A 115,343-nucleotide genomic window follows, 5' to 3' on the forward strand; every position below is an offset into this window, starting at 1 on the left:
GATGTCGCGAACTACTGATACAAATATGTGATGCAGAGGGGATTGAGATCTTAAAAGGAGTTGTAAGTCAAGACCATGTGCACATGCATATAGAATATGCTCCTAAATATAGTATAAGCTCAATAGTGAAACAAATGAAGGGAAGAACATCAAGGAAACTTCAACAAGAGTTTAGTTCACTGGGTCATACTTACTGGGGAAAACATTTTTGGGCAGTAGGTTATGGAGTGTGGAGTACAGGAAATGTAACAGACGAAATGGTAAATGAGTACCTAGAGCATCACCGTAAAGATTCTTCAGATAATTCTAATTTTATATTAGAATAGAAATGAGGGACTTATAGTCCCTCGTGTTATCAAACCTCTGGACTTTGAGTCCAGAGTGGTTTAGTATTTGTAGTGTGGTCTATAAAAAGTTGTATATTGTTCATGATATAAATGAGTTGTACTTTATTAAGCAAATCGAAAATCAATACCAAATGAAATCTCTATCTAATATTTCTAAAAATGAATTGACAAATTTTATTAAATTAAATAAAGATTTTAAACTTGTTAATAAAGGAGAAACTACATTTATATCTATTAATAAAACGGTTAATACTGATGATGTTATACTTTTACTTGAAAAACTACGAAAAGAAAAATTTGAAATAACTTTTCACGACACACTTCACCCAACGATAAGTGATCCAGGAGCATACTTTAGTTACTCAACAGAAAAATCTGAAAATGAAAATATTTGGAGTATGACTTATGGAAACCATGGTTGGTCAGGAGGAATTTACCATATAAATCAAAAGACATTGGCAAAACAAATAACAAATTTGATTCACAAAACACCAATGAGCGAAATTCAAATAACTGATGTTTGTTTCTTATCTGATTATCCAATAAAAGACGCTGAAAGCAGTACAAAAAAGGATTCCGAAATTTTTCAAATACATAATAAAAACTAATGCCAACAAACATCTAAATTAAAAAAAGTAGTCTAATAATGATAGTATAGAACTATAATTTCATCATAAGGCCTTGCTCAATTTACTATTGCAAAAGCTTGTTCTAAGAGTATGTTTGGTAAAGATAATTCTTAAGAAAATCATTAATTTTCAAACCTTAACTGACGCTTATAAGTGACCTTTTTGTGTAATATTACCATAAAATTTATCCAAAATTGAAGAGATATGAAATTAAAAAATCTTCGTCCCATGATTTGGACTGACAAATTTGATGAAACCATAGACTTCTACACAAAAATTATAGGATTTATAGTTGGCGAAAGAAATGATGACTGGGGTTGGGCTTCTTTATATAAGGACGAAGTAGAAATTATGATTGCTAAGCCTAATGAACATACACCTTTTGAAAAACCGATTTTTACGGGGAGCTTTTATTTCAACACCGACCAAGTAGACGAACTGTGGGAAGAATTAAAAGATATAGCAAAAATCTGTTATGAGATTGAAAATTTTGAATGGGAAATGCGAGAATTTGCCATTTATGACAATAATGGATATTTGTTACAGTTTGGACAAGATTTGGAAAAATGAAAGCCAGCTCACAACAAAGATCTGAGTTAAAAAACAAGTCTCATAAGGATACTATAGAACTATAATTTTATCATAGGCTTTTGCTGATTTTGCTATAGCAATAGCTTGTTTTAAGAGTTTGTTTGTTACTATGTTGTTTTGCCAACGACGATACTCCAGCGCGCATATAGAACCACCTTTTAGCTATTCTGTTACTGGGCTAAGAGGAAGTTTTAAAATCTATTTGGAATTAGCGAAACCCAAAGGTTTGTGTATATTTATACAATGTATTAGCCATCATTCCAAGAAAATGACCAATGCCTTAAGAACTAATTAAAAATGAATGAAATTGATCTTAAAAGAATTTCAAGACTAACAGCTATTCTAACACAGTTACAAACAAAACGTCTTTTGACGGCAACAGAGTTGGCAGACAAATTTGCTGTTAGTGTACGTACCATTTACAGAGACATCAAAGCATTGGAACAAGCTGGAGTTCCTATTTTAACCCAAGAAGGTAAAGGTTATACTTTAATGGAAGGATATAAAATTCCTCCTGTGATGTTTTCGGAAAGTGAAGCCAATGCCTTGATTACAGTAGAACAATTAGTGGTTAAAAACAGAGATAGCTCACTTATTAAAGAATACCAGGAAGCCATCAACAAGATAAAAGCAGTTTTACGATATTCTACCAGAGAAAAAACAGCATTATTATCACAGCGATTGGCTGTTAGTCCTGCCATATCGGGCGTAAATACAAGTAATTCACTAATGTTAATTCAAAATGCTTTGACAAACTTTCAAGTGCTTCGTATCACGTATCAACGAGAAGATGAAAACAAAAAATCAGAAAGACTCATAGAACCTTTTGCTTTGTATTACAGTTTGCAGGAGAATTGGACACTGATTGCTTATTGTAGGTTAAGAAAAGATTACAGAATGTTTCGGCTAGATAGAATACAGACAATTTATCAAACGGAGTTAATATTCAAACCTCATACGCTCACATTACAGGAGTATTTGGCTGAAAAAGAAAAAAATTTCAAGACCCCTGACACACTGTTGTCATGACCTGAATTTACTTTTGCTCTAGAATTTAAATCCCTAAAAAATGAGTTTAGTATCCATTCGTATTATTACTACCGATGTAAAAGGTTTGGTAAAATTTTATGAGAAAGTTACAGGTATGCCAATAGTGCAATACACACCTGATTTTGCAGAGCTACAAACAAAAACAGCCACCTTGGCTATAGGAAGTACCAAAACATTGCGTTTTTTTGGTGGAGAAGCTGTGGCTCAGGCTTCAAAAAATCGCAGCGCTATTATAGAGTTTTTGGTAGATGACGTAGAAAAAGACTATGAAAGATTGGCTGATTTCTTAGAACCCTATATGGTTCAAAAACCTACAACAATGCCGTGGGGAAACAAATCGCTTTTATTCCGTGACCCTGACGGTAATTTAGTCAACCTCTTTACACCAACGACTCCAGAAACTATTAAGAAATTTGAAAGTAAGCAATAGGTGTTAATTACCATTGGAGTAGACGGCCGTGAACAATAGGTCACGGTGCGTCTTTTATCTTTGCAAAACGATGTTACGAACATTACTAAATTGAATGTGTTAGTTTAGATTAATATCATTTAGGCTTGATCATCTTGTCAATCAGTATCGTTATTTCCTCGGTTATTTTGAGGAATAATAAAGAGCAGCAAAACATAAGATATTTTAATTTGCCAATTACTTTTGGGAATTAAAAGCAAAAACAGGTAACAAAGACGTTAATCGTTGCACAACTCCTTTCTAAAACCAGAGAATAAGTTATACAAAGTCGCTCCAAAGCGGTTTCTCGTTTAAGGGGACAGTAGTTATTCTTGGAATTGTGGGATTCTTCCATAGTCTTTTTCATGAGAAGTGTGTTTGATTGATTACCAAATGCCATTTTTAGCAAGAAATACAAAAACAAATTTATGAGCCAACCCTTTGGAAGACGGCTGTGCATGTGTAAAAATGGTGCCGTTTTACAGAAAAAATAGATTAGTGTAAGAAAATGATAGTATAAAAATCAAGATGGCATAAAAATTTGTATTTTTGATAAAATAAACTTGTTGACAAAAATTAAGACAACCATTATGATAAGAAAATTATTTTTTTTTGTGCTTTCTACTATTTTTTTTAATCTAAATGCCCAAGTACAAATTTCAAATTTCACATACAACAGTGTTGAAGTATCTAACCCTGCATATCTTCAAGAGTTTAATAACAAAATTTTCTTTCCAGCAGGAAATGATGGTTCTGGTAGAGAATTATGGTCAAGTGACGGCACTTCATTAAACACAAATTTAGTTATAGATATTGAACCAGGTGAAACTAATGGTTTGACTACTTTTTTTTCAACTGAACTTAATAATGAATTATTTTTTACCGCAAAAGTTGACAATAATTATACGGGAGGTGGCGAAATATGGAAGACTAATGGAACTGAGGAGGGCTCATCATTTGTAACTACTTTCGATGGAAGATTATATGGAATGACTACGGTTGGAAATGAGTTTTTCATGACAATAAAAACGGGTGAGAATACCTTACAAATTTGGAAATCAGATGGTACAGATTCAGGGACAATCTTGGTGAAAGATAATATTTCATTATGGAGTACGCCATCCTTTCAAGGAAGTGTGAATAACTCTTTTATTTTTACAATTCAAGTACCGTCAACAAATAATGTAAAGGTGTGGAGAAGTGACGGTACAGATATTGGAACTTTCCCGCTAACAGGAGAAATGGATGGTAATGGTTCTATGAGTACCAATGAGTTAAGTCAGTATATACATTATAATAATAAATTGTATTTTATTACACGTTCTTTTTTATATGAAACTGATGGAACTCTTAATGGAACAAACAATATTGCAAGCGTGTGGAATGCTCAGTATGATTTAGCTAACTTTGGTGATGCTATTGAGTTGAATGGTAAAATGTACTTTTCTTTTTTTTCTAGCGATTTAAAAAAGTTATCTATATATGAATCAGATGGAACTACCAGTGGAACTTCTGAAATTTATACGGTAACAAATAACCAATATTTCTATCCTTCATATTTAAATACCCTTGGTAATAATTTGATTTTTTCTTCTGTAAATTCTAATAATGGTACATCACTTTTTTATTTGGATAGTGATACCAATTTAGTGACAGAAATACTAGAAGTAGACCAAGCACCGCAACAACCGCCAGCTTTTTTAGGAAATTATTCTGCATTATCGTTGGATAATATAAATGATAATCTATTTTTTGTTAGTTCGCCTAAAGATACGTGGCCACAAAGAAAAGGATGGATACTAGACATAAATTCTTTAACTCTAGATCCGGTTGAAGCATTAGATAATATAGTTCATGGAGCATTTGGCCGAAAGTTAATTTATAATAATGACTTGTATTATTCTAAAAATGCTCAATTATGGAAATTAGACTCTAATACATTAAATATTAACTCAATTAATAAAATTGAAAGTATACATTTATACCCTAACCCAGTATCTGATTTTGTTTATTTCAGTAGTCAAAATTATATTTCCCAGGCTAAAATTTATGATATGAACGGTAAATTGGTACTAGAAAAAAACATTAATTCTATTAATAAAATTAATATAGCAGGTTTAAATCCTGGTGTGTATATTATAAAATTTATTGGTAGAAATGGTGATATGACATATAAAAAGTTCGTGAAAAAGTAATTTGGGATAACAAAATTGATTAGCCCAAAATAATTCCTTTTTAAAACGAGAGAATAAGTGAACAAAGTCGCTCCAAAGCGGCTTTTTTGTTTATATAGATAGAGAAGGTGTGAATTAAAAAGTTGTATATTGTTCATGTTATAAAGTAGTTACACCTAATTAACTCACTATTGAAAAAGTTACTTTTAATAATACCATTCATTTTACTTGGAAACATTTGGCAAGTATTTGCACAGGAAAGTGAACTGAATAAATTGGAACAATTTAAAAGTATTAAACTGACTGATACGTTGTGGATTGATATTAAAAAAGGAGGATGTTTTCATGGTAGCTGGAATAAACTAATAATCGTCAAAGTCAAGGAAGAAATTCAGTTAATTAAAATTAATGATGTTGCAAGATTTGTTTTGAAATACGACAAAAAGGCTGTTTTATATAATGCGGAGGAAGAATGGATACGAAAAAACTTAAGAAAGATAAAAGAAGCTGAAAATGTTTTGAACATAAGCAGAGAAGAGTACATTCAAACAATAGATAAGATAATAAATTTGATTTCAATATCTGAAAATAGTGCTTCCCGATTTAGTGGTGAATGGTCAAGCATTACGCTTTCCATGAATGATTTAAAGATGTACTTAACGTTATAAATAATTAATCAATGAAACCCATTTGGAACACAATAAATAAAGTGATTGGATTTGTAAATCTGATTATTGGTATGATTATTTTTTATATGCTTTTTGATCTTACCAAGCACCATTTCAATACTATTCAAAGCTTATCTGAACATAACGGATTCCATAAAATTGAAACCTCTTTTTTCGATTTGATATTAGAGAAATGGAAAATACTCTTCAATGCTACTTTGTTTACAGTATCTGGAATGCTACTACTTTCCAAGAAGAAACTTGGTTGGATTTTGAGTTACAGTTGTTGGATTGTTTCAGCTATCATTCTGTTACCCATTACCATTTATGGTATGAGAGGTGTTACAACAACACTACATGAATACGAATATTGGGATCAAGTTTATGGTGGAATTGGGTTGTTATTTAGTTTAACCGTATTAATTCTTCTATCCCTTCAACCCATTAGAATACTACATAACATAGATAGAAATTCTTGGCTTTTGAGTTTCGGCATTGTATTACTGATATTTTTGATGAAGTCAATCATTTAAAAGAGTCCATACTGCAACGGTAATCATCGAATAACTCCTTTGTAAAACTAGCCAATAAGTTCTGGAGTCGCTCCAAAGCGACTTTGTTTTAGTATAATTGAAATAGCTCTTAAACCTTAGATTGTTTTTACAAATAAACAGTTTGATGTGTTAAAATTTGTATACTTGTATTGGATTCTGTTTAATGATATAGCTATGAGATACTTACTTATCCTATTTTTTCTATGTACAGGTTGTTATTTTGGTTTTGCACAACATACAGCGTATACCACTTATTCTTATAGTGAGTTTGTAGCTATGATGCAACAGGAGCAAGACTCGGTATTTTATTTGAAGAATGCCTTGATAGATTATAATCCCGAAACCGATTCTGAACGTTTTAAGGATGTTTTTGGTACTAATACAGGTCTTATTTCTGATTCACGGGGAAAGATAGTTATAGATAAAGTAGTAGAGCTAGAAAACGTACAGTTTTTAGCCTATCCTTATAGTAATGATAACGGTTCTTGGATCAATGGGGTGTTAAAGGATATTCATTTTAAGAAAGATGTGAATTTTACAGAAACCAACTCTTTACACATATCTAGCTGTATTTTTGATGGTCAATTTATGTTCTATGAAGAACTTTATAATGAAGAAGATTTAGATGTATACACTACGTCTTCTATGTTGATTCAAAACTCAACTTTTAACCAATTTTTTCTCTTTAAAAATAGATTGAAGAATAATAGGACAGATATGGTGAACCTAGTGAACAATGTTATGGATACTCATCGTGAAAAGAATAATTTGGTCATAGAAATTTACAATACGGGTTCAGTAATCATTAGTGGAAATACGCTTAAAACGGAGGGAGCTATTCAGTTAAATTTTGAATCAGAAAGTGTTGATTTTCTAATCAAAGGAAATGATTTTATTTCAAAAAGTGCGCAATTGACGTTTGAGAAAATAGATACGAGAGTCAATATCACCGAAAATACGTTTAGTGCGCCTGTAAAATTCTATACAGAAAAGCTAGATTCCAAAGATCAGATCGATTGGAATCAATTTGAAAATCATTTGATAGCAGCTCAGTCCTATTACAATTTTGCAAGAAGTATAGCATCATCTAATAGAAAAAATTTAACGGAGCGTTATTTAGATTCCATTCGGTATTACAACAAAAGCATTTTTGTAAATGAAATAGGATTAAAAGGAATGTTTTATGATTATTACCGGAGCAGGTATGACATAGAAACCGCCAATGAAGTATATATGGAGCTGAAAGATTTTGAAACCAAACGAATGCAAATACGGTATCAAAAAGACCCAAGTTTCAAAAGATTTTTTACCTGGAAGGTAAACCAGTTTCTAAAAGTTTTTTCTTCTTATGGAACCGAACCCGCTCGCGCCATTATTGTATCGTTATACGTCATCATGATCTTTGCTTTTATCTATTTGTTTTTCCCAAATACCTGGGATGTGCATGGAAAAAAGCGTATTATGGATAGGTATACATTTTTCTTTACCTATATGAATAAAGAAGCTGGTATGCATGAGGTATATCTTGCCAACAAACAAGAGTTTTTTTTGGAGTTTCAAGACTTTAAACTTTTGTTAGAAAAAAATGGAACAAAGGTCCCAAGGTTTTTTATGGTCACCGCGTTGCCGTTGTATAATTGGGCTATTTCAGGAACCAAACTGTCGGCTCGTATTTTGAAGAAGTTAGATTTTATGAAGGGAAGGTGGCAAGATTTACCTAAGAAAAAGAAAAGATGGAAGACGTGGTTAGTAATTCTGGTTTTTATCATAGCCATTGCCTATGATATTTTTATTAAAATACTGAATGCTTTAATGCTCTCTATCAATACTTTTACTACGCTCGGTTTTGGGGAGATTCCTATTAAGGGATTACCAAGATATTTGGCTATTGTACAAGGATTTATAGGTTGGTTTATGCTTACAATCTTTTCGGTATCCTTAATATCTCAGCTGTTAAATTAAAAAAAGGGAGTGGTTACCATCTGCCGAATGAAAAATGGTATCCAATATAATTAGCTAATTTCTAGTCATAGTTTGAAAAAAGTTTTGTAAATTTTAAAAACTCATACAACTATTTCATGATGAAGAAAGTCGTATTTATTTTGATACTTTGTCTTATTTAGCAAATGCTATGGGTACAAGATACTCTTGTTAGGTATTAGTGACGCTAAATTACTTGCGAAATTTGAATCTGACTTAGATCCTACATTCTACAAACGCTATAATGAACAACAGGCTTTAAAAGATTTTGAAGTCGGAAAACGAATAATTATTATTGGCGGTGATTTTGTTAGTGAAGCTGAGCTTACAAAGCGTCGGGCATTGGTAGAAAAATATGATGTAGAATTTGTTGGTTTATTAGGTTGTGAAACTAGTCAGGTGGAAATAAGAATAAGTTGTCGTTATAACGCAGTGATGTATCAATTGCTAGGCATTGAAGAGAAAGAGATGTTGTGGTAATACAATTATTTTTTAGTATGATGGGTTATGGGATGGTCAATGTAGGATATTATTATATCTGAAATTGAAAGAGAAATTCATCAATATAGGATCTATCAGTTATATATTTACAGTCATAACCAATACTTTAAACAAAAAAACTTACCGAATGAAAACATATGTAGTCTTAGTCTGTATACTATTGAGTATGTTCAGCGTATCTGCTCAAGATACCTTATTTATTAGAAAGGATGTGAATTGGGATCCTGATATTATAGAATACCAAACAGACACCTTGATATTTAACGCTCCAGAAGAACGTAGAAACCTATTAATTGGTAATACTATTTTAGAAGGTTCAGAAAATTATGGTTGGCGCCAAAATTTACATCTAAATCTAAAGAAAGTAGACTACTCAGCATGTTCCAATAACATTGAGATGGATTTAGAAAATAGAATAAATAGTATTCAGGTAACAGACACTACGCTTGTGGTAGATATAAATATAGTAGCGAATTGTTGTAGTAATTTATTATATGATGCAGCAGTGGACGATAACGGTACCTTACAATTGATAATACATGAGTACAGCGGATATTGTACCTGTGCCTGCTGCTTTGGGTTGGTTTTTAATTTTAAATTGGACAAAGAATTGTTTGATCCGAAAACTATTAAAAAGGTAATCATTGAAGATATTGAAAACACTTTAACAGATATTGATTGGAAGCAATAGTATTTATCAGCTGTAAGCTTCTAAAAGTGTTCAGTGGGCAATTTCATTAGTGTAAATCCATAAGATTGCAAGACTTAAAACTTTTCACTTTAATCTTAGAACTAAAAAGTTGTATCTTGATTCATTGTAAGCTACAACTAAAAACACTATATATTTAATTATGAATAAAGTAGTATGTATATTGATAATACTATTTTTTGGAAAGAATCTGTATGCCCAAGATTATAGTGACATCAGTTATTTAAAGTTTTACCAATTAACAAAAGCACACATTGACAAAGATTGCTTTGTGGATATAAATGAAGTTTCGAGACATCGCGTGGATCATGATACCATTTACATTAAGGTTGGAACAAAGCGAATACCATTTGTAGCTCGAAGAAAAGATAATGGCTTTGTAAATGAATTTAAAGATCTAAGTTTAACCTATCAACAAACAGATGATGCTATTGAACTACGTATCCCTGCTTTACGAGTTGAAGGTATTACAAACGACTCATTATACACTTCTGGCGTTGTAAGCTATTATTATAATAATAATGTACTAGATACAATTACCGCAGTAAAAGTAGCCTTTGATAAAAAGAATATTGCCGAAATACTATTTCAAAAATCAAAAAAGGAGTAGATCACCACTTATGAAAAAAACAATCATCATAGTGTTATTAGTTTTTTGGCAAGTAGCTATTTCACAAAACATTGAAAAAACGTTTGCAGGATGTTGGGGAAGTACAACATGGGAATTTCATTTTTCTAAAAATGGTCAATTTAAACGAACCTCTGCTGGACACTACGGTTTTACAACTGTTAAAGGAAATTATTTGATAAAAAATGATACCATTAGTGTTACTCATGGTTTCGAAAATACAGACGGAACAGTCAATAAAGCTTATATAATAGAAGACGATGTTTTAATTGATTTAACTTTGGGATATGGATATACAGCCATAGACAAGCCTTCTGAGTATTGTGATCTTCAATACCCTAAAATTAGAGCCGTAAATAAAGAAGTAATAGCAGAGTATCAAGATTTTCTAACTCTGGCATTCAACACTCCAGAAATGAAAAAGTATTACAATCTGAATACATATCCTGATAGAAAAATACACATTGCTAACTATTTTAAACTTAAGGCCTCTATAGTGATAAATGGACAAGAAGTTAGCCTTGAACCAAAAGAAGATATCAAAAGTGAATTCTATTTAGATATCATAGATCTTTTTAAATCTGGGAATATTTATTGGATGGTTGTAGATATTCATGATGGAAAAAAGGTTAAAATAATGAATATTAAATACAGTTTTGAAGGTGGTAAATGGAAAAAAGAAGCAGTGGATGTAATGAAAAATCATGGCTGGGTTAAAAAAGAATATTGAAAACAGCGGAATAAAAATAAGCAGGAATAGAGCTTAACTTATTTGTATAAAATCAATATCTTTAAGATTCTTTAATAAGTAAGAATTGTATATGATTCCAGCATTTAAAATTATTTGTGATAAGCTCATATTTCCTGTTATATATGTAACCACTTATGCAATTTCACATTGGATTTTTAAGCATGAATTTGATATACTGCTTATAGTATGTTTGGCTTTAATTATGTTTGTTATCAGCTATTTTAGAACCAAAAATTATGTAAACAACTGTCATTGGAATCATGAAGGTATCACTTTTTCTTATCAAACTAAAGTGTTTCAAAATGAATTAATTACATTTCACATTCCCTATAGTGCTGTTCATAAGTTAAAATTCAGAAAGGGATATATATCTATCAAATACGAAGATACAGAAGGCTTTCATTTTACGAAGGAATTTGTCTTTTTGGAGCATGAACTTTATAATAGTACGAAACAGCAATTACAACAAATGGTAACCACATGAAAGCAAAGCTTAGTACATTTTTATTTTTGATTATTTTAGGTTCGATATTTATCATAACAAGTTTTACGTTGCCAACTGATGATCAATTTCCTCATTTTGATATTCATGCGTCTTTTGAGATTACAGAATTACAAAAGAAGCATCATAAAAATGCGCAAAACGATGTACCTGAGTGTTTGCATTGGGAACTAGAGGCAACTACTATTAAAAAAATACTTCCTACATCAAGAATTATAGTCGGTTCAGAATGGCATCATCTATTTGATCATTATGCATGTGGTTATGAGTTAGAATTGCTGCAGAACAATGTTTCATATACCTGTACTGTAAATGGGGGAGCTTGGTTTACTATTGAAGAGAATGATGCTCTTGTGTTTTATGGTAGCTTTGAAGACGACATCAATAGTTATTTTATATCCGGCCCATGGAAAGAAGAGGAGTAAAGAATAAGACCTTGCACAAATGTTTAAGAGCCTCCTACTTTATAGGATTTCCTTGTGGACTTCTATTTATTTACGGTACACTGTTACTCATTTTTGTGGGAGGTGCAGATAGCATATTGCTTTTTATCTTTATAATTAATTATGCAATACCCACCGTAGGCTTATGTATAGCGTTTTTGTTTGCCTTGTATTTTGCCACTAAAGTAGCTTACACTGCTTTAGAGAAAGAAAATAGTATTTGGTTGGTCTCCTTTAAATATTCGGCGACAGTAAATATTATTTGTTGGGGTACGTTTATTTTATTACTACTTTTTAATATAGATAAAGAAGTCCTAATGTTTTTAGTGCCTCCTGTTTTAATGTGCATTGTTTGCACTTTATTAACTTCAGTAAGTTTAGGACTTTTTATGGCACATCAAATGAGTGTGTATTACAATAATGCATTACGATTAGTAGCTCCTGAAGAATAATCAGGTTACCATATAATTATCAAAAGAAAAATACAAACATCAATCATCATATAGTATGAAAATAAAATTATTACTTACTGTATTATTTGTGTGTACCGTTGTAAGTAGCGGTTTGTACAGCCTCACTACAGATAAGTTTATAAACCAAATGCCTTCTATGAAAAATTATAGACTTCTGATTCTTGGTCTTCTACTAGCACTGTGTTCTTGTAACGAAAAACAAAATGTTACAGAAAAGGAAACTGTTCAGCTATTAATGATAAATGCTTCTGATCTAAAACCATATCATAGTACTGTTGTGAACGGCGTATCCTTTGATTATGTAATTGAAGAAACTGATACTATTTATGCTACAACGAAGGATGCTAATTTTAAAACCATAGAAAACTACAAAGTAGGAACTCGTTTTGGAATATTTCCAGATTCTTTACAAAAACTTATGGTAAAAGAGTCTGGTTGGGGCTATTATGTTCCATTACTTTCCGGGTGGAATGCTGCTTTTTGTATTGGAAATTCCTGTACCGACAGTTTACCAAATACTCAGAGTAAAATCCAATGGTTCTTTAAGCGAAAAACAGCTCAATCTCCTTAAGAATTATTTGCGTACGTTTGTATTTCAATATCGTATGCATGAAAACATATTTAGGAGCCATAGGCGTTTTATTAGCCACAATTATACTGTTGATTTACAATATTTCTCAATTGGATTTTGAACATTTCAGTGATAATAAATTTGGAGGTATTGTTTCCAACTTGTTATTGATTATTAGTATGATACTGCTCATTTATGCTTTAAAAAAAGGAGACAAAACGCTTAAAAAATAATATATGAAAGCTGTTAGCTGCGCCATCATTTTCAGTATGCTGTTATTTTCCTGTACAGAAAAATCAACTATAGTTTTTAATGAAGTTCAAACTGCCGGAGCCATGCGAAATGTAATGCATGCCGGTGATTTGAGTGATCATATTCAATTGGATACCGTTCCTTCTGAAGGTTTACACGGCATTGGTCCGTTGACCAATTTAACCGGAGAGATCGTTGTTAATAATGGAAAAGTTTATGCCTCTCAAGTAAGTTCGGATAGTACCATGACCGTTCAAGAAATTCCTAATGCCGCTGCACCCTTTTTCGTGTATGAACATGTGAAGAAATGGGGAAGAGTTTCCAAACCTGTAAATATTCAATCACTAAAGCATTTGGAAAAGTTGTTAGACGAGATGGCTATCAAAATGGATCAACAGGTTTTTGCTTTTAAATTGGAAGGTACAGTTCCATCGGCTACCATTCACGTTCAAAACTTACCAGCAGGTACTGAAATACATTCCATGGAAGATGCGCATACTGGGCAAAAATCCTATGCTCTCAAAAATACCGAAGCCACGTTGATTGGATTTTATTCTACGCAACACAAGGGAGTATTTACCCATCACGATGCTAACATACATGTGCATTTACTATCTCAAGACCATAAGTGGCTAGGACATGTAGATGAGATTACGCTGGGAGACCTTGAGTTATTCATACCACAATCTTAGTTGATTTCGCCATGCAAAAAAATGTGGATGCTTATTTTACAGAAGGTTGTGGACGGTGCAAACTAGGCAATACACCAGACTGCAAAGTAGTCAAATGGCAGCAGATTTTGTTGAAACTAAGAAAGCTATTGGAGGACACAGAACTGAAAGAAACCTGTAAATGGGGGAGTCCTGTATATACTTTAAACAAAAAGAATGTACTGCAAATTGTAGCTTTTAAAGAATTTGCAGGCTTGAGTTTTTTCAAAGGAACTTTAATAAAAGATGAACACAAATTGTTATCATCGCCGGGATCTAATTCCCATCATGTTCGATTTGCAAAATTCACTACCATTGAAACGCTTCTAGAGAAAGAAAATCTTTTGATGGCCTACGTAAAGGAAGCTATAGCCATAGAAAAAAAGGGGTTGAAGGTAGAAAAACCAACAATTACTGAAACGATTCCTGAAGAATTGTTAGCCAAATTTCAGCAACAACCCGTACTTGAAAAGGCTTTTTATAATTTAACCCCGGGAAGGCAACGTGGTTATCTTATCTACTTTACGGGAGCCAAGCAATCAGCTACCCGAGAAAATCGAATTGAGAAATATACTGCACACATCTTATCCGGTAAAGGATTTCATGATAAATAATTACAGAAATTTTCTGCTTATCAATTATCAAAAAATCGGTGTCTTCGATTCCTTAGAATAACAGTACCAATATCGTGATCAACAAGATCAACGAGCACACCGAAATTCCAAATTGATACTCAATACCATCTTTTAAAGCATAGAACTTTTCAGCTTTATCAGTTTGTCCTAATTGTTTTAACCGATTTGCTTCTTTTGAAAAAGCCTCTTCCAATCGTGTTCCAAAAGTTACCCTACTTCCAGTACATAAAACAAGCAGAGGAATGTAGTAAGCATATAGTGTTTCTGAAAGTGAAAGTTTAGAATACGTTGTAGCATTTCTAAAGTTGTTGTTGTCTAGTGCCATTTTTGTTGATTTTGATACCTTACGAAGGTAGGGTCACTTCAAGAAAATAAAAATGACTTTTCTCAGGTAGGATACTTAATCGGCATACTTTTTCTCGCTCGCTGCTTTCCCGGTATTGTAATCAAAACCTTCAAATAAAACATAGTCCATTTTGGCCCCTAGGCCAGAAGTACCCTCTTTCAATTTTATAAAAATTCGGGTAATAAATAATTTATGATTGTTAATGGTGGTATATACTTTTGGGTGCGATTTGTACAGAATCAAATGGAGTTCTAGCTCTTTTGAAGCAGTCAAGTGCATCACGTAGTTATTACGGCTTTCGGATACTATTTTGAGTCCGTATGCAAACTTTCGTTGTAGTGTAGTTAATGGTTTTGTTTCTCCTTTATCGCTATATAAAATTCTGTATTCTTCAACAGGATCATCAGCATCTAAATTATTACCGTCCATTCGTGCATCGTATACATACGTATTTTTATTATCGCTATGCTGAATATAGAAAAGATGCAATCCATTTTTAGGAGGAACAGGATAGCCATCTTGAGCTTTCATAGCGCCAAAATAAAGCAAACCAAGGATTAAAAGGTAAGTGCGAAACATAGTTTGAAGGATTGATGATGGCCAAATATACGATATAAAAAGAAAAACTTTTACATATTGATGATGTTGGTCATTGGATACTAAGAAATAAATAAAAGGAGTTGATATATCCCTTTTTTTGTTGAACATGTTCTGAATGTTTCGGAAATTTGTGTTGAAATTTTTGAACGATGATCAAGCAAGTTTTCATCATCTTTGGATGTCTTTCCTTAGGTAAAATATTTGTAGCAGTAACAGGACTTCCACTTCCTGCGAGTATTGTGGGTATGCTGATCTTAACAGCACTATTAATGAGTGGAAAAGTAAAAATCACCGATGTTAAAGATGTAAGTGATTTTTTTAATAAGAACATGGCCTTCTTCTTTGTTCCAGCAGGAGTAGCTATTATGCTTTATTTAGATGTAATTAGCGCATCTTTTTGGCCAATATTGGTCGCAGCATTTGTAAGTACTACTTTGGTCTTGTTAGTTACCGGTTGGACACACCAACGCCTTAGAAAAAGAAAAAAATGATAGCAGCTTTAGATAACCCCATGTTTTTTATAGCGCTTACTGTAGGAGCATACTGGTTGGGTACCATTATACAGAAGAAAACACAACTCGTTTTTCTTAACCCCATATTATTAGCCATGCTTTTTATTATAGGGTTTTTGATGCTTACCGGTATTGATTATGAAGTGTATCATGTAAATAGTGAATTTATAAATATGCTGCTTCAACCAGCTATTGTTTGTTTGGCAGTTCCTCTTTACCGTCAATTTAAACGTATCAAACAGCAGGCTTGGCTTATTGTTATGAGTTCTTTTTTAGGCTGTGTAACAGGAATTATAAGTGTGGTACTTATAGCTTGGTCAATGGGCGCACCTAAAGAAGTTGTATTTTCAATGGCGCCAAAATCTGTCACCACTCCAATTGCCATGGATGTATCCAGAGTTATTGGCGGAATACCCTCTTTAACTGCCGGTGTAGTCATTTTTGTGGGAATCTTTGGTGCAATGTTTGGATATCTTATTATGAAACTCTTCAAAGTGAATAATCCTATTTCACAAGGTTTTTCCATAGGCATGGCTTCGCATGCGCTGGGTACTTCTAAATCAATGGAAATAAGTCCATCTTTTGGTGCTTTTTCAACGGTTGGACTCATTGTAAACGGTATTTTGACAGCAATCTTAGCTCCGGTAATTATTCAAGTTCTCAGCTATTTTATTGATTTTTAGAAGCGTTTTAAGTATTTCAGCAATTAATAAACTGTGAAATTTATAGCGTCGTCTATAAAATCAGCTTGCTGGTAGATTTCATTTATTTTTCTGTAAATAAATGGCGTATTTCGAAGTGTAATTAAAAAATGAACGCCATGAGAACTATAAAAATTTTTACCAGTGCAATGTTGTTGTTGGCTGTTTTTTCAGTTCATGCGCAACAAAAAGGAACAAGTAAAGGGCAAAATAAGAATAGTGTAACCGTTTCAAAAAATCATAATACACAAACGAAACAAGTAAGCAGAAATCAGGTTACTTATAAAAAATCTGAACCACAAGTTGTAGCTAGGAGAAGTACTGCCAATACTACCATGAAAACTGTTTCCCATAATAATAAAAATTATTATGTAGATAACGGGACATATTATAGATCTTACAACAATAATTATATAAAAGTAGCGCCACCAACGGGGTTGGTGATAAGCACACTTCCATCGGGTTATTTTACCATTCATATTGACACTAGAAATTACTTTTATTACGAAGGAGTATACTATCAAAATTCAGGGAATGGATATGCAGTAACCACGCCACCTGTGGGCACCATTGTGTATGCCTTACCTGCAGATTATGAAAAAGTAGCAGTAGATGGCATAGCGTATTATGAGTACAGCGGTGTTTTGTATAGTAAAGTTAGATATGATGGAGAACGAGCTTATGAAGTTGTAGGATATTTAAATTAAAATAGAATCAATTACATACCTTCCAGATATTCACTGAGTTAGTTTCTAATAATGGTTGTAGCTCAGTTGTCTTCCAAACCATTATGATTGTACATTTTTATTATTATTTGAATTAGCTTGTTAAACCCAACTGTAAATCAGTTGGGTTTAATTTTTGTATTTACTCAAAGTAACTGTATCTAATAAAAAAATATTATTTTTGGATAAACCCAACCAGTAACTATCCATGAAAAATACTGTAGCACCTTCCAAAAAGTTTAAGGAAAAAGCAAGTTTAGCCATAGCAGCCGTTACTTTTTATTTCATTATTTATATACTTTTATTAAGTGGTTCATTGGCCATTACTGGCTATGCTATTTATGGAGGAATTTCGTTAATTATAAATTTTCCACGAATTTTTACGATTTTATTAGGAATAGGTATAATACTCTTCGCCGTTTTGATATTGGTCTTTTTGATTAAATTTTTATTTGTTAGAAATAAGATAGATCTAAGTGGATTTATTGCTTTAAAAGAAGAAGAGGAACCGGAGTTTTTTAAGTTGGTTTATGATTTAGCAGAGGAAGTTGGCACCAAAAAACCTAAAAAGATCTATTTGTCACCAGAAGTAAATGCTGCGGTGTTTTATGAACATCCAATTTTAAGTATGCTGTTTCCTGTTTCTAAGAATTTGGTAGTTGGTGTTGGTTTGATCAATAGTATGAAAGAGAATGAACTCAGAGCTATTTTAGCGCATGAATTTGGACACTTTTCACAACGCAGCATGAAAATAGGAAGTTACGCAGCTAGCGCCAACAAAATGATTCACAATATGTTGTTTGAAAATGATTCATACCAAAATATGGCTTCTTCAATCAACGGCGGACATATTATAGTAAATCTATTAGTAATGTTGGCTTTGGTATTTGTTCAAGGAATTCAATGGATACAATTTCAGCTGTATATTTTGGTAAATAAAAGCAACTTAGCTCTTTCAAGAGAAATGGAGTATCATGCAGATGCTATTGCTACTTCTGTCACTGGATCTGAAGTTATGAAAACTGCTTTACTGCGCTTACAAGTATGTGATACTGTTTTAGAAGAATCTATTCGTTACTATTCAGATTTAATAGATACGCGCCAAATAGGTACCAAAAACATTTATCGTGTATACAGTAACATGCTGAAAACATACGGAACAACGGAAAAACTACCAATGGAAAGTGACTTGCCTATGGTGGATCTAGAGCATTACAGGAAGAGTAATTTTAGTTTTTTAACCTTAAAAAATAATTGGAGTTCCCATCCTGATATTGAAGATAGAATTTCCCATGTTTCTAATTTGAATTTTTCAGGGAGTAGTGTTTCTTCTCATGAAGCCGTTTTTCAATTGAGAGCAGCTGAAAAATATGAAACTTATTTTACCAATAAAATCTTCTATCTATCTGGTCGAAATAAAAATGTAGCTTTTGAAAGTATCGAAGATTTTGAAACTACTTATACCACAGAAAAGGATACGTTACAGCTATCGCCGGTTTTCAATGGTTATTATAAAGAGCGTGATATAGTAGCAATAGATTGGAACCAAAAAGTAGACACGGCCATTCCATTTTCTGAATTGTTTTCTTCTACAATGGTTCGTACTGTTTTTGACGTACAATCGCTTTCCAAGGATATTGAGTTTATAACCAATATCATAAAACAGAATTCTGGTAAAAGTTTAGGTGCAATTCAATTTAAAGGAAAACGCTACAAAGCGAATAATTTGGTCAGTTTGAAATACACGCTCATAAAAGAAAAGAAAGCCCTTGAAGCAACACTAGATCATAACGATGCTAATATTTTTCATTATTTTCTAAAGGAAGAAGCGGCATTAGGTGTATCCAACCCACAGCTGAAAAGTCAAGTTTTAAAGTATACAGTATTTAAGGAAGAACTCAAAGAACTTAAAGCTACGGAAGCACGCGTCAAGGAAAAATGTGCATTTTTTGCTATGGAACTACAGACAGCTATGATTCATAGCCATATAAAAAGTTTACAGCATGCGGAAATTGACTTTAAAGCAGCTATTGAAAAAATAGTAAAAGAAGATACCTTCCGTGTGCATATCAAAACATCTGAGTTGAAATTTCTGGAAAGATATGTTCAAAATAAGCTTCAATATTTTGCTTTACGAAATTATATTCAAGCAGATTTAGAAATTCTTTTTGCAGCTATAGCTGCGTTTAATTCAGTTTTAGAACGTCCTGTTTTGATGCAGAAAAAGCAAGTTTTAGATTATATGGCTACACTAGTTTCAGAAAAAGCCTCTGCTGCATAAAATTAATTGGTATTGAGACAAATAATCATCGTGTTGCGGCCACTAAGCTTTCGGGTATTGCATTTGGAGTTTTGATGTATGAAAAGGAAAACTCTTCGTCCATAATATTTTCCAATAGCCATTTTCCTTCGGTATATTCAAACACCCATAAGTGTGTTTCGTCTTTATATCCTTTGGCTCCTTCAACAACTTTTTGGTTGGTTCTATCTATCAGGTAATCTTCAATCATGGCAGAAACTTCAAAAACTACTTTTGATCCTTCTAAGGTGATTTCATCAAAAATTTCAATGTATAGCGGTTTTATGTTGCTAATGGTGTCTAGATTACAAATGTTTTGTTGGTTTTTTGCTTTCCAACGATCTAAGTGAACCAATTGTTGATTCTGCCAATACCAAGGGTTTACATAGCGCTGCACTTGTGACATATCTTCATTACTCCATGCTTCGTAAACATTTGTAAAAATAGTTTTTACTGTTTTTTGAAGATGTAACCATCCAAAATTGGGGTTTTTAAATCCTAATTGGCGTAATAGCTTTTTTGTTTTTTGAACCTTGAAAAAGGTAATCACTTTCATATATAGAATAAATGGTAGTAGAATAATTGCCAAAATGCCCATGATCATTTTTCCCCACCATGTTTTAAAAAATGCTTTTGCAATAGCGCCGCCTGGTCCGGCCAAAACAGGTTCAACATATAACAATAATGCAATGAGTACTACAACCGGAATAATGTAGTGGTAGTTTTTGGTTTTCATAAGATAATTTTTAAGCCCATGATTATGGATAGCAGGGTCATAAAGCTAATTAAAAATATTTGTTTTTTGCGTAAATTTCTTTTGTTCAGTGCGATAACTCCCGATAAGATAAATACGATGGCAAATAATAACATGGCATAATTTTCTCCAGTATCATTTTTATAAAGGGTTTTATCTTTATCAATATAGATTTCTTCAATTTGTTTATTGAAATACGTAGTATATAACAAAACCTGATCTCCGGGTTGCAATATGTTGTAAATCTCTTCTGTAAATTGATCGTTAATTTCTTTAAAATTAATGGTATAGGTAGTGTTGTCAAATCGGCCACGGGTTTTCACATTTTTGGACACTACATGATTTTGAATCTCTTTATAAGGCAGAAATATTTCAATAAAAAACAATAGTCCTACAATAATAGGGATGAATGCTATTTTCTTTAAAATTTTACCAATATTACTATATTTCATTATTTTCTATTGATTAGAATCATCGGCTAAAAATAGAAATAAATCTCATGTATAAAAAAAGTATTTTATCTTCGTGGTATGAAATTGAATCAAGGCCACAAAAAGGTGTTATCTACAATTTATAAGCGTAAATCAGAAGCGATGCATCGTTCTGAAATATTGAAGATAGGACTTACAGTTTATGAAAATCCAAGTCAGTTACTACACGAACTACTTTCTTGGGATCTTATAGAAACTGAAGGTGATGATACTATTTTTTATTTAACACCAGAGGCATATGATTTTATAGAAAATGGATTTCCAGATTCTTATTTTGAAGACGAAATAGTGGAAGAATCATCAAAAACTCCTGTAGAAGTCATTCAACGTATGCTATTTGATAGTCCAAAAAAATTTAAACGATTGGCCTACATTACTATTTTTAGTTTAGGCATTTTATATGGTATTTATAAAATTTTGAATCCTTAATTTTAAAAAACAGTATAGGCTACCAGAAATAGAGCTATGTGCGCCTTCCAGAGAAAATATAATTACGGAGTGATCTTGTATCATTCATTGTTAAGAATCCTGTATCTTCACAAAAAGTTTCATTATGAATTCCATTATTAGAGCAGAAGAACTAAAAGAGCTTTTAAATACTGAACAACCTATCATCATTTTTTCCGGAAATGGAGCAAAAGCATTGGACGCTTACCAAGAAAAACATATTGTAGGGACTTTGTTTATGGATTTAGATGATCAATTATCGGGAGATCAATCTGATCCTTCCAATGGTGGTCGCCATCCACTTCCAAATAGTTCTCATTTTGCAAAAGTATTGTCTAAATATGGGGTTTTACCAAGTTCAAAAATAGTGATCTATGACAATATGTTTGGTGCAAATGCTGCTGCTCGTTTGTGGTGGATGTTTAGAGCTATTGGCCATGATAATGTTCATGTTTTGAGCGGAGGTTTATCGGCAGCTGAAAAAGTAGGAATAGCTACCACCATAGGGATGGAATATCCAAAAGGAATTACTAAGTATCCTGTAAAATCCTTTCAATGGCCAATGGTGACTATGAATGAAGTGGCTACGGCGATTTCTACAAAAGATGCTGTAGTTATAGATGTTAGAGATTCAGCTCGTTTTGCAGGTGAAATAGAACCTATAGATCTTATTGCTGGGCATATTCCTAATGCTCTAAATATTCCGTTCAAAGAAAATTTGACTGTAGATGGTACTTTTAAATCTATACAGGAACTTAAAGATATGTACGTAGCAGTGACGAAAACCACGACTATTATACATTGTGGTTCTGGAGTAACTGCTTGTCACACAATTTTAGCCATGGTTCATGCTGGTTTTCCCACACCGGCGTTGTATGTAGGAAGCTGGAGTGAGTGGAGTAGAAGTGATCGTGAAAAAATTACCAAATAGAATTTATTGTATATCAGGATATTGTTTTTTGTAGTCCGATGGAGTGATTCCTGCGTGTCTCTTAAAAAATCGTGTAAAATTGCTTAACGATTGAAAGTGTAACTGAAAAGCAATTTCCTTTACGGTCAATTCATCTGTTTGTAACATTCGTTTAATTTCTGTGAGTAGTCGCTGTTGAATAATTTGTTTGGCAGTTTTGCCTAGTTTCTCTTTCAGTATTTGGTTCAGTCGTTTTTCGCTAATATTCAAACGGTTGGCATAGTATGTAGCATTTTGGTGTGTTTTATAATGCTGTTCCATGAGATTCAAAAAGGAATATACACGTTTTTGATTCAGTTCATAATTGATGAAACCGGCTCTTTGAAATTTAATAAGTTCTAGAAGTACAACTTTTAAAATTGTTTTGATAAGTATATAATTATTATCTGAATCATCTAGTTCTTTTTTAAGTAAGCTTAACGAAAGCGAAAATTTTTCTTTTTCTTCACCAGATAAATTAATGGTATTTCCCGGTGTTAGGTTGAATAGGTTCAAAATATCTAAAGCATATTCTTTAGCATCCTCCTCAATCAAATGCCGTTGAAAACATAAAATAGCTCCTTTTTGTTCTTCAAATAAATAAAAATGATCTTCATTTAGCGGTTTCAGTATCACATTCAAAAAATTATTTTCATCAATTATCTGCAATGCATACCAGTCTCCTGGAAAAGAGGTTGTAAAGTTTTGAGAATTTTCAAATCGAATCAGTTGTTTCCAATGATGTATATTCATTTTGGAAATTTACAAAGGATATTTTCTAAATAAAATAAATAAGAGCAAACATATGACCAATGCAATACAGCCGGTAGCTAGAAAAAGTGTTGTGGTTTCTACAAATATGAAACCCAAAAATGTTGATAGAAATTGACCTCCAAAAACACCAATAGAATAAAGACCAAGATTTTTACCTCTAGATTTAAACGAGCTTACTTCTACCATCATATGATTGAGTGTAGGAATGGATAATCCAAATCCTATTCCTAGCATACATGCACCTGCGTAGATAAAAGCTTCCGTATTTCCTACACCGAAAATAAAATATCCAATCATAAAAAATAGAAAACCAATAGCTACGGTAGCTCCAGAGGAAATTGCTCTGGCAATTTTGGGCATTTGTGAAGCCGTAATTACGGCTATAAAGGAAATACCGGCCATCACGTAACCTGTTTTGGATTCTGAAAATTGAAATGTTTTTGGCAAATATTCGGGCAGATGAATAAAGCTTACAAAGAAAATGATCATAGCAAACAGGGATCCTAAAAAAATACTGAATACTAGATATTTTTCGTTAGTATGTGTAGTTTCCGGCTTATCTTTTGTCTGCTCTGTCATATCCGGAGCATGTTTTGGAAGCAGTAAAAAGCTAAGTAATAAACAGATTAATGCAATCAAATAGATATAAAAAGGATAACTCCAATGCATTTCACCCAATAAACCACCAAGCGATAGAAATAGAACACCACCACCTTCAATAGCCATTCCTTGCCAAGCAATGATTTTCATACGGTGTGCTCCCAAGAAATTTTCAGCTATGATAGCTGTTGCGGCTATTTGTACCGCTACGGCAGCAGCTCCAAGTAGTAACCTATCTGCAATTAAAAGATAACTATTGTGAAGAAATGCACCTCCAAATCCAAATATAGCATAGGGTACAAGCCCCAAGCATAGTAATTTAAAAGACCCCAATTTCTTTAATAATCCACCGGTTATACTTGAGAATAAAACAACTCCTAACGATGGAAGTGTAATCAAAAGTCCACTATCAAATTGAAAGTTTAAATTATCATTTATGGCAATTAAAGATGGGGAAATCACAGAACCTACCATGATGGTTAACATGCTAATGAGCATAAGGGTTGCGATGCCAAAAGTGTTTATATTTTTCATATGGCAAAGTTCTACATTACTCTAGAAAGGAATTTTACATTTTTGCTAATTGATTTCACATTATCAGAAATCAAATAGAAGCTGCATGGTTATGTAGAAGTATAGCATACCCTAGAAAGAGAACCAAGTTTACTATTCCTTTTTTGAAAGAATGAAGCAAGAGAAGTTTACGGTGTAATTAATCTTGTTTGTTATCATTTAATCTATCCATAAACTCTTCTTTTGCTTTGAATAAATAGTCAAGAAATAAAAATTGATTCTTTTCTTCCAGAAGACTTTTGGCCAAGTGTCTGTGGCCGCAATAGGTGAAAAATAGATATACTTTATCAGAAGGAATTCCTATTTGTTTGGTTACCAATTCCGATGAAAAATAATTTTCATTTTCATAGAGCGTAGTAAGATCATCATAGCTTAGAAACGGATTTTCTTCTTTTTTCTGTTTTGTAAATAAATCAACTGTAAGCTGTCCGGCTTTTAAAATATCAAGTCCATTAGAATTTTTTGTCATGTAGTATTCAGGATGATTTTTGATATCATTTTTCAATTGCATTTGAAGATTTGCTGTATACAGTTCATCGTCAAAATCCTGTACAATGAGCGTATCAGTTACTTCTACAGCTTCCAAAACATTTACTTTATCTTGTAAACTTACGATCATGAAATGTTTGAAGTCACTTCTTAGAATAAATCTTGTTTTGTCCTCAAAGAACATAGAAGTGAATAACAGTGTATCTTTCTTTTGCGCTGGAATCATAAATACACCATTAGAATTTGAAAAAGTGACCATTTTTGTTCTAGTATTCATTACCTTGATATCTCTAAGTGGATTATGCAATGAATCTTCTACTTTACCGGTAATTTCTTGTGCATTTGTATAGCATGTAAACAAACAGAAAAAAAGAAATAAGTGGGGGATACAGTTTCTTTTACGTAAAATCAATTCATTTTGGTTTAGGAGGTTACAAGGCAAATTTTGACACTATTGAGGAAAAAGACTAGCTTTTTTTTGAAATTTAGGAAGAGTTTAACGATTAAAGAAGATCAAATTTTTCGGAACTTGGATGAAATAGTAAATCTCACCCATAGTTGATAGTATATTACCCTTTTATTTTTGAAATGTTGCTAGAACCTTAAAAATTTTACAAATTTATGTTTCCTTAGAAATCATAGTTATGAAACAAACACCGTTTTACATTTCCCTTTTCCTACTGTTGCTTACAATACATGTTCAAGCTCAAGAATACAATTTTTCACATGCCGATACCCTTAGAGGTAGTCTAACACCCGAACGTACTTGGTGGGATGTTATGCGTTATGATATTGCAGTTACACCAGATTATACTACCAAAACTACAGAGGGTTATAACCTCATTACTTATAAAGTAGTAGAAAAAAAGCATACAAAGACCATGCAAATAGACTTGCAAGAACCTTTGGTGATCGATAAGGTTATTTTTGATGGTAGTACATCACTTAAATTTACAAGAGAAGGCAATGTGTTTTATATAGAAACTCCAGCACAAAAATTCAATACTGAGCATACTGTAAAAATATATTTCAGCGGAAAACCGCATGAAGCCTTGCGTGCTCCCTGGGATGGCGGTTGGACGTTTACCAAAGACGAAAAAGGTAGACCATGGATGACGGTTACCTGCCAAGGTATAGGGGCTTCTATTTGGTACCCAAATAAAGATCATCAAAGTGACGAGCCAGATCGTGGGGCGTCATTAACCATACGTGTACCAAAAGCTTTAAAAGCTGTAGCAAATGGTCGTTTATTAGACACCAAAAAACATAGCGATGGTACGGTTTCATACAAATGGGGAGTTACAAACCCAATTAGCAATTATACGCTTATACCTTACATAGGGCATTACGAGAATTTTTCAGAAAACTATCTAGGGGTTAAAGGTGATTTAGATCTTAATTTTTGGGTGTTAGATTATAATTTAGAGAAAGCAAAAAGTTACATGCCAAACGAAGTACATAATATGCTAGGTGCTTTTGAGTATTGGTTTGGGCCTTATCCGTTTTACGAAGACGGCTATAAATTGGTAGAAACTAGCAATACTGGTATGGAGCATCAGTCTAATGTTTCCTACGGAAATTACTATGCAGGTGGTTATCGCGGTCGTGATTTATCGTACTCTGGTTTAGGTTTAACGTGGGATTTTATTATTATTCACGAGAGTGGTCATGAGTGGTTTGGTAACAATATCACTACCAACGATTTAGCAGATATGTACGTGCACGAAAGCTTTACCAACTATAGCGAAACCCTGTTTATAGATTATAATTATGGTGAAGAAGCAGCAAACGACTACAATTTTGGTATTCGAAATGATATACAAAACGACACACCAATTATACCAGCTTACAATGTAAACGCAAAAGGAAGCGGAGACATGTACCCAAAGGGTGGAAACATGTTGCACACCATTCGTCATAGTCTAGACAACGACAAGCTTTTCAAAAACATTTTAACAGGGTTAAACACCACATTTCATAACAAAACTGTAGATGGTATAGCTATTCAGCAATACATCAACGAAAAATCAGGATACGATTATTCTAAGGTTTTTGAGCAGTACTTAACCACTACACAAATTCCTTCGTTGCAATTACACGTAGATGCCGTAAACCATAACATATACTACAGATATGCAAATTGTGTAGAAGGTTTCAATCTTCCTTTGGTATTAAAAGGTTCCGAAGAAAAAATAAAAATCTCACCAACTACAGAGTGGCAAAGTGTGCCGTTTGAAAATAGCAATCAATACCTATTTACACCATGGCGAATAGAGCATATGTATTATGTGAATGTAGAATTAATTAAAAAAATGAACAACTAATGTTTTCTAAAGAAACGTACACGGCAAGACGCAAAACCCTTGCCAATACAATACAAAACGGACTCTTAATTTTTCCCGGAAACAAAGAAGCCGGAATGAATTATAAAGACAATTGGTATCCTTTTCGTCAAGACAGTACTTTTTTGTATTACTTCGGAATCAATTTACCAGATCTTTATGTAACTATTGATGCAGCTACAGGTGAAGAAATTTTATTTGGAGATGATCTCACGCCCGAAGATATGGTTTGGGTTGGTGCTGCAGAGCCCTTGCAAGCTCATGCCGAACGTTGTGGTGTTGCCAAAGTGCAACCCATGGCAAAATTACAAGCGTATGTGCAAAATGCGAAAGCAAAAGGGCAAACTTTACATTATTTAGCTCCATATCGTGGTAACACTACCATAGAAATAAGCGAGTTAACAGGTATTCCTGTTGCAGCAGTAGCTGAAAAAAGATCGTTAGCTTTTGCCAAAGCCGTGATTGCACAACGATCTATAAAATCTCAAGAAGAGATTACCGAGATTCATAAAGCAGTAAATATTACAGCAGCTATGCATACCCACGCTATTAAAGCGACAACGCACGGTGTAACCGAAAAACAAATAGCGGGAGAATTACAAGCCATTGCTATTGCAGGTGGTGGTAACATTTCGTTTCCTATTATTTTAACCAAAAATGGACAGTACCTACATAATCATGCTACCGAAGCTGTGGTAAGTAACGGAGATATTGTCTTGTGCGACTGTGGTGCAGAAACTTCAATGGGTTATGCAGGTGATATGACGCGTACTTTTCCTGTAGCAGAACGTTTCACCACTATTCAAAGAGAAATTTACAGTATTGTATTAGACGCTCACGAATCGGCTTCAGCAGCATTAAAACCAGGTTATCGTTTTAAAGACGCACATCTATTAGCTTCTTCTAGAATTGTTGAAGGTTTAAAAGCGTTGGGATTGATGAAAGGTGATACACAAGAAGCTGTGAATGCGGGAGCACATACATTATTTTTTCAATGCGGATTGGGTCATTTTATGGGCTTAGATGTACATGATATGGAAAATTTTGGTGAGCAATTAGTGGGCTACACAGATGATTTACTTAAAAGTACGGAGTTTGGTTTAAAATCTTTGCGATTAGGCAAAGCTTTAGAAGAAGGCAATGTACTAACCGTAGAACCTGGTATTTATTTTAATCCGTTGTTAATAGATGCGTGGAAAGCTCAAGGCAAGTATACAGATTTTGTAAACTATGCTGAGGTAGAAAAATTTAAATCTTTTGGCGGTATGCGTGTAGAAGAAGATTTTCTCATCACAACCAACGGTAAAGAATTGCTAGGAGATCCGCTAGCTAAAACTGCCGACGAAATTGAAGCTTTAAAAAATTTATAATTAGATAGAAAACACCATGAAAACCCTTAGACAATTTTACAGTACCTTAATTTCCCCTCTACTCATGGTGTTTTCTTTAACTGCAACAGCTCAAGAATTGCCCGAATGGCAACGACTCGATGTACTATCTGTAAATACCGAAGCTCCTAGAGCAAGTTTCTGTTATTACACTTCTGAAGAAGATGCTTTAGCAGGAAATTATGAAACTGCGAGTAACTACAAAAGTTTAAATGGGGCATGGCAATTTAATTTTGCTACCGTACCAGAAAAAAGACCGGTTCATTTTTATAAAGAAGATTACAATACTACAAATTGGGATAGCATAGAAGTACCAGGAGATTGGCAGCTTCAAGGGTATGATTTTCCTATTTATGTAAGCGAAGGGTATACATTTACCAAAAATGCACCATTTGTAGATAGTGTTTATAACCCTGTGGGGTCGTACAAACGTAAATTTTCTATACCAAATAATTGGAAAGAGAAAGAAGTGTATCTACACTTTGGGGCAGTAAATAGTGCGTTTTATGTTTGGGTAAATGGTAAAAAAGTAGGCTATAGCGAGGGTAGTAAAACACCAGCAGAGTTTAATATTTCAGGATACCTAAAAGAAGGCGAAAACAGTATAGCGGTAGAGGTGTATAGATGGTCTTCGGGTAGTTATTTAGAAGATCAAGATTTTTGGCGTTTAAGCGGAATTGAGCGTGATGTGTACCTGTTTGTAACACCCAAAGAGCGTATTAAAGATGTGTTTGTAAATGCTACTTTAGATGAAAGTTATACTAACGGAATTTTAAAAGGATATGCCATCATTCCAACTACCAAAGAGCGAAATAAAGAATCTCTTGTAGTTAAGTTATGGAACAATGGTGAAGTAGTTTCAGAAATTACTCAAAAGTTGAAAAACTTCAAGAGCGATACCATTTCATTCACTTCGGCTATTGTAAAGAACATCAAATCATGGTCTGCAGAGCAACCCAATTTGTACAACGTAACGGTAGCACTTCAGCAGAAAAACAAAAAAACCATTATGGCTACAGGCCTTAAAGTTGGTTTTAGAACTTCAGAAATTAAAAATGGTCAATTATTGGTTAACGGCAAACCTATTTACATAAAAGGGGTAAACCGCCATGAACATGATGCTTACAAAGGGCATGTAATATCAAAGGTATCTATGCTAGAAGATATTAAACTGTTTAAAGCCAATAATATCAACGCTGTTAGAAGTTCGCATTATCCAAACGATCCTTATTGGTATGAGTTGTGTGATGAATATGGAATTTATGTGGTAGATGAGGCCAATGTTGAAACACATGGTTTTGGCTATGACGAAGATAAAACGCCAGCAAATAAGCCAGAATTTGAGCCTATGCATCATGATAGAATTGTAAGAATGATGCAAACCAATAAAAATCATCCCTCAATTATCATCTGGTCTATGGGTAATGAAGCAGGAGACGGACCAGCATTTATAAAAAATTACAAATGGTTAAAAAAGCATGATGCTTCCAGACCTGTGCAGTATGAAAGAGCAGAACGAGGAGTACATTTTAAAGAGCTACATACCGATATCATTCCGTGGATGTATGCTCCAATTTCTTCAATTGAAAACAACTATTTAGGTAAGTATCCTGATAGACCTTTTATTTGGTGCGAGTATGCCCATAGTATGGGTAATAGTACCGGAAATTTAGCTGATTTATGGGATTTTGTATACAAACACCGCCAATTACAAGGTGGTTTTATTTGGGATTGGGTAGACCAAGGTTTTGTAAAAACTACAGAAAGCGGTGAAAAATACTGGACGTATGGGGGAGATTATGAACCCGATACCTACAGAAACGATGGTAATTTTGTGCTAAACGGATTGGTAAACCCAGATAGAACACCGCATCCTGCTTTGTACGAGGTAAAACAAGTATATCAAAACGCAAGTGTAACAGCAGTAGATGTAAACGCTAGAGAATTTCAGCTTAACAATCTTTTTTTCTTTACCAATTTAGATGAATTTGAGGTTGCTTATACGCTTGTGAAAGACGGAGCAATCATTGCGGAAAAAAGCTTAGGCAGTTTTTCTGTAGCTCCACAAAGTAGTATACAATTCACGCTTCAAGATCTAAATCTAGACGATGCAAATGCAGCATACTATATTAACTTCTACATCACTACAAAAACTAAGAGCGCTGCATTACCCAAAGGGCATATAGTAGCCAAAAATCAGTTAGTACTTCAAGATGCTAGAGGAGTAATATTGGGTATAAAAGATGCTCCAATGCAATTAACATCTTCAGCAGATGCGGTTAAAATAGATAATGAGGCAATACATATTACTTTTTCTAAAACAAAAGGCAGCATAGAAGCCTATACAATTCATGGTAAGCCATTGTTGCTAGCAGGGCCAAAACCAAATTTTTGGAGAGCCCCAACCGATAATGACTTTGGAAACAACTTACCTAAAAGAGCAGCGGCATGGAAAAAAGCATCTACAAAGCAAAACTTAATAGCTTTTGATGTGCAACAAACCACCGATGCTTACGAGGTAAAAAGCACCTACGCTTTAGATGCTGTAAAAGGTACTGTTACTATAACCTATACCGTGTATGGCGATGGCAGTATTGTAGTGAATCAAGCGTTGCAATTACCAGAAAATGTAAAAGATGTATCAGAATTACCAAGATTTGGGCAAACGTTGCAAATACCATTACAGTACCGCAATGTGCAGTGGTATGGTCGCGGTCCTTTTGAAAATTATTCCGATAGAAAAACCGCAGCGTTTCTAGGTACCTATACTAAAGATGTTGATGAGATGTATTTTCCGTATATAAGACCACAAGAAAACGGCAATAGAACAGCTACGCGATGGGTAACGTTTACCAATATTCATGGCGAAGGTATAAAGTATATAGGCATGCCCGAGTTTTCATTTAGTGCTTTGCGTAACCCAATATCAGATTTTGATGCAGGTGAACAAAAAGCACAAAAACATACCATAGATATTGTGGCAAAAGACACCATTTATTTCAATATAGATTACAAACAAATGGGAGTAGGTGGCGACAATAGTTGGGGAGCAAAACCGCATGAGCAGTACCAAATTCAACCTAAAAACTATACGTACAGTTACCTAATACAACCAATTACCAAACCTTAATACCAACCTTTTTTATGAGAAAAAGAATAATTTTTATTTGTGCTTTTGTATTGTGTCTTAGTACAATTTATGCACAAGAAAACACATCGTTACTTACGCTGGATAGAATTTTTAATTCTGGTGAATTTAGTGCAGACTATCAACGACCTATTTTTTGGATAGAAGATGGCGATGCTTTTGTAACCATTGAAAGTGATGCCAACGGAAATGATGAATTGATAAAATATGAAAGTAAAAGCTATACGAAAAGTAGCTATCTAAGTGCGGACAAGTTAAAAGCTAACGGAACAAATTTACGTATCGAGAATTTCACATTGTCTCCAGACGCTTCTAAAGTTTTAATTTTCACCAATTCTAGCAGAGTATGGCGTTCTAATACCAAAGGAGATTTTTGGGTGTATGATTTTGAGACAGATAAACTAAAACAAGTAGGTGCAAAATTTCCTTCATCATCTTTAATGTTTGCTAAGTTTTCTGAAGACAATAGCTATGTAGCGTATGTTCAAGACTTCAATATTTACAAAGAAAATTTTGTAACTGGAGAAATTACACAATTGACTACAGATGGTACCGGAGATATTATTAACGGAACTTTTGATTGGGTGTATGAAGAAGAATATGGCATGCGCGATGGTTTTCAATGGAGTCCAGATGCGAGTACCATTGCGTATTGGCAATTAGACGCTTCAGAAATTGGTACGTTTTATATGATTAACAATACAAATTCTATTTATTCACAGCCTATACCGTTACAATACCCAAAAGCGGGTTATAATCCGTCTTCAGCAAAAATAGGGTTGGTAGATACCAAAACAGCAAAAACAACTTGGGTGCCTATTCCTGGTGATCCTGTGCAACATTATTTACCGGCAATGCAGTGGTTGGCGGATGACTTGTTACTTATTCAGCAAATGAACAGAAAGCAGAATGAGTTGATTATGTATACCTATAAGCCTTCTACAGAAAACCTTCAGAAAATATATACTGAAACAGAAGACACTTGGGTAGATTTAAGATACCCAGATCTTGCGTCTAACCAATGGGGTAAAAACACTCAACTGCTTGTAGATGGTGGTAAGAGTTTATTACGGATGACCGAAAATGACGGTTGGCGACATATTTATAAAATTGAAATTGCTACCGGTAAAAAAACATTGCTTACTCCGGGAGATTATGATGTAGCTGCATATTACACAACAGATAAAAAGGATTTATACATAGTAGCGTCGCCAAATAATGCTACGCAACGTTATTTGTATAGTGTTCCGTTGAATGGAAAAGGAAAATTAACCAAAATAACTCCTATCGCTTTTGAAGGGGTGAATACCTATAACATTAGTCCGAATGGTAAATATGCGTTGCACAGTTTTACCAATGTGAGCACACCAAAAACGGTAACGTTGGTAAGTTTACCAAAGCATAAAACGGTAAAAGAGCTTGTTACTAATGATAAATTAAATGCTGCTTTGGCAAGATTAAACATGCCCAAAACTTCATTTTTTGAAGTTACAACTGCAGATGGTATCACAATGGATGCTCGTATTACTAAACCTATCAATTTTGATGCTTCTAAAAAATATCCTGTGATTTTTCATGTGTACGGAGAACCTTGGAGTGTTGTAGCAACCGATACTTGGGTTGGTATGTATGAATTGTATTTGGCTCAGTTAGGTTTTGTGGTGATCAATATGGATAACAGAGGAACGCCAACCTTAAAAGGCAGTAAATGGCGTAAAAGTATTTACCAAAATGTGGGTGTAATTAATGCCAATGATCAAGCACAAGCTACCGAAAAAGTTTTGGCAACCTGTGATTTTCTAGATGCTGATAAAGTAAGCGTTTGGGGTTGGAGTGGTGGAGGCTCTATGACGCAAAACTTGATGTTCCGCTATCCAGAAATTTATAAAACGGGAGTTGCAGTCGCAGGAGTAGCATATCAATTATTTTATGACAACATTTATCAAGAACGTTATATGGGCTTGCCAAGTGAAGATAAAGAGAAATTCATTAAAGGATCACCTGTAACATATGCTGGCGGTCTAGAGGGGAATTTATTATTAATTCACGGTACAGGAGATGACAATGTACATTATCAAAACATGGAATATTTAGTCAACGAGCTCATCAAACAAAACAAACAATTTGATATGATGGCATATCCAAATAGATCTCATGGTATCTACGAAGGGCAAGGAACGTCTTTACATTTATATACCTTGATTACCAATTACTTTTTGAAGCATAGTAAATAAAACTAACCATTATGAAAGCAAAAATAGTATTAGTATTTACAATTTTATGTTCTTTAAAATTGTTTGCTCAAGATATAGAAATTTCATCTCCAGATGGACAAATTACTGTTACTATCTTAGATAAAGATACTTTAAGTTTATCTATACAAGCAGGTAATGAAGAGCTTATTGAGAAGCTAGTTCCACAAATGAAATTCAAAAACGGAAAAACTTTTGGGCAGATTAAAAATAGAAAAAAAGTTACAACCAAATTAGTTAATGAAAGCTATGAAGCTATTGTACCTACAAAATTTAAGAATGTTGAGTATACCTGCACAACTTCAACTTTAAAATGTAAAGACTTTGATTTTGAACTCAGAGTTTTCAATAATGGAGTTGCTTATAGGTTTATATCTCATCTTAAAGGAAATGTTTTGGTTACTAATGAAGAAATGGATATAACCTTAGCACAAGATTTCACGTGTTATTTGCCAGAAGAAAAAAGCTTAATTTCTCATTTTGAAAATTATTATGAGAAACTAAAAGTTTCAGCAATTAAAAATAAAACTATAGCAGCCTTACCAACGTTATTTACAAATAATAAAGGGTTAAGTCTTTCAATAACCGAGTCTGATTTATTTGATTATCCAAATCTTTTTTTAGAAAAGACGGCATTTGGTTTTCAAAGTTTATTTCCAAAATATGTACTAAAAACTCAAGCTTTAGAAAAAGGTCAAGACAGATTGGAGGCTGTAGAGAAAGAAGCAGATTATATTGCAAAAACCAATGGTAAGAGAAGTTTTCCTTGGCGAGTTTTTATGATTAGTTTTCAAGATGAAGAAATCATAAGCAATAATTTGGTACAACAATTAGCTAGACCAAATGAATTGAAAGATGTTTCTTGGATACAACCAGGTAGAGTTGCATGGGATTGGTGGAATGCTAATAATATTGGTAATGTAAATTTTAAGAGTGGATTAAATACCGAAACCTATAAACACTATATTGACTTTGCGGCTGATTTTGGTTTGGAATATATAATATTAGATGAGGGTTGGTCTGCTACAACTTTAGACGTTTCAAAACCAAATCCAGATATCAATATGGAAGTATTAACTGCCTATGCAAAGAAAAAAAATGTAGGCATTATTCTTTGGAGTTTATGGAGACCACTTGATAAAAATATGGAAGAATTATTAAGTTTATATGAAGGTTGGGGTGTAAAAGGTATTAAAGTAGATTTTATTCAGCGTGCAGACCAGTATGTGGTTAATTTTTATGAACGTTTAGCAAAAAGTGCAGCAAAGCATCATTTATTGGTAGATTTTCACGGAGGTATGAAACCATCTGGTATGCGAAAGGCTTATCCTAACATTATTAATTATGAAGCTGTAAAGGGATTAGAGAACAATAAGTGGGAGACTAAAATAACACCACATCATGATGCCCTTTTACCTTTTACTAGAATGACAGCAGGTGTTTTAGATTATACACCTGGAGGTATGGACAACGCTCATGAAGATAATTTTGCAGTAAGATTTTATAGACCAATGACATTAGGTACTAGAGCTCATCAAATAGCATTATATGGTATATATGAAGCTCCTTTACAAATGTTTGCAGATTCGCCAACAAACTATTTGGCGAATAAAGAATGTACAACATTTATGTCTAAGATACCAACTGTTTGGGATGATACAATTGTATTACAGGCAGTTATAGGAGAGTATGTTTTACTCGCAAGGAGAAAAGATACTACGTGGTATTTGGCTGCCATTACAAATGATAAATCAAGAGAGTTTACAGTAAATTTAAGTTTTTTAGCATCTAATAAAACCTATCAATTAGAAGCGATTGAAGATGGGGTCAATTCAAATTCAATAGCTACAGATTTCAAAATAAATACATCTATTAAAAGTGTTAAAGACACCATTACAGTAAAGTTGAATAATGGAGGGGGATATTTAGGCATATTTACTCAAAAGTAATTTATTAAGTAGAATACCTTAAATTACGTTTACTCTAGTTTATTCCTGTATTGAGTAGGCGTAATGCCTTTAAGTTCTTTAAATTTTCTGTTGAAATTAGCTATGTTATGAAAACCACAAAGTTCAGATATTTCAGAAACCGATAATTCCTGTTGACGATAGAGCAACTTACAAGCATGCTCTATTCGAATTTCAATTAAAAACTGGAAAAAGGTTTTATTTGTTCGTTTCTTAAAATACCTACAGAAGGCATTTTTACTCATAAATGCAATTTCTGAAATCGTATCTAGCGAAATAGATTCATGAAAATGTTCCATAGCATAATGGAGTACATCATTCATTCGTTTTCCTTCATCATCTGTATATTTTTTTTCGTACACAAAAGAAGATAAAGGTTCTTTTTTAGATTGAAGTAAAGAATTGAGCAATAATAACATAGAAGCAAGTCGCTCTATCTTATTCTGTGTTTTTAATTTCATAAAAAGATCATACTGAAATTCATTGGCTTTGAACTTCATACCATATTCAGATTCGTCAAAGAAATGTTGTACATCACTCAAATCAGTCAAATTGAAAAATTCAGATCCAAAAGATTTTTTGGTGAAGAAAAGTGTGTACATCACAGAAGAACTATTTTCTTGATGATCACTTCGAAAAACATGGGGAACATTTTCTCCAATTACTAGAATATCATTGGGTTGAAAATCATTGATGCTATCTCCAACAAGTAAAGATCCTGATCCTTTTAAGATAATACTTATTTGTATTTCTTCATGTTGATGTAGTTTGTCATAAAAAGCTAATTCATGATCTTCTTGATACACTAGAGCAGCTTGTTCAGGTTTGGGGATTTTGAATGGGAGAACTTTCATTTACAATCTATTTATGTAAATATTACTAAATAAAATTTTTAAAAACAATATATGGGTTAATATAGTATTATATAACGCTAATAATGATCAATTCATTGCAGACTTTAACATATAAATTTGTTATAAAATTTAGAATTTATGAAAGTACAATGGGAAGGGGTAATGCCCGCAGTAACTACTAAATTCAATGCAGATGATACATTGGATTTGGTAACATTCGAGAAAAATATAGTAGCACAGTTAGAAGCTGGCGTAAACGGAATCATCTTGGGTGGAACCCTGGGAGAAGCCAGTACTTTAACTCCAGATGAAAAGGAGACGCTAGTAAAAAAGACAGTAGAAATCACCGCAGGTAAAGTTCCTGTAATCATAAATATAGCAGAACAATCTACCAAAGAAGCAATTAAAGTTGCTCAATTGGCAGAGGAGTGGGGAGCTCAAGGTTTAATGCTATTGCCTCCAATGCGTTATAAAGCTACAGATCATGAAACGGTAGTATATTTTAAAGCCATTGCAAATAGTGTTGCTTTACCAATTATGATTTATAACAATCCGGTAGATTATAAAATTGAAGTTACCTTAGCAATGTTTGAAGAATTATTGGCTGATTGCCCAAATATTGAAGCGGTTAAAGAATCTACTAGAGATATCACCAATGTAACCAGATTGAAAAATAAATTTGGAGATCGTATCAAAATTCTTTGTGGGGTAGATACCTTAGCTTTAGAAAGTATTGTAGCTGGTGCAGATGGTTGGGTAGCTGGTTTAGTAGCTGCATATCCTGCGGAAACTGTGGCTATTTATAAATTAGTAAAATCTGGTGATATTGCAGAAGCATTAAGAATTTACCGTTGGTTTATGCCGCTTTTAGAATTGGATATAAGCCCACAATTGGTGCAAAATATTAAAATGGCCGAAGTTGCTACAGGTTTAGGAACCGAGTTTGTCAGAGAACCACGTTTACCATTACAAGGTGAAGAAAGAGCTAGAGTTCAAAGCATCATAGATAATGCAATGGCAAACAGACCAGCATTAGTAGATTATCAAGCATTATAAATTTAAAATTAGCAAATGATTACAGGTAAAAATTACATAGGAAACGAATTGTCTAACGCAGGAAACGTAACGTTTAAAACCTTTAATCCTACAACTAATTCAGAGAATGAAGCTGTTTTTTACGAAGCTTCAACAGAAGAATTAAACAAAGCAGTTGTCAAAGCAACAGCTGCTTTTAAACTATACAAACAGAAATCAGCAGCTGAAAAAGCTACTTTTTTAGAAGCTATTGCAACCGAATTAGAAGCAAATGCAGAAGCTTTAAAAGATATCTACAGAAAAGAATCTGGTTTACCAGAAGGAAGATCAAACGGCGAATTTGCTCGTACAACAGGCCAGCTAAGAGCTTTTGCTACAATGTTAAAAGAAGGTTCTTGGGTTGATGCCATCATAAACAATCCAGAAGGAAAACCAGATATTAGAAGAATGCAAATTCCGTTTGGTCCTGTAGCGGTTTTTGGTGCTAGTAATTTCCCGTTTGCGTTTTCAACTGCTGGTGGAGACACAGCTAGCGCATTAGCAGCTGGTACGCCTGTTGTGGTAAAATCACATCCGTTACATGCAGGTACTGGTGAATTGGTTGCTGCAGCCATCATTTCCGCAGCGAAAAAAACAGGAATGCCAGATGGTGTGTTTTCTAACTTAAATAGTAAAGGTATCGAGGTTGGTGAAGCGCTTGTAAAACATCCTGAAATTAAAGGTGTTGGTTTTACAGGTAGCTACAACGCAGGTATGGCTTTGTACAAAATAGCTAGCCAGCGTGAAGAACCAATTCCTGTGTATGCCGAAATGGGAAGTATCAATCCGGTATTGGCATTGCCTTCTGCTTTAGAAGAAAAAGGTGATTTTTGGGCTACTCAATACGCAGGTTCTATCACTGCAGGGTGCGGACAATTTTGTACCAATCCTGGATTAATTTTAGGTATTGAAAGTGAAGCATTGGCATCTTTTGTTGCCAAATTAGGTGAAGAAATCTTGAAAATTAATCCATCGGTGATGTTAAGTCCGGGTATGGAAAAGAATTATTCAGTTAAAAAAGAAGCTGTTTTAGCACAGTCTGGCTACACTACAGTAGCAGATTATACTACGGAAGTTGAACCAAATTATGGTACACAAACTGTGATAACAGTTTCTGGGGAAGATTTCCTTCAGAATACAAAATTCCATCAGGAAGTTTTTGGGCCATTTTCAGTAGTAGTACGATGCAAAGACAAAGCAGAATTACTCGCAATAGTTGAAGCTTTAGAAGGACAACTAACAGGAACTGTATTAAATAGCAGTGCTGAAGAATTAGAAGCTTACAAAGATGTTTTTGATGCGTTAACAGAAACTGTTGGTAGAGTTATTTTTAATAGCGTACCAACTGGTGTAGAGGTTTGTGCAGCTATGACGCATGGTGGGCCATTTCCTGCAACATCAAATGCAAAATATACTTCTGTAGGGTTAACAGCTGCAAACCGTTGGGTACGCCCAGTATCGTATCAAGATTGGCCAGAGGCTTTATTACCAGCAGAGTTGAAAAGTGATAATCCGTTAGGCATATTACGTAACGTTAATGGCGTGTATACACGCGACAACATATAAATGGCAAGAAAAACTTTTTTTTGTGTAGACGCTCATACCTGCGGTAACCCAGTTAGGGTTGTCGCAGGTGGAGGTCCTTTCCTGCAAGGAAAAAATATGAGTGAAAAACGTCAGCATTTTTTAAAAGAATACGATTGGATTCGTAAAGGATTGATGTTTGAACCTCGTGGGCATGACATGATGAGTGGTAGCATTTTGTTTCCACCATCAGACCCAGAAAACGACTGCGGAATTCTTTTTATAGAAACTAGCGGTTGTTTACCTATGTGTGGCCATGGTACTATTGGTACGGTTACGGTAATGATTGAGGAAGGCTTAGTCATACCAAAAGTTCCTGGGCAATTACGGTTAGAAACTCCTGCGGGATTAGTGAGAGTGTCTTATGTTCAGGAAGGGAAAAAAGTAAAATCAGTTCGTTTGGTCAACATCAAATCTTATTTAGCAAAAGAAAATATTACTGTGATTTCTTCAGCTTTAGGCGAATTAAAAGTTGATGTAGCCTACGGCGGAAATTTTTATGCCATTGTAGATGTTCAAGAAAATTACACAGGCATAGATAGTTATGCTGCTTCAGATTTAATTACATGGAGTAGAGAATTAAGAAGTCGATTGAATCAAGCACATGAATTTATCCATCCGGAAGATCCTACCATTAACGGGTTGAGTCATATTCAATGGACAGGTGCTGTAATAGACGAAACATCTTCTGCTAGAAATGCTGTTTTTTATGGTGATAAAGCCATAGATCGTTCACCTTGCGGCACAGGTACTTCGGCAAGAATGGCTCAATGGTATGCACAAGGAAAGTTAAAGGCTGGTGATGAATTTGTACACGAGAGTATTATTGGTAGCAAATTCATCGGTCGTATAGAAGAAGAAACAATGCTCAATGGCAAACAAGCCATTGTACCAAGCATAGAAGGTTGGGCACAAGTAACTGGGTATAATAACATTATTATAGATGATGACGACCCTTACGCTCACGGTTTTCAAGTGATTTAATAGCTATTGAAATGAAAAAAGTTGTTATAATTGGTGGTGGGGTAATAGGCTTATGTTCGGCGTATTATTTGGTAAAAAAAGGATTAGAAGTTACTGTGGTAGATAAAGATGATATTACTACAGGAGCTTCGTTTATCAATGCGGGTTACATTACACCAAGTCATTTTGTGCCTATTGCAGAACCAGGTATGATTACGCAAGGCATCAAATGGATGTTCAATAGTGCTAGTCCGTTTTACATCAAGCCAAGGTTAGATACAGATTTTTTTAAATGGTCTTTAAACTTCAAAAAATCTGCAACCCATCAAAAAGTTGCTAAGGCAATTCCGATAATAAAGGAACTCAATCTAAAAAGTAGAGATCTTTATTTTGACATGTTAGCGCAAGCAGAGTTAAATTTTCATATGGAGCGTAAAGGTTTGTTAATGCTATTCAATTCTGAAAAGAATTTAGAGCATGAAACCAAACTTGCCAACAAAGGTAACGAGCTAGGTTTGCAGGTAACTATGCTTAACCAACAAGAACTTCGAGAAGTAGAACCTGTGGTAGCAAATTCTGTGTTAGGAGCAGCTTATTACGAATGCGATGCCCACGGAACACCAAACCAATTTATGACTAGTTTAAAAGCTTGGTTGGCTAGTAACGGAGTTCAATTCTATTTAAATGAAAAAGTAAAAGATATTATTTCAGAAGGGAATAAAATATCAAAAGTAATAACCACCAAACAAGAATTAACAGCAGATGAGTTTGTGCTTGCTGCTGGAAGTTGGACGTTTCAGTTGGCTAAAAAATTAGGATTAAATATACCCATACAAGCAGGTAAAGGGTATAGTATGAATGTGGAAAGACCAACAGGAATTAATTATCCGGCAATTTTAACCGAAGCCAAATGTGCTGTAACACCAATGGATGGTTTTACACGTTTTGCCGGTACTATGGAACTTTCGGGTATCAATACCAGAATTTTACCACATCGAGTAGCTGCTATAGCCAACGCAGCAAGTACTTATTATAAAGATGTGAGCATAACAGAAGAAGAGCAAAAACAAGCCACTTCAGGTCTAAGACCAGTGTCTCCAGATGGTTTACCTTTTATAGGAAAATCTTCTAAGCATCATAATCTAACCATTGCATCTGGCCATGCTATGATGGGTTTTAGTTTAGGACCAATTACAGGAAAGTTAGTAGAAGAGTTAATTTTTGATAAAAAAACATCTATTGCTATAAAATCTCTTGCTTTAAATAGATTTTATTAACGTGATTGTTAATATAATATAAACTAATGGTAATTTTAAGTTAAAATTAAATAAAACATAATTGTAAGTTTACTCTAAGATCTTGATACACTACTTTATAAAGTTAGGATATTAACTATTAACAAATAGAAAACTTACTATTATGAAAACACCACGAAGTTGTTCATTACTTATAATGAACGATACTAAGTTTCTATGCTTTTTTTTGTTGTTAGCTTCGCTTGTAGGTTTTAATGCCAATGCACAAAATAAAGTAACAGGAACAATTACTGATACTGATGGCGTTCCTATTCCTGGAGCTACCATTTTAGAAAAAAATACAACCAACGGCGTTACAACAGATTTTGATGGTAATTATGAAATAAATGTCGTCTCAAACTCATCTGTGTTAGTGTTTTCTTATCTTGGTTACAAAACCAAAGAATTAACGGTTGGTAATAATACAAATCTTGATGTTATATTAGAAACCGATATGCAAGCTTTAGACGAGGTTGTTGTAATTGGTTATGGAGAACAGAAACGAGAACAAGTTACTAGTGCAGTATCTAGTATTAAAGCAGAAGATTTTAATCCTGGAAAAATACAAGATGCAGCAGAATTAGTAAAGGGTAAAATTTCAGGTCTGGTTGTCACTAAAAGTAGTGGAGACCCTAATGCAACCTCAACTATTATGTTGCGAGGAGTAACAACTTTAAATGGTAGTGTTTCGCCATTAATTTTAATAGATGGAGTACCAGGAGATTTAACTATGATAGCCCCAGAAAATATTGCTTCTATAGATGTATTAAAAGATGCATCTGCAGCTGCTATATATGGTACCAGAGGAGCCAACGGAGTTATTTTGATAACTAGTAAATCTGGTAAATTAAATGCTAAAACGCAAATAGTATATGATGCCTATGCATCGGTTTCAGATTTTTATAAAGAAGCAGATTTTATGACGCCGGCAGATATAAGATTAGGTAGAACTTCTTTTAGCGATGATGGTTGGGATACAGATTGGTTAGATGCAGTTACTCAAACAGGTTACACACAAAATCATTCTCTTCTTGTAAATGGCGGGTCTGACAATACTACATATTCGGCAAATTTATCTTATAAATATGAAGAAGGTACTATAAAAAGATCAGACAATGATCAATTGCGTTTACAATTAAACGTGGGGCAATACTTTTTTAATAAAGTATTAAAAGTAGATTTAAAACTTTTTCAAGAGTTTAGAAATTTAACCCCAAACAACGCTAGTGCTGGAGGTGTTGTAAATATCTACAGGCAAGCTGTTATTAGAAATCCAACTAGTCCAATCTATGCTGAAGATACAGGAGCGTATTATGAAGAATTTGGAAGATTTCAATATTACAATCCAGTAGCTATGCTAAACGAATTGATTGGTGAAGATGAGATAATAAGATCTAATATAGTAGGTAACGTTACTTTAGAGCCAATTAAGAATTGGAAAACTAATTTAATGGTTGCGCAAAATACTCTTACCGAAGATTACTCTACATATGCAACATCAAATTATTACACTTCTACAACTACTGGTTACAGTGGTTCTGCATATAAGTCTTTTGGTAAATCAAAATCAAAATTTTTAGAGTTAACTTCTAATTATGATTTTACAATAAATGCATTACATAGATTCAATATTTTAGCTGGTTACAGTTATACTTACAATGTGTCGAGTGGTTTTAATGCTAGTAATTCAGATTTTCCTACAGATGCTTATCTGTATAATAATATTGCGGTTGGAGCTCAACTAAAAGAAGGAGAAGCTTACATGAGCAGTTCAAAATCAGATAACACACTTATTGGGTTTTTTGGAAGATTGAGTTATGGTTTTAGCAATAAGTTTAACATTTTAGCAAGTATAAGGCGAGAAGGTTCTTCTCAGTTTGGTGAAAATCATAAATGGGGATTATTTCCGTCAGCATCTGCAGGGTATACCATCAGTAACGAAAGTTTTCTTAAAGATGTTTCATGGTTAGATAATTTAAAACTAAGAGTAGGTTATGGTGTTACTGGGCAAAGACCTAATGCAAATTATTTATCGCTTACTACCTATAATTACGATAGTAGTTACGGAAATTTTTTAAATGAAGATGGCGAATGGGTAGCCGGATTAATGGTTACTCAAAACCCTAACCCAGATTTGAAGTGGGAAAAGACTTCAGAAGTCAATTTCGGATTAGATTTTTCATTTTTAAATAATAAAATTAGTGGCTCTTTAGATGTTTATAATAAAACAACAGATGATTTATTATACTCGTATAACGTACCTGTACCACCCAATTTATTTGGTACTACATTAGCAAATGTTGGCTCAATAAGAAACCAAGGTATTGAGATTATGCTAACAGCACTGCCAGTAGAAACACAAAATTTTAGTTGGAATACTACAATTACAGCTTCAAGAAATAGAAACAAACTTTTAAGCTTATCTAACGATTTATATGAAACAGAAAATTACTTGAATGTGGCTTATGCAGGAGATCCAATTTCTGTACCAACTCATAGAGTAGAAGTAGGGCAAAGTATTGGCAACTTTTGGGGTTTAAAGTCTGTAGGAGTTACAGATGACGGAATATGGTTAATTGAAGATCCAAGTACTGGAGAAGCAATACCTTATACCACAAGTTTAAATACAGATGACTATAGACAATATTTAGGTAATGGTTTTCCAAAAGTTTATTTTGGATGGAATAATACACTTACCTATAAAAAGTTTGATTTAATGACACAATTTAGTGGACAGTTAGGCTTCAAAATCTTAAATACACAGCGTATGTTTTATGAAAACAATTCTATTCAGTACAATAGGTTACGTTCTGCTGCAGATCCTGTGTATGGTAATGTTCCATTATCAAGTTCGCAAGCTCAAGCGTTTGTGAGTTATTATTTAGAAGACGGAGATTTTTTAAAATTAGACAACGTTACACTAGGGTATACATTTGTACCAAAAAGTTGGTCTGATTATGTTTCAAAAATAAGATTTTACTGCTCTGCAAAAAACTTCTTAACTATAACTAAATATAAGGGGTTAGATCCAGAATTGGCGAATTCAGATTTTTATGCAGCTGGTAATGATTTTAGAGATAAATACCCAACCATTAGATCTTTAACGCTTGGGCTTAATGTAACTTTTTAATACGTAGATTATGAACATTAAAAAATATAAATATTTAATACGTACTACAATAGCATGTGTGTTATTTGGTACAAGCGGATGTACGGATTTGTCTGAAAATGTATATAGCACGCTTACAGAAGATAATATAGATTTAACAAGTGATCAAGACATCTCAAGATTAACAGGTTATGTTTACAACGAAATGCGATATGTATATTGGGGATGGAATGGATTATTTGATATACATGAAGAATCATCAGATTTGATGATGACACCTTTGCGTATTGGTGTAGGTTGGGGAGACTTATATATATCTATGCATAAGCATGACTTTAACCCAAATATAGACCATTTTTATACTATATGGTATTATGCTTATACAGGGATAGGTTATGCTAATAGATTATTAGATATGCCACAAATTCAAGAAAATGCACTTCAAAGTGCTAGAATTAGAACAATGAGAGCATTATACTATTATATTCTTTTTGATTGTTTTAGAAATATACCTTTAGAAACTACTCAAAATGTAGAAGCTGGTTATGTACCAACTCAAGCTACACCTCAAGAAACATTTGATTTTATTGTAAATGAATTGAATGAAGTAAAAGAAGATTTGGGTACAGAAAAGATTTATGGGTATCCAAACAAGTACATGGCAGAGATGGTTCTAGCAAAAGTGTATTTAAATCATAATGCTTGGTTTAATGATTTTTCAGATAATCAATATTATCAATTAGCATTAGATGAAGTAAATGATATTATTAATAACGGAGGCTATTCATTATCACCAACCTATAAAGATAATTTTCTAGCAGATCTTTCGGGTAACAACGAAATCATTTTTGCGCTCCCGTTAGATCAAAATTATGCTTCTCACAATTACAACGTCAATAAAGCATTGATTAGCGATGGTGCGCAGGCTTTCGGTTATTCTGGTTCACCTTGGAATGGTAGTTGTGCAATACCACAATTTATAGACACATACCATCCAAACGATAAAAGGTTAAATGATACGTGGGCTAATGGTCAGCAATATCATTATCAAACAGGAGCAGCGTTAACAACTAATGCAGACGATCAAGGTGAAGTAAATTTAGTTTACACCAAAGAAGTACATTCTATAGATAACCCAGGAGCTTATATGTTAGAAGGGTATCGATTTGTAAAAAATGAAATAGTACCAGGCGATGAAGGTACATACGGCGATGATGTACCATTTTTTAGGCTAGCAGACGCTATGTTTATTAAAGCTGAATGTTTGTTACGTTTGGGAGGTAATCAAGGTGAAGCTGCAAGTATTATTTCAGAAGTGCGCCAACGTTCTTTTGATGATGCTACAGATGCTACTAGAACTGCTTCAGATCTTGTAGGACCTAGTATTTATGATTATGGTCATAGAGAATACACTAGTACAGGAGCAACAAATTACAGTAATTTAGTGGCTACTTACGAAGGAGGAAATGATATAGAGTTTGGCGGCTTGTTAGATGATTTAGCTTGGGAGTTTGTAGGCGAGCATCATAGAAGACAAGATTTAATAAGATTTAGGTTAACCAGTGGTAATACCAATGTCTATAATGGTAAATCATGGTTTTGTAAAGATGCCGAATTAAATACTCAAGAAGGATTGAATAAAAATGTATTTCCAATTTTTCAAACATTTATAGATTCAAACCCTAACCTAATGCAAAATCCTGGATATTAATTTCTAAAAAATAGACGAATGAAATATTTAAAAATAACTACTATAGCAATAGTACTTTTAAGCGTTTTTTTAGTTGCTTGTGATCAAGATGATGATGTAAGTGTTAAGCACGTTTACACAGATGAAGAAATTGCTTATGCAGATTCTCTTGCTGCTGCCCAAGCAAATATCAATGCAGATAAATTTTATACATATGAAATTACCATGCCTATAGATACAGTTAACTATTCTGGTGTCGATATTTCTATAGAAACTACAGAATTATTACAAGATTTAGAATATAGCGATAATGCAGCTTTAACAACTGCTCTAGGAGAAGTTACTGGTGGCACTCAAACAGGTAATCAAGTAGATTTCTTAGCTATCAATTCATCAACTGGGTACGATTATGGTGGTGGTTACACCGCTAATGGTTTTGGGTATTGGTTCGATGGTTCTGGAGATGTAGTATCATGGGGAGATACCGATGCAATTTTTGCAGAATGGGATATGGAGACCTTTACAGCATCTTTAGGTCAACATCCAACACGTTTAGAGACAGATCAAGAAATACAATTAATACATATTTTTCAAAAAGGAGAGTATAGAGTTGCTGTAGTATTTAATATTACCGGAGGTGAATACTTAGAATAAAGTTTTTTTTAAAATTGAGTTAGTGTAAAAACCGAAATTATTATTTCTATAATTTCGGTTTTTTGCTTTTTATTATAGTATTCAACCACTATAATAGTTGTTAAGAGATATATGAAGTTAATATAGTATTACTTTACGCTAAGATTACGTAAACATAATGCATATATAATCAGTATTTTTATTAGAGTAAAATTAACCAACCAACCTAATATTTTAATATGAAAAAACTTAAACATGTTTTGTATATGTTTTTTGTAGCTATATTATCTTTTTCTGTATATGCACAAGGTACTATAGAAGATTATAAAAGAGCAGAGACTGTACAAGAATTGTTTAGTAATAAAGTATACCATAATCCTTCTGAGTTCAATTGGGTAAACAATAGATATGTTTGGTATAAAGATAATTCACAAGATGGTATAGTGTACTATATGGTTGATGCTGATGAAAAAAAACAAGATATAGCTTTTAATCATAATGAATTGGCTAGTCAATTATCATCTTTCACCCAAAGAAGAATAATTTCCGATAGTCTAGAGTTAACTAATGTTACGTTTAATAACGAGTTAGATGTTTTGTCTTTTCAGTATCATCATGTTGCATACGATTTTGAAATTAACGATGCTAAATTAATTCAAAAGGATAGTGTAAAAGAAAATGATAAAACAAATAGATCATATTGGGGTGGTTTTAGAGATGATAAAAAGGGCAAGCCAGTCTTGTCTCCAAATAAAACATATAAGGCGTATATTAAAAATCATAATGTATACATTTCTTCAAGTACATCTTCAGAAGAAATACAATTAAGTTTTGATGGTTCTTCTGGCTTTTACTATTCAACACATTTAATGTGGTCTCCAGATAGCGAAAAACTATTAGCATATAAAGTAAAACCTGGTGAAGACCATAAGATTTACTTTGTAGAATCTAGCCCAAAAGATCAAATACAACCTAAATTACAAGAACGTCAATATAGAAAACCGGGTGATGAAGTAGATTTTATAAGTCCGCAATTATTCAATGTAGAAAGTAAAAAACAATTTAAAATTCCTACATCAGAAATACAACAACAATACAATCTAGGTAGTTTTGAGTGGTCTTCAAACAGTAATTTTGTAACATTTGAATATAATCAAAGAGGTCATCAAGAATATAAAGTATTCAAAATAGATGCTACCACAGGTAAGTTGTCAACAATAATAAGAGAAACAAGTACTACATTTATAGATTATAGTAGCAAGCGTTATAAGTATATAGTAAATGATTCTCAAGAAATAATATGGGCTTCAGAACGAGATGGTTATTATCATTTGTATTTATATGATGTTAAATCTGGAAAACTCAAAAACCAAATAACAAAAGGGAAATGGCCTGTACGTAATGTAGTTCATGTAGATGAAAAAAATAGAGTAATATATTTTACTGCAAGCGGATTGTATGATAATCAAGATCCTTATTTTATACAATATTGTAAAGTAGATTTTGATGGTAGAAATTTTAAAAAACTAACATTTGAAGACGGTAATCATCATGTAACATTTTCGCCAGACTACAGCAAGTTTATAGATGTTTACTCAAGAGTAGATATGGCTCCTGTAGCTGTATTGAAAGAGACTAGCAACAAAAAATCATTATTACTTTTACAAAAAGCCAATATAGCTGCTTTACAAGCAACGGGTTGGCAAACTCCAGAACCTTTTGTAGCTAAGGGTAGAGATGGAAAAACAGATATTTGGGGTATTATAGTTAGACCTACAAATTTTGACGAGAAAAAAATATACCCTGTAATAGAGTATATTTATGCAGGGCCACATAGTTCTTTTGTTCCTAAAGATTTTACGCCATACTACTGGGCAATGAGCTCATTGGCAGAATTAGGTTTTATAGTTGTACAAATAGATGGTATGGGTACATCAAATAGGTCTAAAGCATTTCATGATGTATGTTGGCAAAATTTAAAAGATGCAGGATTTCCCGATAGAAAATTATGGATAAAGGCAGCAGCTCAAAAATATTCTTACATAGATGCCAATAGAGTGGGTATAAGAGGCACATCTGCAGGAGGACAAAATGCAGGAGCAGCATTGGTTTTTAATTCAGACTTTTATGATGTAGCAGTAGCATCTTGCGGTTGTCATGATAACCGTATGGATAAAATTTGGTGGAACGAGCAGTGGATGGGGTATCCTGTAGGGCCACAATATCAAGAATGTTCAAATGTAGTTAATGCACATAAATTACAAGGTAAATTAATGTTAATGGTTGGCGAGGTAGATGACAATGTAGATCCGGCATCTACTATGCAATTTGCAGATGCTCTCATAAGTGCAGGAAAAGATTTTGAGCTAGTAGTTTTACCTGGAGAAAATCATACAGCAGGAGGCGAATTTGGAGAGCGAAAACGAAGAGATTTTTTTGTAAAACACCTTTTGCATATTACACCTCCAGATTGGAGCTTAATATATCAGTAAATAAATTATAACTGTGATGAAAAGAATATATTTATATATAGTATGCCTTTGTTTTAGTATCGTTAGCTACGCTCAAGGCGATCAAATTTTAGATGGTATTGGTGAAACCGGACTCATTGCTCGATATGTGTTAGATGGTGATGTAAAAGATTGGTCTAGAAACAATTGGCATGCAGAAACTGCAGGAGTAGCTTCGTTTGTAGCAGATGAACAGTTTAAAAAAGTAGTGTCTTTATCTAAAGGAAGTTACTTCACTCTTCCGGGAGCTGCTGTAGTTGGTGAGGAATCACTAAGCATTGCAGGTTGGGTATATGCAAATACTTCAGAAAAAAATCAGCAATTCATAACTTTTGAAACCAAATCGTCAAGCATAATTGTATATCCCACAGGAATCAACGAACAATCAGGTTTTGTAATTACTATTCATACCAAAAAAGGAAAGCAGTACAAGATTACGGCTACAGAAATGCCTTTAGAAAAATGGACGCATGTTGCTGTGGTGTTCAATATACCTTCAAAAAAAATACAAGTGTATCTTAACGGTACTTTGGCAAGCGAAATACAAGACATTCAACTAGAATTAACCGATGTTTTTAATCAAAATGATTCAAATCTTTTAACCATAGGGAAGTCGTTTTCGGGTAAATTATCAGATATTCGATGCTATAGAATTCCGCTTTCAGCAAATCAGTTAGAGCGTATTTACCACAATACGTTGGCAGATGGTAGTGTAAACGAGCATGAAGAACTAGAAGACGATTTACCAAATTTTCCCGAAGATCAACAGCAACTGTATAACACCTATTTAACTGCTGTAACAAATGTTGAGGTGAGTACTACCGTAGGTACGTTGCCAAGATTACCAAGGTATGTAAAAGGTACTTACCAAAACGGAATTGCAGGGCCGCTTGTGCGTGTGCTATGGCCTTCGCCAAAAGATAATAGTACTGTACAAAAAGCAGGAAGTTATACCATTACGGGCAAGGTAGCTGGTACAAATTTTAAACCCATTGCAACAGTTCATGTTTTGCAAGAAAAGGTAACCTATAAACCGCAAGAAAGCTTAGCGTCTTTTCGTTTAGAAGCGGTTTCTTTAGTTTTAGACACTCACCAAGAGTCTACCAAGTTTATAGAAAACCGAGATAAATTCATCAATACTTTAGCAAATACAAATCCAGATTCATTTTTATATATGTTCCGAAATGCTTTTGGCCAACCACAGCCAAAAGGAGCAGAGCCTTTAGGGGTTTGGGATACACAAGAAACCAAATTACGCGGGCATGCAACTGGGCATTATTTAACGGCAATCGCGCAAGCCTATGCAAGTACAGGTTATGATAAAGCGTTGCAAGAAAACTTTAAAGACAAAATGGAATATATGGTGAATACCTTATATACATTAGCGCAATTATCAGGTAACCCAACCGAGTATCATAAAAATTTTGTAGCAGATGCTACCAAAGTTCCTCCGGGAAAAGGCAGAGCTGATTTTGATTCTGATTTGAGTGAAGAAGGAATAAGAACTGATTATTGGAACTGGGGTAAAGGTTACATCAGTGCGTATCCGCCAGATCAATTTATCATGTTAGAGCACGGTGCAACATACGGAGGGCAACCAACACAAATTTGGGCTCCTTACTATACGTTACACAAAATTTTAGCTGGTTTGATGGATGTTTATGAAGTAAGTGGTAACGAAAAAGCATTAACGGTTGCTGAAGGAATGGGCAATTGGGTACATGCACGTTTGAGTCAGTTACCTACCGAGACCTTAATTAAAATGTGGAATAGATACATTGCTGGGGAATTTGGCGGGATGAACGAAGCTATGGCACGTTTGTATCGTTTAACCGGCGAAAAAAAGTATTTAGAAACTGCAAAATTGTTTGATAACATTAAAGTATTTTTTGGTGATGCGCAACACTCACATGGTTTGGCAAAAAATGTAGACACGTTTCGTGGGTTACATGCCAACCAGCATATACCACAAATTGTGGGTGCTTTAGAAATGTACAGAGATGCAGCTATTGTAGAGTATTTTGCAGTAGCCGATAATTTTTGGTACAAAACTAAAAACGATTATATGTACAGTATTGGTGGTGTGGCTGGAGCACGAAATCCTGCCAATGCAGAATGTTTTGTAGCCGAACCCGCAACGTTATTTGAAAACGGATTTTCTTCCGGAGGGCAAAATGAAACTTGCGGTACTTATAATATGCTGAAACTCACCAGAAATTTGTTCATGTTCGATCCTAAAGTGGAGTATATGGATTATTATGAGCGTGGTTTGTACAATCATATTTTAGCTTCAGTAGCTAAAGACAGTCCTGCGAATACGTACCACGTTCCGTTACGTCCCGGTTCGGTAAAATCGTTTGGAAATGCTGATATGACAGGGTTTACCTGTTGTAATGGTACAGCTATAGAAAGCAGTACAAAGCTTCAAAATACTATCTATTTCAAAAGTAAAGACAAAAAAACGTTATATATAAACTTGTACATACCGTCTACATTGCATTGGGAAGAACAGAAGGTTACTATCAAACAAGAAACTACTTTTCCTAAAGAAGACGAAACCAAAATAACCATTAATGGTAAAGGCAAGTTTGCAGTAAAAGTAAGAGTGCCACAATGGGCAACTAATGGATTTTTCATTAAAGTAAATGGTAAAGATCAAAAGGTAGATGCACTGCCTGGAAGTTATGCTACGCTAAACAGAAAATGGAAAAAGGGAGATGTAATTTCGCTTAAAATGCCATTTTCGTTTCATTTAGAACCTATTATGGATCAACAAAATGTAGCAAGTTTGTTTTATGGTCCGGTATTGTTGGCTGCACAAGAAACTTCTGCCAGAACCACATGGCGTAGTATCACCTTACCAAAAGAGAATATTGGTACCGCTATTAAAAGAATAGGGGCTGGTCTAGATTTTACAATAGATGGTGTTGCATTTAAACCATTTTATGAAACCTATGGCCGCCATTCTGTATACCTAGATATTACCTTAAAATAAAATTAAAAACACCAACCATGCGTATAAAAAAACTAAGTTTTATGGCCTTTTTGGTCTTGTTAGTAGGGTGTAACCAAACAACTACTACCTTGTTATCACCACAAAAAGGAGAAGAACCTCAAACAGCAAATTGGCAATACGAGCCTTGGGTCGCACCTAGCCACTACAATGCTACAGCATCATCTCAGTTTGATGATGAAGTATTAACAATAGCTTCAGATACGTTAATTGCAGAACGTTGGTTTAAAAAAATACCCGTAAAACCATTTGCCAATTATAGAGTTACTGGTAGTATAAAAACTGAAAATGTAAAAGGTGAACATGGTGCGGGAGCTGGTTTTGGCTTAGGGAAATTTACCAAAGAAAACGATACCATTTTTACGGGTACTACAGATTGGACAACCGTTGCGATGGAGTTTGAAACTCAAATGGATGATAGTTTTATGCTAGAGTTGTTTTTGGGTAAAAATGGTAAAGCAAGCGGTACAGTACATTTTGATAATTTAAGGCTAGAAGAACTCAGTGCAACAACCTTGAAACCATCTATACAAATAGATCTTACTCAAAAAGAAGCTCCTATGTCGCCCTACATTTATGGGCAGTTTATAGAGCATATGGGCAAATGTATTTATGGTGGTATTTGGGCCGAAATGCTTCAAGATCGTAAATTTTACCATCCTATAGGAGCAAAAAAATCTCCATGGAAAATAAATGTAGATACTACCACAGTAAAAATAGATAGTACCCATAGCTATTCAAAAGGTAATTTTCCTGTGTTTCAAAAAGTAACCAATTTAGAAGTTTCGCAGACAGATTTAGCCTTAGAGGCAAACAAAAGCTATGTAGGGCATGTGAATATAAAGAGTAGCGGAATTACATCTTTAGAAATCTCTCTTGGCGATACTACGCAAACTATTCAACTAAAGAAAAGCAATACCTTTCAAAAAGTACCATTTGAATTCAATACGAATACTACAACCGATTCTGGTATTTTCAACATAAAATTTAACGGTACAGGTACTATCAGTTTGGTAGCTATTTCGTTAATGCCTTCAGATAATGTGCAAGGCTTCAGAAAAGATGTTTTGGCGTTGCTAAAAGAGCTTGATGCACCAATTTACAGATGGCCTGGAGGAAATTTTGTTTCAGGATACAACTGGAAAGACGGTATTGGCGATCCAGATTTACGACCAACTAAATTTGAAAGAGCATGGAATGGGTTAGAGTATAACGATGTTGGTATACACGAATTCATGCAGTTGGTAGATTTATTAGATACCGAAGCTAATATTGCGGTAAACACAGGTTTAGGTACTGCTGAAATGGCTGCGGAAGAAGTAGCTTATTTTAATGGGGATGCTTCTACCAAAATGGGGCAATGGAGAGCCAAAAATGGTCATGAAGCTCCGTATAACATTAAGCTTTGGGCAGTGGGTAACGAAATGTTTGGCGATTGGCAATTGGGTCATATGCCTATTGAAGACTATGTGAAAAAGCATAACGAAGTGGCGGAAGCTATGTGGGCTGTAGACCCAACTATAGATTTAATAGGAGTAGGTTTTCCTGGCCGTTGGAACGATATGATGTACGAAAACTGTGCTGATAATATGACCTTTATTAGCGAGCATTTTTACAAACAAGATTGGCATGCAGGTGGTTTGCTTACCCATGTAAACCAAATGCCAGCAACTATAAAAGACATTGCCGAAGAACACCGTAGAGCTCGTAAAGAACATCCAGAAGTGGCGAAGAAAAACATTAAAATTGCTATGGACGAATGGAATTATTGGTACGGCCCACATGAGTTTGGTTTATTGGGTACACGTTACTTTTTGCGAGATGCTTTGGGTATCGCGGCTGGTTTAAATGAGTTTTCTCGCCAATCAGATATCTATTACATGGCAAATTATGCACAAACCGTAAATGTAATAGGTGCTATAAAAACTACCAAAACCAAATCTTGGTTAGAAGGTACAGGTTTGGTGTTAAAACTTTATCGAAATGAATTTGGTACGCAACCTGTAACTTTTTCGGGTAATGCCGCTCCGCTAGATGTAGCTGTTACTTTAACAGAAGATGGTAAGTATCTAACCATTTCTGTAGTAAATGCAACGCATGATGAAATACCATTACAACTGCAAGAACTTTCAGAAAACATAGCAACTGCAGGTACTGCTTTTATTGTACAAGGTGCAAACGATATGGTGTATAACGATGTAGCGCATCAAGACAATATTTACATCAACGAAACAGCTGTCAATATTAAAAACAATAGCCTTCAAATACCTAAAGAGAGTGCAGGTATTTATAAATTCAAAATCAATCAGTAAAACACTTATAATGCAATATAAAAAGCTACTTACTGCACTTTTTTGTGCAACTATAACCACAACAGCATTGGCTCAAAAAGAGCCATCGGAGTATTGGAATAACGTTAAAGATAGGCCTTCTACTTTAGGGGTAAACGATGGTTTTTCGACATTTGAAACTACTGAATTTAAGCTGAAATTGGTAAACGCCTCGCAAACCATTGCAGGTTTGTACCCAACAAGCAACCCAACATTCGATTTTACAACTGGCGAACGTATTGCCTACAGAGATAAAGACAGTATTTACTATTTGGGCGATCTTACGTTTTCGCTTAAAGATGCAAACGGTAATTATCAGCATTATTCTACTGCATATCACAGAAAGCCTGTTACAGCAGTAGATATGCCAGAAACACTTGCTGCAGCAAATTTGGCAAATACGTTACCTAGTAACCTTCCGTTAGAAATTATCAGATTTTATAAAGAAGAAAACAACGCATTAGTGTTAGGGTTTACCATACGCAACACTACTGCGCAACCTGTAGAAATAGGTGCTTTGGGTGTACCAATGCCTTTTAATAATATTTTAGAAGGAAAAACACTAGACGAAACGCATGCCGATAATGTATTTTTTGATCCTTACATTGGTTTAGATGCGGGGTATCTAGAAGTGAAAAAACTTAGTGGTAAAGGGCAACCTTTATTGGTGTTACCAAACGAAAATATGCCTTTTGAAGCATATAGACCGTTGAATGAAGACCCTACAATTAGAAGTATTGTTTTTGAAGGTGTACATGAATGGATGCCATTAACCAAAGCTTATGCTGAAAATGAGTGGAAAGGAGTAACTGAATGGAACGAAGCAACTTCACTTGTATTGAAACCGGGAGAAAGTAAAACATTCTCCTTAAAATTAGTGTTAGCATCTTCCATAGAGAAAATTCAGAATAAACTAATCGAAGAAGAGCAACCAGTTGCTGTTGGAGTTCCTGGATATGTATTACCGATGGATGTAGATGCACAATTATTTTTAAACTATTCAGAAAAAATAAAAGAGATAACGGTAAGTCCGTCAAATGCATTAACAGTTACCAAAACCAAAAAAACTAAAAGTGGTTACCAAGCCTATAAGGTAAAAGGAAACCAATGGGGCAGAGCTAAGGTGGTGATAACTTATAAAGATGGTAAACAGCAAAGTATAAACTATAAAGTAATAAAACCAGAAGCCAATGTAGTAGACGACTTTGGTCATTTTTTACTAACCGAGCAATGGTTTGATACCCCAAACGATATTTTTGGCAGAACAAATTCTGTTATTTCTTATGATTACGAAACCAAACGTCAAGTTACACAAGATAGCCGTGCTTGGGTAGCGGGTTTAAGCGACGAAGGCGGAGCAGGTAGTTGGCTTGGTGCTGTAATGAAGCAATTAGTACAACCCGAAAAAGAAGAGATTGCACAGTTAGAACAATTTATAGACGATGTTGTTTGGGGCGGTATACAGTATAAAGAAGGTAAAAATAAATATGGTGTAAAAAAGAGTGTATTCTTTTACGAACCAGATTCGTTACCAAAAGGTACCTATAGCGATAGTATAAATTGGAACACTTGGGCTGCTTGGGATATTAAAGGAGCAAACGATCCTGGCCGTTCATACAATTACCCTCACGTTGCAGCAGCCTATTGGGTAATGTATAGATTGGCTCGTTACCATAAAGGGTATGTAACCCACCACAATTGGCAATGGTATTTAGAGCAGGCATACCATACTGCAGTTACAATGCCAAAACTAGCACCATGGTATGCAGAGTTTGGGCAAATGGAAGGTACAGTGTTTTTAATGATTTTGAAAGATTTAAAACGCGAGCAACAAACCGAAATGGCAACTACTTTAGAGACCGCCATGAAACAACGAGCAGACCATTGGAAATCGCTTAACTATCCGTTTGGTAGCGAAATGCCTTGGGATTCTACGGGACAAGAAGAAGTATATATGTGGAGCTTGTACTTTGGTTACTTAGCGAAAGCAAATGTTACGTTAGATGCTATTCTGGCCTACATGCCAACCATGCCACACTGGGCTTACAACGGAAATGCTCGTCGTTATTGGGATTTCTTATATGGTGGAAAATTATCTCGTGTAGAACGTCAAATTCATCACTACGGAACGGGTTTGAATGCTATTCCAGTATTAACGGGTTATCGTCTAGATACCGATTTTTATAAATTAAAAGTAGGCTACGGAGGTTTGTTAGGGGCTATTTCTAATATCACAGAAGATGGTTTTGGGGCAGCAGCTTTCCATTCGTACCCAACAGAGTTGCGTATCGATTATTTATCGGGTGATTATGGTTCTAATTTCTTTGGATATGCGGTAAACGATGCAACCTATCTTACGCATACAGAAGTTTTTGGGTGGTTGGCTTTTGGTGGAAACCTAACGGAAAAAGGAAATGTCATTACTGTAAAAAATACGACAGCAGCACAAAGTAGAATTTTTATAGCTCAAGAAAAACTATGGATTACCCTAGATGCAGGTACTGTAGAAAGCTTTAGCTACAACACAAAAAATGAAAACATAGAACTTACATTAAGTCCTGCAAATTCATTCACTAAAACAGCATACATCAATATTGAAGGTGAAGATTATACTATAAATGCTTCAAAAGAAAATGGAGCGTATGTGATTCCTTTGGAAACGGATAGTAAAGTTATTTCAGTAAAGAAATAAATTACAAAAAATAGATGTTAAAAGGCGTTCTGTAGATGTATAGAACGCTTTTTTTTATGAAATGATCTATAACTGTTATTTCAATACGATAACTAGATACAACATAAGGATAGGTAGAAAGATTAAATAAATGTATTCAAGCACCTTTTTTACCTGTAATTCTTAAAATGAGCAAAAGAAGATATTACATAACACAAATGAAAATGGGTGAAAAATAGAAAGTTTATATATGGTAAATGTTTTCATTTAATAAGTTGATAATTGAGAAGTTAATTGAATTTAAGCTTAACAAAAATCATCATTTTAACATTTTATTTGGAAAAATAAACAAGAAGACATTATTTTTACCACACCTTAAAACACCCACCATGAAAAATTTAATAATACCTACTTTAGTATGTGGCTTGCTATCTGCAAGTATGGTCGCCCAGGAAAAACAGGATGTGACCCAACAAAATTTATTTGTTGCTGTTGAGAAAAGTTTTGAATTAAAACTAGCTCAATATGAAGAAAGCCAATCTATTTTTACAGATGCTTCGTTTGCAGCACAGTTTCCAAAAGTATTTCAAACATCTTTGTTAAATCCGGATGCTACGGTTTTTGGAGGAAAAGCAGCTTCGTATGCTATAGACAAGCGAAGCCATGCAATGAGTATCAACTACAATGTACCTTCAAAAGATAGTCAATGGTTGTTCAATGTAGGTTTTAATTTAAAAGGAACTACTAATGGATATGCATTGTATAAAAGAGATACCTGGTACAATGTATTAAACCTTTCTTTTGGCGCTGATCATGTGTTAAAAACTTGGGGAAGCAAAGGATCTGGAGATACTGAAAAAACTGTGCAAACTCAAAAAAGTAGAAAGGCAATTGTACATCAAGAATTGGAAAAACTAAAAAACCAAACCTATTTAGCGCAACAAAAACTAACAGATTCTACAAGTATAGATACCTATACCAATGCAGTTTTGAATAGTTTTGACAGCAAGTTGCCAGCAGGTAAAATGTATGGTGCTATGTGGCTTAATTTAACTGCAAATGCAGGTTTGACCACATTTGGAATAGCTGGAACTGCGAATATAGATGAAACTATTCAGGATAAATACAAGGCAATGTTTCGCCCTTCTGTAACAGCTTCTTTAAACTATTTTAAAAGAACCGCTAAAGTAACCAAATATGCTAAAATCTATGGAGGCTTTACTTGGGGAAATATATTTGATTCCCCTATTTATAGTGATATGAATATGAAAGTTGTTTCTTCAACATTTGGTTATCAGGTGTTAGATGCTAATAATCGTCGTATCACAGCTTATGAAGATATTAAAGATAAAATTACGTATATAGATGCAGGAATATCGTATGCGAATTTCTTTGCTTGTAAACAAGCGTTAGGCCTTAGTTTGAATGCTGCTGCTAATTTTCCTGTGAATAATAATTCAGCAGGAAGCTACAGTCCAAATTATTCAGTTTTAGCAGGACCAATAATAAAAATGACTGGAAAAAATGATTGGACGGCTGCAACACTAAGCATAACAGGAGGAATTGAAAAACGTTTATATTCTCAAGTGGCATTTAATGACGCAGTCTTAAAAATAGGATTAGCCGTACCACTAGAGCTTTTCACAAAATAACGAGTCATTCAAATTATAAAAAAGAAGCTTAGTAAAGGCTTCTTTTTTATTTTGGAACAGTTTCGCCTATCATCACTCCAAAAGGTCCTCCGGTTTGCAACCAATTTTCAGAAGGAGCGTAGGTTTGGGAAATAGCACCATCAAGGTAGAGTGCATTTTTACATCCAAATTGTTTAAAGAAATCAGCAAAAGTATATAGGTTAACAGGATATTTGGTCATCACAAAGAGCATGGATCCATCAGGTAAAATACCTACACCATTTCGGATGTTCAAGTTGCTGGATTTTTCTCTAAAGGCTTTGTGGATTTCACCATCTATCAAAAGCATAGGTCCAGATTGTGTGGCAAAAGTAATGTCGTCACTAAGTTTAAAATCTTTAGTTTGTTGTACGTGTGCATTACCATCAGCTGTTAAATAAAAGATACCGTTCGGTTGTAAATAGAAGTTGCCATAGGCTTTTTGAACGGTATTAAGGGGTTGAATAACTTTTCCGTTTTCAATATATAATCCTAGAGGTTTTCCTTCCTTTGTAAACATCCCGGCGTTCATTGCAAAAACAAGAGAATCACCATTTTCGGAAAGTTGATCTCTTAGGTTTTTTAACGTTCGATAGGCTTTGTTATTCTTGTTTTTATAATACAACCGTAAGTTAGAAGACAAACTTGTTTTATGCACAATATAAACATCGGTGTTTTTGAGAACTTGTGCTGTAATACCCGAAATGCTTCCTAGAATCAAAACTAAGAGTGAGAAATATAACTTCATAAAATTATTTTTTCTGAAAGGTACAAAATGTGAATGCTTGCTCAGTGTCAAATGGTGTAATGTGTATATGCTCTGAACAAGCTAATTTTTTAAAATGAGAGTCAAAAGCTGTAATAAGTTCTTGCGATGAATATTGCTGAATTGCAATACCACTACATTTTTGAGGACCCTTGTTACTAAACGTACCAATAATTGCAAATCCGCTAGGTTTAACAGCCTTTGAAATTATTGTTTGATACGTTTTAATGGCTTTTTGTTCTGTTAAGAAATGAAATGCAGCTCGGTCATGCCATAACTGATAGGACTTGGTTGGAGTAAAATTCAGTACATCAGAGACTATCCAGTTTACTTGAGTTTGTTTTGGTCCTATTCGTTCTTTTGCACGTTCAATTGCTTTTGAAGAAATATCTAAAACCGTAATATTTGTAAAACCCAATACCAGAAGATGATCTACCAAGAAACTATCGCCACCGCCAACATCAATTATGGAAGCATCCAAAGGTAAATTCAACTTTTGAATAGAAGCTAAAGAAGTTTCTGGAACAGGTTGGTACCAACTTACACTGTCCAAAGACTTTGTTTCGTAAATATGATCCCAGTGTTCTTTTCGTTCGGTAGTATTCATAGGAGTGTAATGTGCGTTAAGAAACTATGTTGGTTTGTCTCAATTGTATTTTGTTTTCAACGGTAATCTCAGAACCTTCTGCTAATAACACATTTGCTGGAGTAGCGTTGGAAAGAAACGCAAATTCTTCTCCATATAAAGCACCAAAATCAGCATGTATTATATAATTGCGTACAGGATATATATTCCATTGTGGGTGGGTAACTTCATATTCGTTAGATTTCGTAGCATTTAGAGCAGCATACCCCCAATAATGTTCTGTTATAAATTCAGATAAGCCTCCGGGAATTATAGGTTCTGATTTTGGACTTGCAGTCACTTGAAATTCATTCCATACAGCATGTTTCCATCGGTAATGTACCATCAATTCTTGTTCATTATGAATAATTTGATGTTCCATTGGCATGGTTTCATAATTTTCATTGTAAACAGTGTTTGCAACAAAGGTAAGTGCTGGTTTGGGAACAATTTCTTTGATAAAAACAACTCCACGTTTCCATTCTTTACCATCAAATCTTTTCACGTAAAAGCGAAGGTTTACTTCTTCAAAGTTCACATGGAAAGGTATTTTCAATCCTAATAATTTAGTATTTTGAAATAGGAAACCTACCAAACTTATATAACAAACTCCGTCATACGTATCCAATTCGGTTCCATAGGGAACATAATTAGTAAGTATTTCAGGGGCTATGGCATAATTGGCAAAAGCTAGTTTACGCCATTCGGCTTTTAAAAAACTCATTCACTTCTTTTTAAGGTCAAAATGCTAAAATACAAAACAATAATGCATAAAGATGTAGGATTTTAAAATCGTGATCGAAACGAGATACTTTTGAAAAAAGTATGTTCCCGCATGAAAACTGTTTACTTTTGTCGAGGCAAAACAAAAAAATTGAAAGCAAAAGATACAGCCATACAAACCGCTTGGTTTAGCATTTTAGGAAATACGGCACTGGCATTCATCAAAGGTGCAGCCGGAGTAGCCGGTAATTCCTACGCATTGATTGCAGATGCTATAGAGTCAACTGCCGATATTTTTGCATCTATTTTGGTGTTATTAGGGTTGAAATATGCCAAACGTCCTGCAGATGAGAACCATCCATACGGACATGGAAAAATAGAACCATTAATAACCTTTGCTGTGGTAGCATTTTTGGTAACCTCAGCTACGGTCATTGCTTATGAAAGTATTCAGCATATTCAAGAACCGCATCAAATTCCAAGTTCATGGACATTGTATGTATTGGGAGCCATCATCATTTGGAAAGAAGCTTCTTTTCAATATGTAATGAAGAAAAGCAGACAAACCAATAGTTCTTCTTTGGCTGCAGATGCTTGGCATCATCGTAGTGATGCAATTACTTCCATCATGGCCTTTACTGGAATTACCATTGCATTGATAGGGGGAAAAGGTTTTGAAAATGCAGATGACTGGGCTGCTTTGGTGGCATCTGGTTTTATACTGTACAATAGCTATAAAATATTTCGTCCTGCATTGGGCGAAATTATGGATGAACATAGGTATGATGAACTTATGGAAGAAGTTCGTAAAAGAACGATGGAAGTGTCTGGAGTTTTGGAAACCGATAAGTGTTACATCCGAAAATCTGGTGTTCGTTTTCACGTAGATCTTCATGCCATTGTGGATGGAAGTATTACGGTAAGAGAAGGACACGATATTGCACACGCTATAGAAAACCACCTTCGTACCACCATTGCATATTTAGGGCATGTGTTGATACATATAGAGCCGGAAGAGGAGTTAGAAAAGATAACACAAGCCTAGACAAATTAGTTTTAGAATTATATCGCAGTATTAAGATGTAGTATAGGTTAAACTAAGACTCTTCTATAAAGGGTGGTGTTAAACGGTTTTGATAAGAAAACAATACCAAACCTACTTTGGATTTAATATCGTAACGATCAAAAATAGCGGCACGATATGCTTCAATAGATTTTACGGAAAGTCCCATAATATCAGCAATCTGATCATAGGTATATTCTTCTGGTTGACAAACCAATGTTAAGAACTGCATTTCGCGTTCAGATAGTTGTATGTGGGTTTGCGGAGTCGGTTTATTTTCAAAACTACGAACTCGCTTCAAAATATCAGCTACATTGCTATAACCTATTTTTACAATGGCATCAATGGTACTTTTGAGTTCCTGGGCGGTACAGTTCTTGTGTAAAAAACCACGTGCACCATAGTAATATGCCTCATCAATAATAGCTTCATCAAAATTTTGAGTGAGCAACAAAAATTTTAAGGTTTCTGTTTGTGCTCCCAGAGCTTTTAAAACTTCAATACCATTTTTAAACGGCATGGAGTAATCCAAAATATAAAGATCGGGAGCAGGGGAAAGTGGCAAAGCTTCTAGAAAGGATACACCACTATCAAATTCATGTGTTACTTTGTAGGTGTCCATACGTTCTAGCAATCCTTTTAATCCTTGACGTACTATTTTATGGTCATCAATTAAGCATAGGGTAGTTGTATTCATGTGGTGGTTTTTTGTGTAAGTATAATAGTGGTTCCTTTACCTGGTTTCGAATCGATAGCTACTTCATAGTTGATCACAGCCGCGCGATGAACTATATTTTTGAGTCCTAAGGTATTATTTTGTTGAGTTCGTAGATAATCAAAGCCTTTTCCGTTATCGTTGATGTGTAACTTAAAAACAGGATTGGTATCAAGAATAATATCCACTTTTCGTGCTTCTGAATGCTTAAAGATATTATTCATGATTTCCTGAAAAATTCTATATACTAGAATGGTTTCATTGGTGTCGTATTTCTTTTGTAAGGAGCCGTGAAGTGTGAAATAAATTTCAATGGTATTGTTTTTCTGTAATCGTTCTACTTCCTGTGCAATGGCTTTTACCAAACTGTGTTGTAATAATAACTGATTGCTAAGCGAATGGCTTACAGATCTGATCGACTGAGACAAATGTCGCAAAGAATCTGAAACAGGAGTAAGGGTTTCGCAAAATTCAGGATGGTCTAACTTCAAATTTTCCAATTGAAAATTCAGAAAGGTTAATTGTTGTCCCGCATCATCATGTAAGTCTTGTGCAATATTGTTTAGCGTTTGTTCTTGCGTTTCTATAATCGTATCGTTCAGTGTTTTTTGAAATGCCAAATCCTTTTCATAGAGCATTTGTGTATAGCTTTTTACTTTGTGTATATAGAGCTTGACAATCAAAACACAAAATAAAATAACCAAACAGATAAATAAAAATCCGATGATAATACCAACAGCAAGTTGTTCAAGAGGCATGGGCAATTTGTTTCCTTTCTCTGTAAATATAAATATTGATAAGGGTATAACAGATGAAATTTGAAATATTCATTATAAATGTATACACAGTTACCGACTTAAAGATAACCACTCTTGTTAAATTAGAATCCTTAAAACCAAAAAGAAAACTTGCCCCAATAAAAAATAATAACGGTGCTAAAATTAGTAAGTATTCGTTAGATAGATAAAATGAGAAATTCTCTTCCTTTAAATAATAAAAACTTAATATAATAAATATCAAAACATACAAAAGAGATCCAGATATAAATACATGATAATTAAATGTATACAAACCTTCAATAGATAAAGTATTATAAAAGGAAAATATCAGATATAGAAAAGGTAAAACAAGTATTTTTTTAGTATTCAAATTAAAAACGTAATACAAAATATAGAACCATAAAATATTTAACGTTACAATCACTACATTAGTAGTGATTGCAATATTACCTTCAAAGCTTTGAATTAAACTACATAAGACCTCATTAAAGGAAGAAATACCTACCACTCCTAGTAAAAGCTTATTTGTTTTTTTTCGATAAGAAATTCCGGAAAAAGCTAAAAAGAATAGTGAAGAAAACACACATAGCTTTATAAAAAGTTCTTCTCTATTTAAAAAATATGATAAAAAATTAGTAATCATAAATTTTTACTTTCCTCTAATACCTGCCATAGTAGGATTATGTGAAAAATCATAATATTTGTTGGCTAGTTGAATGAATGTACTTTCCATATTGTCAATTATTGCATTAGACAAGGATACTGGGCTACTAGCGTTAATATTTGGAGTTATAGTCAATAGAGCTTTGATGAATGGAATTGAGAAACATCCCGGTTTTAGATTATTATTGGCTATAATATCAACATTTATATCAGTACCACTCAAATCAAAATAAACAAAGTTGGCATAGGTATCAGCTATAAAATTTAAGCCGGTGCCAAATTCTGTTTCGATCTTATTAACTAGTTGACCTACTGTGGTATTTTTAGTGTTTTGGAAACTAGGTAAGGCATCGGTATATTCATGGTTATCCAATAAAAATGAGTAAGAATGGCTAAAGTCGATAAACTGTTCAATGTTTATGAGCATTTTCAAAACTTCCACGCCATTATTAAATGCATGGATTAAATCAATAGCGTGGTGTGATGGTAAAGTAATACTTGTTTCTTTATGAGATTTATAAGTCTTCCAGACAGAACTGTTCTCAATTTCTTTTTTTACAATAATTACTATTGGCATAATTTCAAAAATTTTAGGTTAGTATTTAGTATTAGGTTTTTTATGCTTCAAAAGATACAAATAAAATAAATTGTACTTGTTTATTTTTTTATACAACAGTAAAATCCATTTCATTGATTTTGATGGATTTTATGATTGTCGTTCAAACTGTAAAGTGCTCCGTATAATTGATTGCCTAAAAGCAAATACACAGGCGTATGGTTTAAAGTATTTGAAACACCTATAAAGCTGATATTTCCCGTAATTCCCAAATCGGGTGTATGCAATAGCAAACCTTTCAAAAACGGGATTAAAAAATAATTAGATAGCATGGTACGACTACTGACCTTGGCCATAGAAAATTGAGGTTGAACAGTAATGCCAATATAACTCGTATAATCATCAGGTATTCGGGCTAGCGGCATTCCGTATAATAATTCAATTTCATCCAAAAACTCATACAAGGGCATGGTTACCCTATATTGAAAAAGTGCATCAATACGGTTTACTTGATGACTTTCTACCAAATAGCGATAGGAAAAGTCAGCGTCTATATAATGTTTGATCTTTGCTAAAAAATCTGAGATCTGCTCTCCATTTTCCAATACCAATTGCAAATCCAATACATGATGATGTGTACCTCCGGGGGCCACATAAGTTTGGTAGATACTCCAATCTGCATCTTGTTCTATCGCTTTGGTTACACCTATGGTCATGCTCATAATTCGTTCCTTTTTCAATAGTGGCAAGGTATTTATTCAAAGATGGAAATAGTAAGATATATGACTACTACGGCATTAGGTTTTACCATGAAAGAGAAATAGGGGTTTCCCTAGTTGACAAAAAAATCATCAGGCTATCTTATTTTTCCGTATTTTTAATAGCAACAAGAAACGTTTGTTTGTATGAAAGATACTATTCAGGAGTTTTGGGATGCAGTAGCTTACGACACGGCCTATCTTCGAATGGCTACGGTTAATTTTAAGAAGACCGAACCGGTGGTCTCGTACCTTATGGAAATTCTGGCAGATGTACATCCGTCGCTTAGTTTTGTTATCCAAGCGGGATCTAAAGAATTAACGATGACCATCACTGCTAGTGGTGATCCGGATGCGTATTTATATGTTCCGCTTGTGGTAGAAAGAGCGCCAAAGATAAAAGGATTAGAAGTAGTTGCATTTACCCAACCAATGGATGAAAAAAGTATTGCCGGTATGAAAGAGCCTTTTGAGTTGGATGATATTCGGTTACAGGTGAACGAGATGCATTTTAATTTTATAACTCTGGAAAAGGATGAAAAAGGAGTATTGATTATTGCTTTTAAAGAGTACTTTCGGTACAAAAACCATCCACAATTAGATGAAGCCATACAGTATGTACTAGACAGTATAATTGGTGAAGTATTGTATAACAGATATATCGATTTCTTTTTTCTGGAAATGCCTGAGGAGGAACCGGGTGATATGTATTTGGGGAACATCAGCCAGCTGCCGGATTTTTTGGCTTCTTTATGAACTATTACAGATCAAGTAGATCATAAAACAACAAGAGACCATAAAAGAGTTTATGCTTAATTCTTAAAATAATTTAAGTTCAAAAAAAGCGATGAGAATTGTACATTCGTAAAAAACTCACGAATGGAACTGGAAATTCACGATAAATCGAACCCGAAACCTTATACTCCTAATCCTAACAGATATCAAAATATGCAGTACCAACGCTGCGGAAATAGTGGTATTCTATTACCCAAGATATCTTTAGGCTTGTGGCACAACTTCGGTTTTTACGATTCTTTTGAAAATGCACGTAACATCTTAAAAACAGCTTTTGATCTGGGCATCACCCATTTTGATTTGGCAAATAATTACGGCCCACCGTATGGAAGTGCCGAAGAAAACTTCGGTCGAATTTTAAAGAAAGACTTCGCCAAGCACCGTGATGAGTTGTTGATTGCTACCAAAGCAGGCTACGATATGTGGCCTGGGCCGTATGGAAATATGGGATCAAAAAAATACCTGGTGGCGAGTTTAGACCAAAGTCTGCAACGCATGGGACTCGATTATGTAGATATCTATTACCATCACAGACCCGATCCTGAAACTCCGTTAGAAGAAACCATGCATGCCTTAAGTTTGTTGGTACAGCAGGGAAAAGCATTGTACATAGGATTATCAAGATACAGTGCAGAAGAAATGCAACAAGCACAGGCCATCCTTAAAAAATTAGGCACTCCTTGTCTCATTCATCAATCTAAATACTCCATGTTAGAACGCAGTATGGAAACCGAAGTATTTCCTGTGTTAGAGCAAGAGCAAATAGGAGCTATTGTATTTTCACCATTAGCACAAGGGTTGTTAACCGATAAATATTTAGATGGAATTCCGAAGGATTCCAGAGCCGCCAAAGAGAATACCTATTTAGCATCAGACACTGTTTCTCAACAAATAGAAAAAGTGAAGGCGTTGAACCAAATAGCTAGAAAACGTGGACAATCAATGGCTCAAATGGCCATCGCTTGGATTTATCAACAAGCAGCAGTCACTACAGTATTGGTAGGAGCTAGTAGTCCACAACAATTATTAGCGAATGTAGGTGCATTGGAGCAAACTGAATTTACTTCAGAAGAAATACAGCGTATACAGGCTATTTTAAATGAGTAGATAGGTAGTTCTCCAAAAACCTGTAATTTTGTAGCATGATTTTACAAGACACCATTATTGCATTGGCATCGCCTTCCGGAGCAGGGGCTATTGCTGTGATTCGTATTTCTGGAACAGACGCCATCACACTGTGTGATCCGTTTTTTAGTTCGGTAAAGAAAAACAAGCAGTTAGCACAACAAAAGAGTCATACCATTCATTTGGGACATATTGTAGACGGGAAGCGCGTGATCGATCAGGTATTGGTAAGTATTTTCAAAGGCCCGAATTCCTATACGGGTGAGAATGTGGTGGAGATTTCGTGTCACGGTAGTACGTATATTCAGCAGGAGATCATTCAACTCTTTTTGCGGAATGGTTGCCGAATGGCCGAAGCAGGGGAGTTCACACTTCGGGCATTCATCAATGGGAAACTAGATTTAAGTCAGGCAGAAGCGGTAGCAGATTTGATCAGTAGTGACAATGAAGCATCGCACCAAATAGCCATGCAACAAATGCGTGGTGGTTTTAGCAACGAAATACAGCATTTAAGAGATGAATTGTTGAACTTCGCATCGTTAATTGAGTTAGAATTAGACTTTGCAGAGGAAGATGTAGAGTTTGCCGATCGTTCGCAGTTTGAAGCGTTGGTAGACCGTATTCAAACCGTATTAAAGCGTTTGATCGATTCGTTTGCAGTGGGGAATGTCATTAAGAACGGAATTCCTGTAGCCATTGTAGGGGCGCCCAACGTTGGTAAAAGTACCTTGCTAAATGCACTGTTGAACGAAGAACGCGCCATTGTAAGTGATATTGCCGGAACTACCCGAGATACCATTGAAGACGAATTGGTGATTCAAGGCATTGGTTTTAGATTTATAGACACCGCCGGAATCCGCGAGACCGAAGATGTGGTGGAAAGTATTGGTATTAAAAAGACGTTTGAAAAAATAGGGCAGGCGCAGGTAGTCATTTATTTGTTTGATGCCAGTCATTTTGAAGAAAACAGTCAGTTAATCACGGTAGAGATCGAAAAGATCAAGAATCAGTTCCCACAGAAACCCTTAGTGATCATTGCCAATAAGATTGATAAATCAAATACAGAAAAAATACAGACTGAATTAAGTTACGAACACCTGTTATTGTTGTCTGCCAAAGAAAATATTGGAGTAGAAGATTTGAAAGACAAACTCTTACAGTTTGTAAATACCGGAGCCTTACGTAATAACGAAACCATCGTAACCAACAGCCGCCATTACGATTCGCTTTTAAAAGCCCTAGAAGAAATCGAAAAAGTACAACTAGGCCTCAATGACGGACTTTCAGGAGATCTTTTAGCCATAGACATCCGTCAAGCATTGTACTACTTCGGAGAAATCACAGGCGAAGTGACAACAGATGATTTATTAGGGAATATCTTCGCTAATTTCTGTATCGGAAAGTAAACTCACATCTTTTTAACTACATAAGTTACAATACCCCAAATACGAAAGTCATTAAATTCTTCTACCTTAATGGGAAGATACTTGTCATTTTCGGGCATTAAGTATAGACCATCTTTACCCATGTATAAACGTTTTACAGTGAATTCACCATCAATAGCACACACGGCAATTTGGTTGTGTTGGGGCGAAATACTTTTATCAACCACTAGCATATCACCTTCATTAAGACCGGCATTGATCATGGACTGTCCCACTACACGAGCATAGAAGGTAGCCTCTTTATTTCGAACCACGGTTCTATCCAAACTCATGGTATTATCTTGTACATCTCCTATAGGAGTGGGGAACCCGGCTTGTACACCGTCGATATAGTAGTTAATCAAAATAGCGCTTTCTTCATCGGGGGTAAAGAATTCTATAGCTGGTTTTTTTGTGTTCATATTCCTGTTGTGTATGCTGATTTTAAGATAGTAACTTTTCTAAGGCTTTGAGTTCTACGCCCAAACTGGTGAATAATTCCATGATGCTAGAGAGTTTTAATTCCTGCTCGTCATATTCTTGCGTATTGATGCTACAAGTAAATTCCCAAAGTTCTAGTACCTCGTCTATAGGAACTTCGTAGGCGGCATAGGTGGTGTTGTCTGAAACTAAACGTAAGTTTTGTTTTTCTTCAATTTGATTGTACACTCTTTTGTATACCATACCATCATTTAAAGTGAGTAGTACATAGGTTTTGCCGCTCACAATATCGGTTCTGTTCTCTACAAAACGACCAATTACATAAGCTCCATCTTTCATGGGAAGCATAGAATCTCCTTTGATAGGAAAGGCTCGGTGTTTACCTGTTGGCAAAAACGGTAGTTTTATTTTTTGCAGTTGCTCTATGTATTCAGGATCATCATATCCGCCCAAATAGCCTGCACTTGCCTTAGCAGGAACCACTTCAATAAGATTTTCGTTCTGCTCATTTACCATAATAGGAAACAAGACTCGTTTATTTCCTACTTCAATAAAGGAGGTGTCTTGTGCTTTGCTTAGATCGTTACGCAAAAGAATATCTACGGGTATTTTAAAAGCATCTGAAAAGGCGATCAGGAACTCTAAACTAGGTACCGATCTTCCTTCTTCATACGACCCTACGCGCGAACGTGTTACCTGAAGATTCTCAGCAAGGGTCTCTTGCGTGAGTCCTTTCAACTGCCGGAGGAACTTAATGTTTTTTGCTACAATTTTCATAATACTACAAATATAAGCAATAATTACTTTTATATGTAGCTAACTTTGTAGTATGAAACAACAAATTTTACATCTTGATTTAGATACCTTTTTTGTTTCGTGTGAACGCTTGATTGATAGTAGATTACAAAAACGACCTATATTAGTTGGGGGAACGGGAGACAGAGGAGTGGTAGCAGCGTGTAGCTATGAAACCAGACGTTTTGGAGTACATTCTGGTATGTCTATGAAAGTAGCCAGAAGGTTGTGTCCAGAAGCAGTAGTGATTCGGGGAAATGCCAGTATTTATACAAAATACTCGCAGACCGTAACAGAAATTATACGTGAGCGAGTGCCTGTTTTTGAAAAAGCAAGTGTAGATGAGTTTTATGCAGATTTAACAGGGATGGATACTTTTTTTGGTTCTTATAAGTATGCAACGGAGTTACGAAGTACCATTATCAAAGAAACCGGACTTCCTATTTCCTTTGGATTGTCTGGGAATAAAATTGTTTCTAAAGTAGCTACGGGGGAAGCCAAACCTAATAATCAACTACGGATTGATGAAGGTTTTGAAAAATTATTTTTAGCGCCTTTATCCATTCAAAAAATACCTTCCGTAGGAGAAAAAACCTATCAGCGATTACGAAATCTGGGAATTGATACCGTGGGCATAGTACAGCAAATGCCATTGGAAATGATGACGAGTGCATTGGGACAAAATGGGAAAACCATTTGGTTACGTGCACAAGGATTGGATAATCCTCCTTTAGTGCCTTATTACGATCGTAAATCACTGTCTACCGAGCGTACATTTGGGAAGGATACCATAGACCTTGTAAAGCTTAAAACCACAGTATTTGCTATGGCCGAAAGCCTTGCCTATAATTTGCGTAATGGAAATAGGCTTACTGGATGTATTAGTGTAAAGATTCGGTATTCAGATTTTAATACCTATACCAAACAATTGAAAATACCTTATACTAGTGCCGATCATATCATCATCCCCAAGGTGATGGAGTTGTTTGAACAATTATACCAGCGCCGACTGTTAATCCGTTTGGTAGGAGTAAAATTGAGTGACCTAGTGATGGGGCATTATCAGATCAATTTATTTGATGATACTGAAGAAAAACTACGCCTATATCAGGCATTAGATACCATTCGTAATCGTTTTGGAGAAGGAAGCATTCAGCGAGCTGCTGCCATGGGTGCAAAGACCATTGGCCGTGGCGGTAATGCATTCAATGGAGAACCCCCCATATTGCTAGCACATCGTAATCGTTAATGTATACCAATTGTCATTCATATTATTCGCTTCGCTTTGGTACTTTTTCTGAGGAAGCCTTGCTAGAGTTGGCTGCAGCCTGCAAGGTAACTACACTAGCGTTGACCGATATTAATAATACGTCGGCCTGTTTAAACTTTATTCGAAAGGCAGCTACGTTTGCCATTAATCCCGTTGTAGGCATCGATTTTCGGAATGGTGCATCCCAGTGCTTTGTAGGGCTAGCAAAGAGCAATGTGGGGTTTCGGAATTTGAATACGTTTTTATCTGCTCATTTACATGATAAAACTCCTTTTCCTGCCCAGGCACCGTTGATGGAAGATACCTATATCATATATCCTTTTGAACAAGTACTGCAATTAGAAAAAACGGAATTTGCATCAAACGAATTCATTGGAGTGAGTATAGAAGAACTACGGAGATTACCTTTTACCAGCTATCAAAGTTATACCGATAAGTTGGTATTGCAACAGCAAGTAACGGTTAGAAATAAGCGAGATTTCAATGCACACAGATTACTACGCGCTATAGATAACAATTGTTTGTTAAGCAAATTACCAACTTCAGAAGAATGTAAGGAAACCGATAAGATGCATTCCATGACTGATTTGCAGCAATATTGCGAACAGTTTCCTTTTCTTTTGAAAAATACGGAACGTATATTAAACTCTTGTACGGTTGATTTTTCATTTGGGAATAAAAGTACCTCTCAAAATCAACGTGTGTTTTTAGAAAGTCCTGAAGCAGATTTTGAGTATCTTAAAAAGTTAGCCTATGGTGGAGTTTCCAAACGCTATGAGAACCCTGATGCGGTAGTATACAAAAGGTTGGAAACAGAATTGAAAACCATTCAAAAGATGCATTTTGTATCCTATTTTTTAATCAATCATGAGATCATTCAGTATGCAAAGTCTCGTGATTTTGTACATGTAGGAAGGGGGAGTGGAGCCAATAGTTTAGTCGCTTATTTGATTGGAATTACAGATGTAGACCCTATTGAGCTAGATTTGTATTTCGAAAGATTTATCAATCCATATCGTATGTCTCCACCCGATTTTGATATTGATTTTTCCTGGAAAGATAGAGAAGAAATTACGCAATACATTTTTCAACGATTTCCCAATGTAGCCTTGTTGGGAGCATACAATACGTTTCAATACCGTGCAGTAGTACGCGAACTGGGAAAAGTTTTTGGACTACCAAAAGAAGAGATTGATAAAATAAGTGTAGGCAAGTACGAGCAGGTAACATTGGATTCTTTTGGACATTTAGTGGTGAAATATGGTCAACTAATTCATGGCTTTCCCAACTATGTAAGCGTACACTCCTGTGGTATTTTAATACTAGACCGTCCTGTTCATGATTTTTCAGCAACCATGCTTCCGCCTAAAGGATTTCCAACAGTGCAGTTTGATATGTTAATTGCAGAAGATGTGGGGATTTATAAGTTTGATATTTTGGGGCAGCGAGGTTTAGCCAAGATCAAAGAAACGCTAGACATTATAAAGTACAATCAGCCAAATGCTCCTGCTATAGATATAACCGATGTTTCCAAGTTTAAAAATGATCCCAAAGTAAATGCCATGCTTAAAGAGGGGAGAGCTACCGGAGCTTATTATGTAGAATCGCCTGCCATGCGTGGTTTAATGCAAAAATTACAAACGTCTGATTATTTAGGATTGGTGGCCGCCAGTTCCATCATTCGTCCTGGAGTATCGGGTTCGGGAATGAAACAAGAGTATATAAAAAGACACCGCAATGTAGAACGCCGTAAAGATGCACACCCTATTTTACTTGCTATAATGCCCGAAACCTATGGAATTATGGTATATCAAGAAGATGTATTGAAAGTAGCACATCAATTTGCAGGATTGAACTTGGGGGAAGCAGATGTGTTACGCAGAGGAATGAGTGGCAAATACCGGTCGCGTACAGAGTTTTTGGAAGTTGAAGCCAAGTTTATGGCCAATTGTAAAGAAAAAGGATATGATGAATCTTTAACACTAGAAGTGTGGGAACAAATTAAAAGTTTTGCCGGCTATGCTTTTGCCAAAGGACATTCGGCTTCTTATGCAGTGGAAAGTTACCAAAGTCTTTACCTTAAATGTTACTATCCCATGGAGTTTATGGTTGCTGTGTTGAATAACGGTGGCGGCTTTTACAGTACAGAACATTATTTGCACGAAGCTCGTAAATGTGGTGCTAAAGTAGAAGCTCCTTGCATCAATCAAAGTGTACATGAAAACGCTATAAAAGGAACTACTATTTATTTAGGATTAGGCTATTTGAAAGCATTGGATCAGCTTACGGTACAACGCTTGTTAACGGAGCGTAATTTTAATGGTCCGTATACGTCATTACAAAATTTCATTGACCGTGTAGCTGTAGGAATTGATGCTTTAACCATTTTAATACGTATTGGAGCTTTTCGGTCTACCGGAATCACCAAAATGGAATTACTCTGGCAAGCCATTTTTGCTTTACAAGGCAAAAAGAAGTGTACTGTACAAAACCAGCTGTTTGCTACACAGCACAAATCGTTTCAATTGCCCAAATTGCAATCCGGTTGGTTAGAAGATGCCTATGATCAAATGGAACTATTAGGATTCCCGCTGTGTGATTATTTTAATTTGATTCAGGAATCTTTTGAAGCAGGTCAAATATGGGCACAGGAAATGCCACAATACATTGGTCAAAAGGTATTGCTATATGGACTATTGGTCAATACGAGGTTTCACAAAGGTTCTAATAAAAAGCTTATGAGGTTTTCTACTTTTGTAGATAGAAAGGGGACCTATTTTGATGCCGTTCATTTTCATGCTGTGGTAGAAAAATATCCTATACATGGTATTGGCGTGTATGCTTGTTATGGAACGATTATAGAGGACGTTGGTTTTTGTAGTGTAGAGATAATTTCTTCAAGAAAATTAGCGCTAAAACCAGATCCTAGAGGAAATGTTTAAATTTTCTAATAGCCAGATTTATTAAAAGAATGATGTTTGATTCGTCGGAATACAGAATCCCAGCTACAAAAAAAGAGTTCCAACGGTAGTTAGAACTCTTCAACGAGAAATAATAGTACACGTCTACGTACTAATATGTTATGCGTAGCTATAGGATAGCGCTAGGCGCTTATAGTACTATGCTTTTTTGATATTGACAGCCTTATAACCTTTTGGCGATCGTTCTTTTTCAAAAGTGACACGGTCTTGTTGTTTGATCAAGTCCAGAAGATCACTGGTATGAAAGAAGATGTTATCTCCATTTCCATTTTCTTCGCGGATAAAACCATAGCCTTTTTCCAGGATAAACTTCTCTACAAAACCGGTTTTAATAGGATCTTCTTCCTCAATAGGAGCCGCTCCCAGTTGTATGTCTTCCAGTTTTATTTCTTCTCTTGGTGCATCGGGCGGAGTATCTTGTAGATGTCCGTTTTCATCTACATAGACCAACATATCCTTTAATTCAAGGCCTTTGTTGTTATCAGTTTTACGCTGTTCTCTGCGTTCCGCCTTTTCCTTTAACTTCTTTGCTTTCTTCTTTGCCTTTTCTTTCTTTGAAAAAGAGTCTGCCATATATGTTTAAAATTAGTTATACGTTATTTTTATAATGCTGAAACTTCATATTCCGGTATGTCGGAACCTATCAGTTTTTCTATAGCTCTTATATACGCCTTTTCATCCATATTACAAAATGAAATGGCAATTCCTTCCATTCCTGCACGTCCGGTTCTTCCAATTCGGTGTACATAGGTTTCAGGAACATTTGGTATTTCATAATTGATCACCAGGGGCAATCCTTCAATATCAATACCTCTGGCGGCAATATCAGTAGCCACCAAAACATCTATCAATCCATCTTTAAAAGACTGTAGTGCTCGTAAGCGGGTATTTTGTGATTTATTTCCATGAATGGCCGCACCTTGTATGCCTATTTTTTCCAGATACTGAATAAGTCGGTTAGCGCCACGCTTGGTTCTGGTAAATACCAGTGTTTGTGTTTGCGGATATTTTTTCAATACAGCTACCAGAGCTTTCCTTTTTTCATCTTGTGGTAAATAGCACGCCTTTTGGGTGACCAATGTTCCGGTAGAAGAAACAGGAGTAACCGCTATTTCAATAGGATTCTTTAAAATAGTGAGGGCAAACTTCTTAATGGCGTGGGGTAGGGTTGCTGAAAAGAATAAAGTTTGACGTTGCTTAGGAAGCATGGCCAAAATTTTCTGAATATCCTTAATGAAACCCATATCCAGCATAGTATCAGCCTCATCCAAAACTACAGTTTCAATATATGATAGCTGAATATGTCCACTCTGGATAAGGTCTAGCAATCTACCAACAGTACCTATGATCACGGCTGGTTTTTGTTGCAACTGTTTAAGCTGCTTAGTATGAGGAACACCTCCCACAATTACCTGACTTCTAATAGTTAAAAACTCACTGTAAGTAGTGTAGTTTTCATGTACTTGCATAGCCAGTTCGCGAGTAGGAGTAATGACCAAAACCCTTACTACGGGTTGTTTTTTTGGATGGTTATGCAACAATTGTAAAGTAGGAATAGCAAATGCAGCTGTCTTTCCCGTACCCGTTTGGGCACACCCAATCACGTCCCTGCCTTCTAGTATTACAGGAATCGCCTTTTGTTGAATCTCCGTTGGATGCGTATACCCCATCAAAGCAGTAGCTTTAACAATGGGATCTATAACATTAATTTCTTTAAAATTCATACGTGTTTTGTTCGTTATCCAAAGGAGGTTATACCAACTTATAGGGCTATGCGTAAGTGTATTGTGTATTTGTTGTTAGCCATTAAACGCTCATTACAAATACCCTTAATTTATTTACCGGAAGGAAATTGAAAAACAAAAACTGAGGGGATGTCCGTAGCTTCCATAAGCTTCGTTACCAAAGCAAACACAGTAACCTGTAAATGAATTAAGTCGTAAATTTACAGCAAATAAATGGGATTCACTATTCAATTCGTATTTATTCTATAAACACCCCATCTAAACTAACCGCCATCCTAAACTTTTCGTCATCCCGAACCCAACGTCATCCTGAACTCCATCCTGAGTGATTTTGAATACCTTGAAAAGGATTCAAAATAGTATCGAAGGGCAGGATCTCATTAAAAAAATGGAAAATCCTCATGTCACCCCGAACCCAACGTCATCCTGAATTCATTTCAGGATCTCATTAAAAGAAACGAAAACCCCAAACGTCATCCTGAATTGCCATCCCGAGTGTTTTCAATACTGACAGAGAATTGAAAATGTATCGAGGGGCAGGATCTCACTAATAGAAAGGCAGGAACTGCTTAAAATACCCCAAGCAAAATCACATCAAACTAAGTTAAGCGTAGCGTTTTATGACTGCCTACTATCAATAGTGAATGAAATCAAATATAAAACACATCCGAGTGAAGTTTACTTCCCTTTTTCCAGAATATATCCGAGCAAAGCTCCGAGATTCAGGAGCGGTTGAGCGACGCGGAGTTTGCCGGATGGTTTTTGGTGCTGTGGGAACAAGCAGCAAAAAATTCCTTAAAAAGGGTGTCCTTTTCTTTGGTTCGTTTCTTTTGGACAAGCAACTGCGTAGCACATCATGAGTACCTTTAAAAACAATAGAAGTTTACGAATAAAAGAAATGAATAACCCTGAAAGGGTAAAACTTGACATTTATACCCAAACCTTAATTCTCAAAAACACATACCCCTAACCCCTGTCAAGAGAAGAAGCACACCTTTAGGAATTGAGATAAAAACGTTGAGATTCCGTGTCGGAGCACGGAATAATAAAGACATCATAATTCAGTTTCAATTTTTGAATTAAGTCCCATCCTAAACTCTTCGTCATCCTAATTTTCGTCATCCTGAATTTATTTCAGGATCTCATTAAAACAAACGAAAAACCCAAGCCATCCCGAGTGTTTCCAATACAGCAAAAGGATTCAAAATGTATCAGGATCAAGCGTAAAAAAACAGTTCGGTGAACTGTTTTAACGTAGAGGCCAGCAGGCGCGTTGGCAAAATGTACTCTAATTACCGCTACGTCACCCCGAACCCAACGCCATCCTGAATCCAACGTCATCCTGAATTCCATCCTGAGTGATTTTGAATACCTTGAAAAGGATTCAAAATAGTATCGAAGGGCAGGATCTCATTAAAAGAAAAGAAAAACCCCAAACCACAATAGGGATTCCCCTAGCAAATCCCCAACAAAAACACCTATTCTTGTATAACCAAAAAGGGTTAGGATACAAAACAAAAAAGGGGGAGACAAATTTGTTTTGTAAAAGCAGCAGCCGAAAAATACCCAATAGTGGGTATTTTTTAGCTGTTAACTGTTGTGTATCTTCAAACATGACAGAGATGGAATAGAGAAAAAAATAGAACTGCACATCAAAGCTTGGTGGCGAGATGAATCCATATCCAATAAAATCATATTTTTTCATAACTATAGAATATTTAATTATTAGATCAAACAGCAGCGCATACCGCGTTGCTGTTTATGGTAAAATAACCAAGATAATAGGTGAAATATGGGTGATGAGTAGGGGAATGCCTATTTTTAAAGTTCTGTTAATTAATATTTTAGTGCTTATTGTTAACTCTTAAAAACCTAAATATCATGATTTCTATTGCTATAAAAATCAAAGGATTTGAAAATTTACCTTACGATGACACTGTAAATTATTATCTGAGAAAAGAATCCAAGGATTGGTCCTCTTTCATAAGTAAATATCCAAACTTTATCTTAAAACCTAGAATTACCTCAGTTCCATCAAAAAAAATAAAGACAATACAAGATGAAACTAAAAGGCTTACTGTTTTAGATAATATTAATTTGCTTTCATATTACACTTTGTATAATGTTGATGAAAATGATATAGATTTAATTTTTAATGAATTACATAATGTAAATAATATAGAACCTTTATATTGGGAAACTAGTAATCCTATAAAAGTTCTTAGTTCTGGTAACGAAATAGTCACCACTGAACCACTTTATTCTCAACAACTATACCTACATAACCAAAGTGGGATTAATATTGATCATGTAAGAAATATCGATGGAAATCGAGGAGAATATTTAAATATCAAAATTATAGAAGAAGGTGTTTTCATTCAACATCAAGACTTTTTCGGACTAAATTTATCTACTGTAGGAAACAATACGAATAATGATGGTGTAGGAACCGCAGTTGCATCAATAATAGCCGCTCAGGATAATGGATTTGGAATGATGGGAATTACTCCATCCTTAAGTAATATGCAGATATTTTCTCCCTCTTCAAATGGAGGAAAGTTAGGAGCATTAATTTACGCTATAATAACTAGTCATGATAACTCATTGATTTTAATATCAGATCAATTCAGTGGATTTAATGGACAACCAAACATGCCATATGAAGTGGCTGAAGATTTAAGAGATGCAATAAAGTTAGCTATCGCAAGAGATATAATAATCATTCAGTCTGCAGGGGACGGAGGTTTAAATTTAGATGAATTTGAAGACTATCTTGGCAGGCGTATATTCGATATCCAAAGTGCTGATTACGATAAGTCAAACTCAATAATGGTTGCTGCTAGCAAATATGATTCCATCGCTAAACAACATACAAAAGCAGATTTTACAAACTATGGTACATGCGTATCAGGGTTTGCTCAGGGAGAGGATGTATTAGTAGGTACTAGGGATGCAACATCCGCTTTACCATACTATGGCTTAAAATCTGGGACGGCATTATCAGCTGCAATTGTTGCAGGTTCAATATTATCATTTAAAGGAATGGTATTAAGTGAAAAAACATTCAATTTTAAAATGAGGATGTTACTCCAAATTTGGAGTTTTTGTTGTATAGATGGAGTTAATGTAAGCAACATGCCCAAAATGAATAAGTTTTATAGTTTTTTAAAAGATGTTGTTGATATTTATTCTAGAGACTATATTGGAGATACTGGGAACAGAAATATAACAAGTAAACTTCAAAGCCCTGATATAATTATTAGTGAACGTTTTATTGTTGATCCTCAGGCTGAATTTGGTACAGGAAGCGGAAAAGAAAATAAATTTTTAAATGTCAATGTAGAATACGGACAAGACAATTATTGTTATGTTCGATTACTGAACAGATCTGCAAATACAGCTCTATCTAATATTGTTAATCTTTATTATAATAATGCATCACCATTGGCATCACCTAAATCATGGAAACTTATTGGTCAAGCCTTTGTTCCTAAAATAGAACCTGGAGTTATAACCGTTAGTCCTGCAATTAGATGGGCATCGAATAAATTACCTAAAAAAGGGCACTATTGTTTTATAGTATTGATTGACAATGTTTTTGATCAAACTCCTAATCCATATGATATACATACTTCGAAGCAATTTCTAGATTTTATCAAGAACAATAATAATGCTATTTGGCGTAATTTCAATGTTGTGGATAATAATCCAAATAACTCTACCCATCCTTCTAGAGAAATAAATGAAACAGATTTCGTTTTAGACTTTTTTTATAATGAAGAGTTGAGTTTAGTAGTGAATTCAGATATACCATCTTCTGCTATACTTCAATTTGAATTTCCAGACGAAATGAGTCCATATATGGAATGTAATACAGAGGCCTCTCAATACAGAGCAAATATGAAGATTCTGAAATTGAGAACACCATGTAGACATACATACATAATAAAAAATAAAATTCTCAATATTATGAAAGCAGCTCCTTTCAATTTACAATATTATATACCTCGAAATGAAAGAGAAAGTGAATATAAAGTTGAGTTAATACAATACTATAAGGATGAGGAGATAGGTAGGGTTACTTGGTCAATAAAGAGTATTTCGCAAGATAATTAATTTTAAAGCATCCATTTTATACAGGAAAATTAACCAATGATTTAATCAAAAATGAAAAAGACCTTAACCTTTATATCCTTTTTATTCTCATTCCTAGTTTCGGCTCAAGAAGGAATACCATTATCAAGTTTTAGTGATGAATTCAAAAGATCTATTTTAGACGATCTTGATTTATACAATCGACCAAAACATGCAATCAATGATTATACCTTTAATAAACAGTTTAAAGAAATATTTAGTACCGTGGTATTAACCAATAGTAACGTAATTAATAACGGTTCTGCTTTTTCGTATAACCAAGACAACGATAAGCATACGTTTAGTGCAAATTTTGCTTTTATGGGAAAAGGAGATACCGATATTCAGAACAATTTAATTTTAGATTTAGGTGTAAATATGACTGGGACAAATAACGATTTTATTTTCTATGGAGATGGAGGATGGTCTCAGGATATTGGAGGCAAAATAGGACTTAGTTTTAAGTTAAATTCAACCCAATTCTTTCTCGAGAACATAAAGGATAAATATATTACGGAACGAGAAACTAAAATAATTCCAGAAATAACTAGAATAAATCAGGGGACTATTTTTCTAGAACAAAGGTTGAAACAAAACTCTCCAAAATTAATCGATAGTTTAAAAAACATAAGAAACAAGCTAAAAGAATTATTAGACAAGAGGATAAAATTATTAAATAACAAAGATTGGACTGGTAATGTTTCTTGGTCTTTATTTCTTGCAAAGAATGATAGTGTTTATGAGGATGCTATTGAATTTATTAAAAGTAATAATGAATTATACCTAAAAAGTGGTGAATATGATTTAGATGTATTTGATAATACTATTGTAAAGTATTATTTCATAAAGTTGTTAGAAAATGAAAGAGAATGTTTTAAGATTAATAATAGAGCTTTTCTTTTATATAAAAGCGATATTATATCCAGCATAAATAATATATGTGATTCTATTGAAATGGAGGATATTCCTGTAAAATTAAAAAACGCTATCAGCAGTTGTAATAAAAATTATAAAATTGACTTTCTAGATCAAGAGCTCGACTATAAAACTTTAAATATTGAATCTGTAAAAGATTTGAAAAAAAATGCTTTGAAATATTTTAATATTATTAAAGCACATAATGATTCCTTAATGAAGAAGTATACTGATAATATATTGTTGATGTATGAAATGCTGGGAGTTACGGAAGTTGCTAAACAAGAATCTTTAGTGGATAAAGATTCAATTACTACCTTTTATATAAATGAGAGTGTAGTTCAAAATAAAAAAAATGAAATATTTCATGCCTATGATTCTAAACTAAAGGTATTTCATGGATATTCATTCAAATGGTTCAATATAAATGCAAATTTTGCTAATAACAGTTTTGGAATCAGTAACGATTCTATTCTTACGGATAGTATTTTTAAGGAAAAGGGACTAGAAAAAATTACCACTGTGTTTAGGCCAGCAATAGAAGGGTCTTTAAACTACAATCATTTAGGAATTAGAACACTACAAGCAGCGCAATTATATTCAAGATTCACTTGGGGAAGTTTCCTTGATGCTCCATTTTATGATAAAGATAATACCTTATACAAAATAACAACACAATCGTTAAGTATTGTAGATAAAGATGGAGATGAACTCTTACCATACAATGAAATTACCGAAAACATCCAGTACATGGATGTTGGAGGCTATTACACTATCTTTTATGCATTTGAGAGAACGTTGGGGATCACTGGTCGATTGAATTTAAATTTCCCAGTTAAAAATGAAACTTCAATGCCTTTTAAACCCAATTATTCCTTTTATGTAGGACCCATTTTTAGGGTGGTAGGTGCAGATTCATGGAGTAAGGCAACCTTTGCTCTTAACTGTGGTTTTGAAAAGCAGTTATACGATGAAAACGCTTGGGACAATTTTCAAATCAAAGCTTCAGTAGGAGTTCCATTCTCCATTTTTGAAAAGAAAGAGTAAAAAAATAGAGTACCAAAAACCCCCACAACAAAGCTGTCATGGGGGTTTTTTATATAAACTAAATATAGAGCTTAGGAACAACCGTCAGGGTCATCACAATCATCTTCTTCAGGTGGCAGTATCTCTCCATCATCATCACCCGTATTCGCTTGTTCGGTGTAGAGCGAATCATCTGCATTCGCAGCATCAGGGGTACAAGAATAGAAAAATGGAACATTGAGGAAAACCGTAAGCATAAGTACATAAAATTTCTTCATTTTGTAATGATTTTTAAAAATTTGACATAAAAATTCTGGGTCGCTTTGAGCGACATTTTTAAAAATGTGAGGCCTCACAAACGGGAAGTACTTTGATTCATAATAGGGCATCAACTACCTTCCCAAATAGTGTCTTCACTATTACAAATCCATCGTATAGAATTGATATACTGTTGTTTTCAATTCTTGGATCAAATGAAAAAAAATCCGCAAAGAATAGCGGGAAATAGTAAGGAAATGATCAGGAAATGTTTTTCACAAACATTTCCCTCAAATAAATTGTACTTTTATAATCATAACGTTTAGGCTTATGTATGGAACACTACTCATTGAAGTATTCAACAAACTGAAAGAAGAACATCCGGAGTACTCAGATACCAGATCTGGAGAAGAACTTAGCAATATCATTGAAGAGATTACAACTAAGAATGGAGCTAGAGATACGTATACGGGCCGTACACTTAGAGACAAAAGAGAAGAGGCCCTAGGAGGAGATGAAGTAACCTTTAGACTACCTATTGCAAATGCCCTAAGCAACTATTTGGGGTATGGCAATTACTCAGATTACGTAACCTTAAAGACAAAAAAAGCCCAAACACTCAAAGACAGAGCGCAGGGCTTTTATAGCAAGCATAGAGCCAAATCGGTTGGAGTACTCGCTTTGTTAGTAATATTAATTTCATGGATTGGTTTAGAAGAGAAAGAACAGCATTGGATGGCTTGGAAACAAGATCATTATGAAGAAGTACCCTTCAATGGAGAAATGTTCAAAATAGGAGAGCTAAAAATGTTCAATGCAAAGACAATCGAAAACCTAAAAAGAGTAGATCCCAATTGTCAAACCATCTTTTTTACCGGGACCGATAAGCCACTTATTTGGTACGGAAAAGCAACAAACAAAGAATACGAGTTCTTTTCCGCAAGAGGAGATCATCCTGTAACAGGCAAACCACTAAAACCCATTACACGGTATATGATCAAAAAATATATCTGTCCGTAATCAATCTTCCCAACCACACAGCGTACGTTCCAGCTGTTTAGCATTAGTTAAAGACACTTGTTTCACCTCGCTTTTACAGGCATTCAAGCCTCTACAGTTCTTCTTGTAGTGATACTTTTTACTTGAAGTCCCTGTGCAGATAAATACATTGGTTGCAGTCCCAGTAGCCTTAGAACTTAGCTCCTGATAGGTAAAAGCAGTCAGTCCCAGAAGAGACAAACCTCCTACAATGCTGTATAGATATGTTTTCATTTAAAATGACTTTATTGAAGTATAAAGATAGCATAATGTAAAAGCCATAGAAATTAATCCATGGCTTTTAGTTACTGTTTATTTACAGCCATTTTTAGTACAGGTGATTTTTGCACTAGTGTTTATCCAATGAGCTGGATGATCCTTCGTGTCAGTACCACAGCCTGTAGTACCGCCTTTTTGTCCCTTATGGACAATTCCCGTGGGTGTGTGAGTTACGGCCATATAAATATTATTATGTTCTGTCCTCTAAATAACAACAACTTAGTATCAATTCCTTACGGGAAACCGTAAGGAAGTATAAAACGTTCTAATTAATTTTCGAAAAAATAAAACCAACTATGTCCTATTTTAAAATGAATACTGCTTTGTATGCTCTTGTAATAATTTTGGGGTTGAGTAGCTGTAAATATGAAAGTGATAAAATTGATATGCATATCAGAAAAGCTGATTTAAGTAGTTTTATATCACGCTTAGAAAATGATATTACTTCGAATAAACAGATAATGTGGGATAGGGAAGAAGATTCCATTTTCACTTTTAAAAGCACTACAAACCCAAGTTTATTTAAAGAAAAGTTAGATTGGTTTTATGCAAAGCGAGATACACTTAAAAAAGTATCTTTCTTTTTTGAAAACTCTGCAAGCATGAATGGATACATTGGCGATCCTGAATTTCGCCAAAATATTTATCGCATTTATACTGCATTACCAGAAGAAAATACCCAAGGCTTTTTTGTGAATACACAATTATATCCACAAGATAATATCATAGAGAGATTTAAAAAAGGGGATATTAAAACAAAGGGAACAGGAAATACAGACCACCAATATATATTCAAAGAGGCCATTAAAAGGGCTGCAAATAATGGTCTTAGTATACTAGTTACAGATGGAATCTATTCTCCAAAATCAGGAGATAATAATTTAGATCTAATTACAATTGACATAGCAAAAGACTTTAAAGAAGCCCTATCAAATGAATCTATAGAGACAGTAGTACTTAAAATGGAATCGAATTATACAGGTATTTATTATGGCCAAAAGTGTAGAAAAAGAACCAAAATAGATCAAAAACGTCCCTATTATATTTTCCTATTTGGTAATAAATACAGTATAAATAAGGCACTTAAGCAATATATTGTTTTAAAGGAATTGAAAGGGTATGTTGCTCAAAATCGATTTGTCACCACACGTGGTTTATATACTCCATACACAATTCTTACAAAAGGAGATGAAATGATAGGAAGTTTCAAAGCTGTAGAAAAAGGTTATAATCAGAAACATGCCATTGAGGACCTAGAAAAAGAGAGTAGCAAATTCAAAGGCACACCAAATGATGCTATTCAATTTGCAGTAGCTATAGATCTTTCAAAAGTAAATCTTCCTAAATCCTACATTTTAGATGCTTCTAATTATAAAATCAATGGTAAAACAGATTTTGAAATACAAAATATTCTTGCTGTTCAAGATCTAAATAAAAATTCCAAAACTCTAAAGGCAATTGAGCTATTGTCAAAAGAGAATATTAAGCCAGATTATCTCATCGTTTTAAGAGGTCATAAAGAATTATTTGGAAACATTAATGTTGAATTGATAAGAAACTTACCTCAATGGATTCTAGAAACAGGTACTATGGATGACTGTAATATTGAGGGAGACACCAATACTACCTACGCTTTTGATCAACTAATGTATGGTATTGAAGAGGCCTACAAGAAAATATCCAAAGAACAATCAATTACCAATATCAAACTAACAACCAATTTATAACACTTCTATTATGAACGATTTTTTTTCATTATTATATGAGTTTTTCTTTGATTATGATACAAACCAGGATTTTATGACAGCTTTGTTTGTCAATAAAGATTATTTGTGGCTTGGTATTATAATATTAGCAACAACATGCCTTTCACTACTGGTCTTTTATAAAATCTGGGATCCAGTAGCAAAACAAACCTTTAGTTTTCTAATAACTATACTTATAAACATAGGTTTGATATTTGGAATAGCTTACATTCTAATAACCAATAATAATGAAATTACAGAATATTTGGTTAATCAGGATCTTCCGGGTATAGAATCTTTCATATTAAAAACTGCAGCTGTAACAGCTTTGTACGGAGCAGTAGTATTTATAATATTTATACTCATACCGTTCCCTTTTAAATTCATTAGTAAAAATAACCGACATAACCCTTTCTAAAATGGCAAAATTATACATATTCGGAATTGGTGGCACGGGTTCTAGAGTCATAAAGGCATTAACATTCCTTTTAGCATCAGGCGTAAAGCCCCACGCAGATTTTGACACCATAATTCCAATGGTAATAGACCCTGATGCTGCAAATGGAGACTTAAACAGAACTACAGACATATTAAACAAATACCAACATATACAGAAAAATTCTAATGAAGCTGAAAATTTATTTGGTACTAAAATAAAAACGCTTAAAGAATTATTAAATGAAAACCATCAAAATATATCAAGCAATTTTATCTACAGTTTAGCACACACAGGTCAAAAATTTGGAGAGTTCATTGATTATAACGGTATGGACGATGATAATAAAGCGCTATTTGATTTACTCTTTAGTCAAGAGAATAAAGAGGCTGATATGACTGTAGGGTTTAAAGGGAATCCAAATATAGGAAGTGTTGTTTTAAATACATTTTCATCTACAAATGAAGATAAGGAATTTAGAAATTCTTTTAACCCAGGGGATGCTATTTTTATTATTAACTCAATATTCGGTGGTACTGGTGCCTCCGGTTTTCCATTGTTATTAAAAAACCTTCGATTAGACGATTCAGCAGTACTAAATTCCCAAATAATAAGTCAAGCTCCAATTGGTGCAATTACCTATTTACCTTATTTCAGTATACCTGAAAGTGCAGGAGGTAACAAGGATATCGATTCTAGTACATTCATGAGTAAATCTAAAGCAGCATTAAGTTATTATGAACATGCTATTTTTAAAGATGAACACAGTCTAAATGCATTTTATTACTTAGGAGATTTTTCAAATAATAGCATCCCATATGCGGAAGGAAAAGAGAATCAAAAAAATCCGGCACATTTTCTTGAATTAGCAGGAGCCTTAGCTATTATAGATTTTACGAATAATCACTGCAAGCAATCAAATGGTGCTACAGTAATGAAAGAGTTCGGAACGCTTCAGAACAACGGAAAATCTTTAAAATACAATCTACTTGGTTCAAAAACAAAGGATAGTATTAAACATCCTTTATCAGCTTTAACGTTATTCTCATTGTTTCTTGAACATTCTTTAGACCAATTAAAAGTAAATAAAGGACCCTTTAATAATCAAAGAGATGGAATTGATAACTCCTTTTATACGAAAGATTTTTACAAAGAATATCTAGAAAAATTTGTAGCATATTTTACCGAATGGCTGAATGAAATGGAAAAAAATGATGTGTCGTTTGCACCATTTCATACTAATGTTACACATGAAACCTTAAAAGGTTTTGTAAAAGACTTAAACAATAAAGAAGGAATCTTAGGTAAAATAGGAATTAAAAAGCAATTAAGCGGAAACAATTTAATAGCAGACTTAAATGGGGCTATTAAATCTAAAAAGTATGATAGTGAGGAAAGCAATGCTCGATTCATAAAAGTATTCGATGATGTGATTCAAAAAAATATCAAACAATTAATGAACTAAATCAATATACCATGGCTAACAAAGTTTATAGAATTCATCAAGATGGGGCTCAATTGGAAGATTGGTTTGTTTCAGGTCCATTAAATGACAATATCATCGACAGTATCAATACAGATGGTGGAGATGGTAAAAAAATGCCGACTTCAATCCCTAGTCCTTTCGCTAGAGTCGATCTGGTTAGAACTGCTTTTAAATCCATTAATAACACCAATATAGATGGAAATATAAAAAATGGTAGGGCTGCAGTGTCTGACTATCATAAGTTAGTATCTGATGCATTAGATATTGGACAAATTTTCTTCAATTACAATAGACATAAGAAGTATTTAAGCTTAGTGCAATGGGATATCGAAGATAGCTTGAATAGGTTATTAGACACGCATAACAAAGCACATCAACATTTTGGTAAAACAATTAAACTTTTTCTAAATCAAGATAGTAGTCAATACAATTTTGATGTTTTTGACAAAATATACATTCTTAAATACAAGCATCAAATCATTGGCGCTACGTCTCCAAGAACATTATTTTTTGCTGCGCCAGATGCGCCAGAGACTGATATCTTTTTTGGGGAAGATAGAATGTTAGATGATAAAATATTACCGCTTTATAAAAGAGAAAAAAATTATATAAAATACTTATACGCACTTTCAAAATCAAGAATTGATCAAATTGGGTTCAATACACTGTTCCCTGAATTTTACAACTATCTACAAATAACAATTGATAAAATAAAAGAGGTAGATTATAACCTCTTCGATGAGTTGAATATACTGGATTGTCAAAAATTTTTAGAAGATCTTGAGCCTGTATATTTTAATAATCAAGATGGGCAACCCATTGAAATAGTTAGAGGCATTGGTGTAAAACAATTTAAGGAAGATAGTAAGGTAATAGAAAACAACAGTGATTTTGTTATTAAAACAACCAAACACGTTCATAAATACAAACCTTTAGTACTACCCACCGGACCTTTTAATAAAAAACTGAAATACACGACGAATGATTGGAACGAAAGAACCACCGTTCCCTTTTTTGACAAAACTGCAATCGATAATAGAATATTACCAGATCAGGGGGATCAATATCCGTATCTAACTCAGGATGATTTTCTTTCCAACTATATAGTAAAATTACCGTTCGATATCAATTCAAAAGATTTTCTAGTTGTAGGAGCTAATAAGTTTTTAATCCCGCTAAACAAAGTATTCTTTCAATACTTTTCTGTAAAAGATATAATCGATCAACAGCTAATTTCATGCACAGAAAGAGGATTAGATAGCATAGAAGTCAATCTAAAAATTCCAATTAAAAAAGGTCACATAACATATTCTAAATTGTACAATACAAAATCAAAGGCCTCACTAGAGCCTGGTACAGGAAAAGGAATTATTATAGAGAAAACATTGTCGGTATCGGTATATCCTAACATTAAAAGTTCTAGTCATCCCTTCACAGATGTGGGAATGGTAGATTTAAATCCTGAAAATGCAAATCCTATAAAAATTCATTTTTATTCTGATACAATCAGCAAACAATTACCAGAATCTAAAATGAATAGTATTGTAAGAGGTAAAGATCCGTATCTTACAATGCACACCAATACTACCGAACCTTTTGATGCTTTGGTGATTAACTATGGTGATGTATCTAATTACTTAATTCCACTTAGGGAAGAGGTTCAGGAAACAGGAGGTGATTCATACAAATTTGCAATCGATTTTGGAACCACGAATACACACATCGAATTTGCAATTGAGGGGAAAGGAGATGCCAATCCTTTTGCCATAAAACCGAAAGAAGAACAAATAGCATTATTATTTCAGCCTAGCTCAGAAAGCTTGCGTACAGAGGCTGAACGTACTATAAATACTGCTCAAGAAGATTACCTTTTGCAGGAAACAATACCATACCATTTTGGGAAGGATCAATTGGTAAGTATTCCTTTCAGATCGTGTTTATTGCAAAACCAAGATATCTCGTTTAGCAAACCTACATACACATTTGGGCATGTTAACATAGGTTTTGATTATGAAGTAAACGTTCTAAAAAACTACTTACGTCCAAATAATAATTTAAAGTGGTCTAATGAAATAGATAATGAAAAAAAACTAAAACATTATATAGAAGAACTGCTGCTACTTTGTAAAACAAAAGTTTTAAAACAAAAAGGAGATGTAAAGAAAACCAAGGTTATTTGGTTTTATCCTGTTAGCATGACTCCTTTTCACCTCCAAAGCTTAAGGAACGTTTGGGAAGAATCTTATCAAAAAATATTCGGAGTTAGTGATTGTTCATTCCTTAAAGATTATCCGGAAAGTATTACTCCTTTCTACTATTACAAAAATAAAGAAGGAATCCCCGTTTCAGATAAGCCTTCGGTTGCTATTGACATAGGGGGTGGAACAACCGATGTGATGATCTATAACAATGGAAAAACAGAACTGATCAATAGTTTTAGATTTGCAGGTAATGCCATTTTTGGTGATGGGTTCAATGGCAATATAAATGCCAACGGTTTTGTAAAAAGATTTAAGAATGTTATTTACAAGCAACTATCAGACAATGACTGTAAAAACGAACTGGAAATATTAAATACAATATTTTCAGAGTATCAATCTTCAACTGATTTAATAAACTTTTTCTTTTCGTTGAAAGAAAATAAGAATCTTTCAAGCAAAAATATCCAAATTGATTTTGATAATATTCTCTACAAAGACAATGACTTCAAAATCATATTTCTTCTGTATTACACAGCTATATTCTATCATATTGCTGAGTTAATGAAATTGAAAGGATATCCTGCACCACGCAACATCGTTTTTAGTGGTACTGGTTCTAAGACCCTAAATTCTTTAGATAAATCATCCAAAATATCAAATATTAAAAAATTAGCGGAAGAAATATTTAATCATTTCGATAACAATGATAATGCAAACATTAATATCAAAGCTTTAGGAACTCCTAAAGAAATTACTTGTAAAGGAGGCATCGAAATCGAAAAGGAAAAAGAAGTACAACAATTAGATTACAAAGAGTTAATCCATGTCAATGTAGGTAATTTTTCTAAACCTTCTGTGCAAACCAAAAGTAAAAGTGAAGGAGTAAAGTATAAAGATCTAAATGATGAGTACTTAAAGGGTATTGTAAAAAATACTTCAAACTTTTACGACTTGTTTGAAGAACTCTATACCAAAATTGGTTTTCAAGATCAATTTGGAATGTCTAACAAAGCCATGGATACCTTTAAAGAATTAAGAGCCAATGATCAACTCGATTTTCTAAAAACGGGAATCAGTCAATTGAGTATAGATGCACAAGAGGAAGATGAAGTTGCTCAAACATTATTTTTCTATCCTATAATAGGGTTGTTATACAACATTGCAGTAGCCTTAACTGAAAACGACTAGTAACATGCAATATATGTATATAACAATAGCTAATGTATTACTAGCTCAGGAAGTAACAGAGGTAAACCATGCATCCAATAATCTTATATGGATATCCATTACTGTAACCTCTATATTGATAACCATAGTATGTTTTGTAACCTATATGCGTACCAAGAAACAATTAAAAAACTTGAAGAGAGAGTTCAAAACGTATAGAAATAGGAGTCACAATCAAAAACAGAAACAAGATCACCTAATTCGGGAAAATGAAGACTTAAAAAAGAAATTAGAAACAGTAGAAAAACACGTTAAAGAAGAAGCAAACAAGCCACAAGAAAACAGCAACACCGGTAAACCTAAAGAAGTAGATACTCCTTTATATCCTGATGAAAAACCTAATGTGGTAGAGTTCAAGCAAATCTCAAAAGAAAAAATATACCTACCTTCTCCATTTGAAGAATTAAGGTTTTCAGTTGAAGATAGTAAAAAGGAAAGAAATGAAACTTCGCTCTACGTAATAGAACTAGATAGTGAAGAAAATTCGGGTGCAATTAAAATTCTTGAAGACGCCAATTTTAAAGTGGCATTAAACTCTCCAAAAAAATACTTAGAATTAGTGTGTATTGCCGAAAATGCCCATGATATAAAAGCTAATGGAATTGTCAATTGCAAACCGGGAAAAGTAATCTTAGAAGCACAAGATTGGGTGGTAACTGATAAAATACATATCAAATATGTTTAAAGATTTTTCAATAGAGATAATAGTAATGTTAATATGCCTAATGTTTCAGGCATACATAACCATTGCACTTTGGTCTAAAATTAGAACCTTTAAAAATTTCTTCAGACCATTTCCAGAGGTGATAAAAAAACAAGTATCAGATGATAGTAAATACATAGTCGATCTAGAGGAAGAAGTCGAAAATCCAGAGGAAGAAGAATATTTTCAAGAGGCTACAGAACTCGCTATGCTCTCTGATGAAGAACCTGATACCAGACTAGGCAACATGATAAAGCCTATAAACAACTACATAACTAAAACAAGAGGTATAGGGGTCGATTTTCACATCTTAAAAGATATCATTGACAGAAATGTTGACATCATAGAGGAAGAAATTCACAATAGAATTTATGCTCCTTTATATATTGGTTTGGCTGCAACAATGTTAGGAATAATTTTGGGACTCTTTTCAATTAATTTTAAGGCAGACAACAACAGCATAATAACAAACAGTCAACTGCAAACAATAGAACAAATTCAGGGAAATGATACTGAAAATGTATCTACGCAAGAAGCCCTAAACAAACTTCAGCCTTTATTAGATGGTGTTAAAACAGCAATGGTTGCCAGTGTATTCGGGCTTATTTGCACCACACTCTTGTCTGTTTGGGGTTTTAAAAACGCTAAAACTGATAACGAAAAGGATAAGAACAAACTACTTTCATTAATTCAGTCAGAGTTAATGCCCAAAATGAACCGATCTAGATTACCTGAGATTGATGTCTTAGCTAACAAACTAGATGATTTTGCTAAAAACACAGTATCAGCCATTCAAAATTTAGATAAGATAGTCAAAGGCTCAAAGCAAAACCTACAAAACGAAGCAATGCTCCTGCAACAAGTTCAAGACTTAGATATCAAAAAACTATCAAAGGCAAACATAGACATTTTCAAAAAGTTAGAATCAATGATGATTTCCTTTGAAAATTTTGCCGGGTACTATGAAAATCTCGACAGATCATTGCTCAATACCACAAAGCTCATATCTCAATTAGAGATGTTTATCAAAAATACTGATAACCTTGGAGCGGTCTTAGAAGGTTTAAAACAAAACATACATTTGGGCAACGATGCTACAATTTTCTTTAACCAACATTTAAAATCTTTTGAGCACTATAGCGAAGCTATCAATGAAGCCATCGCAGACACAGATCAAAAAATGGCTAGAGCTGTAGGAGCATTAGGTTCATCAGTTGAAAAACAATTTGAAGTGTTAAATGAATCTGTAGCCACCTACGATGTCAAATTAAACAATGCTTTTACCAACGCTATCGATGGTTACAACGCAACCATTCAACATCAAGTAGATAAAACTACAGAAGCTTTTGAACTAGCACGTCCTAAATTTGAAAAACTAAACAATTTAGAGAAGTTAAATGCCATCGACTCCAAATTAAACAGTTTAGAAAACAATATAGTTCAAACCTTCAAAGAAGGCACCGCTCAGCAAGTAAAAGCTATCAAAGAAATAGAGTGGAGGCAAGAGCCCCCTACTTACACCACACAACAAGTACAAGTGCCTCAAAAATATAATGAAACCAAAATGTCAAAACGGCAATGGTCAGAATTCATTGTAAAAATGATTGCGTTTACCATCATCATTGTTTGTGGCGTGTTGTTTATCTATAATTCATTGGTATAAGATGGCTAAATCAAAAAGAACCAATTTCTTCTGGGTAAGTTACTCCGATTTAATGACGAGTTTATTCTTTATCATGTTAGTGCTATATGTGGTTACCTTTTCAGTATTAAAAATAGAACTCTTCAGCGCCCAAACAAAAGCAGTGAAACTTGAAAAAATTGAAGAAATCCAACAGGCTCTAAATTCACTTGACAAAGCTTATTTTGAATTTGACCAGGAAAACAAACGATACAAGCTGAAAACAGATGTCAAATTTCATAGTAGTAGTGATAAAATAACCGATATCGCCATAGATAAAAGAATAGAAATATTAAATGCAGGAAAAGACCTTTATTCAAAGCTTCAAAAAATGATTGAAAAAAATCCTAAAGTTGATTATTTATTAGTGATTGAAGGGAATACACAACGAAGCTATTACAGCAATATATGGAATTACGAAACAATGCCCAATGTAGGTTACCGTCTAAGCTACAAGAGGGCATTAGCTCTTTTTAACTACTGGAAATCAAATGGGGTCGATTTTAGAAAACTAGGGAACCAATGCGAGGTTATTTTGGCTGGTAGTGGATACTTTGGACAATCGAGAGATACTGAAAACGAAGAAAATAACAGACGTTTTACAATTCAAATAACTTCTAAAGTAGGTAAATTAATAGATAGTAAATAAATGAAAATTAAAGTACTCCTCATCATAGTTGCCAGTTTGTTAATAGCATGCCAGGGAATCTCTAAAACAGGAAGAGCTATTAAAGTAAAAGAAGCAAGAATAGAAGCAAATAAAAAGGCTGCGATTCCTTCTCCTGAAACAATAAAAAAACAGCAAGAGCCAAATCAAGAAAACATTCAAGATATTGTAACGCCTGAAGAACAAAAATCAATCAACAAGCATTTAATAGAAAACAACATCCCCAAAGCGCAAGGCAATCTTATTCAGGTAGAAGGTCTTGTGGTAAAAGAGGTAAGAGCATTAACCATAGACCTAAATACATCTTCAGATCAATTAGAGCAAATTACAGCCATGAAAGCATATGTACAAGAGCATTGGCATTATGTAAACGATCCTCAAACAGGCAAGGATACTTGGCGATCCGCAGAAGCTACACTAGCTTTAAAATATAAAAACAAATACACTGGAGATTGTGATGATTTTGCCATTCTGCTAGCGTCTTTTGCCAAACAAATAGGATTAGAAGCTAGGGTAGTAGCAGGCTATAACAAAGATGGAGGACATGCTTTTGCCGAATTTTTAATTGAAAAACAACAAATACATTCTCAGGCATTACAAAATTATGATTATCGGCTCGTAATGGGGCAGTACTGGGTTAGTCTAGATTGGTTCAAAGCAGAAGAACATAATAAATACCTACAAGATGCTGTAATACTTACAGGAATTTAGATTTTTATGGTTATGCAAAAGAGTCGAACATCCCTTTTTTTACAACCACAAGTTAGGTATATTTACAATACTTAAAAATACTACAGAATGATACAAAACAGTATCAATCAACCAATAATAAAATTGCAATGAGTAACGAAAAAAAAGAGCTACATAAAATTGATTTACTCACCATAAATGAACTAAATACACATCAAGACTTAGATTCATTTTATGTTGCGAGTTATCAAAGAGGCTATCGCTGGGGAATCACTCAGATCAAGCACCTTCTAGAAGACATCAACGAAGTAGCAGAAGATAAAAAATACTGCATTCAACCACTTGCAGTAACGCCTAGAGAGGACAAATGTTGGGAACTTATAGACGGGCAACAACGCAGCACTACAATCTATCTTATACAGGCAGCGTTGAAAAATAACTTTGCTATAAATGGAACTAACAGCTATAACTTAGGCTATAACACTAGAGAAACAACGAAGGTCTTTCTAAAAGCCATCAAAGAAAAGGATCATTTAAAAGAATTTACTAAGGCTATAAAAGATACTAGCAATCTCTTCATCAATGAAAACTTTAAGACTTTCATCGATCAACAATGGGAAAACTTTTGTGAAAAGTATAGAGATGAAGACAATATAGACAACTACCATATATTTCAAGCTTACCTCACCATTACGGCTTGGCTCAACAATAAAAATGGAGAAGAGCGCAAAATATTTCACAACAAACTAGTAAACCAAACCTATATCATCTGGCATCCGGTACAAATAGAACAACGTGGACAACAGACAGTAGAAGACTTTTTTATCAACATGAATGCAGGTAAAATTAAGCTTTCAAGTGCCGAACTTATCAAAGCCTTATTCATTAGAGATATAGACAAAAGTGAAGAAGCTTGGGATATCAAAACCATGCGTAAACAAAAGTTTGCAAATGAATGGGATAGTATAGAAAACGAGTTACACAATGATGAACTATGGTTCTTTATAAACAATAGTGATCAAAACGGTTTTGATACGCGTATCGACAAATTATTCCAAATGGATTGTAGTGCGAAAGGAAGAAAAAGTGAAGAGGATACCTATGAAGTGTACACAGAAGAAGAAAATAGGAATTGGGAGTCAATCAAAAGAATATTTCAACGCCTAAAAGAATGGTTCGAGGAAGTAGAAGTCTTTCACTTAATAGGGTTTATCGTCAATAGCAATCACATGACTATTGAGCAATTGATCGACAAAACAGCTAAAAAAACTAAATCAGAGACCAAAAAATATTTCAATGATGTAATCAAAGAACTGTTTGATAGAGAGGTTACTAGAAATGAGAAAAGAATCAAAGAATACAGCTTAGAAAATTTAGATTATAACCAAAGCACCCAACAGTGCAACGATGTATTACTGTTATACAACATTAAACTCATAGAAGCCAATTTTCCTGGACAACGGTTTCCATTCAACTTATACCAGCAAAATGATACCCAATGGAGTATAGAGCACATTCACCCACAAAATCCAGCAAAGTTAACTAACCGAGAAGAAGCAATGGATTGGTTAGAAGATTATAAAAAAAGAATGGACAATGAAATAGACCTGAAAGAGAAAAAACAAAAAATTGATGAAATAGAAGAACTTCTTAAGAAAGAAGAAAAAGAGGGAAAAATCACAAATGACATTGCTGAAAAATTAAGAGAGTTTGCAGAAGAGGTAAACGAGGAGTTAGGGCTACATGGCATTGGCAACCTTGCATTGTTAGATAAGATTACGAATAGTAGTATTGGTAACAAAAGTTTCTCTAAAAAAAGAAAGATCATAATTGACGGTTCAGAGAGAAGTGTTACAGATAAAAAAACAGCAACATACATCCCGTTAGGTACGGTCAATAATTTTCTTAAAAAAACCACCAATACGTCTGATGGTAACATCTCACTTAGTTTTTGGTCAGCTGCCGATGCTGAGGACTATACCAAAAACATAGAAACATTATTAACAACCTATTTACCACAAAAGCAAGGAAATCATGAGTAAAACATTCTGGGATTTAGTAGATAAAAGTAATATTGAGATACCTGAAATTCAAAGAGATTATGCTCAAGGGCGTACTTCAGAAAGGGTAACAGCTATCAGAATAAAATTTGTAAAAGACATCTTAGAGGCAATTTCACAAAACAAAAAATTAAACCTTGACTTTGTTTTTGGCCAATCTGTAGATCCTACCAATCAAGCCAATTTCAACAAGAGCAAACAGAGCCTGGAACAAATGTTATCGGTACTCAAAGAGTACAGCGAAAATACAGGGGTTAGTTTTACTAGTACTGTTGCTCCAAAACCAGTTACCAAAAGTGATACCAATGTATTAATCCCTTTTGATGGCCAACAGCGCTTAACTACCTTATTTTTAGTACACCTGTACATAGCGGCAAAATCCGGGAATAGCTTGGAAAAACTAAAAAAGTTTAGCTATAAGACTAGGGAAAGCAGCAAAGCGTTTATAGCCCAATTAACAGAGAGGTATCAAATCATTAATGAAGAACATGCTGAAAAACTATCTGATGCAATCAAAGATCAGTCGTGGTTCTATACTTCATGGAAAAAAGATCCAACGGTAGCGGGAATGTTAGTCATGTTAGACGAAATAGACGAACAAGTAAAAGAAAAACCAATAGATTTTGGTAAAGCATGGCATAATCTCTCAAATACAAATTGTATAGAGTTCGATTTTTTCGATATACAGGAAGAAGGCTTTGAGGAAGACCTGTATGTTAAAATGAATGCCAGAGGGAAAGGACTCACAGATTTTGAAAACTTCAGAGCTTGGCTTGAAAAAAAACACAAAGAAGATACTGAATTGAACGACTTCGATTGGGTTAATCAATTAGATAAAGAATGGCTCGACCTGTTTTGGAAAACAAAAGACAAAGTAAGCGATGTAGATGTAAATTACCTGGCTTTTTTTAAGAACTTAGCGGTTATTCACAAGATCAGCAAAGAGGAAAAGCAAGAGAAAGAGAAAGTACAGAAGTATGTTCGGGAGCGCGAATGGTTGAAAATTTTAAATCCCAATGTATTTACACCCACTGCCACCTACGAAAAAGAGAAAGTGTTTTCTACAACTTCCTTACGATACATTTTTACAGTTTTAAATAAATTAACAATACTGCAAAATACCATAGATGAAACGGTCAAAAAGGTATGGGGTGAGCCTTTTTATAAAAATGACATCAAATTCACTAAGTTGTTACTCGCTGATTTTCATGATCTTTCGTATTACAACAAAACCTTCGTAGTGGCCGTAATTAGGTTTATAGAACTATATACATTGGATGATAAAAGCGCCTTTGAGAAGGATTTATACAACTGGCTAAGGGTAGCAAGAAATATCATTTACAATTCAAGAATAGATGGGGAGCTAGCTTACATACCTGCCGTCAAAGCTTTGCATCAACTGAAGACAGAGTATGTATTAAATATAAATACATTAGCAAATTGGAATGTAGAAGCAGATAAAACATGGATCAACTTTTTCAATACAGCCCAACAACATGAAGAGGTAAGAAAGTTAAAGCTCATCAACACAAATCCAGAGCTTTGGCAAGAGGTAGTAATAGAGGCCGAAAACCATACCTACTTTTATGGTCAAATCAATTTTATCTTAGAAATGGCGGAAGAAGATCCGGTACTCTTCAAAAATTACTATCACAAAGTGGCCAAACTCTTTTCTAAAGAGAATCTCTATTCAGATCAATACATTATACAATGTACATTTTTCGCCTTTGATACTAACGATAGCTGGTTAACAGCATTAACCGGAGATCGTTTTAAATTTTACAAAGCCGTACAAGGTACTTCTAGGGATAGAGATGAAAACTGGAGACAACTATTCAAAGATGAAACCAAGAGAAAAGTTTTAAAAGAGCTTTTAGATAAAACCAACGCTACCACCGAAGGTATGCAGCAGGTCATCAATAACAAAAAGCAAGAACTTAAAGAAGATCCAACAAATTGGAAGTTCATGATGTTAGACCATCCTGAAATGTTAGCCTACTGCAAGGAAGCCATATTTACCAAAACAAACGATGAATATATACGCCTGTTAAACAAGTCTTTAAATTCGTCAAGACAAGCCGAACTCCGTTCATATTATTTCTATAAAACACACAAACCGCAAATACAAAATCAGTATCCACCTTTTACAAAGTTCTGGTATTACCATGGAGAAAGAGGAAACATGAGACCATGCGCCATTTTAGATGAATGGCAATTTAAAGAGTTAGTGTATTACATAGATATCTATTACAATCATGATGGAATAGAATTAAGATTTGCAATTAGAAGAGGTGAAGCAGCTATGGATCCGCTTATTCAATCTAGTTTAGAGGAGGATCACCACTTTCATTTTGTCGAGGACTACGGACTCGTGCTTCGTGGTATTGCATACAAAGAAACAGACAACAAAATAGCAGCAGTAATAGAAACCCTAAACAAAATCAATCATAGCGCTACAGCTTTCAATGAGGACAATGTAATAGCCTAAAAAAAGCCAAAAACTCCTATATTAGCCTTCTCAATTTTTGTAAAAGTATGTTTGAACAAACATTTAAAAATATAGACGACGTCTTGTGGAAAGACGCCGGATCAGATAGCGAATTAGATTATATTGGTCAAACTTCTTGGGTACTATTTCTAAGGTATCTAGATGAATTAGAAAGAGACAAAGCAGACCAAGCTGAGTTAGTTGGCAAAACTTATAATTTTATTCTGGAAGAAGAATACCGTTGGCCAAATTGGGCAATGCCTAAAGATGAAGATGGGAAATTAGACCATCACAAAGCTATGACCGGACCCGATTTGGTGCGCTTTGTAGACACTAAGTTGTTCCCGTACCTGGCAGATTTTAAAAACACGGCGGAAAATCCAAAAACAATTGAGTACAAAATAGGTGAAATTTTTTCGGAACTTAAAAATAAGATTCAGAGTGGGTACAACCTACGCGAAATTTTGGAATATGCAGATGAGTTACCTTTCAGAGCCTCTACAGACAAACATGAGCTGAGTCACTTATACGAAACTAAAATTAAGAACATGGGAAATGCTGGCCGTAACGGCGGGCAATACTATACGCCACGTCCTTTAATTCGTGCTATGATTCAGGTCATAAACCCACAAATGGGCGAAAAGATTTATGATGGTGCAGCAGGTTCTTGTGGTTTCTTATGTGAAGCGTATGAGTATTTGTACAATCGCATGGAAAAGACCACCGAAAATCTCAAAACGCTACAAGAAGACACCTTGTTTGGTAAAGAGAAAAAGAACCTAGCGTATGTCATTGGTATTATGAACATGATTTTACATGGAGTAGAAGCACCAAACATTATTCATACCAATACATTAGGCGAAAACATACGCGATATTCAAGAGAAGAACCGTTACCATGTGATTCTTGCCAATCCACCCTTTGGAGGTAAAGAAAGACCAGAAGTACAACAAAACTTTGACATCAAAACAGGGGAAACAGCCTCACTGTTTTTGCAGCACTTTATCAAAAGTTTAAAAACAGGTGGCCGTGCGGCTATTGTTATTAAAAATACCTTTTTAAGCAATACCGATAATGCTTCTGTGTCTTTACGTAAGCACTTATTAGAGAGTTGCAACCTGCATACCATTCTCGATATGCCGGCAGGTACCTTTACTGGTGCAGGCGTTAAAACGGTGGTGTTGTTTTTTACCAAAGGCGAACCTACCAAAAACATCTGGTACTACCAATTGGATGCCGGAAGAAACATGGGAAAAACCAATCCTTTGAATGACAAGGATATGGAAGAGTTTGTTTCTCTAAGCTTGTCACTTCGAGCGGAGTCGAGAAGCGAAAAGGCAAAGTTGGAAACCGAAAAATCTTGGCTATTTAACGTGAATGATTTAGACGAGAATACGCTCGACCTTTCCCCAAAAAACCCAAACACACCCGAAGAAGCACCCTTGCGAAGCCCAAAGGAGATTTTAGCAGAAATGCAGAGATTGGATAAAGAAACGAGTTCAATTTTGAACCAAATTAAAGAGTTGATATGAAGGAAGGCGATGTACTGAGCCTGCCGAAGGGTTGGGATATAAAAAATTTAGATGATTTGTGTACAATAAAAGGTAGAATTGGCTACCGAGGATATACAAAACAGGACTTGGTTGAAAAGGGAGAAGGAGCAATTACTTTAAGCCCTTCTAATATTATTAATAATCAATTCAATTTAGATAAGTGTACTTATATTTCTTGGTTTAAGTATGAAGAATCTCCTGAAATAATGGTTTTTGAGGGCGATATTCTATTTGTTAAAACGGGTTCTACTTATGGTAAGGTTGCACTTGTTGAAAATCTTGACGAAAAAGCTACGATTAATCCTCAATTTGTTGTTTTTAAAGATTTGAAATGTGATAACAGATTTTTGTATTATTCCTTAACTACATTAAATTTTAAAAAGAAAGTCGAATCTATTATAGGCGGAGCAGCAACACCTACGTTATCACAAACCAATTTAGGTAGATTGCAAATCCCAATCCCATCACTTTCCGAACAAAAACAAATAGTAGCGATACTCGATAAAGCCTTTGCAGCCATAGACCAAGCCCAAGCCAATATTGAGAAAAATATTGAAAATGCGAAAGAGTTGTTTCAATCTAAACTGAATGAGATATTTAATCAAAAAGGAGATGATTGGGAAGAGAAGACTTTGGGTGAAGTTTGTGAGATTATAATGGGGCAAAGCCCAAAAGGAACTTCTTATAATTCAGAAGGAACTGGAACGGCTCTCATTAATGGGCCTGTTGAATTTGGAAACGAACCTTTCTCTAAAACCGTTATGAGTAAATGGACAACTCAACCTACGAAGCTTTGTGAAGAAGGTGATTTAATCCTATGTGTCAGAGGTTCTACTACTGGTAGAATAAATATTGCAGGATTTCAAGCTTGTATTGGCAGGGGAGTTGCAGCAATAAGGAATGTGAAAAGCCAAAAATGGATTAATTTTTTCATAAGATGTAATCAACAAACTATTTATGATTTGGGAACAGGTTCAACATTTCCTAACGTTTCGAGCAAAATATTGGCTAATCTTAAAATAGTACAACCTAAATCAATAACCATACAAAATGAACTTGTTAAGCTAATGGAAAAATTAGATTCGAATCAAAGCAAAATCGAATCACACTACCAACAAAAACTTGCCAACTTAGAAGACCTTAAAAAATCCCTTTTACAAAAAGCGTTTACAGGAGAACTAACAAAAAATATAGCATTATGAATTGGGCACAAGCAGAAATCTTACTAAAAGAAAAAATTGTAGTTACAAACAAATCGCTAGACAGTTCTGGTAAAAGTAAATACAAGATAGTGAAACATATACCGGATTTTTATTGTAGCAACTACAATGAAGTAGGGTTTCAAATTCAGGTAGGGGCAAACGCTTTTATAAATGTTCCCATGAGTATGTTACAAAAAGTTTTTAAGGCTTCGCTACAAAATGGCTACGAAAAAGCTATATTTAACACGTATTACCCTAAAGAATACAACAACAAACCTTGTTATGTACATGCCATAGGACTACTTTTTCAGCAGGCAGGGGTAATGCTTCCAGTTTCTAGTAGAAAGTATAAAATTGTAAAGTAACATGAACGAAGCACAAACCAAACACGATTTAATTGAACCTGCTCTTAAAAAAGCAGGATGGGGTATTGTGAAGGGGAGTCGCTTACGCTTGGAGTTCCCTATTACACAAGGGCGCATTCAGGGAAGAAATAAAAGAGAAAGGGCGCTAGCAGCCGATTATGTGCTGGAATATAAAAACCGTCGCATTGGGGTGGTAGAAGCCAAAGCTCGTGATAAATACTACACTTTAGGTTTGGTACAGGCCAAAGAGTATGCAAATCGTTTAAACATTAGATACACCTATTGTACCAATGGGCTTCTTATTTATGGGGTAGACATGCAAGAGGCAACGGAAGGTGATGTTGCCAGATTTCCTACACCCGATGAGCTGTGGGAAATGACCTTTCCTACTCCTAAAGAAGACTATAAAATAGAAATAGCCAATTGGAAAGAACGCTTATTTGCTGTGCCTTTTGAAGACAGAGGGTGTACATGGCAACCAAGATATTACCAACAAAACGCCATCACCAAAGTTTTAGAAGCGGTAGCAGAAAAAAAAGACAGGTTACTGCTAACACTGGCAACAGGTACTGGTAAAACGGCTATTGCGTTTCAAATTGCCTGGAAATTATTCAATGCCAAATGGAATTTGAAAAGAGATGCGAGCAGAGCACCTCGTATTTTATTCTTGGCAGATAGGAATATTTTAGCAGATCAGGCTTTTAATGCCTTCAATGCATTTGACACCATTGACGAAAATATCAAAGTTAGAATAAGTGCTAAAGAGGTTCGAAAAAAAGGAAAGGTTCCTACAAATGGTAGCATTTTCTTTACCATTTTCCAAACCTTTATGACAGCCAACCAAAACAAAGAAACGGAAACAGAAGAAACGGTTACACATAGTGTAGAAGATTTTAATTTTGGGCAGTACGATCAAGATTTCTTTGATTTCATCATTATAGACGAATGCCACCGTGGTGGTGCTAACGATGAAAGTTCTTGGCGTACCATTTTAGAGTATTTCAAACCAGCGGTACAACTTGGGTTAACAGCTACTCCCAAAAGAGATGTAAATGCAGATACCTACAAGTATTTTGGAGAACCTATTTACAGTTACAAATTAAAAGAAGGAATCAACGATGGATTTTTAACTCCCTTTAGAGTAAAAGAGATTCAAACCAATTATGATGAATATACGGTTACGCCAGATGATACAATTGTAAGTGGAGCTGCAAAGGTTGGGGATGAATTCACCTATAAAGATTACGGACGTAAAATAATCATCCAGCAGGTAGAGGAATTTAGGGTTCGTACATTTTTAAAATTGATCAATCAAAACCACAAAACTTTAGTATTCTGTGCTACCCAGGAGCATGCTGCTTTTATAAGAGATGTAATCAATCAAAATACAAAAGTAGGCAACACAAACTATTGCCACCGGGTTACAGCCGATGATGGGAATAGAGGAGAAGAACATTTAAGAGATTTTCAAGACAATGAAAAAAGCATTCCTACAGTACTTACTACTTCTCAAAAACTAAGTACAGGTGTCGATGCTCCGGAAATCCGTAATATCGTATTGTTACGTCCGGTAGAATCTATGGTTGAGTTCAAACAAATTGTAGGAAGAGGAACTCGTCTTTTCGATGAAAAAGAATATTTTACCATTTTCGATTTTGTAAAAGCACACAAGCATTTCAAAGACCCGGAATGGGACGGCGATCCATTACCTCCAGAAATGCCTAAACCACCGGGAGAACCTAAAATTTGTAGTCTTTGTGGTGTTAGTCCATGCATTTGTGCCCAAGAACCAGAACCTGATTACGTTTGCCCTATTTGTGACAACGATCCATGTGTGTGTGATGAAGAACCACGCCAATTAATTAAGGTTACCTTTTCAGATAATAAAGCCAGAGAAATTGACGCAACAGTAAAAACTACATTTTGGAACCCTGCAACAGGTGATCCTATGTCTTCAGATGATTTTATTCAGGAGCTTTTTAAAGATTTACCGGAGTTCTTTAGAGATGAAGATGAATTGCGAAACATTTGGAGCATTCCTGGTACTAGAAAAAAATTACTGACTGCTCTTAGTGAAAAAGGGTATGCAACCAGCCAGTTAGAAGACTTAAAAAAACTAGTTCATGGCGAAGACAGTGACATTTATGATGTGCTAAGTTATGTAGCCTACAAAAGCAAACAAATACCTAGACTGCAACGTGCCGCAATTGCTAAAAGTAATTTGGCGCAGTACAATAGCAAACAACAAGAATTCATCAATTTTGTTTTAGAACAATATGTAAAACAAGGGGTGAATGAGCTAGATGAAGAAAAACTACCTGATTTAATAGAGCTAAAATATAAAGGCATCACAGATGCCAAAAAAGAATTAGGAGATATCAAATCAATAAGAGAATTGTTCATTAATTTCCAAAAAGGGCTATACCAAACAGGAATATAAAACCAATTAGAGGACACAAAGTTTACAAGTCCAAACAAACGAACTTTTGAAACCTCCGAAGTTAATTGACAGTTAAATAAATTTAAGTTAGTTGAATATCGAAAAATACATACCAACATTTACTGATATTTCAGATTGGGAAGACCAAATATATACCAACACAACAGGAACCCGAAGCAAGCAAATTGTTAAGGATCCTCAAACAGATATTCAACATTTTTTCAAAGGATCTAAAGAATTGGCATCTGGAGAAATCAGATATCCAATGGAATTCTGGTCAGAAATAGCATCATCTAAAATAGGAGCATATTTAGGATTCAATATTTTGGACTATAATATTGCGTTCAATAAAAATAGAGTGCAACAAGTAGGTTGTTTATCTGCTTCTATGGTACGTCATGAAACAAATAATCTAACAGAGGGTGTTGTCTATTTAACCGGTAAAAATTCATCATACAATCCTGAAAAAGATAAAACTCACTATACCTTTCAATTTATATTAGAAACTTTGAATTTTTTTAAGTTAGGTGGAGTAACAGAAAATTTTATTGAAATGTTAGTCTTTGATGCTTTAATTGGAAATTCAGACAGGCATCAAGAGAATTGGGGAATAATCACATACTTTAATGAGTTTTATGAGGAGATTGAACAAGAACTAAATAAAAGTCAAAATTTCATTAAAAGAACTTTGATAAAGTATGTAAAAGTAATTTTTAGTCATATTCCAGATCAACTACAATTATTCAACAACACAAATTTCTTTTTTAAGAATGCATTGAAATTACAATCTGGAATTAGAAATGAGTTTGCTCCAATTTATGATAGTGGATGTTGTTTAGGAAGGGAATGTTTGGATGAGAGAGTAATTAAGATGCTTGCAAATCCCCCAATGATAGATAAATACATTAATAGGGGAAAGTCCGAAGTACATTGGAGAGGAAAACAAGGCAAAGTAAATCACTTTGAATTATTAGAATTGTTACAGAAAGATTATGCTGAAAGTATATCTATTGTATTACACAATATTTCAAAAAAATACGAGGAAAGAAATATAGAGTTTATAATTAATAACATCGATAAAAATTTGCCAGATCAGTTAAATATTTACAAACTTTCAGATGAGAGGAAAAAATTGATGATTAAATTAATAACTTTGCGTTTTAATAAGTTGACTTCTTTACTTTGAAAAGCATAGGGAACATATTTTTAATTTGGCGTAAGGGGAAAGGTTCCAGACGTATACCTATAGGTATAATTAAACGTAATATTAACGAAGGTGTCCGCTTTGAATACCTTCAGGAAGGCTTGGATAAAGCAAAAAAACTAGGCTTTGGTTATTATGAAGGTTTTCCCGATACTAACAAAGTGTATACAGAAAATATTTTAGAGATCTTTGGTCAACGCATCATGCGTTCAGAGCGTAACGATATCAAAAACTTTTACGATTTCTGGCAAATTGATCCTAAATATAAGGAAGACGATTTTTACATGTTAGCGTATACTCAAGGATTATTACCTACTGATAATTTTGAGTTTTTGGCAGACTTCAACCCTAAAAAAAATTTATCATTTATTACTGAAATAGCTGGATTAACCAAACTTCAAATACCTGCCGATACCTTAAAGGTAGGAGACAGTTTATCTTACCAACTAGAAAATAATAATGAGTATGATAAAGATGCAGTAAAAGTTAGTAAAAATGGAGTCCGTTTAGGCTATATAAAATGTATTCACAATAAAATATTCCATAAAGCCAACAAAAAAAAGAAAATCAATGTAACAGTACATCGTATCGAAAAAAATGGAGTACTGAATAGAGTTTTTTTGAAAGTAAGCTTATAGCATTAAGTAGTTGTTGAGAGCTAGTAATTTTTCCCACTCTCTAACTTCCCAACTTCTAAATTGTACCTCAATAAGCTTATAGTTATTCGTGTCCGTTTAAATACTCATTAAGCACCTCTCTAGCATAATAATAAGCTCTTTGTTTACAGCGCAGCCAAACAATGATAAGTACAATACATAAGAATAGGTAGTGTTGCCAATGCCCGTAATGTGCATACAGCATCACACATAAAATTAACAACAAAGTGGTGAGCAATACTCTTGCAAAGGCATAGTTCGCACTAAATTCATTGATTCTAGAATCTTTGTGACCATTAGCATAACGTATCGCTAATGCGTATAGCGCATCATTGCTAACATTTTCGGTATGCCAGTGTTTTGCTAAAATAGATTTTACTTTCTCAGCTTCATAAAATGGAACTTTCCAAACGCTTTTTCCATTTAGTAATCGTTCCGATGGTTTACCGCCCCAAGTAAAATAATACACGCCCTCCAACCAACTACTTAAGGCACTCACTACAAATCCTATCAAAAAAGCAATGGCTGTATAAGCTACGATATAATCTTTTTGATAGGGGATATCTAAAAAAATAAAAAGCGCTATCAGCAACAAAAAGCCCGGTAGTAAGGCCGATAATATTTCGTATGGTTTAAAAGTCATAAGTATAGAGAAACAAATTTATAGATAATTTTTTAAGGATACTTATAACAAAGGGGAATTGATCGCTTTATTTTCACGATTATGAACTGCAACAAACTTCTAGCTTAATGCTTTTTACTTTAAACTTCAAACTTAAATCCAAATTCCATATCTTCATAAACAAAAGAACCACAGATAAATAGAAGCGGTATGAAAGAAGAGATCATTAACTTTTGGAAAGTAACCACAAGCTTAATGGAAAACTTACCAAGAACCAACAATAGCATGCTCGAAAACGTAGAATATTTCGAACGCATGAACGAGATGCTGGAAGAAATACATCCTTCGCTGGGCGCCATGATCCAATCCAGACCAGATACCGAAACAACCATACTCACCATCACCGTAGAAGGCGATCCAGATGCCTATTGGTATGTCCCCATCATTGCCGAAGATGCCCCCGTTATAGAAGGCCTCATCATCCAGGTGCTATTTTCCCCAATGGACCGCGAAGACCTGCTCAGAGACCAACCGTTTATTTTAGATGACCTCCGCATACAAATGAACCATATAGAATTCATTTTTATTCGCAACTTAGACGGTACCAAAAAAGGATTCCTCATCCTACGCTTTCCCGAATTCCAATATCTCAAAGACCATCCCTATCTATACCAAGCCCTCCATTTCATAACCCTCAACATCATCGGCGAACACCTGTTCCATCAATACATAGACACCATCTATCCAGACGGCGAACTGGAAGGATTCGAAGACTTCACCTTCGTACACGTCTCCGAAATGCACTGCTACTTCGATTGCATCATAGAACTAGAAGACTAAAGAAAACCTTCCCCTCGTGAAAGGCACCAGGGGTGTGTCAAAACCAAAATCCAAAAGAAGTCACAATCACTTCCCCTCTTGAGAGGGGCCAGGGGTGTGTCAAAACGCAATACCAAAAGAAGCACCAAACCTTCCCCTCTTGAGAGGGGCTAGGGGTGTGTTAAAACGTAAAGCTTATACTATTCAAAACTTCTAATTTTCCACTTCTAAATTCGTACTTCAAATGGGGTGTGTCCCAACGTAAACACTACTAAATCTACAACCGCTCACCAATACCCTCCTCAAATTTCAATATAAAATCCTCAATCCGATACAGCACCGATTCAAACTCATTCCAAACTTCATCATCCGTAAACCGTAATACCGAAAGACCAACAGCCTCAAGAGCTTGTTGCTTTTTCACATCCTTCAAATAAGTTTCTTCCAATTGGTGAGAATACCCATCTACTTCAATGACAAGGGCAAGTTCATAACAGTAAAAATCAGCAATGTAGTCGAGTAGAGGCTTTTGCCTGTGAAAATCATAACCATAGAATTGTTTTCGCTTCAACCGATTCCAAAGTTTTATTTCAGTACGGGTGCTGTTATTCCGAAGTTCCTTGGCTAAAGCAGTCAACTTAGGATTGTATGGAATAATCTTTCGTTTCATAACAATTCCAGTTTTCTTTAAAATTACAAAATATTACAGCCACTCTAACTTCCCCTCTTGAAAGGCACCAGCGGTGTGTCCAAACGCAATACCAAAAGAAGCACCAAACCTTCCCCTCTTGAGAGGGGCCAGGGGTGTGTTAAAACGGTCAGCTTGAACTATCCAAAACTTCTAACTTCCCAATTTCTAAATTTTTACTTCTGTTGGGGTGTGTCAAAACGCAAAGCTTGAACTGCGCAAAACTTCCATCCATCATCTAAAACATAAAAACAATTCTCTAAAGAGTGGAAGTAGGTAGCTAAAAAATCAAACGTTATAACATAACAACCCTTGTTTTTACTATATTTGTCAGTATTCAACCCATAGTAAATAACAAAAAAATAAATCAATGTTTCCTTTAACCGAACTGATAGAACAAAAGCATCAAAGACTTAAAACTTTTGAAGCAAAGCAGGAACAATTAATACAACAATCTGAAAAAGGAGCCAAGACCCAACTGAAAAGGAATATCAACAGTACATATCATATTATAAAATACATAGTAATCATAGCCATAGCGCTCACATTATTAGTAGCAGGTATATTTTTAATTTCAAAACCCGGTACACTGTTAGAAGACCAGAATGTAAAAACAATCTTAGTTAACGGTACAAAACAAGAATACGCCATCACCACAGGTAAAACCTTAAAAGAAGCTTTAATAATTTTATATGAAGACGAAGGCCAATTAAGCATAGAGGAAATCACATCAGCGTTAAACAAAGCTTTAGACCATACCATTGAAAAACAATTAAAGAAAAATATTGTCTTAACAGGACTATTATTGGCATGTATGGCCTTGTTTTTTATGTACATAGCAAGACTAACTAGAAAAATCTTTAAGCGTAATAAATCCCTACGAAAAAAAGAAATACTATTTCAAGAACTTATATCCACTTATAAAGATATGATAGAAGAAGAAAACAATGAACTAAAAAATCTTCAGGAGCTAGAAAACAAACAAGCATATAGTTAGAAAAACCTTTAACACTTCATTCTAAAAATCCATCACCCCGAACCCATACGTCATCCTGAACTAGTTTCAGGATCTTACTAAGAGAAGAGCAGGATCTGCCTAAAATACTCCAAGCAAAATCACATCAGAGTGAGTAAAGCGTAGCGCTTTGGTGACTGTCTACCAGCGATAGTGAATGAGATCAAACGTAAAGAAACAGTTCAGTGAACTGTTTCAGTGCAGAGGCTAGATGGCGGGCTGGCATAAGTGCATTGCAAGGCAATAAGCATGGAGCTTCGAGAATGAGCGGTGCGCGAGGCAATCGCCTTTAGACAGTCTTGATCTTTTGGTTCGTTTTGTATCAAGAACTGCGTAGCACATCATGAGTACCTTTAAAAACAATAGAAGTTTACGAATAAAAGAAATGAATAACCCTGAAAGGGTAATACACAGCGGCTATACTCAAACTCACTCATAAAACACCATAAAACCAAATAAAAACCGTAAACCTTTCACTTTAAACTTTTTACAGCAACAAAAAAAAAGCCCCCTTTCTACAACAGAAAGAGGACTCTTTAAAAACCAAAAAGGAAAACACACTACTCAACTTGAACAATCGTCAAAGCAGCCGAATCCGCACCAATAAGTTGCTTAAATCCGTTCACTTCCAGATAAAACAAAATTTGCAATACATAAAAGCGGGTTTGTCCTCCGGTAGGCAAACTCGTCGGAGTCAGCGTAACCGTAGTAGTAGTGTCATCAAAAGGCAAATACACAGAGTTACTACTGCTATGTTCCTCTAGCAGTTCGGGTCCATCCAAATTCATAACCACCAACCTAAACTGCAGATGCGTAGCAGCAGAAGGTTTAATCACTGCATCAGCAGGTACCAAATCAGTAATGGTAAGTACACCCGTGGCTTCATCAATAGCAAAAGGTGTTTCAAATACATCATAGACCGAACTTCTTCCGTAAAAGTCAAAACCATGTAGCAACGCTTTTCCGGCATTTCCGCTCAATCCATTGGTAACGTTACGTGATCCTAGCGGACTGGTAGTGTCAAGATTCTTTACCTGATTCAGGATTTTGTTCAGGCGTTGTACCCCTCGTGTGGCCTTCACTCGGTTAAGCTCTAGCTTTACACCGCTACGTAATAGAGCGCCATACTTGGAGTACAAACTCAGTTCCTGTTGCAGCAATCGAATGTAATCAAAATTGCTGTTGCCTTCCATTTTATCCTTGTCAAGATTACTGCGTGAACGACTGGTACGTCCGTTCTGCCCTTCAGAATAAGTAACACCATCAATGCTACCTCTCAATCGAATAATTCCCTGGTTCTTTGCCATGGCTTATAAAATTTAAAGATTAATAATGCCGCAATATAAAAAGCTAAATCGCACATTCATAATACGTTACCAGCTTTTGAAGGTTTTTGATGGTTTTGGTCACTTTTTGTCGGTTTTTACCGGTCGGAAATACGAACAAAGTGGGCAATCATCTGATATACAGCAAAATAATTGAGTAAAAATTTGGTGATTTAATTTTTTTTATTCAATTTAGCAATGTGATAATAATTTAAGAGGGGTTTTCTGTAACTAGGAATGGTAGTTTGAAAAGCGATAGGAAATCCCTTGATAAATAGAAACAAGGCTACCCCAAAAATTAGTTCGTGAAAAGAAGAAATAGAACAAAAAAAGTACGTAGATAAACAAACGGCAACCAGAAATATTCACGACTAGAACAATGGTGTTCCACGACGTCCCCACGATACACCCACGACAAAAGCCGACCGTTTCACGACAATCCCCCGACAAGTTCACGACAATCCCCCGACAAAATGCCGACTGCCGGTCGACGATTCCCTATGAATCCCCCGACAATTCCCCGAGGCAATCACAGAGCATCGACATACCATCCACGATGCAACCACGACCATTCCACGTGGTAAGTGAAAAGGAGCAAAACTCACGAGCAAGATAGACCATACTTGCCACTATATATTGAACATAAATTGTAATTTTTAAAACCGTTGATCATGTTAAAACTCAACCGAATTTTTGTCACTACCAAAGACGTAATGACACTTACAGGAACTGGAGAAGCAACCAGCAGAAAACTAATTAAAAAAATCAGAAACCATTATCAAAAAGAAGCGCACCATGCCATCACCTTTGATGAATTTTACCGGTACCACGGCATCCCAAAACCACCCACAGGAAACCCGGATAACTTCAAACCCATCCGATAACCCACTCCCAAACCAACCCTTCCAATCCCATAGCACCCAACCCCCACGTCATCCCAAACTCATCGTCATCCTGAACTCGTTTCAGGATCTCACCAATCAAAGCACAACATCCCATGAAAACATCCTACATCTATATCCTCACCAACAAAAACAAAACCACTTTATACATAGGCGTAACCTCCAATCTCAAACACCGGATAGACCAACACAACAAAAAACGCGGGGCCATATTCACAACAAAATACAACCTCACAGAATTAATCTACGTCGAAGAATTCAACGAGATTGAACAAGCCATAAGAAGAGAAAAACAACTTAAAAACTGGAGAAGAGAATGGAAATGGAATCTCATCAAACAAAAGAACCCAAACCTAGAAACCATCTACATAGAATAACCATCACCCAAACCCCACGTCACCCCAAACCCCACGTCATCCTGAACTTGTTTCAGGATCTCATTAGAAGAAACGATAACCCCATGTCACCATGAACTCATTTCACTATATAACTGATTAAATAATCTAAAAAACACTAAGCGAAATCACATCCGAGTGAAGTTTACCTCCCTTTTTTCAGAATATATCCGAGCAAAGCTCCGAGATTCAGGAGCGGTTGAGCGACGCAGGATAGAGCGTAAAGAAACAGTTCAGTGAACTGTTTTAGCGAAGAGGCCATCAGGCGCTTCGGCAAAATGTATTTAAAATACTTCTACGTCATCCTGAATCCAACGTCATCCTGAACTCGCTTCAGGATCTCACTACGAATAGAGCTGAGTCGAAAGACAATACATTCATAACAAAACGGCTTCGGTACACTTTGCTCCATTACATTCAACAAACCACTCAGCCACCGAAAGCGAATAGCTATAAACCGTCATCTTGAACCACACGTCATCCTGAACTCGTTTCAGGATCTTACTAAGAGAAGAGCAGGATCTGCTTAAAATACTCCAAGCAAAATCACATCAGAGTAATTAAAGAGTAGCGCTTTGGTGACTGTCTACCAGCGATAGTGAATGAAATCAAATATAAACACACCCGAGTGAAGCTTCAATCGGCCTACGAAGAGATTTTTCAACCACATAGTAAAAATTACATCAGAGTGAGTAAAGCGCAGCGTTTTATGACTGTCTACCAGCGATAGTGAATGAAGAAGCGGAAGTGCATTGCAAGGCAATAAGCATGGAGCTTCGAGAATGAACGGTGCGCGAGGCAATCGCCTTTAGACAGTCTTGAAATCGAAGATTCATGAATACCTCATAAAACAATATAATTGAATGAATATTTTTTGGTTACTTTTTTATCAAGAACTGCGAAGCACATCATGAGTTCATTAAAGACAATAAATAAACAACGAATAAAAAAGTAGCAACCCGTTAGGGTAAAACTTGGCGCTTATACCCAAACCTTTATTCTCAAAAATACACACCCCGAATCCCACGTCATCCTGAACTCGTTTCAGGATCTCTCCAATCGAAAGGCAACATCCCACAACAAAAAAACTGCAGCAGTGGTACACATTTAAAGATCCCCCAACCCTTAATTTACCAAAATTGGCACCAACTGCTACAGCAGCAGCAAAGGTAAGCGGAGTAAGCGTGATGGAATTACGGTTTTCCGTAACGGAAGTGAAATAAACCCAAAAGAAAATACAGAAGGTTTAGAATCAGATCAATCCCAAGTCTTTAGACACAGCAATTAATTGAACCGCATTAGCCGATTTTAGCATGATCTTTAATTTGTTGATACGCTTTTCAATGGCACTTAAACTATGAGGCTGAATGTTCTTCGCTTTAAATTCTCTACTAATCTCAGTCTGACTCAAGCCTTGAGCCAAATGGGCTAAAAGCGCTATATCAAAGTCTTCAATATTCAAATCGTTCTGCGGATGCAGGGCATGGGCTACTTGTGGTGAAACATACGTTTCCCCGCGCCATAAGCTTTCAAGAGCAGTTTGCAGTTCTTGTATCCCATGACGTCCTTTACATACATAAGCCTGAATACCTACTTCTTGTACCAATCGTTTCACACGTTGGTTGCGGTCTTCTATAGAATATGCAATGATCTGTACCTCCGGAAAAGCGGCTTTCACAGCACGTATAAGTGCTTCGCCATCGGTAAGTTGTTGTGATCGGTGATCGGTCTTAAAAGAAAGATCGGTAATAAGTACCTCAAAAGGTACTGCATCCATGTGTGCTTTTTTCAAACGGAGCATAGCATCGTCACAATACTGTACGTGTTGTATTTGCGGAATGCCCAAAGTGTTCAATAGATACTGAACGCCTTCGGTAATGCTGTGCAAGTCTTCTGCTATGAGTATTTTCTGGAACATAGGCCTATAGGATCATCGTGGCTTGGAAGCCTTTATCTTTTGCTGTGGTAAAGGTAAGGCTTCCGTTCAAAGCTCGGATACGGTTTTCCGCATGCTGTAAACCACTTTTAGAAAGGGTATCAGTTCCTACGCCATTATCAGTATAAGTCACATAAAGCTTTTTACCTTTCATGGTAAAGGAGAGCTTTACAAGTGTAGCCTTACTGTGTTTGCGCATATTGGTCATAAATTCTTGAAGTACTCGGTACAGACATATTTTTCGGGCTTCGGAGAGTTCTTCCCAGGCAATGGTAGTCATTCCGGTACTCACCAATATAAGCTCGGGTGCTTGGTAGCTGTGCAACAGGTCTTGCAATGCTTCTTGAAAGTGTCCATCGGTTACAATACTACTATGGGCTTTGGAGATATTTCTACTGCGTTGATAAATACCATCTAGCTGGGTAAGCAATTGATCTTGGTCTACCACGCTGTATGTTACTTTCTGCATGGTTTGGTAAATATCATTGGCGATCTCGTCATGTATTTGTTTCCCAATTCGGGTTTCGGTGGCATAAATGGCTTGCTGCGCTTTTCGCTTTCGATAATTACGGTAAAGCCATAGTCCGCCAGCAA

At 34.7% G+C, this 115,343-nt stretch carries 97 protein-coding genes (1 of these 97 running past the window's edge); 72 read left to right on the forward strand and 25 right to left on the reverse strand.

Going from position 1 to position 115,343, the window contains the following annotated elements:
* The 20 genes from tnpA to BM383_RS09585 all read left to right on the forward strand — a co-directional run.
* Window positions 1-326 (forward strand): IS200/IS605 family transposase (gene tnpA, locus BM383_RS09490; protein ID WP_093024899.1); only part of this gene is annotated, 326 nt, incomplete at its 5' end.
* Window positions 327-478: 152 nt separating this feature from the next.
* The gene (locus BM383_RS09495; RefSeq protein ID WP_143106386.1) at window positions 479-955 is read left to right on the forward strand and encodes a hypothetical protein; all 477 of its coding nucleotides are present in this window, start codon (window positions 479-481) and stop codon (window positions 953-955) included.
* A 225-nt stretch (window positions 956-1,180) separates the two neighbouring features.
* A complete protein-coding gene (locus tag BM383_RS09500; RefSeq protein ID WP_245766562.1) occupies window positions 1,181-1,546 on the forward strand; it encodes a VOC family protein in 366 nt (121 codons plus the stop codon).
* A 318-nt stretch (window positions 1,547-1,864) separates the two neighbouring features.
* Entirely contained in the window at window positions 1,865-2,596 is a 732-nt protein-coding gene (locus BM383_RS09505; protein ID WP_093024901.1) for a helix-turn-helix transcriptional regulator, read from the forward strand.
* A gap of 40 nt (window positions 2,597-2,636) precedes the next feature.
* Window positions 2,637-3,047, forward strand: a complete 411-nt coding sequence (locus tag BM383_RS09510) for a VOC family protein (protein WP_093024902.1) — start codon at window positions 2,637-2,639, stop codon at window positions 3,045-3,047.
* Window positions 3,048-3,655: 608 nt separating this feature from the next.
* Window positions 3,656-5,260, forward strand: coding sequence for a T9SS type A sorting domain-containing protein (locus BM383_RS09515; RefSeq protein WP_143106387.1), 1,605 nt, complete (start codon window positions 3,656-3,658; stop codon window positions 5,258-5,260).
* Between the two features lie 170 nt (window positions 5,261-5,430).
* Entirely contained in the window at window positions 5,431-5,907 is a 477-nt protein-coding gene (locus BM383_RS09520) for a hypothetical protein (RefSeq protein WP_093024904.1), read from the forward strand.
* Between the two features lie 11 nt (window positions 5,908-5,918).
* Entirely contained in the window at window positions 5,919-6,440 is a 522-nt protein-coding gene (locus BM383_RS09525; protein ID WP_093024905.1) for a hypothetical protein, read from the forward strand.
* Between the two features lie 195 nt (window positions 6,441-6,635).
* A complete protein-coding gene (locus BM383_RS09530; protein ID WP_093024906.1) occupies window positions 6,636-8,423 on the forward strand; it encodes a potassium channel family protein in 1,788 nt (595 codons plus the stop codon).
* A gap of 186 nt (window positions 8,424-8,609) precedes the next feature.
* Window positions 8,610-8,921 carry a hypothetical protein gene (locus tag BM383_RS09535; protein WP_093024907.1) on the forward strand — a complete coding sequence of 104 codons (312 nt, stop codon included), beginning with the start codon at window positions 8,610-8,612 and terminating at the stop codon, window positions 8,919-8,921.
* Window positions 8,922-9,069: 148 nt separating this feature from the next.
* Window positions 9,070-9,633, forward strand: a complete 564-nt coding sequence (locus BM383_RS09540; RefSeq protein ID WP_143106388.1) for a hypothetical protein — start codon at window positions 9,070-9,072, stop codon at window positions 9,631-9,633.
* A gap of 181 nt (window positions 9,634-9,814) precedes the next feature.
* Window positions 9,815-10,261, forward strand: a complete 447-nt coding sequence (locus BM383_RS09545; protein WP_143106389.1) for a hypothetical protein — start codon at window positions 9,815-9,817, stop codon at window positions 10,259-10,261.
* Window positions 10,262-10,271: 10 nt separating this feature from the next.
* Complete coding sequence (locus BM383_RS09550; RefSeq protein ID WP_093024910.1) at window positions 10,272-11,009, forward strand: hypothetical protein; 738 nt, start codon at window positions 10,272-10,274, stop codon at window positions 11,007-11,009.
* Window positions 11,010-11,100: 91 nt separating this feature from the next.
* On the forward strand, window positions 11,101-11,514 hold the full coding sequence (locus tag BM383_RS09555; RefSeq protein ID WP_093024911.1) for a hypothetical protein: 414 nt from the start codon (window positions 11,101-11,103) through the stop codon (window positions 11,512-11,514).
* A complete protein-coding gene (locus BM383_RS09560; protein ID WP_093024912.1) occupies window positions 11,511-11,957 on the forward strand; it encodes a hypothetical protein in 447 nt (148 codons plus the stop codon). Before BM383_RS09555 ends, BM383_RS09560 begins: the two co-directional genes overlap by 4 nt.
* The gene (locus BM383_RS09565; RefSeq protein WP_093024913.1) at window positions 11,939-12,427 is read left to right on the forward strand and encodes a hypothetical protein; all 489 of its coding nucleotides are present in this window, start codon (window positions 11,939-11,941) and stop codon (window positions 12,425-12,427) included. Before BM383_RS09560 ends, BM383_RS09565 begins: the two co-directional genes overlap by 19 nt.
* Window positions 12,428-12,482: 55 nt before the next feature.
* Complete coding sequence (locus BM383_RS09570) at window positions 12,483-13,019, forward strand: hypothetical protein (protein ID WP_143106391.1); 537 nt, start codon at window positions 12,483-12,485, stop codon at window positions 13,017-13,019.
* Between the two features lie 38 nt (window positions 13,020-13,057).
* Window positions 13,058-13,252 carry a hypothetical protein gene (locus tag BM383_RS09575; RefSeq protein WP_093024915.1) on the forward strand — a complete coding sequence of 65 codons (195 nt, stop codon included), beginning with the start codon at window positions 13,058-13,060 and terminating at the stop codon, window positions 13,250-13,252.
* Between the two features lie 3 nt (window positions 13,253-13,255).
* Window positions 13,256-13,963 carry an acetolactate decarboxylase gene (locus tag BM383_RS09580; protein WP_093024916.1) on the forward strand — a complete coding sequence of 236 codons (708 nt, stop codon included), beginning with the start codon at window positions 13,256-13,258 and terminating at the stop codon, window positions 13,961-13,963.
* 11 nt (window positions 13,964-13,974) lie between these two features.
* Entirely contained in the window at window positions 13,975-14,595 is a 621-nt protein-coding gene (locus BM383_RS09585) for a YdeI/OmpD-associated family protein (RefSeq protein ID WP_093024917.1), read from the forward strand.
* A gap of 52 nt (window positions 14,596-14,647) precedes the next feature.
* On the opposite strand, the gene BM383_RS09590 is transcribed toward BM383_RS09585, so the two are convergent.
* Both BM383_RS09590 and BM383_RS09595 read right to left on the reverse strand, forming a co-directional pair.
* Window positions 14,648-14,941 (reverse strand): hypothetical protein, encoded by a 294-nt coding sequence (locus tag BM383_RS09590; RefSeq protein WP_093024918.1) that lies wholly within the window; start codon window positions 14,939-14,941, stop codon window positions 14,648-14,650.
* Between the two features lie 75 nt (window positions 14,942-15,016).
* Window positions 15,017-15,541, reverse strand: coding sequence for a DUF4833 domain-containing protein (locus BM383_RS09595; RefSeq protein ID WP_177229100.1), 525 nt, complete (start codon window positions 15,539-15,541; stop codon window positions 15,017-15,019).
* 170 nt (window positions 15,542-15,711) lie between these two features.
* Here BM383_RS09595 and BM383_RS09600 point away from each other — a divergent pair, with 170 nt between their 5' ends.
* The 4 genes from BM383_RS09600 to BM383_RS09615 all read left to right on the forward strand — a co-directional run bounded on the left by BM383_RS09600 (window position 15,712) and on the right by BM383_RS09615 (window position 19,781).
* Complete coding sequence (locus tag BM383_RS09600; protein WP_093024920.1) at window positions 15,712-16,053, forward strand: CidA/LrgA family protein; 342 nt, start codon at window positions 15,712-15,714, stop codon at window positions 16,051-16,053.
* Window positions 16,050-16,757 (forward strand): LrgB family protein, encoded by a 708-nt coding sequence (locus tag BM383_RS09605; protein ID WP_218157928.1) that lies wholly within the window; start codon window positions 16,050-16,052, stop codon window positions 16,755-16,757. The genes BM383_RS09600 and BM383_RS09605 overlap by 4 nt, the downstream gene beginning before the upstream one ends.
* Before the next feature lie 137 nt (window positions 16,758-16,894).
* A complete protein-coding gene (locus tag BM383_RS09610; protein ID WP_143106392.1) occupies window positions 16,895-17,482 on the forward strand; it encodes a DUF6515 family protein in 588 nt (195 codons plus the stop codon).
* Window positions 17,483-17,708: 226 nt separating this feature from the next.
* A complete protein-coding gene (locus tag BM383_RS09615; protein ID WP_093024922.1) occupies window positions 17,709-19,781 on the forward strand; it encodes a M48 family metalloprotease in 2,073 nt (690 codons plus the stop codon).
* Between the two features lie 25 nt (window positions 19,782-19,806).
* On the opposite strand, the gene BM383_RS09620 is transcribed toward BM383_RS09615, so the two are convergent.
* Complete coding sequence (locus BM383_RS09620) at window positions 19,807-20,535, reverse strand: Tim44 domain-containing protein (RefSeq protein ID WP_093024923.1); 729 nt, start codon at window positions 20,533-20,535, stop codon at window positions 19,807-19,809.
* Window positions 20,532-21,005 (reverse strand): hypothetical protein, encoded by a 474-nt coding sequence (locus BM383_RS09625; protein ID WP_093024924.1) that lies wholly within the window; start codon window positions 21,003-21,005, stop codon window positions 20,532-20,534. Before BM383_RS09625 ends, BM383_RS09620 begins: the two co-directional genes overlap by 4 nt.
* A gap of 78 nt (window positions 21,006-21,083) precedes the next feature.
* Between BM383_RS09625 and BM383_RS09630 the strand changes: the two genes are divergently transcribed.
* Together BM383_RS09630 and BM383_RS09635 are read left to right on the forward strand one after the other, a co-directional pair.
* Window positions 21,084-21,473, forward strand: coding sequence for a hypothetical protein (locus BM383_RS09630; RefSeq protein WP_093024925.1), 390 nt, complete (start codon window positions 21,084-21,086; stop codon window positions 21,471-21,473).
* A 124-nt stretch (window positions 21,474-21,597) separates the two neighbouring features.
* Window positions 21,598-22,422 (forward strand): sulfurtransferase, encoded by an 825-nt coding sequence (locus BM383_RS09635; RefSeq protein ID WP_093024926.1) that lies wholly within the window; start codon window positions 21,598-21,600, stop codon window positions 22,420-22,422.
* A gap of 3 nt (window positions 22,423-22,425) precedes the next feature.
* Here the strand turns inward: BM383_RS09635 and BM383_RS09640 are convergent, their stop codons facing one another.
* The 3 genes from BM383_RS09640 to BM383_RS09650 form a co-directional block, all read right to left on the reverse strand.
* A complete protein-coding gene (locus tag BM383_RS09640) occupies window positions 22,426-23,193 on the reverse strand; it encodes a helix-turn-helix domain-containing protein (RefSeq protein ID WP_093024927.1) in 768 nt (255 codons plus the stop codon).
* 9 nt (window positions 23,194-23,202) lie between these two features.
* Window positions 23,203-24,348, reverse strand: a complete 1,146-nt coding sequence (locus tag BM383_RS09645) for an MFS transporter (protein ID WP_093024928.1) — start codon at window positions 24,346-24,348, stop codon at window positions 23,203-23,205.
* A 178-nt stretch (window positions 24,349-24,526) separates the two neighbouring features.
* Window positions 24,527-25,237: a hypothetical protein gene (locus BM383_RS09650; RefSeq protein WP_093024929.1), complete on the reverse strand. Its 711-nt coding sequence runs from the start codon at window positions 25,235-25,237 to the stop codon at window positions 24,527-24,529.
* A gap of 283 nt (window positions 25,238-25,520) precedes the next feature.
* Between BM383_RS09650 and BM383_RS09655 the strand changes: the two genes are divergently transcribed.
* Genes BM383_RS09655 through BM383_RS09675 form a run of 5 tightly spaced genes read left to right on the forward strand, consistent with a single transcriptional unit; the run spans window position 25,521 to window position 35,955 of the window.
* Window positions 25,521-27,200 carry a M1 family metallopeptidase gene (locus BM383_RS09655; protein ID WP_093024930.1) on the forward strand — a complete coding sequence of 560 codons (1,680 nt, stop codon included), beginning with the start codon at window positions 25,521-25,523 and terminating at the stop codon, window positions 27,198-27,200.
* Window positions 27,200-28,588 carry an aminopeptidase P family protein gene (locus tag BM383_RS09660; RefSeq protein ID WP_093024931.1) on the forward strand — a complete coding sequence of 463 codons (1,389 nt, stop codon included), beginning with the start codon at window positions 27,200-27,202 and terminating at the stop codon, window positions 28,586-28,588. Before BM383_RS09655 ends, BM383_RS09660 begins: the two co-directional genes overlap by 1 nt.
* A gap of 16 nt (window positions 28,589-28,604) precedes the next feature.
* Window positions 28,605-31,736 carry a beta-galactosidase, LacZ type gene (locus tag BM383_RS09665; RefSeq protein ID WP_093024932.1) on the forward strand — a complete coding sequence of 1,044 codons (3,132 nt, stop codon included), beginning with the start codon at window positions 28,605-28,607 and terminating at the stop codon, window positions 31,734-31,736.
* Window positions 31,737-31,750: 14 nt separating this feature from the next.
* Window positions 31,751-33,988: a S9 family peptidase gene (locus tag BM383_RS09670; RefSeq protein WP_093024933.1), complete on the forward strand. Its 2,238-nt coding sequence runs from the start codon at window positions 31,751-31,753 to the stop codon at window positions 33,986-33,988.
* 11 nt (window positions 33,989-33,999) lie between these two features.
* On the forward strand, window positions 34,000-35,955 hold the full coding sequence (locus BM383_RS09675) for a glycoside hydrolase family 97 protein (protein ID WP_093024934.1): 1,956 nt from the start codon (window positions 34,000-34,002) through the stop codon (window positions 35,953-35,955).
* Window positions 35,956-35,984: 29 nt separating this feature from the next.
* Here the strand turns inward: BM383_RS09675 and BM383_RS09680 are convergent, their stop codons facing one another.
* The gene (locus tag BM383_RS09680) at window positions 35,985-36,827 is read right to left on the reverse strand and encodes an AraC family transcriptional regulator (RefSeq protein WP_093024935.1); all 843 of its coding nucleotides are present in this window, start codon (window positions 36,825-36,827) and stop codon (window positions 35,985-35,987) included.
* Window positions 36,828-36,965: 138 nt separating this feature from the next.
* Here BM383_RS09680 and BM383_RS09685 point away from each other — a divergent pair, with 138 nt between their 5' ends.
* The 12 genes from BM383_RS09685 (at window position 36,966) to BM383_RS09740 (ending at window position 59,351) form a co-directional block, all read left to right on the forward strand.
* Window positions 36,966-37,883 (forward strand): dihydrodipicolinate synthase family protein, encoded by a 918-nt coding sequence (locus BM383_RS09685; RefSeq protein WP_093024936.1) that lies wholly within the window; start codon window positions 36,966-36,968, stop codon window positions 37,881-37,883.
* Window positions 37,884-37,898: 15 nt separating this feature from the next.
* Window positions 37,899-39,467: an aldehyde dehydrogenase (NADP(+)) gene (locus tag BM383_RS09690; RefSeq protein WP_093024937.1), complete on the forward strand. Its 1,569-nt coding sequence runs from the start codon at window positions 37,899-37,901 to the stop codon at window positions 39,465-39,467.
* Window positions 39,468-40,469: a 4-hydroxyproline epimerase gene (locus BM383_RS09695; protein WP_093024938.1), complete on the forward strand. Its 1,002-nt coding sequence runs from the start codon at window positions 39,468-39,470 to the stop codon at window positions 40,467-40,469.
* An 11-nt stretch (window positions 40,470-40,480) separates the two neighbouring features.
* Window positions 40,481-41,725, forward strand: coding sequence for an NAD(P)/FAD-dependent oxidoreductase (locus BM383_RS09700; RefSeq protein WP_093024939.1), 1,245 nt, complete (start codon window positions 40,481-40,483; stop codon window positions 41,723-41,725).
* Window positions 41,726-41,867: 142 nt separating this feature from the next.
* Window positions 41,868-44,873, forward strand: a complete 3,006-nt coding sequence (locus BM383_RS09705) for a SusC/RagA family TonB-linked outer membrane protein (RefSeq protein ID WP_245766563.1) — start codon at window positions 41,868-41,870, stop codon at window positions 44,871-44,873.
* A gap of 10 nt (window positions 44,874-44,883) precedes the next feature.
* The gene (locus BM383_RS09710) at window positions 44,884-46,563 is read left to right on the forward strand and encodes a RagB/SusD family nutrient uptake outer membrane protein (protein ID WP_093024941.1); all 1,680 of its coding nucleotides are present in this window, start codon (window positions 44,884-44,886) and stop codon (window positions 46,561-46,563) included.
* Between the two features lie 18 nt (window positions 46,564-46,581).
* A complete protein-coding gene (locus BM383_RS09715; RefSeq protein WP_093024942.1) occupies window positions 46,582-47,196 on the forward strand; it encodes a DUF4859 domain-containing protein in 615 nt (204 codons plus the stop codon).
* Window positions 47,197-47,414: 218 nt separating this feature from the next.
* Window positions 47,415-49,667: a S9 family peptidase gene (locus BM383_RS09720; protein WP_093024943.1), complete on the forward strand. Its 2,253-nt coding sequence runs from the start codon at window positions 47,415-47,417 to the stop codon at window positions 49,665-49,667.
* 16 nt (window positions 49,668-49,683) lie between these two features.
* Window positions 49,684-52,680, forward strand: coding sequence for a beta-L-arabinofuranosidase domain-containing protein (locus tag BM383_RS09725; RefSeq protein ID WP_093024944.1), 2,997 nt, complete (start codon window positions 49,684-49,686; stop codon window positions 52,678-52,680).
* 17 nt (window positions 52,681-52,697) lie between these two features.
* Window positions 52,698-55,010, forward strand: a complete 2,313-nt coding sequence (locus tag BM383_RS09730; protein ID WP_093024945.1) for an alpha-L-arabinofuranosidase C-terminal domain-containing protein — start codon at window positions 52,698-52,700, stop codon at window positions 55,008-55,010.
* A gap of 10 nt (window positions 55,011-55,020) precedes the next feature.
* Window positions 55,021-57,720, forward strand: coding sequence for a DUF5695 domain-containing protein (locus BM383_RS09735; RefSeq protein WP_245766564.1), 2,700 nt, complete (start codon window positions 55,021-55,023; stop codon window positions 57,718-57,720).
* 368 nt (window positions 57,721-58,088) lie between these two features.
* Entirely contained in the window at window positions 58,089-59,351 is a 1,263-nt protein-coding gene (locus BM383_RS09740; RefSeq protein ID WP_093024946.1) for a hypothetical protein, read from the forward strand.
* Window positions 59,352-59,397: 46 nt separating this feature from the next.
* Here the strand turns inward: BM383_RS09740 and BM383_RS09745 are convergent, their stop codons facing one another.
* Genes BM383_RS09745 through BM383_RS09755 form a run of 3 tightly spaced genes read right to left on the reverse strand, consistent with a single transcriptional unit; the run spans window position 59,398 to window position 61,484 of the window.
* Complete coding sequence (locus BM383_RS09745) at window positions 59,398-60,117, reverse strand: phosphodiester glycosidase family protein (protein ID WP_093024947.1); 720 nt, start codon at window positions 60,115-60,117, stop codon at window positions 59,398-59,400.
* 4 nt (window positions 60,118-60,121) lie between these two features.
* A complete protein-coding gene (locus BM383_RS09750) occupies window positions 60,122-60,742 on the reverse strand; it encodes a class I SAM-dependent methyltransferase (RefSeq protein ID WP_093024948.1) in 621 nt (206 codons plus the stop codon).
* A 16-nt stretch (window positions 60,743-60,758) separates the two neighbouring features.
* A complete protein-coding gene (locus BM383_RS09755) occupies window positions 60,759-61,484 on the reverse strand; it encodes a YqjF family protein (RefSeq protein WP_093024949.1) in 726 nt (241 codons plus the stop codon).
* A 150-nt stretch (window positions 61,485-61,634) separates the two neighbouring features.
* On the opposite strand from BM383_RS09755, the gene BM383_RS09760 reads away from it, so the two are divergent.
* Window positions 61,635-62,528: a cation diffusion facilitator family transporter gene (locus tag BM383_RS09760; RefSeq protein WP_245766565.1), complete on the forward strand. Its 894-nt coding sequence runs from the start codon at window positions 61,635-61,637 to the stop codon at window positions 62,526-62,528.
* A 52-nt stretch (window positions 62,529-62,580) separates the two neighbouring features.
* Here BM383_RS09760 and BM383_RS09765 read toward each other — a convergent pair whose 3' ends face one another.
* The 4 genes from BM383_RS09765 to BM383_RS09785 form a co-directional block, all read right to left on the reverse strand.
* Entirely contained in the window at window positions 62,581-63,243 is a 663-nt protein-coding gene (locus tag BM383_RS09765) for a response regulator transcription factor (protein ID WP_093024951.1), read from the reverse strand.
* On the reverse strand, window positions 63,240-63,899 hold the full coding sequence (locus tag BM383_RS09770) for a sensor histidine kinase (RefSeq protein WP_177229101.1): 660 nt from the start codon (window positions 63,897-63,899) through the stop codon (window positions 63,240-63,242). Before BM383_RS09770 ends, BM383_RS09765 begins: the two co-directional genes overlap by 4 nt.
* 790 nt (window positions 63,900-64,689) lie before the next feature.
* A complete protein-coding gene (locus tag BM383_RS09780; protein ID WP_093024954.1) occupies window positions 64,690-65,280 on the reverse strand; it encodes a hypothetical protein in 591 nt (196 codons plus the stop codon).
* A gap of 110 nt (window positions 65,281-65,390) precedes the next feature.
* A complete protein-coding gene (locus BM383_RS09785) occupies window positions 65,391-65,981 on the reverse strand; it encodes a hypothetical protein (protein WP_143106393.1) in 591 nt (196 codons plus the stop codon).
* 183 nt (window positions 65,982-66,164) lie between these two features.
* On the opposite strand from BM383_RS09785, the gene BM383_RS09790 reads away from it, so the two are divergent.
* From BM383_RS09790 to mnmE, 3 genes are all read left to right on the forward strand, one after another.
* A complete protein-coding gene (locus tag BM383_RS09790; RefSeq protein WP_093024956.1) occupies window positions 66,165-66,773 on the forward strand; it encodes a hypothetical protein in 609 nt (202 codons plus the stop codon).
* A gap of 123 nt (window positions 66,774-66,896) precedes the next feature.
* Window positions 66,897-67,919 carry an aldo/keto reductase gene (locus BM383_RS09795; RefSeq protein WP_093024957.1) on the forward strand — a complete coding sequence of 341 codons (1,023 nt, stop codon included), beginning with the start codon at window positions 66,897-66,899 and terminating at the stop codon, window positions 67,917-67,919.
* Between the two features lie 35 nt (window positions 67,920-67,954).
* Window positions 67,955-69,343, forward strand: a complete 1,389-nt coding sequence (gene mnmE / locus BM383_RS09800) for a tRNA uridine-5-carboxymethylaminomethyl(34) synthesis GTPase MnmE (RefSeq protein WP_093024958.1) — start codon at window positions 67,955-67,957, stop codon at window positions 69,341-69,343.
* Window positions 69,344-69,345: 2 nt separating this feature from the next.
* On the opposite strand, the gene BM383_RS09805 is transcribed toward mnmE, so the two are convergent.
* Window positions 69,346-69,783 (reverse strand): LexA family protein, encoded by a 438-nt coding sequence (locus BM383_RS09805; protein ID WP_093024959.1) that lies wholly within the window; start codon window positions 69,781-69,783, stop codon window positions 69,346-69,348.
* A gap of 22 nt (window positions 69,784-69,805) precedes the next feature.
* The gene (locus BM383_RS09810; protein ID WP_093024960.1) at window positions 69,806-70,579 is read right to left on the reverse strand and encodes an XRE family transcriptional regulator; all 774 of its coding nucleotides are present in this window, start codon (window positions 70,577-70,579) and stop codon (window positions 69,806-69,808) included.
* Between the two features lie 52 nt (window positions 70,580-70,631).
* Here BM383_RS09810 and BM383_RS09815 point away from each other — a divergent pair, with 52 nt between their 5' ends.
* The gene (locus tag BM383_RS09815; RefSeq protein ID WP_093024961.1) at window positions 70,632-71,846 is read left to right on the forward strand and encodes a DNA polymerase Y family protein; all 1,215 of its coding nucleotides are present in this window, start codon (window positions 70,632-70,634) and stop codon (window positions 71,844-71,846) included.
* On the forward strand, window positions 71,846-74,809 hold the full coding sequence (locus BM383_RS09820) for a DNA polymerase III subunit alpha (RefSeq protein ID WP_093024962.1): 2,964 nt from the start codon (window positions 71,846-71,848) through the stop codon (window positions 74,807-74,809). Before BM383_RS09815 ends, BM383_RS09820 begins: the two co-directional genes overlap by 1 nt.
* A gap of 177 nt (window positions 74,810-74,986) precedes the next feature.
* Here BM383_RS09820 and BM383_RS09825 read toward each other — a convergent pair whose 3' ends face one another.
* A complete protein-coding gene (locus tag BM383_RS09825; RefSeq protein WP_093024963.1) occupies window positions 74,987-75,421 on the reverse strand; it encodes a cold-shock protein in 435 nt (144 codons plus the stop codon).
* 29 nt (window positions 75,422-75,450) lie between these two features.
* Window positions 75,451-76,572: a DEAD/DEAH box helicase gene (locus BM383_RS09830; protein ID WP_093024964.1), complete on the reverse strand. Its 1,122-nt coding sequence runs from the start codon at window positions 76,570-76,572 to the stop codon at window positions 75,451-75,453.
* Between the two features lie 1,902 nt (window positions 76,573-78,474).
* On the opposite strand from BM383_RS09830, the gene BM383_RS09845 reads away from it, so the two are divergent.
* Both BM383_RS09845 and BM383_RS09850 read left to right on the forward strand, forming a co-directional pair.
* Entirely contained in the window at window positions 78,475-80,709 is a 2,235-nt protein-coding gene (locus BM383_RS09845) for a S8 family serine peptidase (protein WP_093024967.1), read from the forward strand.
* A gap of 51 nt (window positions 80,710-80,760) precedes the next feature.
* Entirely contained in the window at window positions 80,761-82,689 is a 1,929-nt protein-coding gene (locus BM383_RS09850) for a hypothetical protein (protein WP_093024968.1), read from the forward strand.
* 71 nt (window positions 82,690-82,760) lie between these two features.
* On the opposite strand, the gene BM383_RS18830 is transcribed toward BM383_RS09850, so the two are convergent.
* Window positions 82,761-82,925 carry a hypothetical protein gene (locus BM383_RS18830; RefSeq protein ID WP_177229102.1) on the reverse strand — a complete coding sequence of 55 codons (165 nt, stop codon included), beginning with the start codon at window positions 82,923-82,925 and terminating at the stop codon, window positions 82,761-82,763.
* 331 nt (window positions 82,926-83,256) lie between these two features.
* On the opposite strand from BM383_RS18830, the gene BM383_RS09860 reads away from it, so the two are divergent.
* From BM383_RS09860 to BM383_RS09950, 17 genes are all read left to right on the forward strand, one after another.
* Window positions 83,257-83,946: a hypothetical protein gene (locus tag BM383_RS09860; RefSeq protein WP_093024970.1), complete on the forward strand. Its 690-nt coding sequence runs from the start codon at window positions 83,257-83,259 to the stop codon at window positions 83,944-83,946.
* Window positions 83,947-84,539: 593 nt separating this feature from the next.
* Entirely contained in the window at window positions 84,540-85,970 is a 1,431-nt protein-coding gene (locus BM383_RS09875; protein ID WP_143106394.1) for a hypothetical protein, read from the forward strand.
* Window positions 85,971-85,980: 10 nt separating this feature from the next.
* Window positions 85,981-86,406, forward strand: coding sequence for a hypothetical protein (locus BM383_RS09880; protein ID WP_093024973.1), 426 nt, complete (start codon window positions 85,981-85,983; stop codon window positions 86,404-86,406).
* Window position 86,407: 1 nt separating this feature from the next.
* Window positions 86,408-87,889, forward strand: a complete 1,482-nt coding sequence (locus tag BM383_RS09885; protein WP_093024974.1) for a hypothetical protein — start codon at window positions 86,408-86,410, stop codon at window positions 87,887-87,889.
* Between the two features lie 11 nt (window positions 87,890-87,900).
* A complete protein-coding gene (locus tag BM383_RS09890; protein WP_093024975.1) occupies window positions 87,901-91,299 on the forward strand; it encodes a cell division protein FtsA in 3,399 nt (1,132 codons plus the stop codon).
* A gap of 13 nt (window positions 91,300-91,312) precedes the next feature.
* Window positions 91,313-92,023 carry a hypothetical protein gene (locus tag BM383_RS09895; RefSeq protein ID WP_143106395.1) on the forward strand — a complete coding sequence of 237 codons (711 nt, stop codon included), beginning with the start codon at window positions 91,313-91,315 and terminating at the stop codon, window positions 92,021-92,023.
* 25 nt (window positions 92,024-92,048) lie between these two features.
* Window positions 92,049-93,704, forward strand: coding sequence for a hypothetical protein (locus BM383_RS09900; RefSeq protein ID WP_143106396.1), 1,656 nt, complete (start codon window positions 92,049-92,051; stop codon window positions 93,702-93,704).
* Window position 93,705: 1 nt separating this feature from the next.
* The gene (locus tag BM383_RS09905) at window positions 93,706-94,371 is read left to right on the forward strand and encodes an OmpA family protein (protein ID WP_093024978.1); all 666 of its coding nucleotides are present in this window, start codon (window positions 93,706-93,708) and stop codon (window positions 94,369-94,371) included.
* A complete protein-coding gene (locus BM383_RS09910; protein ID WP_093024979.1) occupies window positions 94,372-95,100 on the forward strand; it encodes a transglutaminase-like domain-containing protein in 729 nt (242 codons plus the stop codon).
* Window positions 95,101-95,228: 128 nt separating this feature from the next.
* Window positions 95,229-97,121 (forward strand): DUF262 domain-containing protein, encoded by a 1,893-nt coding sequence (locus BM383_RS09915; RefSeq protein WP_093024980.1) that lies wholly within the window; start codon window positions 95,229-95,231, stop codon window positions 97,119-97,121.
* Window positions 97,114-99,627 (forward strand): GmrSD restriction endonuclease domain-containing protein, encoded by a 2,514-nt coding sequence (locus tag BM383_RS09920; protein WP_093024981.1) that lies wholly within the window; start codon window positions 97,114-97,116, stop codon window positions 99,625-99,627. The genes BM383_RS09915 and BM383_RS09920 overlap by 8 nt, the downstream gene beginning before the upstream one ends.
* Before the next feature lie 47 nt (window positions 99,628-99,674).
* Window positions 99,675-101,159 (forward strand): class I SAM-dependent DNA methyltransferase, encoded by a 1,485-nt coding sequence (locus BM383_RS09925; protein ID WP_093024982.1) that lies wholly within the window; start codon window positions 99,675-99,677, stop codon window positions 101,157-101,159.
* A complete protein-coding gene (locus BM383_RS09930) occupies window positions 101,156-102,382 on the forward strand; it encodes a restriction endonuclease subunit S (protein WP_093024983.1) in 1,227 nt (408 codons plus the stop codon). Before BM383_RS09925 ends, BM383_RS09930 begins: the two co-directional genes overlap by 4 nt.
* Window positions 102,379-102,747, forward strand: a complete 369-nt coding sequence (locus BM383_RS09935; protein ID WP_093024984.1) for a hypothetical protein — start codon at window positions 102,379-102,381, stop codon at window positions 102,745-102,747. Before BM383_RS09930 ends, BM383_RS09935 begins: the two co-directional genes overlap by 4 nt.
* Window position 102,748: 1 nt before the next feature.
* Window positions 102,749-105,187 (forward strand): EcoAI/FtnUII family type I restriction enzme subunit R, encoded by a 2,439-nt coding sequence (hsdR, locus tag BM383_RS09940; RefSeq protein WP_093024985.1) that lies wholly within the window; start codon window positions 102,749-102,751, stop codon window positions 105,185-105,187.
* A gap of 91 nt (window positions 105,188-105,278) precedes the next feature.
* Complete coding sequence (locus BM383_RS09945) at window positions 105,279-106,373, forward strand: HipA domain-containing protein (RefSeq protein ID WP_093024986.1); 1,095 nt, start codon at window positions 105,279-105,281, stop codon at window positions 106,371-106,373.
* A complete protein-coding gene (locus BM383_RS09950) occupies window positions 106,370-107,029 on the forward strand; it encodes an HIRAN domain-containing protein (RefSeq protein WP_093024987.1) in 660 nt (219 codons plus the stop codon). The genes BM383_RS09945 and BM383_RS09950 overlap by 4 nt, the downstream gene beginning before the upstream one ends.
* Before the next feature lie 82 nt (window positions 107,030-107,111).
* On the opposite strand, the gene BM383_RS18835 is transcribed toward BM383_RS09950, so the two are convergent.
* Window positions 107,112-107,690: a hypothetical protein gene (locus BM383_RS18835; RefSeq protein ID WP_177229103.1), complete on the reverse strand. Its 579-nt coding sequence runs from the start codon at window positions 107,688-107,690 to the stop codon at window positions 107,112-107,114.
* Window positions 107,691-107,879: 189 nt separating this feature from the next.
* Here BM383_RS18835 and BM383_RS09960 point away from each other — a divergent pair, with 189 nt between their 5' ends.
* Window positions 107,880-108,509, forward strand: coding sequence for a hypothetical protein (locus BM383_RS09960; protein ID WP_143106397.1), 630 nt, complete (start codon window positions 107,880-107,882; stop codon window positions 108,507-108,509).
* Between the two features lie 256 nt (window positions 108,510-108,765).
* On the opposite strand, the gene BM383_RS09965 is transcribed toward BM383_RS09960, so the two are convergent.
* Window positions 108,766-109,158 carry an endonuclease domain-containing protein gene (locus BM383_RS09965; protein ID WP_093024989.1) on the reverse strand — a complete coding sequence of 131 codons (393 nt, stop codon included), beginning with the start codon at window positions 109,156-109,158 and terminating at the stop codon, window positions 108,766-108,768.
* Between the two features lie 388 nt (window positions 109,159-109,546).
* On the opposite strand from BM383_RS09965, the gene BM383_RS09975 reads away from it, so the two are divergent.
* On the forward strand, window positions 109,547-110,173 hold the full coding sequence (locus BM383_RS09975; protein ID WP_093024991.1) for a hypothetical protein: 627 nt from the start codon (window positions 109,547-109,549) through the stop codon (window positions 110,171-110,173).
* 578 nt (window positions 110,174-110,751) lie between these two features.
* On the opposite strand, the gene BM383_RS09980 is transcribed toward BM383_RS09975, so the two are convergent.
* Window positions 110,752-111,498, reverse strand: coding sequence for a hypothetical protein (locus BM383_RS09980; protein ID WP_093024992.1), 747 nt, complete (start codon window positions 111,496-111,498; stop codon window positions 110,752-110,754).
* Window positions 111,499-112,187: 689 nt separating this feature from the next.
* On the opposite strand from BM383_RS09980, the gene BM383_RS09985 reads away from it, so the two are divergent.
* Together BM383_RS09985 and BM383_RS09990 are read left to right on the forward strand one after the other, a co-directional pair.
* Complete coding sequence (locus BM383_RS09985) at window positions 112,188-112,400, forward strand: hypothetical protein (protein WP_093024993.1); 213 nt, start codon at window positions 112,188-112,190, stop codon at window positions 112,398-112,400.
* A 113-nt stretch (window positions 112,401-112,513) separates the two neighbouring features.
* Window positions 112,514-112,795: a GIY-YIG nuclease family protein gene (locus BM383_RS09990; RefSeq protein ID WP_093024994.1), complete on the forward strand. Its 282-nt coding sequence runs from the start codon at window positions 112,514-112,516 to the stop codon at window positions 112,793-112,795.
* 1,270 nt (window positions 112,796-114,065) lie between these two features.
* Here the strand turns inward: BM383_RS09990 and BM383_RS09995 are convergent.
* Window positions 114,066-114,731: a response regulator gene (locus BM383_RS09995; RefSeq protein WP_093024995.1), complete on the reverse strand. Its 666-nt coding sequence runs from the start codon at window positions 114,729-114,731 to the stop codon at window positions 114,066-114,068.
* A gap of 4 nt (window positions 114,732-114,735) precedes the next feature.
* Window positions 114,736-115,343: the 3' end of a tetratricopeptide repeat-containing sensor histidine kinase gene (locus BM383_RS10000; protein WP_093024996.1), read on the reverse strand. 1,285 nt of this gene lie beyond the right edge of the window; 608 of the gene's 1,893 nt are visible here — the last part of the coding sequence; the start codon falls outside the window, past its right edge; the stop codon is at window positions 114,736-114,738.

The sequence above is a fragment of the Pustulibacterium marinum genome (assembly GCF_900116665.1).
In the GTDB taxonomy this organism is placed as follows: Bacteria; Bacteroidota; Bacteroidia; order Flavobacteriales; family Flavobacteriaceae; genus Pustulibacterium; species Pustulibacterium marinum.

Excerpts from the sequence above, each read along its gene's own strand:
- BM383_RS09495 (WP_143106386.1), top strand. The coding sequence starts at position 479 with ATGAAATCTCTATCTAATATTTCTAAAAATGAATTGACAAATTTTATT.
- BM383_RS09500 (WP_245766562.1), top strand. The coding sequence starts at position 1,181 with ATGAAATTAAAAAATCTTCGTCCCATGATTTGGACTGACAAATTTGAT.
- BM383_RS09505 (WP_093024901.1), top strand. The coding sequence starts at position 1,865 with ATGAATGAAATTGATCTTAAAAGAATTTCAAGACTAACAGCTATTCTA.
- BM383_RS09510 (WP_093024902.1), top strand. The coding sequence starts at position 2,637 with ATGAGTTTAGTATCCATTCGTATTATTACTACCGATGTAAAAGGTTTG.
- BM383_RS09515 (WP_143106387.1), top strand. The coding sequence starts at position 3,656 with ATGATAAGAAAATTATTTTTTTTTGTGCTTTCTACTATTTTTTTTAAT.
- BM383_RS09525 (WP_093024905.1), top strand. The coding sequence starts at position 5,919 with ATGAAACCCATTTGGAACACAATAAATAAAGTGATTGGATTTGTAAAT.
- BM383_RS09530 (WP_093024906.1), top strand. The coding sequence starts at position 6,636 with ATGAGATACTTACTTATCCTATTTTTTCTATGTACAGGTTGTTATTTT.
- BM383_RS09540 (WP_143106388.1), top strand. The coding sequence starts at position 9,070 with ATGAAAACATATGTAGTCTTAGTCTGTATACTATTGAGTATGTTCAGC.
- BM383_RS09550 (WP_093024910.1), top strand. The coding sequence starts at position 10,272 with ATGAAAAAAACAATCATCATAGTGTTATTAGTTTTTTGGCAAGTAGCT.
- BM383_RS09555 (WP_093024911.1), top strand. The coding sequence starts at position 11,101 with ATGATTCCAGCATTTAAAATTATTTGTGATAAGCTCATATTTCCTGTT.
- BM383_RS09560 (WP_093024912.1), top strand. The coding sequence starts at position 11,511 with ATGAAAGCAAAGCTTAGTACATTTTTATTTTTGATTATTTTAGGTTCG.
- BM383_RS09565 (WP_093024913.1), top strand. The coding sequence starts at position 11,939 with ATGGAAAGAAGAGGAGTAAAGAATAAGACCTTGCACAAATGTTTAAGA.
- BM383_RS09570 (WP_143106391.1), top strand. The coding sequence starts at position 12,483 with ATGAAAATAAAATTATTACTTACTGTATTATTTGTGTGTACCGTTGTA.
- BM383_RS09575 (WP_093024915.1), top strand. The coding sequence starts at position 13,058 with ATGAAAACATATTTAGGAGCCATAGGCGTTTTATTAGCCACAATTATA.
- BM383_RS09580 (WP_093024916.1), top strand. The coding sequence starts at position 13,256 with ATGAAAGCTGTTAGCTGCGCCATCATTTTCAGTATGCTGTTATTTTCC.
- BM383_RS09585 (WP_093024917.1), top strand. The coding sequence starts at position 13,975 with ATGCAAAAAAATGTGGATGCTTATTTTACAGAAGGTTGTGGACGGTGC.
- BM383_RS09590 (WP_093024918.1), bottom strand. The coding sequence starts at position 14,941 with ATGGCACTAGACAACAACAACTTTAGAAATGCTACAACGTATTCTAAA.
- BM383_RS09595 (WP_177229100.1), bottom strand. The coding sequence starts at position 15,541 with ATGTTTCGCACTTACCTTTTAATCCTTGGTTTGCTTTATTTTGGCGCT.
- BM383_RS09600 (WP_093024920.1), top strand. The coding sequence starts at position 15,712 with ATGATCAAGCAAGTTTTCATCATCTTTGGATGTCTTTCCTTAGGTAAA.
- BM383_RS09605 (WP_218157928.1), top strand. The coding sequence starts at position 16,050 with ATGATAGCAGCTTTAGATAACCCCATGTTTTTTATAGCGCTTACTGTA.
- BM383_RS09610 (WP_143106392.1), top strand. The coding sequence starts at position 16,895 with ATGAGAACTATAAAAATTTTTACCAGTGCAATGTTGTTGTTGGCTGTT.
- BM383_RS09615 (WP_093024922.1), top strand. The coding sequence starts at position 17,709 with ATGAAAAATACTGTAGCACCTTCCAAAAAGTTTAAGGAAAAAGCAAGT.
- BM383_RS09620 (WP_093024923.1), bottom strand. The coding sequence starts at position 20,535 with ATGAAAACCAAAAACTACCACTACATTATTCCGGTTGTAGTACTCATT.
- BM383_RS09625 (WP_093024924.1), bottom strand. The coding sequence starts at position 21,005 with ATGAAATATAGTAATATTGGTAAAATTTTAAAGAAAATAGCATTCATC.
- BM383_RS09630 (WP_093024925.1), top strand. The coding sequence starts at position 21,084 with ATGAAATTGAATCAAGGCCACAAAAAGGTGTTATCTACAATTTATAAG.
- BM383_RS09635 (WP_093024926.1), top strand. The coding sequence starts at position 21,598 with ATGAATTCCATTATTAGAGCAGAAGAACTAAAAGAGCTTTTAAATACT.
- BM383_RS09640 (WP_093024927.1), bottom strand. The coding sequence starts at position 23,193 with ATGAATATACATCATTGGAAACAACTGATTCGATTTGAAAATTCTCAA.
- BM383_RS09645 (WP_093024928.1), bottom strand. The coding sequence starts at position 24,348 with ATGAAAAATATAAACACTTTTGGCATCGCAACCCTTATGCTCATTAGC.
- BM383_RS09655 (WP_093024930.1), top strand. The coding sequence starts at position 25,521 with ATGAAACAAACACCGTTTTACATTTCCCTTTTCCTACTGTTGCTTACA.
- BM383_RS09660 (WP_093024931.1), top strand. The coding sequence starts at position 27,200 with ATGTTTTCTAAAGAAACGTACACGGCAAGACGCAAAACCCTTGCCAAT.
- BM383_RS09665 (WP_093024932.1), top strand. The coding sequence starts at position 28,605 with ATGAAAACCCTTAGACAATTTTACAGTACCTTAATTTCCCCTCTACTC.
- BM383_RS09670 (WP_093024933.1), top strand. The coding sequence starts at position 31,751 with ATGAGAAAAAGAATAATTTTTATTTGTGCTTTTGTATTGTGTCTTAGT.
- BM383_RS09675 (WP_093024934.1), top strand. The coding sequence starts at position 34,000 with ATGAAAGCAAAAATAGTATTAGTATTTACAATTTTATGTTCTTTAAAA.
- BM383_RS09680 (WP_093024935.1), bottom strand. The coding sequence starts at position 36,827 with ATGAAAGTTCTCCCATTCAAAATCCCCAAACCTGAACAAGCTGCTCTA.
- BM383_RS09685 (WP_093024936.1), top strand. The coding sequence starts at position 36,966 with ATGAAAGTACAATGGGAAGGGGTAATGCCCGCAGTAACTACTAAATTC.
- BM383_RS09690 (WP_093024937.1), top strand. The coding sequence starts at position 37,899 with ATGATTACAGGTAAAAATTACATAGGAAACGAATTGTCTAACGCAGGA.
- BM383_RS09695 (WP_093024938.1), top strand. The coding sequence starts at position 39,468 with ATGGCAAGAAAAACTTTTTTTTGTGTAGACGCTCATACCTGCGGTAAC.
- BM383_RS09700 (WP_093024939.1), top strand. The coding sequence starts at position 40,481 with ATGAAAAAAGTTGTTATAATTGGTGGTGGGGTAATAGGCTTATGTTCG.
- BM383_RS09705 (WP_245766563.1), top strand. The coding sequence starts at position 41,868 with ATGAAAACACCACGAAGTTGTTCATTACTTATAATGAACGATACTAAG.
- BM383_RS09710 (WP_093024941.1), top strand. The coding sequence starts at position 44,884 with ATGAACATTAAAAAATATAAATATTTAATACGTACTACAATAGCATGT.
- BM383_RS09715 (WP_093024942.1), top strand. The coding sequence starts at position 46,582 with ATGAAATATTTAAAAATAACTACTATAGCAATAGTACTTTTAAGCGTT.
- BM383_RS09720 (WP_093024943.1), top strand. The coding sequence starts at position 47,415 with ATGAAAAAACTTAAACATGTTTTGTATATGTTTTTTGTAGCTATATTA.
- BM383_RS09725 (WP_093024944.1), top strand. The coding sequence starts at position 49,684 with ATGAAAAGAATATATTTATATATAGTATGCCTTTGTTTTAGTATCGTT.
- BM383_RS09730 (WP_093024945.1), top strand. The coding sequence starts at position 52,698 with ATGCGTATAAAAAAACTAAGTTTTATGGCCTTTTTGGTCTTGTTAGTA.
- BM383_RS09735 (WP_245766564.1), top strand. The coding sequence starts at position 55,021 with ATGCAATATAAAAAGCTACTTACTGCACTTTTTTGTGCAACTATAACC.
- BM383_RS09740 (WP_093024946.1), top strand. The coding sequence starts at position 58,089 with ATGAAAAATTTAATAATACCTACTTTAGTATGTGGCTTGCTATCTGCA.
- BM383_RS09745 (WP_093024947.1), bottom strand. The coding sequence starts at position 60,117 with ATGAAGTTATATTTCTCACTCTTAGTTTTGATTCTAGGAAGCATTTCG.
- BM383_RS09750 (WP_093024948.1), bottom strand. The coding sequence starts at position 60,742 with ATGAATACTACCGAACGAAAAGAACACTGGGATCATATTTACGAAACA.
- BM383_RS09755 (WP_093024949.1), bottom strand. The coding sequence starts at position 61,484 with ATGAGTTTTTTAAAAGCCGAATGGCGTAAACTAGCTTTTGCCAATTAT.
- BM383_RS09765 (WP_093024951.1), bottom strand. The coding sequence starts at position 63,243 with ATGAATACAACTACCCTATGCTTAATTGATGACCATAAAATAGTACGT.
- BM383_RS09770 (WP_177229101.1), bottom strand. The coding sequence starts at position 63,899 with ATGCTCTATGAAAAGGATTTGGCATTTCAAAAAACACTGAACGATACG.
- BM383_RS09780 (WP_093024954.1), bottom strand. The coding sequence starts at position 65,280 with ATGCCAATAGTAATTATTGTAAAAAAAGAAATTGAGAACAGTTCTGTC.
- BM383_RS09785 (WP_143106393.1), bottom strand. The coding sequence starts at position 65,981 with ATGAGCATGACCATAGGTGTAACCAAAGCGATAGAACAAGATGCAGAT.
- BM383_RS09790 (WP_093024956.1), top strand. The coding sequence starts at position 66,165 with ATGAAAGATACTATTCAGGAGTTTTGGGATGCAGTAGCTTACGACACG.
- BM383_RS09795 (WP_093024957.1), top strand. The coding sequence starts at position 66,897 with ATGGAACTGGAAATTCACGATAAATCGAACCCGAAACCTTATACTCCT.
- mnmE (WP_093024958.1), top strand. The coding sequence starts at position 67,955 with ATGATTTTACAAGACACCATTATTGCATTGGCATCGCCTTCCGGAGCA.
- BM383_RS09805 (WP_093024959.1), bottom strand. The coding sequence starts at position 69,783 with ATGAACACAAAAAAACCAGCTATAGAATTCTTTACCCCCGATGAAGAA.
- BM383_RS09810 (WP_093024960.1), bottom strand. The coding sequence starts at position 70,579 with ATGAAAATTGTAGCAAAAAACATTAAGTTCCTCCGGCAGTTGAAAGGA.
- BM383_RS09815 (WP_093024961.1), top strand. The coding sequence starts at position 70,632 with ATGAAACAACAAATTTTACATCTTGATTTAGATACCTTTTTTGTTTCG.
- BM383_RS09820 (WP_093024962.1), top strand. The coding sequence starts at position 71,846 with ATGTATACCAATTGTCATTCATATTATTCGCTTCGCTTTGGTACTTTT.
- BM383_RS09825 (WP_093024963.1), bottom strand. The coding sequence starts at position 75,421 with ATGGCAGACTCTTTTTCAAAGAAAGAAAAGGCAAAGAAGAAAGCAAAG.
- BM383_RS09830 (WP_093024964.1), bottom strand. The coding sequence starts at position 76,572 with ATGAATTTTAAAGAAATTAATGTTATAGATCCCATTGTTAAAGCTACT.
- BM383_RS09845 (WP_093024967.1), top strand. The coding sequence starts at position 78,475 with ATGATTTCTATTGCTATAAAAATCAAAGGATTTGAAAATTTACCTTAC.
- BM383_RS09850 (WP_093024968.1), top strand. The coding sequence starts at position 80,761 with ATGAAAAAGACCTTAACCTTTATATCCTTTTTATTCTCATTCCTAGTT.
- BM383_RS18830 (WP_177229102.1), bottom strand. The coding sequence starts at position 82,925 with ATGCTTACGGTTTTCCTCAATGTTCCATTTTTCTATTCTTGTACCCCT.
- BM383_RS09860 (WP_093024970.1), top strand. The coding sequence starts at position 83,257 with ATGTATGGAACACTACTCATTGAAGTATTCAACAAACTGAAAGAAGAA.
- BM383_RS09875 (WP_143106394.1), top strand. The coding sequence starts at position 84,540 with ATGTCCTATTTTAAAATGAATACTGCTTTGTATGCTCTTGTAATAATT.
- BM383_RS09880 (WP_093024973.1), top strand. The coding sequence starts at position 85,981 with ATGAACGATTTTTTTTCATTATTATATGAGTTTTTCTTTGATTATGAT.
- BM383_RS09885 (WP_093024974.1), top strand. The coding sequence starts at position 86,408 with ATGGCAAAATTATACATATTCGGAATTGGTGGCACGGGTTCTAGAGTC.
- BM383_RS09890 (WP_093024975.1), top strand. The coding sequence starts at position 87,901 with ATGGCTAACAAAGTTTATAGAATTCATCAAGATGGGGCTCAATTGGAA.
- BM383_RS09895 (WP_143106395.1), top strand. The coding sequence starts at position 91,313 with ATGTATATAACAATAGCTAATGTATTACTAGCTCAGGAAGTAACAGAG.
- BM383_RS09900 (WP_143106396.1), top strand. The coding sequence starts at position 92,049 with ATGTTAATATGCCTAATGTTTCAGGCATACATAACCATTGCACTTTGG.
- BM383_RS09905 (WP_093024978.1), top strand. The coding sequence starts at position 93,706 with ATGGCTAAATCAAAAAGAACCAATTTCTTCTGGGTAAGTTACTCCGAT.
- BM383_RS09910 (WP_093024979.1), top strand. The coding sequence starts at position 94,372 with ATGAAAATTAAAGTACTCCTCATCATAGTTGCCAGTTTGTTAATAGCA.
- BM383_RS09915 (WP_093024980.1), top strand. The coding sequence starts at position 95,229 with ATGAGTAACGAAAAAAAAGAGCTACATAAAATTGATTTACTCACCATA.
- BM383_RS09920 (WP_093024981.1), top strand. The coding sequence starts at position 97,114 with ATGAGTAAAACATTCTGGGATTTAGTAGATAAAAGTAATATTGAGATA.
- BM383_RS09925 (WP_093024982.1), top strand. The coding sequence starts at position 99,675 with ATGTTTGAACAAACATTTAAAAATATAGACGACGTCTTGTGGAAAGAC.
- BM383_RS09930 (WP_093024983.1), top strand. The coding sequence starts at position 101,156 with ATGAAGGAAGGCGATGTACTGAGCCTGCCGAAGGGTTGGGATATAAAA.
- BM383_RS09935 (WP_093024984.1), top strand. The coding sequence starts at position 102,379 with ATGAATTGGGCACAAGCAGAAATCTTACTAAAAGAAAAAATTGTAGTT.
- hsdR (WP_093024985.1), top strand. The coding sequence starts at position 102,749 with ATGAACGAAGCACAAACCAAACACGATTTAATTGAACCTGCTCTTAAA.
- BM383_RS18835 (WP_177229103.1), bottom strand. The coding sequence starts at position 107,690 with ATGACTTTTAAACCATACGAAATATTATCGGCCTTACTACCGGGCTTT.
- BM383_RS09960 (WP_143106397.1), top strand. The coding sequence starts at position 107,880 with ATGAAAGAAGAGATCATTAACTTTTGGAAAGTAACCACAAGCTTAATG.
- BM383_RS09965 (WP_093024989.1), bottom strand. The coding sequence starts at position 109,158 with ATGAAACGAAAGATTATTCCATACAATCCTAAGTTGACTGCTTTAGCC.
- BM383_RS09975 (WP_093024991.1), top strand. The coding sequence starts at position 109,547 with ATGTTTCCTTTAACCGAACTGATAGAACAAAAGCATCAAAGACTTAAA.
- BM383_RS09980 (WP_093024992.1), bottom strand. The coding sequence starts at position 111,498 with ATGGCAAAGAACCAGGGAATTATTCGATTGAGAGGTAGCATTGATGGT.
- BM383_RS09985 (WP_093024993.1), top strand. The coding sequence starts at position 112,188 with ATGTTAAAACTCAACCGAATTTTTGTCACTACCAAAGACGTAATGACA.
- BM383_RS09990 (WP_093024994.1), top strand. The coding sequence starts at position 112,514 with ATGAAAACATCCTACATCTATATCCTCACCAACAAAAACAAAACCACT.
- BM383_RS09995 (WP_093024995.1), bottom strand. The coding sequence starts at position 114,731 with ATGTTCCAGAAAATACTCATAGCAGAAGACTTGCACAGCATTACCGAA.